The organism is Streptomyces erythrochromogenes, from assembly GCF_036170895.1.
GTDB lineage: Bacteria > Actinomycetota > Actinomycetes > Streptomycetales > Streptomycetaceae > Streptomyces > Streptomyces erythrochromogenes.
This window is the reverse complement of the sequence record NZ_CP108036.1, coordinates 1132703-1246032: the sequence shown is the minus strand read 5'-3', so window position 1 is coordinate 1246032 and position 113330 is coordinate 1132703. Positions and strand designations below refer to the sequence as shown.

The 113330-nt window shown below is 71.7% G+C and carries 99 protein-coding genes and 10 pseudogenes (2 of these 109 running past the window's edge); 49 read left to right on the top strand and 60 right to left on the bottom strand.

Annotation, left to right across the window (positions count from 1 at the left end):
- Both nhaA and OHA91_RS05995 read right to left on the bottom strand, forming a co-directional pair.
- A protein-coding gene (nhaA, locus tag OHA91_RS06000; protein ID WP_328738780.1) for a Na+/H+ antiporter NhaA crosses the window boundary here: on the bottom strand, positions 1-253 show its 5' portion. 1049 nt of this gene lie to the left of the window's left edge; only the first 253 of its 1302 coding nucleotides appear in the window; it begins with the start codon at positions 251-253; its stop codon lies beyond the left edge, outside the window.
- 208 nt (positions 254-461) lie between these two features.
- Positions 462-1148, bottom strand: a pseudogene (locus OHA91_RS05995) (alanine:cation symporter family protein); the annotation flags it as partial.
- Between the two features lie 381 nt (positions 1149-1529).
- Between OHA91_RS05995 and OHA91_RS05990 the strand changes: the two are divergent.
- A complete protein-coding gene (locus tag OHA91_RS05990; RefSeq protein ID WP_031147132.1) occupies positions 1530-2411 on the top strand; it encodes a potassium channel family protein in 882 nt (293 codons plus the stop codon).
- Positions 2412-2921: 510 nt separating this feature from the next.
- Positions 2922-4007, top strand: a pseudogene (locus OHA91_RS05985) (NAD-binding protein); the annotation flags it as partial.
- Here OHA91_RS05985 and OHA91_RS05980 read toward each other — a convergent pair.
- Positions 3993-4382: pseudogene (locus OHA91_RS05980) on the bottom strand (SPFH domain-containing protein); the annotation flags it as partial. The pseudogenes OHA91_RS05985 and OHA91_RS05980 overlap by 15 nt on opposite strands.
- Positions 4383-4442: 60 nt before the next feature.
- Positions 4443-5048, bottom strand: a complete 606-nt coding sequence (locus tag OHA91_RS05975) for a hypothetical protein (RefSeq protein ID WP_328738779.1) — start codon at positions 5046-5048, stop codon at positions 4443-4445.
- 192 nt (positions 5049-5240) lie between these two features.
- On the opposite strand from OHA91_RS05975, the gene OHA91_RS05970 reads away from it, so the two are divergent.
- Positions 5241-5573: an FAD-dependent oxidoreductase gene (locus OHA91_RS05970; RefSeq protein WP_245240027.1), complete on the top strand. Its 333-nt coding sequence runs from the start codon at positions 5241-5243 to the stop codon at positions 5571-5573.
- A 269-nt stretch (positions 5574-5842) separates the two neighbouring features.
- Here the strand turns inward: OHA91_RS05970 and OHA91_RS39830 are convergent.
- From OHA91_RS39830 to OHA91_RS05960, 3 genes and pseudogenes are all read right to left on the bottom strand, one after another.
- A pseudogene (locus tag OHA91_RS39830) lies at positions 5843-6019 on the bottom strand (IS5/IS1182 family transposase); the annotation flags it as partial.
- 507 nt (positions 6020-6526) lie between these two features.
- Positions 6527-6664: pseudogene (locus OHA91_RS05965) on the bottom strand (thioredoxin-disulfide reductase); the annotation flags it as partial.
- Positions 6661-7083 (bottom strand): arsenate reductase ArsC, encoded by a 423-nt coding sequence (locus tag OHA91_RS05960; RefSeq protein ID WP_031147138.1) that lies wholly within the window; start codon positions 7081-7083, stop codon positions 6661-6663. The gene OHA91_RS05960 and the pseudogene OHA91_RS05965, both read right to left, overlap by 4 nt.
- A 92-nt stretch (positions 7084-7175) precedes the next feature.
- Between OHA91_RS05960 and OHA91_RS05955 the strand changes: the two genes are divergently transcribed.
- The 4 genes and pseudogenes from OHA91_RS05955 to OHA91_RS05940 all read left to right on the top strand — a co-directional run.
- Positions 7176-7490: an ArsR/SmtB family transcription factor gene (locus OHA91_RS05955; RefSeq protein ID WP_031147140.1), complete on the top strand. Its 315-nt coding sequence runs from the start codon at positions 7176-7178 to the stop codon at positions 7488-7490.
- 34 nt (positions 7491-7524) lie between these two features.
- The gene (locus tag OHA91_RS05950) at positions 7525-8319 is read left to right on the top strand and encodes an aquaporin (RefSeq protein WP_328738778.1); all 795 of its coding nucleotides are present in this window, start codon (positions 7525-7527) and stop codon (positions 8317-8319) included.
- Positions 8316-9374 (top strand): ArsO family NAD(P)H-dependent flavin-containing monooxygenase, encoded by a 1059-nt coding sequence (locus OHA91_RS05945; RefSeq protein ID WP_328738777.1) that lies wholly within the window; start codon positions 8316-8318, stop codon positions 9372-9374. The genes OHA91_RS05950 and OHA91_RS05945 overlap by 4 nt, the downstream gene beginning before the upstream one ends.
- 424 nt (positions 9375-9798) lie before the next feature.
- Positions 9799-10332, top strand: a pseudogene (locus tag OHA91_RS05940) (APC family permease); the annotation flags it as partial.
- A 71-nt stretch (positions 10333-10403) separates the two neighbouring features.
- Here the strand turns inward: OHA91_RS05940 and OHA91_RS05935 are convergent.
- Positions 10404-10718 carry a PadR family transcriptional regulator gene (locus OHA91_RS05935; RefSeq protein WP_328738776.1) on the bottom strand — a complete coding sequence of 105 codons (315 nt, stop codon included), beginning with the start codon at positions 10716-10718 and terminating at the stop codon, positions 10404-10406.
- A 735-nt stretch (positions 10719-11453) separates the two neighbouring features.
- On the opposite strand from OHA91_RS05935, the gene panD reads away from it, so the two are divergent.
- From panD to OHA91_RS05920, 3 genes are read left to right on the top strand one after another with little or no spacing between them, the layout of a single operon-like run.
- Positions 11454-11876 carry an aspartate 1-decarboxylase gene (gene panD, locus OHA91_RS05930; protein WP_031147150.1) on the top strand — a complete coding sequence of 141 codons (423 nt, stop codon included), beginning with the start codon at positions 11454-11456 and terminating at the stop codon, positions 11874-11876.
- 22 nt (positions 11877-11898) lie between these two features.
- Complete coding sequence (locus tag OHA91_RS05925) at positions 11899-12267, top strand: GNAT family N-acetyltransferase (protein ID WP_031147151.1); 369 nt, start codon at positions 11899-11901, stop codon at positions 12265-12267.
- Positions 12261-12893, top strand: a complete 633-nt coding sequence (locus OHA91_RS05920) for an aspartate/glutamate racemase family protein (RefSeq protein ID WP_328738775.1) — start codon at positions 12261-12263, stop codon at positions 12891-12893. Before OHA91_RS05925 ends, OHA91_RS05920 begins: the two co-directional genes overlap by 7 nt.
- A 260-nt stretch (positions 12894-13153) precedes the next feature.
- Here the strand turns inward: OHA91_RS05920 and gndA are convergent, their stop codons facing one another.
- Entirely contained in the window at positions 13154-14599 is a 1446-nt protein-coding gene (gene gndA, locus OHA91_RS05915) for an NADP-dependent phosphogluconate dehydrogenase (RefSeq protein WP_031147156.1), read from the bottom strand.
- A 183-nt stretch (positions 14600-14782) separates the two neighbouring features.
- On the opposite strand from gndA, the gene OHA91_RS05910 reads away from it, so the two are divergent.
- The gene (locus OHA91_RS05910; protein ID WP_328741091.1) at positions 14783-16084 is read left to right on the top strand and encodes a transglycosylase family protein; all 1302 of its coding nucleotides are present in this window, start codon (positions 14783-14785) and stop codon (positions 16082-16084) included.
- A 54-nt stretch (positions 16085-16138) separates the two neighbouring features.
- On the opposite strand, the pseudogene OHA91_RS05905 reads toward OHA91_RS05910, so the two are convergent.
- A pseudogene (locus OHA91_RS05905) lies at positions 16139-16921 on the bottom strand (DMT family transporter); the annotation flags it as partial.
- A gap of 290 nt (positions 16922-17211) precedes the next feature.
- Between OHA91_RS05905 and OHA91_RS05900 the strand changes: the two are divergent.
- Positions 17212-18699 (top strand): SDR family NAD(P)-dependent oxidoreductase, encoded by a 1488-nt coding sequence (locus OHA91_RS05900; protein ID WP_031147162.1) that lies wholly within the window; start codon positions 17212-17214, stop codon positions 18697-18699.
- A 17-nt stretch (positions 18700-18716) separates the two neighbouring features.
- Here OHA91_RS05900 and OHA91_RS05895 read toward each other — a convergent pair whose 3' ends face one another.
- Entirely contained in the window at positions 18717-19169 is a 453-nt protein-coding gene (locus OHA91_RS05895) for an HD domain-containing protein (protein ID WP_051892802.1), read from the bottom strand.
- A 340-nt stretch (positions 19170-19509) separates the two neighbouring features.
- On the opposite strand from OHA91_RS05895, the gene OHA91_RS05890 reads away from it, so the two are divergent.
- Together OHA91_RS05890 and OHA91_RS05885 are read left to right on the top strand one after the other, a co-directional pair.
- Complete coding sequence (locus tag OHA91_RS05890) at positions 19510-19683, top strand: hypothetical protein (RefSeq protein WP_158714715.1); 174 nt, start codon at positions 19510-19512, stop codon at positions 19681-19683.
- Between the two features lie 173 nt (positions 19684-19856).
- A complete protein-coding gene (locus OHA91_RS05885) occupies positions 19857-20840 on the top strand; it encodes an NAD-dependent epimerase/dehydratase family protein (protein ID WP_031147167.1) in 984 nt (327 codons plus the stop codon).
- Here OHA91_RS05885 and OHA91_RS05880 read toward each other — a convergent pair.
- Complete coding sequence (locus OHA91_RS05880; protein ID WP_031147169.1) at positions 20826-22265, bottom strand: lipase maturation factor family protein; 1440 nt, start codon at positions 22263-22265, stop codon at positions 20826-20828. The genes OHA91_RS05885 and OHA91_RS05880 overlap by 15 nt on opposite strands.
- Positions 22266-22291: 26 nt before the next feature.
- Positions 22292-22819: pseudogene (locus OHA91_RS05875) on the bottom strand (DUF1990 family protein); the annotation flags it as partial.
- 186 nt (positions 22820-23005) lie between these two features.
- Between OHA91_RS05875 and OHA91_RS05870 the strand changes: the two are divergent.
- From OHA91_RS05870 to OHA91_RS05850, 5 genes are all read left to right on the top strand, one after another.
- Positions 23006-24256 (top strand): DUF6777 domain-containing protein, encoded by a 1251-nt coding sequence (locus OHA91_RS05870; RefSeq protein ID WP_051892720.1) that lies wholly within the window; start codon positions 23006-23008, stop codon positions 24254-24256.
- 7 nt (positions 24257-24263) lie between these two features.
- The gene (locus OHA91_RS05865) at positions 24264-26327 is read left to right on the top strand and encodes a SpoIIE family protein phosphatase (RefSeq protein ID WP_328738774.1); all 2064 of its coding nucleotides are present in this window, start codon (positions 24264-24266) and stop codon (positions 26325-26327) included.
- A 75-nt stretch (positions 26328-26402) separates the two neighbouring features.
- Positions 26403-27656 (top strand): hypothetical protein, encoded by a 1254-nt coding sequence (locus OHA91_RS05860; protein ID WP_328738773.1) that lies wholly within the window; start codon positions 26403-26405, stop codon positions 27654-27656.
- Positions 27657-27676: 20 nt separating this feature from the next.
- The gene (locus OHA91_RS05855; protein ID WP_328738772.1) at positions 27677-28537 is read left to right on the top strand and encodes an Fpg/Nei family DNA glycosylase; all 861 of its coding nucleotides are present in this window, start codon (positions 27677-27679) and stop codon (positions 28535-28537) included.
- 26 nt (positions 28538-28563) lie between these two features.
- Entirely contained in the window at positions 28564-28947 is a 384-nt protein-coding gene (locus OHA91_RS05850; protein WP_266494161.1) for a hypothetical protein, read from the top strand.
- 17 nt (positions 28948-28964) lie between these two features.
- On the opposite strand, the gene OHA91_RS05845 is transcribed toward OHA91_RS05850, so the two are convergent.
- Together OHA91_RS05845 and OHA91_RS05840 are read right to left on the bottom strand one after the other, a co-directional pair.
- A complete protein-coding gene (locus tag OHA91_RS05845) occupies positions 28965-29429 on the bottom strand; it encodes a hypothetical protein (RefSeq protein WP_051892804.1) in 465 nt (154 codons plus the stop codon).
- A gap of 216 nt (positions 29430-29645) precedes the next feature.
- Complete coding sequence (locus OHA91_RS05840) at positions 29646-30185, bottom strand: sigma-70 family RNA polymerase sigma factor (RefSeq protein ID WP_031147183.1); 540 nt, start codon at positions 30183-30185, stop codon at positions 29646-29648.
- 305 nt (positions 30186-30490) lie between these two features.
- Here OHA91_RS05840 and OHA91_RS05835 point away from each other — a divergent pair, with 305 nt between their 5' ends.
- The gene (locus tag OHA91_RS05835; RefSeq protein ID WP_031147184.1) at positions 30491-31687 is read left to right on the top strand and encodes a CapA family protein; all 1197 of its coding nucleotides are present in this window, start codon (positions 30491-30493) and stop codon (positions 31685-31687) included.
- A gap of 35 nt (positions 31688-31722) precedes the next feature.
- On the opposite strand, the gene OHA91_RS05830 is transcribed toward OHA91_RS05835, so the two are convergent.
- The gene (locus OHA91_RS05830; protein ID WP_031147185.1) at positions 31723-32184 is read right to left on the bottom strand and encodes a universal stress protein; all 462 of its coding nucleotides are present in this window, start codon (positions 32182-32184) and stop codon (positions 31723-31725) included.
- A gap of 83 nt (positions 32185-32267) precedes the next feature.
- On the opposite strand from OHA91_RS05830, the gene lysX reads away from it, so the two are divergent.
- Entirely contained in the window at positions 32268-35570 is a 3303-nt protein-coding gene (gene lysX / locus OHA91_RS05825) for a bifunctional lysylphosphatidylglycerol synthetase/lysine--tRNA ligase LysX (RefSeq protein WP_328738770.1), read from the top strand.
- A 104-nt stretch (positions 35571-35674) separates the two neighbouring features.
- On the top strand, positions 35675-36586 hold the full coding sequence (locus OHA91_RS05820) for a polysaccharide deacetylase family protein (RefSeq protein ID WP_031147188.1): 912 nt from the start codon (positions 35675-35677) through the stop codon (positions 36584-36586).
- Between the two features lie 34 nt (positions 36587-36620).
- Here the strand turns inward: OHA91_RS05820 and OHA91_RS05815 are convergent, their stop codons facing one another.
- On the bottom strand, positions 36621-37283 hold the full coding sequence (locus tag OHA91_RS05815) for a class F sortase (RefSeq protein WP_328738768.1): 663 nt from the start codon (positions 37281-37283) through the stop codon (positions 36621-36623).
- Between the two features lie 375 nt (positions 37284-37658).
- On the opposite strand from OHA91_RS05815, the gene OHA91_RS05810 reads away from it, so the two are divergent.
- Positions 37659-38177 carry a hypothetical protein gene (locus OHA91_RS05810; RefSeq protein WP_031147192.1) on the top strand — a complete coding sequence of 173 codons (519 nt, stop codon included), beginning with the start codon at positions 37659-37661 and terminating at the stop codon, positions 38175-38177.
- 103 nt (positions 38178-38280) lie between these two features.
- Here the strand turns inward: OHA91_RS05810 and OHA91_RS05805 are convergent, their stop codons facing one another.
- The 3 genes from OHA91_RS05805 to OHA91_RS05795 all read right to left on the bottom strand — a co-directional run bounded on the left by OHA91_RS05805 (position 38281) and on the right by OHA91_RS05795 (position 40102).
- The gene (locus tag OHA91_RS05805) at positions 38281-38967 is read right to left on the bottom strand and encodes a hypothetical protein (RefSeq protein ID WP_328738767.1); all 687 of its coding nucleotides are present in this window, start codon (positions 38965-38967) and stop codon (positions 38281-38283) included.
- 183 nt (positions 38968-39150) lie between these two features.
- Positions 39151-39921, bottom strand: a complete 771-nt coding sequence (locus OHA91_RS05800) for a bestrophin-like domain (RefSeq protein ID WP_031147196.1) — start codon at positions 39919-39921, stop codon at positions 39151-39153.
- 31 nt (positions 39922-39952) lie between these two features.
- On the bottom strand, positions 39953-40102 hold the full coding sequence (locus OHA91_RS05795; protein ID WP_328738766.1) for a hypothetical protein: 150 nt from the start codon (positions 40100-40102) through the stop codon (positions 39953-39955).
- Between the two features lie 872 nt (positions 40103-40974).
- On the opposite strand from OHA91_RS05795, the gene OHA91_RS05790 reads away from it, so the two are divergent.
- Together OHA91_RS05790 and OHA91_RS05785 are read left to right on the top strand one after the other, a co-directional pair.
- A complete protein-coding gene (locus OHA91_RS05790; protein WP_031147200.1) occupies positions 40975-41805 on the top strand; it encodes an SAM-dependent methyltransferase in 831 nt (276 codons plus the stop codon).
- 98 nt (positions 41806-41903) lie between these two features.
- Complete coding sequence (locus OHA91_RS05785) at positions 41904-44045, top strand: putative bifunctional diguanylate cyclase/phosphodiesterase (protein ID WP_266496862.1); 2142 nt, start codon at positions 41904-41906, stop codon at positions 44043-44045.
- A gap of 72 nt (positions 44046-44117) precedes the next feature.
- On the opposite strand, the gene OHA91_RS05780 is transcribed toward OHA91_RS05785, so the two are convergent.
- On the bottom strand, positions 44118-45197 hold the full coding sequence (locus OHA91_RS05780; protein ID WP_031147203.1) for an FAD-dependent monooxygenase: 1080 nt from the start codon (positions 45195-45197) through the stop codon (positions 44118-44120).
- A 105-nt stretch (positions 45198-45302) separates the two neighbouring features.
- On the opposite strand from OHA91_RS05780, the gene OHA91_RS05775 reads away from it, so the two are divergent.
- On the top strand, positions 45303-45956 hold the full coding sequence (locus OHA91_RS05775; RefSeq protein WP_031147205.1) for a TetR/AcrR family transcriptional regulator: 654 nt from the start codon (positions 45303-45305) through the stop codon (positions 45954-45956).
- Between the two features lie 27 nt (positions 45957-45983).
- Here the strand turns inward: OHA91_RS05775 and OHA91_RS05770 are convergent, their stop codons facing one another.
- Positions 45984-46862 (bottom strand): LysR family transcriptional regulator, encoded by an 879-nt coding sequence (locus OHA91_RS05770; protein WP_266494186.1) that lies wholly within the window; start codon positions 46860-46862, stop codon positions 45984-45986.
- Positions 46863-46934: 72 nt separating this feature from the next.
- Here OHA91_RS05770 and OHA91_RS05765 point away from each other — a divergent pair, with 72 nt between their 5' ends.
- From OHA91_RS05765 to OHA91_RS05750, 4 genes are all read left to right on the top strand, one after another.
- Positions 46935-47630, top strand: a complete 696-nt coding sequence (locus OHA91_RS05765; protein ID WP_031147209.1) for a succinate dehydrogenase — start codon at positions 46935-46937, stop codon at positions 47628-47630.
- A gap of 2 nt (positions 47631-47632) precedes the next feature.
- Positions 47633-49582 (top strand): fumarate reductase/succinate dehydrogenase flavoprotein subunit, encoded by a 1950-nt coding sequence (locus tag OHA91_RS05760; protein WP_266494192.1) that lies wholly within the window; start codon positions 47633-47635, stop codon positions 49580-49582.
- The gene (locus OHA91_RS05755; protein WP_031147213.1) at positions 49579-50325 is read left to right on the top strand and encodes a succinate dehydrogenase/fumarate reductase iron-sulfur subunit; all 747 of its coding nucleotides are present in this window, start codon (positions 49579-49581) and stop codon (positions 50323-50325) included. The genes OHA91_RS05760 and OHA91_RS05755 overlap by 4 nt, the downstream gene beginning before the upstream one ends.
- Before the next feature lie 127 nt (positions 50326-50452).
- Positions 50453-51103 carry a hypothetical protein gene (locus OHA91_RS05750; RefSeq protein ID WP_266494196.1) on the top strand — a complete coding sequence of 217 codons (651 nt, stop codon included), beginning with the start codon at positions 50453-50455 and terminating at the stop codon, positions 51101-51103.
- 3 nt (positions 51104-51106) lie between these two features.
- Here OHA91_RS05750 and OHA91_RS05745 read toward each other — a convergent pair whose 3' ends face one another.
- From OHA91_RS05745 to OHA91_RS05735, 3 genes are read right to left on the bottom strand one after another with little or no spacing between them, the layout of a single operon-like run.
- On the bottom strand, positions 51107-51496 hold the full coding sequence (locus tag OHA91_RS05745; protein ID WP_051892728.1) for a hypothetical protein: 390 nt from the start codon (positions 51494-51496) through the stop codon (positions 51107-51109).
- 9 nt (positions 51497-51505) lie between these two features.
- On the bottom strand, positions 51506-53932 hold the full coding sequence (locus OHA91_RS05740; protein ID WP_328738764.1) for an excinuclease ABC subunit UvrA: 2427 nt from the start codon (positions 53930-53932) through the stop codon (positions 51506-51508).
- Positions 53933-53965: 33 nt separating this feature from the next.
- On the bottom strand, positions 53966-54943 hold the full coding sequence (locus OHA91_RS05735) for an LLM class flavin-dependent oxidoreductase (protein WP_328741088.1): 978 nt from the start codon (positions 54941-54943) through the stop codon (positions 53966-53968).
- Between the two features lie 138 nt (positions 54944-55081).
- Here OHA91_RS05735 and OHA91_RS05730 point away from each other — a divergent pair, with 138 nt between their 5' ends.
- Entirely contained in the window at positions 55082-55579 is a 498-nt protein-coding gene (locus OHA91_RS05730; protein ID WP_031147220.1) for a phosphatase domain-containing protein, read from the top strand.
- Between the two features lie 31 nt (positions 55580-55610).
- On the opposite strand, the gene OHA91_RS05725 is transcribed toward OHA91_RS05730, so the two are convergent.
- Complete coding sequence (locus OHA91_RS05725) at positions 55611-55826, bottom strand: dodecin (RefSeq protein WP_031147222.1); 216 nt, start codon at positions 55824-55826, stop codon at positions 55611-55613.
- Positions 55827-55991: 165 nt separating this feature from the next.
- Between OHA91_RS05725 and OHA91_RS05720 the strand changes: the two genes are divergently transcribed.
- The 3 genes and pseudogenes from OHA91_RS05720 to OHA91_RS05710 form a co-directional block, all read left to right on the top strand.
- The gene (locus tag OHA91_RS05720) at positions 55992-57254 is read left to right on the top strand and encodes an extracellular solute-binding protein (protein WP_031147224.1); all 1263 of its coding nucleotides are present in this window, start codon (positions 55992-55994) and stop codon (positions 57252-57254) included.
- Positions 57255-57410: 156 nt separating this feature from the next.
- Positions 57411-58241, top strand: a complete 831-nt coding sequence (locus tag OHA91_RS05715) for a GNAT family N-acetyltransferase (protein WP_031147226.1) — start codon at positions 57411-57413, stop codon at positions 58239-58241.
- A pseudogene (locus tag OHA91_RS05710) lies at positions 58238-58765 on the top strand (lysophospholipid acyltransferase family protein); the annotation flags it as partial. The gene OHA91_RS05715 and the pseudogene OHA91_RS05710, both read left to right, overlap by 4 nt.
- Before the next feature lie 299 nt (positions 58766-59064).
- On the opposite strand, the gene egtD reads toward OHA91_RS05710, so the two are convergent.
- Genes egtD through egtA form a run of 4 tightly spaced genes read right to left on the bottom strand, consistent with a single transcriptional unit; the run spans position 59065 to position 63414 of the window.
- Positions 59065-60045 carry an L-histidine N(alpha)-methyltransferase gene (egtD, locus tag OHA91_RS05705; protein ID WP_031147230.1) on the bottom strand — a complete coding sequence of 327 codons (981 nt, stop codon included), beginning with the start codon at positions 60043-60045 and terminating at the stop codon, positions 59065-59067.
- The gene (gene egtC, locus OHA91_RS05700) at positions 60042-60800 is read right to left on the bottom strand and encodes an ergothioneine biosynthesis protein EgtC (RefSeq protein ID WP_031147232.1); all 759 of its coding nucleotides are present in this window, start codon (positions 60798-60800) and stop codon (positions 60042-60044) included. The genes egtD and egtC overlap by 4 nt, the downstream gene beginning before the upstream one ends.
- Complete coding sequence (gene egtB, locus OHA91_RS05695) at positions 60800-62104, bottom strand: ergothioneine biosynthesis protein EgtB (protein WP_328738762.1); 1305 nt, start codon at positions 62102-62104, stop codon at positions 60800-60802. Before egtB ends, egtC begins: the two co-directional genes overlap by 1 nt.
- Positions 62101-63414: an ergothioneine biosynthesis glutamate--cysteine ligase EgtA gene (gene egtA, locus OHA91_RS05690; protein WP_328738761.1), complete on the bottom strand. Its 1314-nt coding sequence runs from the start codon at positions 63412-63414 to the stop codon at positions 62101-62103. The genes egtB and egtA overlap by 4 nt, the downstream gene beginning before the upstream one ends.
- Here egtA and OHA91_RS05685 point away from each other — a divergent pair.
- Positions 63325-64377: a TIGR02452 family protein gene (locus tag OHA91_RS05685; protein ID WP_328738760.1), complete on the top strand. Its 1053-nt coding sequence runs from the start codon at positions 63325-63327 to the stop codon at positions 64375-64377. The genes egtA and OHA91_RS05685 overlap by 90 nt on opposite strands.
- A 43-nt stretch (positions 64378-64420) precedes the next feature.
- Here the strand turns inward: OHA91_RS05685 and OHA91_RS05680 are convergent, their stop codons facing one another.
- The 8 genes from OHA91_RS05680 to OHA91_RS05645 form a co-directional block, all read right to left on the bottom strand.
- The gene (locus OHA91_RS05680; RefSeq protein WP_031147240.1) at positions 64421-64888 is read right to left on the bottom strand and encodes a type II toxin-antitoxin system PemK/MazF family toxin; all 468 of its coding nucleotides are present in this window, start codon (positions 64886-64888) and stop codon (positions 64421-64423) included.
- A 70-nt stretch (positions 64889-64958) separates the two neighbouring features.
- Entirely contained in the window at positions 64959-65399 is a 441-nt protein-coding gene (locus OHA91_RS05675) for a DUF7144 family membrane protein (protein WP_031147242.1), read from the bottom strand.
- A 78-nt stretch (positions 65400-65477) separates the two neighbouring features.
- On the bottom strand, positions 65478-66971 hold the full coding sequence (locus OHA91_RS05670; RefSeq protein WP_078959102.1) for an amidase: 1494 nt from the start codon (positions 66969-66971) through the stop codon (positions 65478-65480).
- A 68-nt stretch (positions 66972-67039) separates the two neighbouring features.
- A complete protein-coding gene (locus tag OHA91_RS05665; protein ID WP_328738758.1) occupies positions 67040-67717 on the bottom strand; it encodes a hypothetical protein in 678 nt (225 codons plus the stop codon).
- 108 nt (positions 67718-67825) lie between these two features.
- A complete protein-coding gene (locus tag OHA91_RS05660) occupies positions 67826-68608 on the bottom strand; it encodes a DUF4190 domain-containing protein (RefSeq protein ID WP_031147248.1) in 783 nt (260 codons plus the stop codon).
- A 141-nt stretch (positions 68609-68749) separates the two neighbouring features.
- A complete protein-coding gene (locus tag OHA91_RS05655) occupies positions 68750-68923 on the bottom strand; it encodes a hypothetical protein (protein WP_245240015.1) in 174 nt (57 codons plus the stop codon).
- An 18-nt stretch (positions 68924-68941) separates the two neighbouring features.
- Positions 68942-69178 (bottom strand): hypothetical protein, encoded by a 237-nt coding sequence (locus tag OHA91_RS05650; RefSeq protein ID WP_245240016.1) that lies wholly within the window; start codon positions 69176-69178, stop codon positions 68942-68944.
- Positions 69179-69289: 111 nt separating this feature from the next.
- The gene (locus OHA91_RS05645; RefSeq protein ID WP_276328741.1) at positions 69290-69694 is read right to left on the bottom strand and encodes an MFS transporter; all 405 of its coding nucleotides are present in this window, start codon (positions 69692-69694) and stop codon (positions 69290-69292) included.
- A 214-nt stretch (positions 69695-69908) separates the two neighbouring features.
- On the opposite strand from OHA91_RS05645, the gene OHA91_RS05640 reads away from it, so the two are divergent.
- The 8 genes from OHA91_RS05640 (at position 69909) to OHA91_RS05605 (ending at position 79612) form a co-directional block, all read left to right on the top strand.
- Complete coding sequence (locus OHA91_RS05640; protein ID WP_328738757.1) at positions 69909-70925, top strand: LacI family DNA-binding transcriptional regulator; 1017 nt, start codon at positions 69909-69911, stop codon at positions 70923-70925.
- 173 nt (positions 70926-71098) lie between these two features.
- Positions 71099-72298 (top strand): thiolase family protein, encoded by a 1200-nt coding sequence (locus OHA91_RS05635; RefSeq protein ID WP_328738756.1) that lies wholly within the window; start codon positions 71099-71101, stop codon positions 72296-72298.
- A 155-nt stretch (positions 72299-72453) separates the two neighbouring features.
- The gene (locus OHA91_RS05630) at positions 72454-73893 is read left to right on the top strand and encodes an aldehyde dehydrogenase family protein (RefSeq protein WP_031147251.1); all 1440 of its coding nucleotides are present in this window, start codon (positions 72454-72456) and stop codon (positions 73891-73893) included.
- Between the two features lie 211 nt (positions 73894-74104).
- Positions 74105-74512 carry a thioredoxin family protein gene (locus OHA91_RS05625; RefSeq protein ID WP_037631576.1) on the top strand — a complete coding sequence of 136 codons (408 nt, stop codon included), beginning with the start codon at positions 74105-74107 and terminating at the stop codon, positions 74510-74512.
- A gap of 41 nt (positions 74513-74553) precedes the next feature.
- The gene (locus OHA91_RS05620) at positions 74554-75981 is read left to right on the top strand and encodes a dihydrolipoyl dehydrogenase family protein (protein ID WP_328738755.1); all 1428 of its coding nucleotides are present in this window, start codon (positions 74554-74556) and stop codon (positions 75979-75981) included.
- 447 nt (positions 75982-76428) lie between these two features.
- The gene (locus tag OHA91_RS05615; protein WP_266494232.1) at positions 76429-76977 is read left to right on the top strand and encodes a hypothetical protein; all 549 of its coding nucleotides are present in this window, start codon (positions 76429-76431) and stop codon (positions 76975-76977) included.
- 414 nt (positions 76978-77391) lie between these two features.
- On the top strand, positions 77392-78750 hold the full coding sequence (locus OHA91_RS05610; protein WP_328738752.1) for a hypothetical protein: 1359 nt from the start codon (positions 77392-77394) through the stop codon (positions 78748-78750).
- Between the two features lie 97 nt (positions 78751-78847).
- Positions 78848-79612, top strand: coding sequence for a metallophosphoesterase (locus OHA91_RS05605; protein ID WP_328738751.1), 765 nt, complete (start codon positions 78848-78850; stop codon positions 79610-79612).
- Here OHA91_RS05605 and OHA91_RS05600 read toward each other — a convergent pair.
- The 7 genes from OHA91_RS05600 to OHA91_RS05570 form a co-directional block, all read right to left on the bottom strand.
- The gene (locus tag OHA91_RS05600; RefSeq protein ID WP_031147263.1) at positions 79585-79893 is read right to left on the bottom strand and encodes a DUF2087 domain-containing protein; all 309 of its coding nucleotides are present in this window, start codon (positions 79891-79893) and stop codon (positions 79585-79587) included. The two genes, OHA91_RS05605 and OHA91_RS05600, sit on opposite strands and share 28 nt — an antisense overlap.
- A gap of 133 nt (positions 79894-80026) precedes the next feature.
- A complete protein-coding gene (locus OHA91_RS05595) occupies positions 80027-80677 on the bottom strand; it encodes a hypothetical protein (RefSeq protein WP_031147264.1) in 651 nt (216 codons plus the stop codon).
- Complete coding sequence (locus OHA91_RS05590) at positions 80674-81129, bottom strand: DUF6114 domain-containing protein (RefSeq protein ID WP_051892735.1); 456 nt, start codon at positions 81127-81129, stop codon at positions 80674-80676. The genes OHA91_RS05595 and OHA91_RS05590 overlap by 4 nt, the downstream gene beginning before the upstream one ends.
- Entirely contained in the window at positions 81120-81749 is a 630-nt protein-coding gene (locus OHA91_RS05585) for a DUF6230 family protein (RefSeq protein WP_051892738.1), read from the bottom strand. Before OHA91_RS05585 ends, OHA91_RS05590 begins: the two co-directional genes overlap by 10 nt.
- Before the next feature lie 107 nt (positions 81750-81856).
- Positions 81857-82609 carry a MerR family transcriptional regulator gene (locus OHA91_RS05580; RefSeq protein WP_328738750.1) on the bottom strand — a complete coding sequence of 251 codons (753 nt, stop codon included), beginning with the start codon at positions 82607-82609 and terminating at the stop codon, positions 81857-81859.
- A 28-nt stretch (positions 82610-82637) separates the two neighbouring features.
- Positions 82638-83822, bottom strand: a complete 1185-nt coding sequence (locus tag OHA91_RS05575) for a methyltransferase (RefSeq protein ID WP_031147272.1) — start codon at positions 83820-83822, stop codon at positions 82638-82640.
- An 80-nt stretch (positions 83823-83902) separates the two neighbouring features.
- Positions 83903-84253, bottom strand: coding sequence for a tetratricopeptide repeat protein (locus OHA91_RS05570; protein ID WP_031147274.1), 351 nt, complete (start codon positions 84251-84253; stop codon positions 83903-83905).
- A gap of 105 nt (positions 84254-84358) precedes the next feature.
- Between OHA91_RS05570 and OHA91_RS05565 the strand changes: the two genes are divergently transcribed.
- Together OHA91_RS05565 and OHA91_RS05560 are read left to right on the top strand one after the other, a co-directional pair.
- On the top strand, positions 84359-85324 hold the full coding sequence (locus OHA91_RS05565) for a pirin family protein (RefSeq protein ID WP_328738749.1): 966 nt from the start codon (positions 84359-84361) through the stop codon (positions 85322-85324).
- Between the two features lie 679 nt (positions 85325-86003).
- Positions 86004-86603, top strand: a complete 600-nt coding sequence (locus tag OHA91_RS05560) for a GNAT family N-acetyltransferase (protein ID WP_328738748.1) — start codon at positions 86004-86006, stop codon at positions 86601-86603.
- A 337-nt stretch (positions 86604-86940) separates the two neighbouring features.
- On the opposite strand, the gene OHA91_RS05555 is transcribed toward OHA91_RS05560, so the two are convergent.
- The 12 genes from OHA91_RS05555 to OHA91_RS05500 form a co-directional block, all read right to left on the bottom strand.
- Entirely contained in the window at positions 86941-87741 is an 801-nt protein-coding gene (locus tag OHA91_RS05555; protein WP_328738747.1) for a hypothetical protein, read from the bottom strand.
- A 111-nt stretch (positions 87742-87852) separates the two neighbouring features.
- Positions 87853-88047, bottom strand: a complete 195-nt coding sequence (locus OHA91_RS05550; protein WP_078959103.1) for a hypothetical protein — start codon at positions 88045-88047, stop codon at positions 87853-87855.
- A 159-nt stretch (positions 88048-88206) separates the two neighbouring features.
- On the bottom strand, positions 88207-88740 hold the full coding sequence (locus OHA91_RS05545; protein WP_328738746.1) for an SMI1/KNR4 family protein: 534 nt from the start codon (positions 88738-88740) through the stop codon (positions 88207-88209).
- Positions 88741-88914: 174 nt separating this feature from the next.
- Complete coding sequence (locus OHA91_RS05540) at positions 88915-89286, bottom strand: hypothetical protein (RefSeq protein ID WP_158714718.1); 372 nt, start codon at positions 89284-89286, stop codon at positions 88915-88917.
- The gene (locus OHA91_RS05535) at positions 89283-93887 is read right to left on the bottom strand and encodes a putative T7SS-secreted protein (RefSeq protein ID WP_408059229.1); all 4605 of its coding nucleotides are present in this window, start codon (positions 93885-93887) and stop codon (positions 89283-89285) included. Before OHA91_RS05535 ends, OHA91_RS05540 begins: the two co-directional genes overlap by 4 nt.
- Complete coding sequence (locus OHA91_RS05530) at positions 93884-94534, bottom strand: hypothetical protein (RefSeq protein ID WP_328738745.1); 651 nt, start codon at positions 94532-94534, stop codon at positions 93884-93886. The genes OHA91_RS05535 and OHA91_RS05530 overlap by 4 nt, the downstream gene beginning before the upstream one ends.
- A 628-nt stretch (positions 94535-95162) precedes the next feature.
- Positions 95163-95732 carry a tyrosine-type recombinase/integrase gene (locus tag OHA91_RS05525; RefSeq protein WP_328738744.1) on the bottom strand — a complete coding sequence of 190 codons (570 nt, stop codon included), beginning with the start codon at positions 95730-95732 and terminating at the stop codon, positions 95163-95165.
- Positions 95733-95953: 221 nt separating this feature from the next.
- On the bottom strand, positions 95954-96763 hold the full coding sequence (locus OHA91_RS05520) for a hypothetical protein (protein ID WP_031147292.1): 810 nt from the start codon (positions 96761-96763) through the stop codon (positions 95954-95956).
- A complete protein-coding gene (locus tag OHA91_RS05515; protein WP_209441456.1) occupies positions 96760-97332 on the bottom strand; it encodes a SigE family RNA polymerase sigma factor in 573 nt (190 codons plus the stop codon). Before OHA91_RS05515 ends, OHA91_RS05520 begins: the two co-directional genes overlap by 4 nt.
- Before the next feature lie 87 nt (positions 97333-97419).
- On the bottom strand, positions 97420-98307 hold the full coding sequence (locus OHA91_RS05510; RefSeq protein WP_051892742.1) for an expansin EXLX1 family cellulose-binding protein: 888 nt from the start codon (positions 98305-98307) through the stop codon (positions 97420-97422).
- A gap of 630 nt (positions 98308-98937) precedes the next feature.
- The gene (locus tag OHA91_RS05505; RefSeq protein WP_328738743.1) at positions 98938-101310 is read right to left on the bottom strand and encodes a non-reducing end alpha-L-arabinofuranosidase family hydrolase; all 2373 of its coding nucleotides are present in this window, start codon (positions 101308-101310) and stop codon (positions 98938-98940) included.
- A 486-nt stretch (positions 101311-101796) separates the two neighbouring features.
- On the bottom strand, positions 101797-103338 hold the full coding sequence (locus OHA91_RS05500; RefSeq protein ID WP_328738742.1) for a sigma-70 family RNA polymerase sigma factor: 1542 nt from the start codon (positions 103336-103338) through the stop codon (positions 101797-101799).
- A 491-nt stretch (positions 103339-103829) separates the two neighbouring features.
- Here OHA91_RS05500 and OHA91_RS05495 point away from each other — a divergent pair, with 491 nt between their 5' ends.
- Both OHA91_RS05495 and OHA91_RS05490 read left to right on the top strand, forming a co-directional pair.
- Positions 103830-106448 carry an RICIN domain-containing protein gene (locus tag OHA91_RS05495; RefSeq protein ID WP_328738741.1) on the top strand — a complete coding sequence of 873 codons (2619 nt, stop codon included), beginning with the start codon at positions 103830-103832 and terminating at the stop codon, positions 106446-106448.
- A 544-nt stretch (positions 106449-106992) separates the two neighbouring features.
- Positions 106993-107448 (top strand): annotated as a pseudogene (locus OHA91_RS05490) (phytanoyl-CoA dioxygenase family protein); the annotation flags it as partial.
- A gap of 150 nt (positions 107449-107598) precedes the next feature.
- Here the strand turns inward: OHA91_RS05490 and mmsB are convergent.
- From mmsB to chvE, 3 genes are all read right to left on the bottom strand, one after another.
- The gene (gene mmsB / locus OHA91_RS05485; RefSeq protein WP_031147304.1) at positions 107599-108834 is read right to left on the bottom strand and encodes a multiple monosaccharide ABC transporter permease; all 1236 of its coding nucleotides are present in this window, start codon (positions 108832-108834) and stop codon (positions 107599-107601) included.
- A 3-nt stretch (positions 108835-108837) separates the two neighbouring features.
- Entirely contained in the window at positions 108838-110385 is a 1548-nt protein-coding gene (mmsA, locus tag OHA91_RS05480) for a multiple monosaccharide ABC transporter ATP-binding protein (protein ID WP_328738740.1), read from the bottom strand.
- Positions 110386-110487: 102 nt separating this feature from the next.
- Positions 110488-111582 (bottom strand): multiple monosaccharide ABC transporter substrate-binding protein, encoded by a 1095-nt coding sequence (gene chvE / locus OHA91_RS05475; protein ID WP_381705875.1) that lies wholly within the window; start codon positions 111580-111582, stop codon positions 110488-110490.
- Between the two features lie 441 nt (positions 111583-112023).
- On the opposite strand from chvE, the gene OHA91_RS05470 reads away from it, so the two are divergent.
- Together OHA91_RS05470 and OHA91_RS05465 are read left to right on the top strand one after the other, a co-directional pair.
- The gene (locus OHA91_RS05470) at positions 112024-113013 is read left to right on the top strand and encodes a LacI family DNA-binding transcriptional regulator (RefSeq protein ID WP_408059228.1); all 990 of its coding nucleotides are present in this window, start codon (positions 112024-112026) and stop codon (positions 113011-113013) included.
- Between the two features lie 192 nt (positions 113014-113205).
- Positions 113206-113330 carry the 5' portion of a ribulokinase gene (locus OHA91_RS05465; protein ID WP_328738737.1) on the top strand. It continues 1606 nt past the right edge of the window, so only the first 125 of its 1731 coding nucleotides appear in the window; it begins with the start codon at positions 113206-113208; its stop codon lies off the right edge, out of view.

Sequence of the window (113330 nt, the reverse complement as noted above, 5' to 3'; positions counted from 1 at the left end):
GGAAGAAGATCGCGAGGAGGCCGTCGGCGGTCCAGTGCCCGAGGGAGAGGTCCAGGCCCAGCGCGGGTATGCCGAAATGGAAATCGCGGATGGCCTCGTACGCACCGCTCCACGGGGTGTTGGCCCAGACCAGCGCGACGACGGCGGCTGCGAGGAGGACCAGGCCGCCCACGGTCTCCGTGCGCAGGGCCGAGGCGATGGCCTGGCGTTCGGGCCAGGGCACGAGTCCGAACACGATGCGCGGGCTGCTCATGAGGGTGGCCTTCCGGGGGCGTCAGCGGGATAAGGGCACACAGCCCTCATATCGCCGACCAGACTTCCCGGCACACCCCGCGCCACTCGTTGAGGAGAAACGAGTTCCTTGACGCGTTCTTTACACCCTATCGGCGATCCCCGGATCCCACCAGAGGGGTTCTCACCTGCTGAAACACAAAAGGAGCGGGTCCGTACACACCAAGGCGCGAGGTGTGCGCGATCGGGGCGGAGCCGAGACCGGCCTCGTTGGAGAACGCGGCCCGCTTGAAGCCGATGATCAGCGCACCCAGGACACCGCCGGCGACACCCTGAGGGTTGAAGGCGCCCTCGATGATCGACGAGATCGCGGACGGGACCGCGGAAACGTTGACCAGGATGACGACCAGGCAGGCCGCGATGTAGATGCCGGCCATCGCCGGGACGAGCCGGCTGGTGACGGAGGCGATGGAGCGGATGCCGCCGAGGAGCACGATGCCGACGATCGCGGCGATCAGGATGCCGAAGAACAGGGCGCCGGCGGAGGAGCCCATCATGCCGTTTTCGCCGCCCGTGACGGAGACCAGCTGGGCGTAGGACTGGTTGACCTGGAAGAGGTTGCCGCCGAAATGGCCGAAGAAGAGGATCATCGCGGAGGCGAGGACCGCCAGGACCTTGCCGAGGGTCTTGCCGCGGGCGCCGAAGCGCTCGGCCAGGCCCTTGGGCAGGTAGTGCATCGGGCCGCCGGAGACGGTTCCGTCGGCGTGCACCTCGCGGCACTTCACGCCCAGGGTCACCTAGACGAACTTCGTCGCCATGCCCAGCAGGCCGCAGAGGATCATCCAGAACGTCGCGCCCGGGCCGCCGACGGAGACGGCGACGGCGACACCGGCGATGTTGCCGAGGCCCACGGTGCCCGGAGACGGCCGAACCGGCGCAGTGCGGTGCGTCGGTATGAGTGCGGGCTTTGAGCGAACGCCGTGTCCGATCGGCGAACCTGGGCGTCTCGGTCCTTGGATCGGACCGGGATCCTCCCGTGTGCCAAGCCGGTGCGAGCCGGCACTCCGTGGTCCGGCGAGGGGTGGTGCCGAAGCGGAGTGGCGTATTCATAGCACGCCCTTTACGAAACCTTTAGTGATGTAGATCATTGGCGCGGGGATTCGAGGTTCGATTCCTGGGGCCGGTGATGCGATCGTTATCCGGATCAGGTCTTCCTGAGCGAACACGGCATGTGAGGGTGATCGCCCTGAGGGCTTCCGGGTGGGCTGAGGGGGGCGATCGCGGGGAAGGCGACCGGGATGAAGTGGTTGATCACCATCGCGGGCGCAGTCCTCGTCCTGGTCGTCCTGCGGGACGTGTTCCATACCCTGTGGCACCCCACGCGCCACGGTGGCCTCAGTCGCCTGGTCATGACGGCGCTGTGGCGGCTGTCATCCCGCCTGCCGCTGCGCCGCCGGGCCTCAGGACTGGCGGGCCCCCTCGCGATGGTGGTGGTCGTCGCCGCGTGGGCCCTCACCGCGGTCATCGGATGGGCTTTCATCTACTGGCCGCACATGCCACAGGCGTTCACCTACACCCCTGGCCTGCGCCCCGCCGAACACTCCGGCTTCCCGGACGCCCTGTACCTCTCCCTGGTCCACATCTCCACCCTCGGCCTGGGCGACATCGCACCCGCCGAAGGGTGGCTGCGCATCCTCGCCCCCGTGGAGGCCATCGTCGGCTTCGCCCTGCTCAGCGCCACGGTGGCCTGGACCCTCGGCATCTACCCCGCCCTCGCCCGGCGCCGGGCCCTCGCCCTGCGGCTCTCGCACCTTGCCCGTACCCATCCTTCGACGGAGCAGATCGACGCCGACGCGGGCGCAACCATTCTCGACGGCCTGGCCGGAGCCGTCTCCGTGGTGTCCGTCGACTTCCAGCAGTACGCCGAGTCCTACTACTTCCACGACGGGGACGACCGCACCTCCCTCGCCCGCCAGATCACCTCGGCCCTGAATCTGGCGGACCAGGCGGCGAGCGCCCGTCACCCGGACGTCCGGCTCTCCGCCGCAGTGCTGCGGGCAGCGCTGGACGACCTGGCGGCCATCCTCGACGAACGCTTTCTGCACACAGGCGGCACGGCGCGCGAGGTCTTCGAGTCCTTCGCGAGTGATCACGGCCGTCACGCCGCGGGTCGCGGCTGACGGGCGCGTCGCCTCGGCACGGGGGCACCGGTGCTGGACGTGCTGCTCGGTTCGACGAGGTGAAGCCGGGGCGCGGTCAGAGGGGAGAGGTCGGAGCGGTTTGATCCGTGGCGACCCTCGACGCCGTCCAGACCGAATACGCCCAGCGCGGCAAGACGGTCGAGATCACCGGCCTCAACTCCCCCAGCGCCGACCTCCACAGCAAGCTCACCGGAGAACTCGCAAGCCGGCCACTGACCGGCTTGCTTTCGCACGGGAGTCGAGTCAGGGGTTCCTCGGGGCAACCGCCTCCGGCGCCATGGGGTCGATGCCCACAGCCGCGAGCATCGGTGGTGAGAGCGGCTCGGCCGGGGCCTGCCCAGCGTGGCGATCGTCGCGAGGGCCGGGCTCGTCGCACGACCGTCCGCGCCACCGCTGCGCGACCCCCTCGGCCGGCCGGTACCGCGGGCACGGCATGCTGGTCCGATGATCGATCCTTCGACACGCCAACTCCCCGACATGCCAGGCAGAATGGTCGTCTGCGGGGACGACGGGCTGGCCCGGCGACTGGCTGCCTAGCTTCAGGACGTCTACCGCGAGCCCGTGACCCTGGTGGTGCCCGCCGCGCGAGAGCCGCAGCCGGCCGTTGGCCGACGGACGGGCCGCGGCCTCGGGCTGCTCGCCCGGGTACCGGTGGCGCAGCCGCGACGGGCGGCCGCGGAGCGTGGGCCGCTACGGGACCTCCGCCTCGTCGAGGCGGCCGAGCCCGACGAAAACGTGCTGGCGGCCGCCGGTGTCGCCCGGGCCGCCGCCCTGGCCCTGGTGTACGAGGACGACGAGACCAACGTACGGGCCGCTCTCGTGGCGAGACGGTTGAACCCGCGTCTCCGGCTGGTCATCCGTCTGTACAACCGCCGACTGGGCCAGCACCTGGAAGAGTTGCTGGACCAGGCAGCCGTCATCGCCGAGCCCGGACTCGACCTGCGACAGCTTGACGCGTCGACGACCGTCCTGTCGGACGCCGACACCGCGGCCCCGGCCCTCGCGGCCTCCGCGATCGCCGGAACCAGCAAGGTCGTCCAAGCCGACGGTCTGCTGCTGCGCGCGGTGGAGCGCACCCCACCCGGCCGGGGGCAGGTCGCCGACTCCGGGCTGTGCACGCTGGCGCTGCTGTCGGCGACGACAGGCGACCCGGCCGGCGCCGAAGGATCCGAGGCGAGCGGCGACGGCGGCCCTCAACTCCTGCCCGACGACCGGGCCGTGGCCGCCGCGACGGGCCGGGGGATCGTGGCCCTTGAAGCCGTCTCCCGCATGGCCGGGGCACGAGCGGGCGCGTCGGCGCGTCTCTCGGGAGCCACCCTTCCGGTCGGCTCCCTCTTCTCGCGCAGACTGCGCTGGGCGCTGGCCGGTATCGCGGCAGCGGTGACGGCCCTCGCCGTGGCGTCCTGGGTGACCACTGGTGACCATCCGCTCCACGCCGCGTACATCATCCTCCTCGACATCTTCGCCATCAACGACCCGGCCCTCCAAGAGCCCCCCGAGCGCAAGACGCTCCAGATCCTGGCGGGTACCGTCGGCCTGCTCCTGTTGCCGGTGCTGGTCGAACAACTCCTGCAAGGTCGCCTTGTCCGAGGCCCGCTGCGTACCGATGGCCTGGGCGACCTTGATGACGTCCTCGACGGTCTTGTTGACGCGGACGAAGAACGAGATCCGGATGTCGGCGCGGATGTTGTCCTTGCAGATCAGACCGTCGCGGCCGGTCCGCGAGATCTCGATGGTCTTCACCGAGATGTCCATGACCTCGGCCTTGTGCAGTACGGGCAGAACGACCTGCCCGGTGAAGGTCACGTCGACCTTCCGCATCTTGGAGACGATCAGGGCCTTGCCCTGCTCGACCTTGCGGAACAGCCGGGTCACGACAAGCAGCGCGGCGACCGCGATGACGAGAACGACGACGACGAGCGTGCCGAGGCCCAATGAGATGGCGTCCATGAGGAGTCCCCACGTGAGAAGTCGAAGCTGAGAAGCCCGGAGGGCTGGATTGCGCGGCGCTCAGCCGCGCGGGTCGAGCGCCGTGTCGAAGGGCGCGACCCAGAAGAATTCGCCTGCGTCGTCGTACGCGTAGAGCAGCGCGGTACTGCCGAGCATCAGCGGATCACTGCCGTGCTGGCGGACCTGGACGAGCGCCGTGGAGCCGTCCTCGGCCGCGACCTCAGCCTGGCCGAAGCCCGCGTCCACCCGCCCCGTGCGGATGACGCAGGTCAGGCCGACGAAGTCCAGCCGGGACGGCCCGGGTTCGTCAGGGAAGAGTTTGGTCAGGGGTCGTACGAGCACACGCGTCACGCGCCATGACAAGAACGGTGACCCGAACAGCAGCGTGGCGCCGAAGAAGTGAACCAGGGCGTCGGGCCATCCCGTACGGGCAAGGAGTGCCGACCCGGAAAGACTCGCGAACCAGGCCACGGCGACCAGCAGCGAGGCGGGGACGGTGACGGGCACACCGCCGAGACCCAGAGCACCGCTGTCGACGTCCGATCCGACACCTTCATGGTCCGCGGCCCCGCACAGCACGAGCAGCCAGAAGCCGAGGACGACGACCAGGGCCGCGCTGAACAGCACGGTGGGAAGGCCGAGAGCGGCCTTGATGAACTCGTCCACGCGTCCCCCTTTCTTCCGGCACCCGGCATCAGGCGCGTGGGCCCGTCCGGCCTCGGCCCATCCTGCCCTCACGCGAGCCCCTCCCACATTGCCGATCACCGGCAGTCTTAACGCGACTTTGACGCATCCGGCCTTGGGCAGGCGACGGGCTTTCCAGGGAGTGACCAACGAAAGGTGGCGGTCGTGCCGTCAATGCGGGTCGTTGTGGTAGGTGCAGGGCCAACGGGGCTGGCGACTGCCTGCGGACTGCGCGCCGTGGGCGTCCCCGTTCGGGTCGTGGCAAGGCACCTGGGCCCGCCGGCGGTGACGTCCCGCGCGCTGGGTCTGCAGCCTCGCGGGGCGGAGGTGCTCGACCGCCTCGGGGCGCTCGGAGACCTGCCCGAGCGATCGGTGCGGATCGCGTACATCGTCACGCATGTCGACGGCAGGCCGCTGGCGCGGCTCCGGGTGGGACAGCCCACGAAGCTGGTGATCAGGCCGGGGCCTGCTCATTTCCCGGGCCGAGGTCGAGACCCGGCTAGGTGACCGTCTGGGCGGGCTCGGCGTCGAAGTCGAACGGGTCGTGAGCTACTGGCCGTGCGCCAGGACTCGGACCGGGTCGTCCTGAACCTCGGCGACGGGGAGGAGCAGGCCGATTGGTCGGCGGGATGCGGTGGCGCGTGCACAGCCGCGTACGCAGGACCTCCGGTATCGGCTTCCCCGGTGCTGCGGTCGTCGAACGCTTCCTGCTGGTCGATGTGACGGCCTGTATGTCGATCACCACACGGCCGTCGCCTGGCTGCGCGGAGACGCGATGGGCGTCCGGCCCTACTTCGATGCGGGACGATCGGCCCGGTGCCCAGGTAGGCGCCGTCCGCGACGACCGTCGCCTCGGCCGCTGCGGCCGGCAGGCCTGACTCCCGCCACACGTGGGCGTCGGCCCTGATTCCGGGAGCCGGACGGGCCGAGGCGATCACCCAGCGGCTGCCCGCCTTTGAGAGGGCTGTCCGTTCCATCGAAGGCGGTTTCGCCCAGCGGGACTTGGAGACGCCTGCGGTGGATCCCGGGGCCCAGTAGGCGGCTTGGACCGGCTTGCACGCGTCCTGGGGCGTCCTGGTCCAGAGCGTCATCGCGATCTGCTGTGCGATGGAACCCCGTGCCCAGGACCTGGCCCTTCTCCGCGCACTCGTTGTCGGCGCGGATGGGGCCTGTCTCCTCCGGCTGTGTGCCGGGGCCCGTCCCCCCGTCAGCGCGCGAGCGCTGAGCAGGACCGTGCCGACGTCCCGGAGGGCTGCCGGGGCCAGGGAGTGCTGACGGGGCCGGCGTCGAGATTCCCCGATCGGTACGTCGCTCCACGCACACCGGGGGAGTGGACAGATGCTTGCCGATGAACGCGTCCGTGCGGGGTAACGGAAGGAGAACAGCAGGTGCCTCGCGGAGTTTCACAGCAGTGCCCCTACGCTGTTCCGTAGGGGCACCGGGGAAAGTCCGTCAGGCGGTGAGGTCGTCAGGGAGCCGCCGACGAAGATCGCGCCGCCGAAGACGAGCGGCTTGAGGTCCGCGCGGGCCGTGTACAGCGCGGCGGTATACCCGGCAGGTCAGGAACCTATGACGATGACGTTGCGGATTTCGCTCACGCCACAGGCTCCGGGGAGATCTCCGCGATCAGGCCCTCGATGAGCTTCTTGATCTCGTCGCGGATCGGGCGGACTGCCTCGACGCCCTGACCGGCCGGGTCCTCGAGCTTCCAGTCCAGGTACCGCTTGCCCGGGAAGACGGGGCAGGTGTCGCCGCAGCCCATGGTGATGCACACGTCGGAAGCCTTGACCGCGTCGAGGGTGAGGATCTTCGGGGTTTCGGCGGACATGTCGATGCCGACCTCGCGCATCGCCTCGACCGCGGCCGGGTTCACCGAGTCGGCGGGGGCGGACCCGGCCGAGCGGACCTCGACACGGTCCCCGGCCAGGTGGCTCAGCCACGCGGCGGCCATCTGGGAGCGGCCGGCGTTGTGGACGCAGACGAACAGGACAGAAGGCTTGCCGGACTGCTCGGACATCAGAGATCTCTCTCGTCTCAAAGGGGGAAAAGGGGCGGTAAAAGATCAGCAACCGGTGGTGTCAGCCGCCACTGATGTGAGAGTATCAGCCCATGATGACGTCAGTCGACACTGAACTGATCCGAGTCCTGGCAGACCCCCTCAGGCTTCAGATCGTGACCCTGCTCGCCCGCGAGACGCTGTGCACCACCCATCTCGTGGAGGAGACGGGCGCCAAGCAGACGAACCTCTCGAACCACCTGAGGGTTCTCCGCGAGGCGGGGGTCGTGGAGACGGAGCCGTGCGGACGGTACATCTACTACCGCCTGCGCCCGGAAGTCATCGAGGCCATCGCCGGCCAGTTCGCCGACCTCGCTCAGACCGCGCGTGCCACCGCCGAAGCGAACCTCAAGCGGTCCTGCCCATAGCCCGCTATTTGCCTCACCTGCCCGAGGAGAACCGTTGTCCGTCACCGAGCCCGTCGCCGCCCCCGCAGCGGCGTCCGGCATAGCCGCCGACGCACCCCAGCCCGCACCCGGCGCGACCCCACCCCAGACCCCGTTGATCGCCCGCGCCGCCGCCGAACTCGTCGGCACCGCGGCGCTCGTGGCGGTGGTGGTCGGCTCCGGCATCCAGGCCACCGAGCTCAGCCAGGACGTGGGCCTGCAGTTGCTGGCCAACTCCACCGCCACCGTCTTCGGGCTCGGCGTACTGATCGTCCTCCTCGGCCCGGTCTCCGGTGCCCATTTCAACCCGGCCGTCACGCTGGCGGAGTGGTGGACCGCCCGCCGCGGCGGTGCCGGCGTCACCGCCCGCGAGCTGGCCGCCTACGTGCCGTCGCAGATCGCCGGCGCGATCGCGGGCGCGATCCTCGCGGACGCGATGTTCGGCGAACCGCTGGTCAAGTGGTCCACTCACGACCGCTCCGCCGGAAACCTCCTCCTCGGCGAGGTCGTCGCCACCGCGGGTCTGATCCTGCTGGTCTTCGGCCTGGCCCGCACCGACCGCCTGCGCTTCGCACCCGTCGCGGTCGCCTCGTACATCGGCGCCGCGTACTGGTTCACCTCCTCGACCTCCTTCGCGAACCCGGCCGTCACCATAGGCCGGGCGTTCACCGACACCTTCGCGGGCATCGCCCCCGCCTCGGTCCCGGGTTTCATCGGCGCCCAGCTGGCCGGTGTGATCGTTGGCCTGGCACTGGTGGCGGTCATCTTCATGCGTGGCAGGACCGCGCCCTCCGGAGTTCCCGCGGCATGACGCAGCGCACGGACGTGGTGGTGATCGGCGGCGGCCAAGCAGGGCTCGCCGCCGGATACCACCTGCGCCGCCTGGGCGTCGAGTTCGTCATCCTCGACGCCGAGGCGGCACCCGGCGGAGCCTGGCAGCACACATGGGACTCGCTCCGCCTGTTCTCCCCGGCCGCCTACTCCTCGCTGCCCGGCCGGCTCATGCCCGTCCAGCCCGGCGAGGTCTATCCGGACGCGCGGCATGTGGTGTCGTACCTCGCCGACTACGAGAAGCGGTACGAGCTTCCCGTCCAGCGCGAAATCCGGGTCGATGCCGTCCACCGGGACAGTGCCTTCCTCCGCATCGAAACCGCCTGCGGTGACTGGCGGGCGCGTGCCGTTGTCAGTGCCACCGGCACCTGGACCCGGCCCTTCCTGCCCGCCGTCCCCGGCCGCCGCGTCTTCGCGAGCCGCCAGCTCCACACCGTGCAGTACCGCAACTCCGACGACTTCGCCGGGCAACGCGTGATCGTCGTTGGCGGCGGGAACTCCGGCGCGCAGATTGCCGCCGACCTCGCGGGTGCGGCCGACCTGACGTGGATCACCCGGCGTCCGCCCCGCTACCTGCCCGACGAGATCGATGGCCGTGCGCTCTTCGACGCCGCGACCGCCCGCCGCCAGGCCCTGGACGCCGGTCGCACGGACGCCGGTGGTGTCGCCTCCCTCGGCGACATCGTCGCCGTCCAGCCCGTACGCGCCGCCCGCGACGCCGGCCTCCTCACGGCGACGCCCATGTTCAGCCGCCTCACCAAGCAGGGCGTCACCTGGGCCGACGGGACGAGCGCGCAGGCTGACGCGATCGTCTGGTGCACCGGCTTCCGCCCGGACCTGGCGCACCTCGCCCCGCTCCGCCTGCGCGGTACCTGCGGTCACATCGCCACGATCGGCACCCGCGCCGTCGACGAACCCCGCCTGCACCTGTTGGGTTACGGCGACTGGACCGGCCCCGCCGCCGCCACCCTCATCGGCCTCGGCCGCCCCGCGCGCGAAGCCGCACGCGAGATCGCGGAACTGATCCGAGCCTGACCTCCTCACGTCCGGGGACCGGCCGCGGCCCGCGCCACGCTGCCCGCGCTCTGCGCCATGCAGGTGCCCCTTCACCGCCGCGCACACTGGCAGGCCCAGCACACGCGGTCTTCGACGCCGTCGGGCAGCAGAGGCGGCGGTGAACGGCGTAGGCCGACGCGCTCACCGCCGACGCGCGACCGCGCCGTCGACGACTCGGCGTACGACGCCCCGCACCGAGGTCATCCACCTGGTCCGCTCCGGTTCCTCCGCAGGACCAGCCCACTTCGTCCCGTACGCCAGAGAGAGCGGACAGCGGACCGCCTGCGGATTTCGAGGGGTCTTGTCCGCGTTCGACCCTCGCTCGGTGGCGCGAAGAGCTCTTATATCGCCTGCCGATATCGGAGTCCGTAAGAGGTGCGCCCCGCCGCTGAGGAGTGAGTCCATGAGCCAGCCATCGGGGGCCGCCGGGATGCCGGACGCGTTGCAGCGGCGGCTCGGCGTCACCGCCGCCGTGGTGATCGGCCTGGGGTCGATGATCGGCGCCGGGATCTTCGCCTCACTTGCGCCGGCCGCGCACGCGGCCGGCTCCGGACTGTTGATCAGCCTGGCCCTGGCCGCCGTGGTCGCGTACTGCAACGCCACCTCCTCCGCCTGTCTCGCCGCCCGGTACCCGGCGTCGGGCGGCACCTATGTCTACGGCCGCGAGCGGCTGGGTGACTTCTGGGGCTACCTCGCCGGGTGGGGGTTCGTGGTGGGCAAGACAGCCTCCTGCGCAGCCATGGCGCTGACGGTGGGCTCGTACGTGTCGCCCGGTCAGGAGCACGCGGTCGCAGTCGCGGCGGTGGTGGCGCTGACCGCGGTGAACTACGCCGGGGTGCAGAAGTCGGCGCTGCTGACGCGGGTGATCGTGGCCGTGGTGCTGGCGGTGCGCCTCTTCCTGCTCGTGGCAGGTGCAGGCGCCCTCTCACTCGATGCACGCCTGGCCCGCACGACCGCTGTCCCTGCTGCCACGGCGGACGCCGCGGTCCGCTGACCCCGGCCGCCAGGCTACGGGCGGAGGAGGTCCGCCGCGGGCAGAACCTCCCGGGCCAGCTCGGCCAGTGCCCGCCGGTCCTCGGCCAGCGCCGCCTTCCCCGCATCGGTCGCCCGGTACACCCGGCGGGTGCGGCCCTCGACCACCCGCTGCTCGGACACCAGCAGCCCGTCCGTCTCCAGCTGGTGAAGCGTCGGATACAGGGTCCCCGGACTGATCTGGTAGCCGTGACCGGCGAGTTCCCGGGCCATCCACGCGCCGTGGATCTCCCCTTCGGCCGCGTGGTGCAGGATGTGCAGCCGTACCGCGCCCCGCTGGAACTCCCTCACCCGTTCCACCTCTGTACTCCGCCACCGCAGTGACGAATCCGATATCGGTACCCGATCCTAGGCCGCTCGGAGCTCGCGCCCCGTGGTCGAAGCGCCAAGACGGCTTGGGTGGTCTGCGCATTGACCCTTCCCTGCCTGCTCCAGGGACTGTGCGCGCAGCGCAGTTCGAGGTCCCGGAGGAGATCGGGCCGCCAGGCAAATGGGCCGATCGGAGGCGGTGTGGCTCGAGGACGTCCTCGGCGCGGTCCTGCGCGAGGTGGACGTCCGCTCCGGGGTAAGGGTGATGAGTGACCGAAGGGAAGAGGCGAGCGAGGTGGTCCACGAGCCTGGGTGATTCGGCCAGGGGGAAGCGAGTCGTGGCGGCACGGCAACTGGCCCGTGTGCGGAGGGTGTGACCCGCCTGGCGACGACCGGCTACTTGATCACGGTGGGAAAGCCTGAGGTGCCCAGGGGAGCGGTTCGTCCTGTGCCCCCAAGCCCCTGATGGGCCATCAGGTATGTCGGCATCCGGTCAGCACCCGTCCCCGAGCGTTCCGAAGTGCCTGATCGAACGGGCGCCTGGTCGGCGGCGTCACGACGGCCTGGTCCGCACGGAAGTGCAGGGCCGGGAGCCTTCCCGTCAGAGGCAGTCGATTTTAGTTTATGATCCCCCCTCCGACACGCACCGGTGTAGAGTGCAGGACGCCCTTGACCTGCATAAAGCGGGCAGGGAGCCGACAATCCGGGAGTTTCTCCATGCTGCGTACGATGTTCAAGTCCAAGATCCACCGGGCTACCGTCACCCAGGCCGACCTGCACTACGTCGGGTCCGTGACCGTTGACGCCGACCTGCTGGACGCCGCCGATCTGCTGCCCGGGGAGCTCGTCCACATCGTGGACATCACCAACGGCGCGAGGCTGGAGACCTACGTCATCGAGGGCGAGCGCGGATCCGGCGTGATCGGGATCAACGGGGCCGCCGCGCACCTGGTGCACCCCGGGGACCTCGTCATCCTCATCAGCTATGCCCAGGTCGAGGACGCCGAGGCCCGGTCGCTGAAGCCCCGCGTCGTGCACGTCGACGCCGACAACCGGATCGTCGAACTGGGGGCCGACCCCTCCGCACCGGTACCGGGTACGGACCAGGAGCGCAGCCCCCACGCCGTCGCCCTCCGATAAGTCCGAGAAGGAGCCCGGGACCATGCCGGATAGCCCCAGCAGCCCGAACGCGCCGATCGAGTTCCAGGACGAGCGCAAAGCCGGGCGACTGCTCGCCGTCGAGGACGGGACGGCGGTCGGGTACATCGCCTACTTCGTGCTCGCCGAGCCGCCCCACGCCCTGGTGGCGGTGCACACGGTCGTCGAGCCGGGCCACGAGGGCCGGGGCATCGCCGGAGGTCTGGTGAGGACCTTCTACGGACTCGCCGGGGCCGAGGGCGTTCCCGTGGTTCCGCTCTGCCCGTATGCGGCGAGCTGGGCGGCCAAACACCCCGACGAGGCGCCCGTCGCGCCGGCCGAGGTCGTCGCGGCCGCGAAGGCGCAGCTGGCGGCCGGCTCGGACCTGTGGTGACGGTCCCGGACCTGATCCTGCTGCACACCTCGCCCGTGCACGTCCCCGTCTTCGACGCGTTGCGCGACCGGCACCACCCGGGGGCCGTACTGCGGCACCTGGTGGTGCCGGAGCTGTTGGACCGGGCCCGCGCGCACGGGCCGTCGTCCGTGGCCCCGGCCCTGCTGGAACTGCTCGCCGGAGCCGGGCCGGGCCCCGCGCTGGTCACCTGCTCCACCATCGGGGCGACCGCCGAGGCGCTGGCTCCGGCCGTCGGCGCCCCGGTGCTGCGGGTGGACCGGCCGATGGCGGCCGCGGCCGTGCGCACCGGCCCGCGCATCGCCGTCCTCGCCGCCCTCGCATCGACCCTCGCCCCGACCGCGGAGCTGCTCGCCGAGGAGGCCGGCGGGCGGCCCGTGTCGGTCCGTACGCACCTCGTCGCCGGCGCCTGGGAGTGCTTCGAGGCGGGGGACACCGCCCGCTACCTCGCCCACGTGGCCGACGCCGCGGACGCCGTCACCGGTGCGGACGTCATCGTCCTGGCCCAGGCGTCCATGGCCGGCGCGGCCGAGCTGGCCACGACCGGGACCCCCGTACTGGCCAGCCCCGGCCCGGGCCTCGCCGCCGCGCTCGCCCTCTCGCACTGACGGCCGCACCGCAGGGGCGCGGGACGCGTACGGGACGCAATCGCGGGAAAGTGCCGTATATGGTGCGAACACTCGAAGACACGCAGCCGCCGGCCCCCGAGCCCGACCCGAAGCCGGCCCCGAACCCGTTCCCGGACCCCGAGCCGGTCCCGCGCCCCGTGCCGCCCGTGCCCGGCCCCGTACCCGAGCCGGACCCCATCCCCCCGCCCCCGGGACCCGCGCCGGTTCCCCAGCCCGGGCCCTGGAGCTGAGCGGCACCGTCAGTCCGTGCGGACCTCGGAGCGGTCGCCGCTCCAGAGGGTGTGGAACGAGCCCTCGCGGTCGGTCCGCCGGTAGGTGTGCGCCCCGAAGAAGTCCCGCTGGCCCTGCGTGAGGGCCGCGGGGAGCCGCTCCGCGCGCAGCGCGTCGTAGTACGCCAGCGAGGCGGCGAAGGCCGGCACCGGAATGCCCGCGCCCACCGCCGCCGCGATCACCGACCGCCAGCCCTCCTGCGCCGCCCCGATCTCCTCGGCGAAGCGCTCGTCCGCCAGCAGGCTCGGCAGGTCGGGCCGGGCGTCGTAGGCCGCGCGGATCCGGTCGAGGAACGCCGCCCGGATGATGCAGCCGCCGCGCCACAGGGAGGCCACCGCGCCCAGGTCCACGTTCCAGTCGTACTCCTCGCTGCCGGCCCGGATCTGGTGGAACCCCTGCGTGTACGAGACGATCTTCGACGCGTACAGGGCCTCCTCCACCTGCGCGGCGAACGCGTCCGCCGCCTCCGGCGACAGCGCGGCGGGCGCCGGGCCCGCGAGTCCGCGAGCGGCCGTCCGCAGGTCCGCGTGGCCCGAGACGGCGCGGGCGAACACGGCCTCGGCGATCCCCGACACCGGGACGCCGAGGTCCAGGGCGATCTGCACGGTCCAGCGCCCGGTGCCCTTCTGTTCGGCGGCGTCGGCCACGACGTCGACGAACGCCTGCCCGGTCGCCGCGTCCGTGTGGGCGAGCACCTCCGCCGTGATCTCGATCAGGTACGAGTCCAGCCGGCCCCGGTTCCAGTCCCGGAAGGTCTCCGCGATCTTCGCGGGGGAGTAGCCGGCGACCTCGCGCAGCAGGTGGTAGGCCTCGGCGATGAGCTGCATGTCGGCGTATTCGATGCCGTTGTGGACCATCTTGACGAAGTGTCCGGCGCCGTCGGGACCCACGTGGGAGGTGCACGGCGTACCGTCGGCGGCCTTCGCCGCGATCTTCTCCAGCAGGGGGCCGAGCGACGCGTACGACTCCTGTGAGCCGCCCGGCATGATGCTCGGGCCGAGCAGCGCGCCCTCCTCGCCGCCCGAGATGCCCACGCCGACGAAGTGGATGCCCTGTGCGCGCAGTTCCCGCTCGCGACGCCGGGTGTCCTCGAAGTGCGCGTTCCCGCCGTCGATGATGACGTCGCCCTCCTCCAGGAGCGGGGCGAACTCGCGGATCACGGCATCGGTGGGGTCCCCGGCCTTCACCATGATGACGATGCGTCGGGGGCGCTCCAGCGCATCGACGAACTCCTTGGCCGACTCGGCGGCCACGAACGCGCCCTCGTGTCCGAACTCCTCCACCAGCGCCGTGGTCCTGGCGGTGGTGCGGTTGTGGACGGCCACGGTGAATCCGTTGCGAGCGAAGTTGCGGGCGAGGTTGCTGCCCATGACTGCGAGGCCGGTGACGCCGATCTGGGCCGTGCTGGTGCTCATCTGTGCGCTCCTGCGTGCTTCGGTGTGCGGGCTGTGCCGACGCTACCCCGCCGAGGGGCGGGCGGCGCCGACGCCCGCCGTGTCATTGTCAAGTTCCGCTGAGCAGCGCCCCGTTGCTCCCTTGTCATGCAATGATCCCGACGTTACGTTGTGCGATTCCTGATGTCTTCGATGGGGGCTCCCATGGGCGTACGGGGCCGGCACCGCCGGTATCAGCCGAGCAGTATCAACCGGGCCTCGCTGGCCGTGACCGCGGGAGGCGCGGGGATCGCGCTCCCCCTGATGGGTGCCGGAGTGGCCGACGCGGCCTCCGTCGACACCTGGAACAAGGTCGCCGCCTGCGAGTCGACCAACAACTGGCGCATCAACACCGGCAACGGCTACTACGGCGGACTCCAGTTCAGCCAGAGCACCTGGCGGGCCTTCGGCGGGACCACGTACGCCCCGCGCGCCGACCTGGCCACCAAGGAACAGCAGATAGCGGTCGCGGAGAAGGTCCTCAAGGGGCAGGGGCCGCAGGCCTGGCCCCACTGCGGCAAGGGGGCGGGCCTCACGCGTGGCGGGCCGTCACCGGCCCTCGCCGCTCAGGTACCCGCTCAGCCCCAGGCCGGTTCGCAGCCCCGGACCCGGGAGGTGAAGGCGACCCCGGTACAGGGCACCGCGCCGCGCCCGACCGGAACCTCGGTCCTGCCCAACCCGTACGTCGTCGCGCCGGGCGACTCGCTCTCCGCGATAGCCACCGAGCAGCGCGTCGAGGGCGGCTGGCAGGCGCTCTACGAGACCAACCGGGCCGTCGTGGGCGACAACCCGAACCTGATCTTCCCCGGGCAGCGCCTCACGATGAGGGTCACCACCGCCCCGCCGGCTCCGCCCGCGCAGAACCCGGAGAAGCCGCCCCGGACCGCCGAGCCGGTCAAGCCCGGCGAGCCGGCCGCCGAGAAGCCGGCGGAGCGGCCCGCGCCGAAGCCGACCGGGAAGCAGGCCCCGAAACCGGCCGAGAAGCCCGTCGAGAAGCCTGTCGAAAAGCCGGCCGAGAAGCCCGACACCCGACCCGCCTCAGCGCAGCAGAAGCCGGCCGCGGGCGGGTTCTCCGCTCCCGTCGACGCCGCCCTCGGCACCGCGTACCGCGTCTCGGGATCCTCCTGGTCCAGCGGCTACCACACGGGCGTCGACTTTCCCGTGGCCACCGGCACCACCGTCAAGTCCGTCGGACCCGGCCAGGTCGTCTCCGCGGGCTGGGCCGGCGCCTACGGCTACCAGGTCGTCATCCGGCACACCGACGGCCGGTACTCCCAGTACGCCCACCTCTCGGCGCTCGGCGTGAAGTCGGGCCAGCAGGTCTCCGGAGGCCAGCGGATCGGCCGCTCCGGCTCGACCGGCAACAGCACCGGCCCGCACCTGCACTTCGAGATCCGCTCGGCACCCGGCTACGGCTCCGACATCGACCCCCTGAAATACCTGCGGAGCCACGGCGTCCGCATCTGACCCGCGCCGACCGGGCGGCACGGCCGTGAGCAGGACCAGGCCGGCCGCCGCCAGCACGGCGCTGGCCAGCGCCGCCGCAGTGCCGGCGGCCCCGTAGCGGAAGCCCTCGGCGAAGAGCGTGATCCCGACCGTCGCCGCGACCACCGGATTGACCACCGTCACCGTGGCCAGCGGCGCGGTCAGGCCGGCGCCCCGGTAGGCCGCCTGGGACAGCAGCAGCCCGCCCGACGCCAGCACCGCGATCGCCGCCAGGTCCGGCCACAGGCCGGCCGGCGCACCCGGTCCGACGTTCTCGGCGACCGACTTGGTGAACACCGAGGCCATGCCGAAGGCCGTGCCGGCCGCCGCGGCCAGCAGCACGCTGTGCAGTACCGCCCGGTGCATCCGGTGCGCCGCCAGGAACAGCGCCGCCACCGCGGCCCCGGTCACCACGAGCAGCAGGCTCCGCTCGTCTCCCGCCAGGGACTGCTCCGCCCGTCCGTCACCCCCGGTCAGCGCCAGCAGACCCGCGAGTCCGACCGTGGCCAGCACCGCCCCGCGCCAGGCCGCCGCACCCGCCCGGCGCCGTACGAAGACGGCCGCCATCGGCAGCGCGAACACGATGGTGAGCGCCCCCAGCGGCTGGACCAGGCTCAGCGGCCCGTACGCGAGCGCCACCACGTGCAGCAGCGCGCCGAGGCCGTTCAGCCCGACCGCCACCCACCAGCCGCCTCGGCGCAGCGGTGCGTACCGCCGGTCCGGCGTGCTCGCCGCGACCCTCTCCTGGACGATCGCGCCGCCCGCGTACGCCACGGCGGACACGAGGCAGAGCAAGACCGACAGCGCCAGTGCACTCATAAGCTCCACAATGCCCGACCCATCTGCGCTATTCCTCCGCCCACAGGTGGTCACGAGTCATACTCCCGACGTAGTACGGGAGTACGCAGCGTGGCCCTTCCATCAGCGCAGTGCCACCCCTACCGCGCCCCACGGCGGCCACGTGAACCCGTACGGTGACGGCCTGTTCGCGGTACGTGAGGTTCCGGGCCGCGGGTTTGGCTCGGGGCGCGTCCGATCCGTACAGTTCCCCTTTTGAGGACCTCCGCAGCAGGCGGATGCGGACGAGTGACCAAGGAACGGCAGCGGCCATGACGGTGACCGAAGACAGCCACGACCAGGCACAGGCCTACGGACCGGGCATCGACCCCGAGCGGCTGGCGCTCTGCCTCGACGTGCTCGCCGAACTCGACACGATCGACGTGGACCACCCGGACGCCATCGCCGTGCGCCGCGCCACGGCGGGCGTCTACCGCACGGTCAAGCAGCGCCGCCGCCAGGAGCGCCGCGCCGCCAAGACCGCCAACGACAAGGCCGTCACCGAGGCGACCGCGACCGGCTCCGCCGAGCGCATCGACGACGAGACCGAGGGCATCCTGCCCTCCTCGGTCACGGAGGCCGGCCGGATCGCCGGGATACTCCAGCGCCCCCGCTCCTGCTACGTCTGCAAGACGCGGTACGTCGAGGTCGACTACTTCTACCACCAGCTCTGCCCGGACTGCGCCGTCGAGAACCGGACCAAGCGCGAGGCCCGGGCGGACCTCGCCGGCAAGCGCGCGCTGCTCACCGGCGGCCGCGCCAAGATCGGCATGTACATCGCGCTGCGGCTGCTGCGTGACGGCGCCCACACCACGATCACCACGCGCTTCCCCAAGGACGCCATCCGCCGCTTCAAGGCGATGGAGGACTCGGCGGACTGGATGCACCGCCTGGAGGTCGTCGGCATCGACCTGCGCGACCCGGCCCAGTCCGTGGCCCTCGCCGAACAGGTGGCGGCGGCCGGTCCGCTCGACATCCTGATCAACAACGCTACGCAGACCGTGCGCCGCCTGCCCACCGCCTACGCGGCGCTGGTCGAGGGGGAGTCCGCGCCGCTGCCCGCCGGAGAGCTCCCCGCCCACCACGTCATCGGCGCCTTCAACTCGGGCGCGGTCGACGGCCTGGCGGCGCTGCCCGTCGGGGTGAGCGGGCTCGAGGCGCAGAAGGTCGCCGACCTCGCCCTGGTCGCCGGCAACGCCAGCCTGGAGCGGCACCTCGCCGGCACCGCCATCGACGCGGGCGGCCTGCTGCCCGACGTCGTCGACAGCAACACCTGGGTGCAGACCATCGACCAGATCTCCCCGGTGGAGCTGCTCGAGACCCAGCTGTGCAACTACACGTCGCCGTTCATCCTGATCAGCGCACTTCGGCCGGCCATGGCCGATGCCGCCCGGAAGTCGTCCAGCGGCCGGGCGTACGTCGTGAACGTCTCGGCGATGGAGGGCGTCTTCAGCCGCGGTTACAAGGGCGCGGGGCACCCGAACACCAATGCCGCCAAGGCCGCGATGAACATGGTGACGCGAACCAGCGGCCAGGAGATGTTCCAGACCGACCGGATCCTGATGACCTCGGTCGACACCGGCTGGATCACCGACGAGCGTCCGCACTTCGACAAGCTGCGCCTCGCCGAGGAGGGCTTCCACGCCCCCCTCGACCTGGTCGACGGCGCGGCCCGGGTCTACGACCCGATCGTGCGCGGCGAGGCGGGCGAGGACCTGTTCGGCGTCTTCCTGAAGGACTACGCCCCGGCGAACTGGTAGCCCCGGCGGGCCCCGCCCTACTGCGTGCCCGTGATCGGCCCCCTCGGCGAACCGAGGGGGCCGATCGCGTTCCGGGCCCGGCAGGACCCCGCCGCGACCAGCTCCAGCAGCGCACGCCAGTCCTCCAGCGCGCCCGCGTCCAGTCCGCACGCCCCCGCCGCCTCGCGGGCCCGGCGCAGGGTGGCCACCGCCTCCGCGTCCTCGCCCGGCGGGTCGGCGCCGTCGGACCCGCCGCCCGCCGCGGCCGGCGCGTGGAGCCGTACGAGCCGGGCCACCCGCTCGCCCAGCAGGGGGCGCACCGCCTCCGCTGCGAGTACGGCGTGTCGCGCTCCGTCACCCGGACGGAGCATCCGGCCGATGTCGTGCAGCAGGCCCGCGAGCTGCAGTTCCTTGTCGGCGGGGTGGGAGCGGCGGAGCAGCGCCGCGGTCCGCAGGGCGTGATCGTCGCGGTCGGCGTGCAGCAGCTCCATCAGCTCAACCACGCTTGTGACGTACGGCACTTCGGCCTCCGCCGCTCCGGACCCCGCCACCGCCGACCCCCTCCGTCGCGCCCCGCGCATCCGGGTCCGAGCACACCATCCGTGACCCACCCGCCGGCCGACGACTTGCTGAACTCGGGACGAAACTGAGAGGGCGCAGCGGATTTTGCCTTCCTATCGAGCGGAGGTCCGCTCATATGTGTACCCTGGGGCATCAAGACGGCCCCCATCCGGGCCGCGCTCCACTAAGGCGCCACCGCGTCCGGAACCCTTGATCCCTTGCCCGGCTCGCGGTCAGCCTGCCGGGTTACGCGACACAGAGGAGTGCGCGGTGACTGAAAAGACGCAGCCCGAACCGAAGTTGCTGGAGCGGACCGGATCGCGTGCCAAGACGCGGTCCGACGAACTCGGAAGCCTGGAAGTCTGGGCGCGTTCCGCCCCGATCCGGCTGGCCGGGTACGAGGACGACCTGGCGGAGTCGCACATCCTGCCCGGCATCGACTAGTCCGCGTATCCTCCGCACCGATCCGCAGAGCGGTGCAAGCGCCCCCTCGTGCCCACCCGCACCGGGGGCGCTGCCCTGTCTGACAGGGCAGCAGCAGCCCGCTACGCCCTGAGCGTCATCGCCGAGAGCGATCACCGCTTCCGCGGCCCGGCCCGCCGGGCCAGGGTGGGCGCATGAAGCTGCTGATGCTGGGTGGTACCGAATTCGTCGGACGCGCGATCACCGAGGAGGCCCTCGCCCGGGGCTGGGAGGTGACCGTCTTCCACCGGGGGCACCACGAGCCCCCGCCGGGGACCCGCGCCCTGCACGGGGACCGCACCGCCCCCGGCGGCCTGGCCGCCCTCGCCGAGGGGGAGTGGGACCTCGTCGTCGACACCTGGGGCGGAGCCCCCACGGCGGTGCGCGACAGCGCCCGCCTGCTGAGCGGCCGGGCCGGGAGGTACGCGTACGTCTCCAGCCGCTCGGTGTACGCCTACCCGGCCCCCGCCGGGCAGGGGGAGGACGGCCTCCTCGTCGAGGGCTCGCCGGACGCCGGGGCGACCGCCTACGCCGAGGACAAGAGGGGCGGCGAACTCGCCGCGCTGGACGCCTTCGCCGACCGCGCCCTGCTGGTCCGCGCCGGGCTGATCCTCGGCCCGTACGAGAACGTCGGCCGGCTGCCGTGGTGGCTCGGCCGCATCGCGCGCGGCGGCCCGGTGCTCGCCCCCGGCCCGCGCGGACTCCCGATCCAGTACATCGACGTACGCGACCTCGCGCACTGGACCCTGGACGCCGCCGAAGCCGGGCTCGGAGGCCCGTACAACCTGGTCTCGCCGGTCGGGCACGCCACCATGGGCTCGCTCCTCGACGCCTGCGCCGCCGTCACCGGCAGCGGCGCCGAACTGCGCTGGACCGACCCGGCACCGATCGTCGCGGCCGGGGTCGAGCCCTGGACCGAGCTCCCGGTCTGGCTCCCCGAGGGCGAGTCGTACGACCACATGTTCGGCGGCGACGTGACCAGGGCGCTGGAGACCGGGCTGAAGTGCCGCCCCGTCGAGGAGACCGTGGCCGACACCTGGGCCTGGCTGCGCACCCTCGGCGGCCGGGCCCCGCAGCGGACCGACCGGCCGGCCCCCGGACTCGACGCCGAACGGGAGGCCGCGCTACTCGGGCTCTGACAGGCGGGCCTGCGCGAGCCGGGTCGGCGGGAGGTACTCGCGCACCAGCGTGCGGTGCCACCAGTCCCCGGTCTCGCGCAGCTCCCGCCAGGTGGTGAAGCGGTAGCGGTAGAGCAGGGCCCGGACGTACACGGGCGGCGCGTCCGGGAACGGGTTGTGGCGCAGCAGCCGCAGCGTGTCCCGGTCGCCCGCCAGCAGCCGCTCCACGAACGGCCCGAACCAGTCGCGCGCGTAGCCGGGGGAGATCGCCGCGAACCACATCAGCCAGTCCAGGCGCAGGTGGTAGGGGGCGAACTGGCGCGGCAGCCGGCCCGGTTCACCGGGTTTGCCTCTGAATCCGTACTCCTTCCAGGCGCCGTCCTCGCGCGGCACCCGGTCCGCGGTGCCCTCCACCGCGACCTCCATGCGGACGCGGCCGACCGAGCCGAAGGCCCCGTAGGTGTTGACGAGGTGCAGCGCGTCGAAGGAGCGGTTCATCACCTGGCGGCGCGAGATCATGTTGAGCACCGGGTGGCGGCTGAGGAACAGGACCAAGGCGGTCACCGCACAGACCAGAACGGCGAACCACGCGGGAGCCGGCCGTGAGGCGGCGGCCGGGGGCGGCCCGGCGAGCCCGGTGAAGTCCACGGCCGACACGGCGAGGGTGATCGTCAGCCAGTTCAGCCAGGCGAAGTTGCCGGACAGCACGAGCCACAGCTGCGTCGCGATGACGGCCCCCGCGGCGTACGAGGCGACCGGCTGCGGGGTGAACAGCAGCACCGGGACGACCAGTTGCGTCACGTGGTTGGCGGCGCACTCCACCCGGTGCAGCGGTTTGGGCAGGTGGTGGAAGAACCAGCTCAGCGGCCCCGCCATGGGCTGCGTCTCGTGGTGGAAGTACAGGCAGGTGAGCCCCCGCCAGCAGGGGTCCCCGCGCATCTTGATCAGCCCGGCCCCGAACTCCACGCGGAAGAGCACCCAGCGCAGCAGCCACAGCACCAGCACCGGCGGCCCGGTCCGGGCGTTTCCGAGGAACACGGCGAGGAAGCCCACCTCCAGCAGCAGCGACTCCCAGCCGAAGGAGTACCAGGTCTGGCCGACGTTCACGATGGAGAGGTAGAGCAGCCACAGCGCGGCCCACATGGCCATGGCCGCGGCCAGCGGCACCTCGTCCCCGGCCCCGGCGGCCAGGGCCGCCGCCAGCGCGGCCCCGGCCCAGGCGCAGCCCGCGAAGAGCCGGTCCGAGTAGCGCAGTTGGAACAGGCTCGGGGCGCGCCGGAAGGGCACGTACCGTACGTAGTGCGGCACGGGCAGCATGCCGTGCGCCCCGATCAGGGCCCGGAACTGCAGTGCGGCCCCGACGAAGGCGACGAGGTAGACGCCGGCCAGGGCCCGCTGGAAGACCAGCCGGGCGAGCCAGTACCCGGGCGCCGTGAACCAGTCCATCGCCTCCAGTATCCGGCCGGTCGGCGGGCATCGGCCAGTCTGCGCAGCCGGCGGCCGATCCGGCGGGCGCAGTGCTGCTGGAGGAAGGGGACCACGGGTCCGGCGAGGCGGGTGTACCAGCGGTTCGGGCGGCTGAAGGCCGTCACCGTGAACCACACCGTGCCGTCGGGGTCGATGTCGACGACGAAGGACTTCTCCCCGCACGCGGGGTGCCCGGGCAGCGTCCCGTAGGCGAAACCGATCCGGGCGGGCTCGTACGCCGTCCAGACCACCTCGCACGGCGCGTCCACCCGCAGGGGCCCGCGGCCGATCCCGACGAGGATGCGGATGCCCGGCCGGACTGCACCGACGCCGGCCCGCACCCGCAGGCCGGCGGCCCGGTGCGCGTGGAAGGTGGTCACGGCGGCCCCGGCGGACTCGAAGACGGCCCGGCCGTGCCCCAGGCGGGTGCGGTGGCGCAGGTGGCGGTACCCGGCGGGCAGGGGGCGGTGGGCCGTCGCGCCCCTGTCGGGGTAGGTGGGGGTGTCACGGCCGACGCTGACGAGGCGGGTCACGGCGGGTCCTCCTGTCGGTCTGCGGCAGGTCGGCGACAGCGCGGCCGGCCAACGTCTTGAACGCGTTCAACTCGCTGGGGTGACTCTACGAGGTTCCTTGAACATGTTCAAGAAGCGCTCCGGTTGCGGCTCTCGTGCGGATGCGGCAGACAAGAGGGAGTACTCGGGGCGAAAAGGGAGAAATTTGTGAACGGACCGTCACTTCCGACACCTCGTCAGGCGTCGCGTCGTCAGGCACCGGCCGGCGCCGCCCTCTTCGCCCTCCTCGGCCTGTTCGCCGCGGCCTGCGGCGGACACCACGAGCCGACCAGCGCGGCCGGACCCGAGAGCCAGGAGGTCCACCTCCAGCCGGTGGCCAGCGCCGGCCCGGACCCCTTCACCGCCTCCTCGGCCACCGGCGAGTCGGCCCCCGTCCAGCCCCCGCTGCCCAATCCCACCGGGCAGGGCATCCGCACGGTCAACGCGGCCACCCCCGGCCTCTACGGCGGCACCCAGCGGCTCGGCAGCTGCGACGTGGAACAGCAGGTCGGCTACCTGACCGAGGACAGCGCCAAGGCCCGCGCCTTCGCCGAGGCGTCCGGGATCGAAGAGGCGAAGATCCCCGACTTCCTGCGCGGTCTCACCCCTGTCGTGCTGCGCGCCGACACCCGCGTCACCAACCACGGTTTCCGCGGCGGCCGCGCCGAGTCCTACCAGTCCGTCCTCCAGGCCGGCACCGCCGTCCTGGTCGACGACCACGGCATGCCCCGCGTCCGGTGCGGCTGCGGAAACCCGCTCGGCTCCCCGCGCGCGGCCAAGGGGAGCCCGGTGCACAAGGGCGACCCGTGGAACGGCTACCAGGCCAACCAGGTCGTCGTGATCGAACCCACCGCCCACGTGATCAACAACCTGGTGATCGTCAACATCGCGAACAACACGTGGATCGAGCGCAAGCGCGGCGACGACGGCGCCCAGGACCGGACCCCGCAGGCCCTGCCCCCGTACGACCCGGCCGACGGCATCCCCAGCGGCCCCGCGGCCTCCGGCGCCGCGTCGGCCGCCCCCTGCGCGAGCACCCCGGGATACGGGCCGGCGGACTGCCCGTCGGACCCGTCGGCCCCGCAGAGCCCACCGGGCGGCAACGCCCAGCAGAGCCCCGCCGTGCCGCTGAACCCCTCCACCCGGCCGCGACAGCCGCAGCAGCCCCAGAAACGGCCGCCGTCGGACGTCCCGACCGACCCGCTGACGCAGGACCCCGTCGATCCCGCCCTCCCGCCGTACCCCGACGGATCGGCCACGCAGCCCGTCGATCCCCAGGACCCGTACGCCGACCCCTACGCGGACCCCTATACGGATCCGTACGCCGAGCCGTACGCGGAGCCCTCCGCGGACCCCTACGCCGACCCCGACCTCCAGCCGGCGCCGTCCGACGAGGGCCAGTCGCTGGAGAGCGCCTGACCGGCCCGTGTGTCATGGTGGACCGGTGCCGACCACCGTATCGCTGCCGGACGACTGGCCCGCACACCCGGACCGGTCGCTCTCGCTCAACCGCATGGGAAGTTTCGACTGGGACCTGGTCACCGGTCTCATGCACATGGACGAAGCCGCCCTCGGCGTCTTCGACATGACTTCCGACGAGTACGACGGCCGGCCCGATTCGCTGTCCCCGCGCGTCCCGCCGGCCGAGTCGGCACGGCTCGACGCCATGGTCTCCTCCGCGCTCAAGAGCGAGGTGGACAGCTACGGCGCCTACTTCCGCATCCGCTGCCGCGACGGGCGGCTGCGCTGGACGCACACCCAGGGCCGCGTCATGCGCGAGCCGGACGGGCGGCCGCACCGGATCATCGGCATCGTCCGGGACGCGACCGAGGAGCTCAGCCACTCGGCGGAACGGCTCGGACTCGACGAGGAGCGGCGCCGGCAGACCTCGGTGGTGGAGAGCACGACCGCCGCCCTCGCGCACGCCCGGACCGTGCAGGACGTCATCGACGCGCTCGGCGACGCCCACGGCCTGGAACGGCTGGGCTCGATGGGCATGGTGATGGGCCTCGTCGAAGCCGGCCGGATCCACCTCGTCGCCGAAGGCCCGGAGGGCAGCTTCGTCCCCGGGACCCGCTACACGCGCATCGACGAGCAGTACCCGATGAGCGAGGTCGTCCGCTCCCTCCAGCCGCGCTTCCTCGACTCGGCGGAGGAGTTCGCCCGGGACTACCCGGCGCTCTGGGCGAAGATCTCGTACATGCGGATCTCGGCGGCCGCCTACCTGCCGCTGATCGCCCAGGCCCGCCCGATCGGCGCCATCGGCCTGCTCTACCAGGACAAGGACGGCTTCACCCAGGAGGAGCGCAACCTGCTCGTCGCCCTCGGCAGCAGCATCGCGCAGAGCCTCCAGCGGGCCATGCTGCTGGAACAGGAGCACGATCTCGCCGAGGGCCTCCAGCAGGCCATGCTGCCCCGGCGGATCCCCTCGGTGCCCGGCGGCGAGATCGCCGTACGGTACCGCTCCGCCCGGATGGGTCAGGACATCGGCGGCGACTGGTACGACGTCATCCCGCTGCCCGGCGGCCGGGTCGGCGCCGTCATCGGCGACGTCCAGGGCCACGACACCCATGCGGCCGCCGTCATGGGCCAGCTGCGGATCGTCCTGCGCGCGTACGCCGCCGAGGGCCACTCGCCCGGCACCGTCATGGCCAGGGCCTCCGTCTTCCTGCACGAGCTGGACACCGAGCGCTTCGCGACGTGCACGTACGTGGAGGCCGACCTCTCCACCGGGGTGCTCCAGGTGGTCCGGGCGGGCCACATCGACCCGCTGCTGCGCACCCGGGACGGGGACTGCCACCGACTCCCGGTGGGCGGCGGCATGCCGCTCGGCCTGTCTGCGGAGTTCGGCCGGCTGGAATACCCGGTGACCACCGTGGAACTCGATCCGGGAGAAACGCTCCTGCTGTGTACCGACGGCCTCGTCGAACACCCCGGCGCCGACCTCGACGACGGGATCCACATACTGACCGCCCACATCCGCAGCGGCCCCGCCGACCTGCAGCTCCTCGCCGACCGGCTGTGCGAGATCGTCACCGATCGCGGCGGCAACGACGACATGGCCCTCCTGCTGCTGCGGCGCCGGCCCGCCCCCGCGCCGCCCGGCGGCGGCCGGCTGCAGCAGCACGTGGCACCGGGAGACCCGGAGGCCCTGGTGGCGGCCCGCCACATGATCGGGGCGGCGGTGCGCGCCTGGGGCGCGCGGGAGCGGGCCGACGAGATCGAGCTGGTCGCGGACGAGCTGATCGTGAACGCGCTCATGCACACGGACGGCCCCGCCATCGTGACCCTGCGCATCCTGGCGGGCCACGAACACAGACTGCGCGTGGAGGTCGCCGACCGCTCCAGCGCGCTCCCGCGCCGACGGGAGGCCGGCGACTCGGGGGTCTCCGGCCGCGGCCTGATGCTGGTGGACCGGCTGGCGGACGTATGGGGCGTGGAGCCGCGCGGCAGCGGCAAGTGCGTCTGGTGCGAGTTCGTCGTGGGCTGAGAGCGGCGCCGGAGCCGGACCGCGGGGAGAAAGTCCGTTGCGGGGGGCGGCAGGGGTCGTCAAGGATCAGGGGCGATGACCAACGCCATGGACGAAGTACGCCGTCTGCTGAAGCAGGACGATCTGCCCGGAGCGGTCCGGTCCCTGCGGCCGTACGCCGAGACGGCACCGATCGCCGAACTCGCCGAGGCCGCCAGGGCCCTGGCCGACAAGGCCGGGTTCGAGGACCTGGCCGACGCCGCCCGCAAGGCCGCCGAGCGGGCCCACGAACCGCAGGTCCTCTACGACTTCGGGTACGCCTGCGTCGAGCGCGGCATCGCCTTCCTCGCCGTCGCACCGCTGCGCGAGGCCCTCGGGCTGCTCCCCGACTCGCGCACGCTCCTCGCCGAGCTCGTCTCCGCCCTGGAGGACGAGCGCCGGCACGCGGAGGCCGCCGCACTGCTCTCCGGCCGCGGCGACCGGCTGCCCGCCTGGCCCGAGACCTACCTCCTCGTGCACAACACCCTGTTCGCCGGAGACCTGGACACCGCCGAACGGCTGGCGTCGGCCCTCCCCGCGCCCGAGGACCCGCAGTGGGAGCCCGCACGGGACCGCCAAGTCCGCCAGGTCCTGCGCAGCGGGCAGTCCCGCCGCGCCCAGCGGAGCGCCGGACACCCCGACCCGTTCGGCCCGGCAGACCTGCGCGGCTGGCACTACGGCCTCACGGGCGGACTGCTCGCCACCCTGTCCCCGTACGGCTGGGACGCCGGGATGACCGGCCGGTACGCCTACCTCGGCGACTCCCACGAACAGTGCCGCCACGGCCTGGCCCGCCTCGGGCTCGCCCTGGAGGCCGCCGGGCGCCGCCCCGCCGCCGTCTCGCTGCTGCCCGGCCGGTCCGACCGGATCCTCGGCCTCGCCGCCGCCGCGGTGCTCGGGCTGCCCGCCGTCCCGTACGAGCCGGACCGCAGGGACACCCTCGTCGTCGCGTACGACCTGAACAGGGCCGACCCGGACCTCGTCCGCACGCTGCACGCGCGCACCGACGGCCAGATCCTGTCCGAGCACGCCACCTGCTGGACCGATCCACCCGCGGTGAGCGCCGACTTCAGCACGCTGCTGTGCCAGTACGCGGTCCCGCCGTGGCGGGACGACGACCGGCCCGAGGAGGAGATCGCCCGGGACGTAGCCGCGGCGGACCCCGCCCCGGACGGCGGCGACGGAGCGACCCCGCCCGATCCGGACGAGGCCTTCCGCGCCTTCGCGGCCGGGGTCGCCCCCGGCTGGCTCACGGGCCCCCGGGACCGGGTCGCGTCGCCCGGCCCCGTGTCCAGCTCGCGTTTCGCCTGAGGCGGCGGCAGGCTGGGACCATGCCGGAGCTGCCCGAGGTCGAGGCCCTGCGCGAGTACCTCGACGAACACCTCACCGGGCGGGTGGTCGAGCGCGTCCTCCCGCTCGCGGTGAGCGTGCTCAAGACGTACGACCCGCCGCTGACCGCCCTCGAAGGGCAGTCGGCCGGAGCCGTCGCCCGCCACGGGAAGTTCCTCGCCCTGCGGATCGGCGAGCTCCACCTCGTCACCCACCTGGCCCGGGCCGGCTGGCTGCGCTGGCAGGACACCCTGCCGGAGCAGCCGCCGCGGCCCGGCAAGGGGCCGCTGGCGCTGCGCGTCGCACTCGAGGGAGGGGGCGGCTTCGACCTCACCGAGGCCGGCACCCAGAAGCGGCTCGCCGTGTACGTGGTCCACGACCCCCAGGAGGTGCCCGGCATCGCCCGCCTCGGCCCCGATCCGCTCGCCGACGACTTCGACCGGGACGCCTTCGCGGCGCTCCTCGAGGGGGAGCGGCGCCAGATCAAGGGCGTCCTGCGGGACCAGAGCGTGATCGCGGGCATCGGCAACGCCTACAGCGACGAGATCCTGCACGCCGCCCGGGTGTCGCCGTTCAAGCTCGCCTCCTCCTTCGGGGAGGAGCAGATCACGCAGCTCCACGCCGCGGTCCAGGGCACCCTGCGCGAGGCGGTCGGCCGGGCGCACGGGGTCGCCGCCGGGAAGCTCAAGGCCGAGAAGAAGAGCGGGCTGCGCGTGCACGGCCGGGCGGGCGAGCCGTGTCCGGTGTGCGGGGACACCATCCGCTCGGTGTCCTTCGCCGACTCCTCGCTGGAGTACTGCCCCACCTGCCAGACCGGTGGGAAGCCGCTCGCCGACCGGCGGCTCTCACGCCTCCTCAAGTAGCGGGGCGCTGCGTAGACTCCGACACCATGGCCGAGGAGCAGCAGTCGCCGCCCCGGCGCGAGATCGTCACCGGGGTGCCCCGGGGCGCCCGCCGCCGGGCGCCCGCCCACACCCCGGCCCGCTCGGAGATCTCCGAACAGACCACCCTCGGGGCCACCTACGTACGGGCCCTCATGCGCAGCCAGCTGCGCGCGGGCCTGGGCGCACTGGCCGCGCTGGCGGCCCTGGTCGGGTCGCTGCCGCTGGTGTTCGTGGTGGAGCGGGCCCGGACGGGCCCGCTCGTCTGGCTCGTGCTCGGCCTGCTCGTGTATCCGGTGATGTGGCTGATCGCCCGGTGGTACGTCCGCCGGGCGGAGCGCAACGAGGCCGATTTCACGGGCCTGGTGATGGATCCGGCCGACAGGGCCTAAGAGGTGTCTCCCGCAGGTCAGAACAGGTGCATCGCCAGGTGGCCCAGGGGCAGGCCGAGCTGCCAGGCCGGGGTCCACACGCGCGCGTTCTCGTCCAGTCCCGGCGGGGTGTCGGCGTGGCCGTGCCGTCCCGGGTCGAGATTGGTCGCGAACAGTTCCGTGCCGTCCAGCCAGCGCCACGCCGCCCGGGCCAGTTCCAGGTCGGGGTCCTCGCCGCGGCCGCGTTCCCGGGCCGCCTCGCCCAGGTCGAGGAAGCGGGTGTGCACCCAGTCGCGCCAGGGATGCCCGTACGCCGTCAGCGACAGCCACTCGTCGAGCTGTGAGACCACGCGGATCCCGGACAGCTCGCCGGCCGCGTCGGAGAGGTAGATGGTCAGGGCCAGCGTGTCCCGTCCGGCCCGGAACTCCAGGGTGCTGACCGGGATCAGCCTGCCCGTGCGCAGCAGTTCGTCGGCGATGTACTCGGCGTAGAGCCAGGCCATGGGCACTGCGAGCCCACCGTCACTGGTGCCGTTCGTACCCTCGGGCTGCACCGTTCCACCTTCTCCCGCGCGTCGAGCGTCCCGTCGTCAGCACCGAGCCTTCACCGAGCGGCTCACGGAGCGGGGGATGTTTACTCAACTTGGACGGTCTTATGTCGAATTCGCGGCGCTTTTTGTCCGGTCCGCATCCGTTCGCGGCGTTCCGGGACGCGTTGCTCAGGCGCCGAGACCGTAGCCGTACCCCTGGAGGCCCTTCTTGAGGGCGCGCAGGGCGTAGTAGGTGCGGGACTTGACGGTCCCGGCGGGGATACCGAGCTCGGCGGCCGCCTCCGCCACCGACCGGTCCCGGAAGTAGACCTGGAGCAGCACCTCCCGGTGCTCCGGCCCCAGCGACCCCACGGCCCGCCGGACGTCGATCGCCGTCACCGAGCCGGCCACCGCGTCCTCGGGCGCGGGCGCCTGCTCCAGACCCTCGGGGTCCACCTCCAGGGGCCGTGACAGCCGGGCGCGCCGGGCGTCGATCGCGAGCCGCCGGGCGACCGTGAACAGCCAGGGCCGCATGGACTCGTGCCCGCTGGCCAGCGCCTCCGGGTGCTGCCAGACCCGTACGAGGGTCTCCTGCACGAGGTCTTCCGCGCGCTGGGCGTCGCCGGCCGTGAGGCCGACCAGGAAACCGAACAGGGCCCGCCCGTGGTCGCGCTGGAGTTCGGCCAGTGCCTCGGGATCCGTACGCGGGAGGGTGGGGGAGAGCGGCACGGGTGGCTCCTTCCGGGGTGCGCGGGGGTCCATGGGGGCGGCGCCCCGTCCACCCTGACCTGCGGCGGGCCGACCCGGAACCGTCAGAACCCGGTGTTGCGCCCAAGCACCCGGGTGGTCCGACGGGCGGCCGTGCCGGTCGGTGAACGGTCGAACGGCGCGGCGAACGGCAGAGGGCGCTGCCGTGTCCGCCGTCGGAGTGAGCCCGTCGGCCCGATGCGGATCCGCTCCTTGACTTACTGCGTGTTGTTATATGGATTGCAGATGATGACATGTCAGATGGTCATACAAATGGGAGCCGATTGATGACCACGCGCACCCGGCCGAGGGCGGCCGCCCTCCTGTCCGCCCTCCTGCTGTCCGCGGCGGCGGGCTGTTCGGCCGCCGGGGACTCCGCCCCCGCCCGCCTCGCAGACTCCGGCCCGCCGGCCCCCTCCAGCGCCGGAGGGGCACCGGCCGCCAAGGGCTTCACCCTGGTCGCGAGCGGTGACGTACTGCCGCACACCTCGGTCATCCAGCGGGCGGCGAACGACGCGCAGGACGACGGCTACGACTTCAGGCCCATGTTCTCCGGCGTCAAGGCCGTGGTCTCGGGGGCCGACCTGGCCCTCTGCCACATGGAGACGATCTACGGCGAGGAGGGCGGGCCCTTCTCCGGCTACCCGGCCTTCAAGTCCCCGCCGGAGGTCGCCGACGGCTTGAAGGACGCCGGCTTCGACGGCTGCTCCACCGCCTCGAACCACACCCTCGACGACGGCGCCGCGGGGCTGCGCCGCACGCTGGACCGCTTCGACAAGGTCGGCCTGAAGCACGCCGGTTCGGCCCGTACGGCGGCCGAGGCGGCCACGGTGACCACGTACACGGCGGGCTCGGCCAAGGTGGCGCACCTCGCGTACACCTACGACACCAACGGCTACCCGCTGCCGGACGGCCAGCCGTGGGCGGTCAACCTGATGAAGCAGGACAAGATCATCGCCGATGCCCGGGCGGCCCGGAAGGCGGGCGCGGACGTGGTACTGGTGAGCGTCCACTGGGGCACGGAGTGGCAGACCGAACCGGACGGGACCCAGCTGTCGCTGGGCCGGGCGCTGACCGCCTCGCAGACCGCCGGCCGACCCGACATCGACATGATCCTCGGCACCCACGCGCACATCCCGCAGCCCTACGAGAAGGTCAACGGCACCTGGATCGTCTACGGCATGGGCGACCAGGTGGCGGGCGAGATGTTCAACTACACGGGCGCCCGCGACATGCGCGGCAACTACGGCTCGATCGGCCGCTTCACCTTCGCCCCGCCGGCCGCGGCCGGACAGCGCTGGCAGGTCACCAAGGCCGAGTTCGTGCCGCAGATGATGGACCTGTCCGCCGGCCGCGTCGTCCACCTCCCCGACGCCCTCGCGAAGAACCCCGGCCGGGAGGACTACGAGGCCGCCCGGGACGAGATCACCGAGGCCGTCCTCAGCCGCGGCGCCGCCAAGGACGGCCTGGCAATCGCCCCGTAGGGCTCGGTCCGCCCGCGCGCGGGCGGCGGGCCCGGTCAGGGGACCACGGTCACCGGCCAGCGGCCCGCCTTGACCAGGCGGATCGCCACCGAGCCGACGATGCGGTGGCCCGCCTGCTCCGAGGCGCCGACCACCACCGCGTCCGCCATCAGCTCCTGCGCAGCGCTCACCAGGCCGGCGTAGGGGTCGCCGCGGAAGGTGTGGAACTCCCAGCGCACCTCGTAGATGCCCTTCAGACGCTCCGCCGACGCCCGGATCTCGGCCACCAGGCCCTCCGCGATCTCCCCGGTGGTGTCGGCCACGGGCGCGCCGAGCGCAGCCCCGGCCGGCACGACCGGCTGGACGTACACCAGCGCCAGCAGTGCGTTCTGCCGCCGGGCCAGTCCGGCCGCGTAGGCCGCCGCCCGCAGCGAGGACTCGGAACCGTCCACCCCGGCCAGGATCACCTTCGGGCCGTCGGTACCGCGTTCGAATCCCGTGTTCACGTGCTCCGTCACCCTGCGAGGATAGGCCGTGGTGTGCGGGACGCCCCCACCCGCTCGGCGCGCGCACCGGCGCACCCCTCCCTACAGTGCGAACCATGAGTGCCACCGCGGAGGAGACGCACGGGACCCGGAACCGCTTCCTGAACCGGGTGCCCGACGGGTTCGGCGCGTTCTTCGGGACGATCGGCCTGCTGTGCGCGCTGCTCTCGCTCTCCCCGACGCTGCGGCGCCTCCTGCGGCACGTCGTGCGCTTCCTCGACCTGATCGTCGTACCGGTCAGCGCCAACCTCGCCTACGCCGTCTTCCTCTTCCTCTTCGCGGCCGCCCTCGGCACCCGCAAGAAGGTCGCCTGGTGGATGGTCATCACCTATCTGGCCCTGCTGATCGTCGACGACCTCCTGGACATCGCGGTCGGCGACTACTGGATCGGCATCTCGTCCATGGCCCTGGCCGTTGCCGCCATGGCCGTACTGATCGCCGCCCGCAAGGAGTTCTACGCCGCGTCCCGGCCCGGGGCGCTGTGGCACGCCCTGATCGTGCTCGGCCTCGGCATGCTCGCCGCCGTCCTCCTCGGCTGGGCGCTCGTCGCCCTCTTCCCCGGCACCCTGCCCCGCGGCCAGTGGCTGGACTGGGCCGCCAAACAGGTCTTCGGCGGCCTCTTCTCGGCCCGGGAGTTCGACGGCCGCCCGCCCCGGCCGCTGTACTTCCTCCTCGGCCTCTTCGGCGCGCTCGCCCTGCTCAACGCGGCCGCGACCCTCTTCCGCTCCCAGCGGCTCACCGCCGCCCTGCACGGGGACGAGGAACCCAGGATCCGGGCCCTCCTCGGCGCGTACGGGCGGGCCGACTCGCTCGGCTACTTCGCCACCCGGCGTGACAAGGCGGTCGTCTTCGCCCCCAACGGCCGGGCCGGCGTCACCTACCGCGTCGAGGCCGGCGTCTGCCTCGCCAGCGGGGACCCGGTGGGCGACCCGGCCGCCTGGTCCGCCGCCATCGACGCCTGGCTGGCCGTGGCCGGCCGCCACGGCTGGCAGCCCGCCGTGATGGGCGCCTCCGAGGACGGCGCCACCGCCTTCGCCCGCTCCGGGCTGAGCGCCCTCCAACTGGGCGACGAGGCCATCCTGCACGTCGCCCACTTCGACCTCGACGGCCGCGACATGCGCGTCACCCGCCAGGCCGTCAACCGCGTCAAGCGCGCCGGCGCGACCACCGTGATCCGCCGCCACTCGGCCCTCTCCGAGGACGAGATGCGCACCATCGTCGACCGGGCGGACCGCTGGCGGGACACCGAGACCGAACGGGGCTTCTCCATGGCCCTGGACCGGCTCGGCGATCCGGCCGACGGGGACTGCCTGCTGGTCGAGGCCTTCGACGCCGACGGCGAGCTGATCGCCCTGCTCTCCTTCGTCCCCTGGGGCAGGGACGGCATCTCCCTCGACCTGATGCGCCGCGACCGCACCGCGCCCAACGGGGTCATGGAGTTCATGGTCGCCGAACTGTGCGCCGCGGCCCCCGGCCTCGGCGTGCGCCGCATCTCCCTCAACTTCGCCGTCTTCCGCTCCGCCTTCGAGGAGGGCGGCCGCATCGGCGCCGGCCCCGTCCTCAAGGTCTGGCGCAAGCTCCTGCTCTTCTTCTCCCGCTGGTGGCAGCTGGAGGCCCTGTACCGCTCGAACGTCAAGTACGGCCCCGAGTGGTACCCGCGGTTCCTCTGCTACCAGGACGCCGGCTCGCTCGCCCGGGTCAGCCTCGCCTCCGGCATCGCCGAGGGCTTCGTCTCCGTACCCAGCCTGCGCACCCTGTGGGGCAACGGCCACCCCAAGGGCGTCACCGCCCCCACCACCACCGAGGGCCTGCCCCCGATCGACTCCCTGGGCCTGGACGAGGTGGGGGAGGAGCTCCCCGGCGTGCCCGAGGAGCGGCTGCCCGAACAGGTGCGCGTCCGCCACGCCAAACTGGACCGCATCCGGGCCTCCGGCACCGACCCCTACCCGGTGGGGATCCGCCTGCGCACCCACACCGTCGCCCAGCTCAAGGCGGCCCACCCGAGCCACCCGCCCGGCGCCCGCACCGCCGAGCCGGCCACCCTCGCCGGACGCGTGATGGTCGTACGCGACCTCGGCGGCGTGGTCTTCGCCGTCCTGCGCGACTGGTCCGGCGACATACAGCTGATGCTCACCCGCGACGAGGCAGGCGCCGAGGTGCTGGACTCCTTCACCTCCAAGGTCGACTTCGGCGACCACGTCCTCGTGACCGGCGAACCCGGCGCCAGCAGGACCGGCGAGCTCTCCCTCGTGGTCCGGTCCTGGCAGCTCACCGGCAAGTGCCTGCGCCCCCTCCCCGACAAGCGCAAGGGTCTCGCCGACCCCGAGGCCCGGGTCCGCCGGCGCTACCTCGACCTCGTCGCCAGCCCCGAGGCGCGCGACGTCGTACGGGCACGCTCCCGCGCGGTCCAGGCCCTGCGCCAGGGGCTGCTCGACCGCGGCTACCTGGAGGTCGAGACGCCGATGCTCCAGCAGATCCACGGAGGCGCCAACGCCCGGCCCTTCCGCACCCACATCAACGCCTACGACCTCGACCTGTACCTGCGCATCGCGCCCGAGCTGTACCTCAAACGGCTCTGTGTCGGCGGCATGGAGAAGGTCTTCGAGATGGGCCGCACCTTCCGCAACGAGGGCGTCTCCTACAAGCACAACCCCGAGTTCACGATGCTGGAGGCCTACCAGGCCTTCGCCGACTACGACGTCATGCTCGACCTCACCCGCGAGCTGATCCAGGGGGCCGCGACGGCCGCCTTCGGCTCGCCCGTCGCCCACAAGGCGGGGCCGGACGGGAAGCTCGTCGTCCACGACATCTCCGGGACCTGGCCGGTCAAGACCATGTACGGGGCCATCAGCGAGGCCCTCGGCGAGGAGGTCGACGCCGACACCGGGGAGAACGTGCTGCGCAGGCTGTGCGACCGCGCCAAGGTGCCGCACGGACCCGAGGACACCCGCGGCGACGTGGTCCTGGAGATGTACGAGCGGCTGGTGGAGGAGAGGACGAAACTGCCCACCTTCTACAAGGACTTCCCGACCGACGTCTCCCCGCTCACCCGCCAGCACCGCAGGGACCCCCGGCTCGCCGAGCGCTGGGACCTCGTCGCCTTCGGAACCGAGCTCGGCACCGCCTACTCGGAGCTGACCGACCCCGTGGAACAGCGGCGCAGGCTCACCGCCCAGTCCCTGCTCGCGGCCGGCGGCGACCCGGAGGCCATGGAGCTCGACAACGACTTCCTGGACGCCCTCGAATACGCGATGCCGCCGACGGGCGGCCTCGGCATCGGAGTGGACCGGCTCGTCATGTTCCTCACGGGCCTGACGATCCGCGAGACCCTCCCGTTCCCCCTGGTGCGGCGCGGCTGACCCGTCGTACGACCGGTCCGCACGACTGGTCCGCACGGGTGAGCGAAACGGGGCACGTCCGTGGCTCTCGACATCCGCGGGGATGTCATTGATACGTAGTAATAATGAAAAAAGACGAGCCGACAGTAGGGCGGCGCGTGCTCCTGCGCACCGCCGTCTTCCTCGGAGTCGCGGCCGCCGGACTGATCACCACGGGCAACGGCATCGAGGGCGGTACGCCCACGACGCCCGGTGCGCCGGGCGCGGGCGGTGCACCGGGGCCCGCCGCCGGACCCGGCCCGAACCTCGCCGCAGGGCCCGGGGGGCTCCCCGGGGCGCTGCCCGAGAAGGCCTACCGGCTGCGCCCCATGACGGCGGACGCCCCGGCCCGGCCGGCCGCCGTGAAACCTGCCGTGCGGACCAGGCCCATCCTGGAACTCCCGGCCGACGCGGGCACGAACAGCTCCATGGTGCTCACCTTCGACGACGGGCCGGACCCCCGCTACACCCCGGCCATCCTCGACACGCTCGGCCGCCACGGCGTGCGCGCCATGTTCTTCGTCTGCGGGGAGATGGCCGCGGAGAACGGGGACCTGCTGCGCCGGATGGTCGCCGAAGGGCACGTCATCGGCAACCACACCTGGACCCACCCGCTCATCCCCAAGCTGAGCCGGCCCGCCCTCGCCGCCGAGATCGGCCGCACGAGCGAGGTCGTACAGCGGGCCGTCGGCGAGGCGCCGCAGTGGTTCCGTGCGCCCTACGGGGCGTGGAACCGGGCCGCCTTCGAGATCGGGGCCGAACTGGGGATGGAGCCGCTCGCCTGGACCGTGGACAGCCTGGACTGGGAGGAGCCCGGCACCACCACGATCGTCTCCCGGGTCCTGCGCGGCGCCGGGCCCCGCGCGATCGTCCTCTCGCACGACGCGGGCGGCAACCGGACCCAGAGCGTCCAGGCCATCGCCTCCTACCTGCCCCAACTGATCGCGCGGGGCTACCGGATGACGCTGCCGACCCTGTCCTCCGTGGCTTCGAGCTGAGGCGGGGCCGGGGAAGCCCCGGCCCCGCCCCCGTTCAGCGGGACTCCACCATCCGCGCGAAGACGACCACGTTGCCGTCGTACCCGCCCGCCTTGGAGTAGCCGCCGCCGCAGGTGATCACCCGGAGTTCCGCGTGCCCGGTGTCCCCGTAGACCCGCGCTCCGGGGAAGGCCTCCTTGGAGAAGACCTCCACCCCGTACACCTCGAACACCGCCGTGCGCCCGTCGTACCGCTCCACCTCGATCCGGTTGCCCGGCTTGACCGACCCCAGGCCGTAGAAGACCGCCGGGCCCTGCGCGTTGTCCACGTGGCCCACGACCACCGCCGAGCCCCGCTGGCCGGGCGAGATGCCGTTGAGGTACCAGCCCGCGAGGTTGCGCTCCTGCGGCGGCGGGGCGTCGATCCAGCCCTCCGCGTCCAGCCCGACCGTCATCACCGGCGCGTCCACGTTGATCGTGGGAATCCGGATGCGCTGCACGGACGAGTGCTCCAGCAGCTCCATGTCCGCGGGCGGCTTCGGCGGATTCGCCGGCAGCTGGTCGGCCGTCACCGCGACGGCCGAGGCCGCGGTGGGCTGGGGCGGACCGTCGTCGATGTTCACGCCGTTTCGCACCATGGCGAGGCCGGTGAGCATGACCAGGGCGATCGCGCCCCACGGTGAGCGCCTTCGTGACTGCCCCGTCTCGTCCTCGCCCATCGTTCTCCCTTCCCGACGCGGGGGTCCCGACCCGCGTTCATGTCCCGCCCCTGTACGCCCTACTTCACGCACGCTAAGGCCGGGGCGGCAGGTCGGCGAGGGGGGAGGGGCGAACGGGTGGCCGCGCCCGCGGAGGGAGCCGGAAGGGGCCGGAAGGGATGCGCCCATCCAGGTAATCGTCACATAAATGCCTGACGGGTCGTGACCTGCGGATCCGTCAGCCCGGCCGTCCGCGCCTCGGCGTGTCGCTCAACCGGGCGGCCCAAAGCCGGAAATGCGGAGGTTGCGGGACGATCGGAGGGTTCGACGTGGGAGGCGTTCTCGTCGATCATCCGGGGCCGACGCTCCGGGGCGCTTCCCGCTGGAGGTTCCACCATGCGTGTCTTGCGCGCTCTTACCGTGACGGCGGCAGCCTGTGCCGCCCTCGGCCTCAGTGCCCCGCTCGCCTCCGCGAACCAGGACCCCGGAGGCCGGGGTGGGAATGGGGGCGGTAACGGCCCCAGCAACATCTCCGTGAACCCGTACGCCGTGCACCAGGGCTCGACGATGCAGGTGAGCGCAGCGGGCTGCGGTCACGGCGGTACCGTCACCTCGCACGGGAACTTTCCGCCGGCCAACCTGTCCGCAGGATCGATCGGCTTCGCGACCGTGCGGGTCTTCAACCACGCCTCTCCGGGCACCCACACGCTGTCGGTCAAGTGCAACGACAGCAACCTCATCGCCACGGCCCGCTTCCGGATCCTCGAGGGCAACCCCTCGCAGGGCGGTATCGGCGGATCCTTCGGCCCGTCCACCGCCGAGACGGCCATCGGCGCGGGCCTGGTCGGCGCCTCCGCCCTGGGAGCGGGCGCCCACGTGCTGCGTCGTCGCCGTCCGCTCCGGAGCCGGAGCTGACCGGTCGGCCGTCCCGGTCAGGCACCGCCCGCTCCCGCCGGTCGCCCCGCGTCCTCCCCGAGGACCCGGGGCGACCGGCGGTGGAGGGGCAGGTGCGCGGAACTCAATGACCGCGGCCGGAGGCCCTGCGGCGCAGGGCGTACGCCGTAGCGCCCGCGGCGGCGAGGAAGAGACCCGCGCCCGCACCGAGTTCCACCGGGTCCATCCCGGCGACGCTGCCGCCCAGGCCCCCGCGGACACCGCGGGCGGAGGTGGTGGTGACGGGGGCCGTGGCCGGGTTCGTCGCGGGGGCCGTGGCCGTGCCGGTCCTCGTGGAACTCGTCGTGGGCCTGGTCGTGCCGCCGGCGATCGTCAGATCCGCCGAGCCGGTCTCCCCGTTGCACGTGAAGGAGACGGAGTACACGGCTCCGGGCCGGGCGTCCCGGTCCACGGTGGCCCGAACGCTCTGGCCGCGCGCGATGCTCACGGTGTCGAACACACCGGAGGAGGCGGTGGAGTAGGCGGCGTTGCAGGCGCTGACCGCGAGCACCACCTGGCCGCCGGGGGCGACGGTCGAGGGGGTGAGGGTGAAACCGAACGAAGTGACCTGCAGGGCCTGGGCCTTGGCTTGCTTCCCGGCCTGTGTTCCGGCCTGTGTTCCGGCCCGTGTTTCGGCCTGGGGCCCGGCCTGGGCCCCGGGCCGGTCCTCGGCCGCGGACGCGGCGGGCGCGCCGAGCGCTGCGAGTGCGAGTACGGCGAACGTGGCGCCGGCACTCAGCAGGGCGGTGGCGGAGGTACGTATCGCACCCATGGTTGATTCTCCGGATCCCCGAGGAGCAGCCGCGGAACGGTTTCCGCACGGTGGGGTTCGTGCGCCTCGATGTCCGCCACGCTAGGTCCGGGTACCGGGGCCCGCGATCAGGAACGGGCGAATGGGGCACGGCCGTAGGCCGAACCGGGGACGGGAGGCCCGTCCCCGGTTTGCCGGGCGGCCTCAGCCGCCGAGGTCGAGGTGGGAGAACTGCGTGAGGAACGGTTCGGCGGTGGCCGAGATGCCCCGACCGAACGGCGCGTCGAAGTCCCAGATCAGGAACAGCAGAAATGCGATCAGCGCACTGAACAGGCCGGCCAGCAGCATCTCCCGGAACGAACGCCTGATCTGCAGGGTGAAGATCAGGCCCACCGTGACCAGCGCCCCGGTGATCAGCCCGAACCAGACCACGCCCGGCATGGTGGCCCCGGCGCTCGCGCCGCGTGCGCTGCGGGCGTCGTCTGCCACCGCCACCTGGTCGACGAGCGGCTGGTAGGCCTGGCCCTCGTGGTCGGTCTGCGGCTCGTAGTCGGTGACGTCGCGGCGGATACGTTCCAGCAGCTCCCCGCCGCGGTCCGTGAGCTCGCCCTCGTCGGCCATCGCCTTCCACTCGGTGTCGACCACGTGGGTCACGTACGCGTCCACGTCGGACCGGATCTTCGCCCGGACCTCGGCCGGGTAGACCTGCGAGCGGACGCTGATCTCGTGCAGGGCCTGTGCTTCCTGGCGTACGTATTCCTGGGCGGCTCCGCGGCCCTCCCAGACGCCCGCGATCGCCAGGCCCAGCACGATCGCGTAGATCACCCCGATCATCATCGTCATGTACTCGATGACGTCCGGGGTCTCGTTCGGATCGTCGTCCTCGCCGATCCTGCGGTGATTGAAGAAGGCGATGGACAGCACCACGGCACAGGCCGCAGCCATCGCGAGGGACAGGACGAGCCATTCCGACAAGATGACTCCAGATCGTTTGGCATCGGGCGGATTAGCGCGGGCGCAGCGCGACGATCGCGAGCACCGCGGGAGCCGCGGTCAGCAGGGTGAAGGTCACCGGCGAGATGTGGTGCTCGTCCGGTTTGCGGGTCGCCGCGCGGTACGCCGGGCGGGCCACCGGTTTCGGGGTCGGCGAGGACACCACGGGAGCCGGCGGTGGCGGCGCGGGCGCCTTCGCCGCACGGGGCGGAGCGGGCGCCGGCTTGGGGCGGACCGGTGCGGGCAGGACGGGTTTCGGTACGGGCCTGGGCGCGGCCTTCGGCGGCGCGGGCTTCGGTGGTGGAGGCGCGGGCGGAGGCGGTGGGGTCGGCACCGGGCTCGGCGTGGGCTTCGGGGGTGGCGGAGGGGGCGTCGGCTCGGGCGGCGGCGTGGGTTTCGGCGGCGGCTTCGGCGGACACGGCGGGGGTGGCGGCGGCGGGCAGTGGGGGCGGCCATGATGCCCCCCGCCCCGGCCGTCACCACGGTGTCTTCCGTGGTCGGAGCGGTGGTCGTCACCGTGATGTCCACCACCCGGTCCGCGTCCGCGGCCGTCGCCGGAGGCCACCGCGACCACCGCGGCGGCGCTCGCGCCGTCGCCGGAGTCGGTCGTCGGGTAGGCGCTGCTATCAGCCACGGCCGGTGTGACGGACAGGGCCGCCCACAGCAGGACCGGGACCGCCAGCAGGCGCCTGGCACAGGCTCTGTTCACCCGGGGAGCATGGGCCCGCGCGCCCCCGCGCACGCGAGGCTCGGCCCCGGTTCGCCTGAACGGGTGGAGTGCCGACCGGAAAGGTTTGAGCCAGCCGCGGAGCGGTCGGAGGCGAGTCCGATCACCGTCCGGTCAATTCTCAAAAGGGATTTGTCGGTACCGGTCATTTGTCCCGGGGGCGCCGCCGGGCGCCTTTGGTGTGTGACGAAGAACGGATCGCCAATTTCCGCTTTTGCTCGCCCTGTTGGTCAATGATCAGTACATTCGGCTCGGACAGGAGTCCGACCCCGCGCGGACCGCCGCAGGAACAACGCTTGGAGATCCCGATGGAGCGCCCCGCCTGGGCCCCGCCAGGCATCGACATATCGGTGCCGAGCGTGTCCCGCATCTACGATTACTACCTTGGCGGGTCCCACAATTTCGAGGTCGACCGCCAGGCGGCCCGACGCGCCATGGAATTCATGCCGGGACTGCCCAAGATCATGCAGGCGAACCGGGCGTTCATGCGCCGCGCCGTCCGGTACGCCGTCGCCGAGGGCGTCACGCAGTTCCTCGACATCGGCTCCGGCATCCCGACCTTCGGAAACGTCCACGAGATCGCCCAGGACGCCAGCCCCCGGGCCCGCGTGGTCTACGTCGACCACGACCCGGTGGCCGTGGCGCACAGCCATGCCGTCCTCCTGGACGACGAGCACACCGGCGTCGTCGCCGCGGACCTGCGCAAGCCCAAGGAGATCCTGGCCGCGCCCGAGGTCGGACGGCTCCTCGACTTCGACCGCCCGGTCGCCCTGCTGCTCGTGGCCGTCCTGCACTTCCTCGAGGACACCGACCACCCCTACGAGGCCTTGGCCGAACTGCGCGACGCGCTGGCCCCCGGCAGCCTGCTGATCCTCACGCACGCCTCCTACGAGGGCATCCCGCTCACGGAGGAGGTCGCGGGCGGCGCCGTCGGCGTCTACCGGGACATCCGCAACCCCCTCGTCATGCGCACCGGCCGACAGATCAGCAGCTTCTTCGAAGGGTTCGAGATGGTGGAGCCCGGACTGGTCTCCATGCCCGACTGGCGCCCGGACCGCGCCGAGGGCGGGGAGGACGGCGAGACGCCGGAGGACCCCTACGCCTTCTCGGGCTACGCAGGCGTGGGACGCAAGGCGTGAGACTTCCGGCACAGACGGCGGGCGCGCCGAACACCGTCGCGGCGCCCGCAGCCGCGCCCGCACCGGCCGCGGGGCCCGCGGCCGCGCCCGACGGCGGCATCGAGGACCGGATCTCCCGCTTCGCGACGATCTGGGGGCGGGCCATCTTCCCCGTCACCGCGACCTCGCTGACCCGGCCCGAGTTCGAACGGCACCTCGTGCCGCTCACCCGGACCCTCACCGAGGCCCTGCACGCCAGGCCCTTCGACGCCACCGTCGCCCAGCGGGTGGGGGCGGATCTCGTCGCCGTGCACTGCACGGACCCCGAGGCCCTCGCCGGCACCCTCGGCGTGATCGAGTCCTACCTGGTCCTCTACTGCGGACCGGACGGACTCGAAGGCTCCGGTGTGGAGGCCACCGCCGAGTACCACGCGCGCTGCGCCCGGCTCCAGCACGCCATCGCGGCCGGATACGCCCGGGCGCTGCGCGAGCGCACCCTCAGCGAGCAGGAGGCCATCGCCCGCTCCGCGCTGACCGCCCGCACCGACGCCCAGCAGGCCCTGCACGCGAGCGAGGAACGCTTCCGGGCGGTCTTCGAGGGCGCGGCCGTCGGCATCGGCATCGCCGATCTCGACGGGAACGTCCTGGAGGTCAACGACACGCTGCTCCAGATGTTCGGCGGCCTGGAGGGGCACGTCCGCAGCCGCAACGTCAGCGAGTGGGGCCACCCCGACGACACCCCGCACGTCTGGCGGATGTACGGCGAGCTGGTGCGCGGTGAGCGCGAGAGCTACCGCGTGGAGAAGCCGTACTACCGCCACGACGGGACCGTGCTCTGGACCAACCTGACGGTGTCGCTGCTGCGCGACGCCGAGGGCAAGCCGCAGTACCAGCTGGCGCTGATGGAGGACACCACCGAACGCCGGCTGCTCAACCTGCGCCTGCGCTACGAGGCCACCCACGACGCCCTCACCGGACTGCCCAACCGGACGCTGTTCTTCGAACGCCTGGAGAAGGCCCTCAGCGGGTCCGGCGGCGACCGCTACGGCCTGTGCTACCTGGACCTCGACGGCTTCAAGGCGGTCAACGACAGCCTCGGGCACTCGGCGGGCGACCGGCTGCTGGTGGAGGTCGCCGACCGGCTGCAGAGCTGTGCGACCGGTCCCGGCGAGGTCGTCGCCCGGCTCGGCGGCGACGAGTTCGTCGCGCTGACCACCGGCCCGGACACCGAGGAGCAGGTGACCGAGCTCGCCGTCCGCATCCTGACGGCCCTTTCGACGCCGATCCGGCTGGAGGGCCGGGAGCTGACGGTCCGGGGGAGCATCGGCATCGTCGAGGGACGGGCCAAGGAGCGCACCCCGGCCGAGGTGCTGCGCAGCGCCGACATCACCATGTACCGGGCCAAGGCGGCGGGCGGCAACCGCTTCGAGTTCGCCGACGCCGAGGCCGACGCCCGTGCGATCACCCGGCACGGACTGACCAACGCCCTGCCGGCGGCGCTGGAGCGCGGCGAGTTCTTCATCGAGTACCAGCCGCTGGTCCACATGCGCGACGGCACCGTGCACGGTGCCGAGGCACTGGTGCGCTGGTCCCACCCGCAGTACGGGGTGCTCGGCCCCGACCGCTTCATCCCGCTCGCCGAACGGACCGGGCTGATCGTCCCCCTCGGCCGGTGGGTCCTCGAGGAGGCCGTCCGCCAGGCCCGCATCTGGCAGCGCGAGCACGGGGGATCCGCCCTGCGGATCAACGTCAACCTCTCGCCGACCCAGCTGCACCACCCGGGTCTGGTCGCCGACACCGTGGCGGTGCTGGAGAAGTCCGGCCTCGCCCCGGGCGCGCTGTGCCTGGAAGTCACCGAATCGGCCCTCATAGGCGCGGACGACGAACTGCTGGAGCCGCTGCGCCGGCTGGCCGAACTCGGCGTGGACATCGCGCTCGACGACTTCGGCACCGGCTACTCCAACCTGGCCAATCTGCGGCGGCTGCCGGTCAGCGTGCTCAAGCTCGACCGCTCCTTCACCCGGGGGATGCAGCAGCAGCCCGCCGACCCGGTCGACCTCAAGATCGTGGAGGGGATCGTCGCCCTGGCCCACAGCCTCGAACTCGCCGTCACCGTCGAGGGCGTGGAGACCGGCGCGCAGGCCGCCCAGCTGCGCGCGCTCGGCTGCGACACCGCCCAGGGCTGGTACTACGCCCGCCCCGGGGCCCCCGACCGCATCCACACCCTGTCCCTCTCGGACGCGGTGCCCACGCCTTCCTGACCGCTGCCCGGGCCCGTGCCGGCCCGGGCGGCGCGGTCCCGGTGGCGCCCGGCTCCGGGGTGCGGCGCCACGTCAGTCCAGTCCGACCTCCGTCCCGCGGCCGGGGGTCCGGACGGCTTCCACGACCCGCTCGTACCGCTCGGCGGTATCGGCCAGGACTCCCGCGGCCACCGCCAGCCGCTCCGTCTCGTACGCGTCGAGCGCCGCGTCCGCGTCCGGCCCGGCGAGGGCGGCGGACAGGGCCCGGCCGAGCGCCGCCGCGTCCGCGATGCCGGTGTTCATGCCCAGCCCGCCGGCTATCGGGTGCACGTGGGCGGCGTCGCCGGCGAGGAGGACCCGGCCCTCCCGGAACCGGGTGGCCATGCGGACGTTGACCCGCCAGGAGGAGAGCCAGGTGGGATCCTCCAGCCGGATGCCCGGCATCCCGGCGCACCGGTCGAAGATCCGCTGGAAGCTCTCCAGGGAGGGCGGCAGCGGTTCGCCGTGCTCGTCCTGCTCGGGTGAGGCCTGGAGCTGGAAGGAGTCCGTCCCCGGCATCGGGCAGAGCAGCATGCCGCCGCCCTCCGATGTGAACCACTGGTGCCAGGCGTCCCGGCCGAGCCCCGGCGCCCTGACGTCACCGATGACCATCGCGGGCTCCGTCTCCCCGTTCCCCTCGAAGGGGATGCCGAGCAGCTTGCGGGTGGTGCTGCGCCCGCCGTCGCACCCGGCGAGATAGCGGGCCGCGATCACGCTTCCGTCCGCCAGCTCGGCGCGCACCCCCTCCTCGTCCTGGGTGATGCCGACGAGCTCCGCCCCGTACTCGACGTGCACGTCCAGTCCGGCGAGCCGGTCGCGCAGCGCCTCTTCGGTCTGCCACTGCCCGATCAGCAGGCCGGCGTCCGCCGGGGTGGGGGTGTCGTTGATGTGCTCGCCGTCGAAGTACTTGCGCAGGACCACTCCCGCGGTGCCGGTGGCGATCAAGGGCTCGGCCACGCCGAGCTCCTGGAAGATCGCGAGGCTGCCGGCCCGGAGCCCCTTGGCCCGGGACTCGCGGTGTGGTTCGGTGCGCCGCTCGATGACGCGGACGGCGAATCCGCGCCGGGCGAGGTCGCAGGCGAGCGTGAGGCCGGTGGGGCCGGAGCCGGCGATCAGTACATCGGTGTGGTTCATCGGAAGTCCTCTCCTCGTCGATGTCTCAAGGAAAGCGGCTCCCGACAGAAAAAGCAACCGGGTTAAAAAATTTACCGAGTCTCTCATTCGTGCTAGGGTGTGCCCATGGAGAACACGACGGGTCTGCGCGAGAGCAAGAAGCTCCGGACGCGCCGCCAGCTGGCGGCCACGGCGCTGGAGCTCTTCCTGGAGCGCGGCTTCGACGCCGTGTCGGTGGCCGATGTCGCCGCGGCTGCCGAGGTGTCCAAGCCCACCCTCTTCCGGTACTTCCCGACGAAGGAGGACCTGCTCCTCGACCGGTTCGCCGACCACCAGGACGAGGTGGCGCGCATCGTCCGCGACCGGCCCGCGGGCCGGTCGCCGGTGGGAGCCGTGCACGCCCAGTTCCTGACGGCCCTCGCCGAACGGGACCCGATCACCGGGCTCTGCGACCACCCGGAGGTCCTCGCCTTCCAGCGGCTGCTCTACTCCACCGCCAGCCTGGAGTCGCGCCTGTCCCACTACAGCGACCGCGAGGTCGAGCTGCTCGCCGCCGCCCTGGAGGCGGAGTCGGTGCCGCCGCTCGCCGCACGGCTGGCGGCCGTCCATGTGGTGGCGGTCCGCCACGAGCTGGGGCGGGAGAACTGGCAGCGGCTCGATGCCGGGCAGAGCGCCGATGAGGCCCACGCGGCCGCCGTGGCCGACGCCGACCTGGCCTTCGGCATGCTCGCCGACGGCCTCGACCGGGCCCTGCCCGCGGCACCGCCCGCCCCCGCCTGAGGGTCGCGGGCAGGGGCCCCGCCGGGCTCACGCCATCAGCATGCGCTTCAGCTCGCGCGCCGCGCGCGGGGGAGCCACGTCGGTGCGGTGGGCCAGCGCGATCGTCCGCCGCAGCGGCGAGCCGGCCAGCGGCGTCGCCCGCAGCCCCGGGCCCGCGTCGGCCACCACCATCGCCGGGACCACCGCGACGCCCAGCCCCGCCCGCGCGAAGCCCAGCACCGCGTCCATCTCGCCGCCCTCCACCGTGAAGGACGGCTCGAAGCCCTCCGCCCGGCAGGCCGCCACGGTCAGCTCCCGCAGGTCGTAGCCGTGCCGGAACATCACCATCGGCTCGTCGCGCAACGCCGCGATGGTCAGCTCCCTGCCCCCGCCGGGCGCCGGCAGCTTCGTCGAGGACACCACCACCAGGTCCTCCGTCAGCAGCTCCACCGTCGTCAGGGCCGGCGCCGAGGGCGGCAACGGCAGGGCGATCAGCGCCAGGTCCAGCGCCCCGCGCGCCAGCTCCCGTACGAGGTCGAGCGAACCGCTCTCCTCGATCAGCAGCTCGATCCCCGGATGCGCCAGGTGGAAGGCCCGCAGCACGCCCGGCAGCAGGCCCGTGCACACGCTCGGCGTTGCCCCCAGCCGGATCCGCCCGCGCCGCAGCTGCGCCAGTTCCTGCACCTCCAGCCGCGCCGTGTCCGCGTCCGCCAGGATCCGCCGGGCTAGCGGCAGCAGCGCCTCGCCCGCGTCCGTCAGCGTGATGTTGCCCCGGGCGCGGCTGAAGAGCTCGGCCCCCAGCTCCCGCTCCAGCGCCTTGATCTGCTGGGAGAGCGACGGCTGGGCCACGTGGACCTGCTCGGCGGCCCGGGTGAAGTGCCGGGTCTCGGCCACGGCCACGAAGTAGAGGAGCTGCTGGAACTGCATAGGTCATGTCTATCAAGATGACCGACATCATGTCTTGGACCTTTCGGGTCCTCCGTCCCTACCGTCGAAGGCATGGCTCTGGCAACGCGCACCCGGACGAGCGCCCCCTCGCTCTGGGGCTCCACCATCGGAAAGAAGACCGTCATGGCGGTCTCCGGGCTGATCATGCTCGGCTACCTCGTCGTGCACATGCTCGGCAACCTCAAGATCTTCTTCGGGGCGGACGAGTTCAACGGCTACGCCCACTGGCTGCGCACCCTCGGCTCGCCCTTCCTCCACTACGAGTGGGCCCTGTGGATCGTCCGCGCGGTGCTCCTCGCCGCCGTCGTCGCGCACGCCGTCTCCGCCTACCAGCTCAGCCGGCTCGACATCAAGGCCCGCCCGGTCAAGTACGTCCACAAGCGCCGCCGCGCGAGCTACGCCACCCGCACCATGCGCTGGGGCGGCATCATCCTCGGCCTGTTCATCGTCTGGCACCTGCTCGACCTCACCACGCTCACCGTCAACGAGCGCGCATGGGCCGGCCACCCGTACGAGAACGTCCTCGCCACCTTCTCCACCTGGTACGGGAACACCATCTACATCGTGGCGATGGCCGCGCTCGGCCTGCACGTCCGGCACGGCTTCTGGAGCGCGGCCCAGACCCTCGGCGCGGGCCGGGCCCGGCGCGAGCGGACGCTGAAGGCCCTCGCCAACGGCCTGGCCGCCGTCCTCTTCGCGGGCTTCGTGTCCGTCCCCGTCGCCGTCATGACCGGAATGGTGAACTGACCGTGAGCAACTACGCAGACCACACCACCGGCGAGCCCGTCGCCGACACCAAGGCCCCCGAAGGCCCCATCGCGGACCGCTGGGACCGGCGCCGCTTCGAGGCCAAGCTCGTCAACCCCGCCAACCGCCGCAAGCACACCGTCATCGTCGTCGGGACCGGCCTGGCGGGCGGATCGGCCGGCGCGACCCTCGCCGAGCAGGGCTACCACGTCGTCCAGTTCTGCTTCTCCGACTCCCCGCGCCGGGCCCACTCCATCGCCGCGCAGGGCGGCATCAACGCCGCCAAGAACTACCGCAACGACGGCGACTCGGTGCACCGCCTCTTCTACGACACCGTCAAGGGCGGCGACTTCCGCGCCCGCGAATCGAACGTGCACCGCCTCGCCCAGATCTCCGTCGAGATCATCGACCAGTGCGTGGCCCAGGGCGTCCCCTTCGCCCGCGAGTACGGCGGCCTCCTCGACACCCGCTCCTTCGGCGGCGTCCAGGTCTCCCGCACGTTCTACGCCCGCGGCCAGACCGGACAGCAGCTCCTCCTCGGCGCCTACCAGGCCCTCTCCCGGCAGATCGCCGCGGGCAACGTCGAGATGCACGCCCGCACCGAGATGCTCGACCTGATCGTGGTCGACGGCGTCGCCCGCGGCATCGTCGCCCGCGACCTGATCACCGGCGAGATCTCCACCCACTACGCCGACGCCGTGGTCCTGGCGAGCGGCGGCTACGGCAACGTCTTCTACCTCTCCACCAACGCCATGAACTCCAACGCGACCGCCGTCTGGCGGGCGCACCGGCGCGGCGCGTACTTCGCCAACCCCTGCTTCACCCAGATCCACCCCACCTGCATCCCGCGCACGGGCGACCACCAGTCCAAGCTCACCCTCATGAGCGAGTCCCTGCGCAACGACGGCCGCATCTGGGTCCCCAAGGCCAAGGGCGACACCCGCCCCGCCGCCGACATCCCCGAGTCGGAGCGCGACTACTACCTGGAGCGGATCTACCCCTCCTTCGGCAACCTCGTGCCCCGCGACATCGCCTCCCGCGCCGCCAAGAACGTCTGCGACGAGGGCCGCGGCGTCGGTCCCGGCGGGCAGGGTGTCTACCTCGACTTCGCCGACGCCATCCGCCGCATGGGCCGCGACAAGGTCGCCGAGAAGTACGGCAACCTCTTCGAGATGTACGAGCGGATCACCGCGGAGAACCCGTACGAGGTCCCGATGCGGATCTACCCGGCCGTGCATTACACGATGGGCGGCCTGTGGGTCGACTACGACCTCCAGACCACCGTCCCCGGCCTGTTCGCGATCGGCGAGGCGAACTTCTCCGACCACGGCGCCAACCGCCTCGGGGCCTCCGCCCTCATGCAGGGCCTCGCCGACGGCTACTTCGTGCTCCCCTCCACCATCAACGACTACCTCGCCCGCCACCCCCACCGCGACACCGTCGACGACACCCACCCCGAAGCGGTGGCCGTCGTACGCGAGACCCGGGAGCGGCTGGAGAAGCTGCTCGCCGTCGACGGCGACCGCACCCCCGACTCCTTCCACCGCGAGATCGGCGAACTCATGTGGGAGTACTGCGGGATGGCCCGCAGCGAACAGGGCCTGCGCAAGGCTCTGGACCGCATCCCGCGGATCCGCGAGGAGTTCTGGCGCCGCATCAAGGTCCCCGGAACCGGCGACGAGTTCAACCAGTCGCTGGAGAAGGCCAACCGCGTCGTGGACTACCTCGAACTGGCCGAGCTGATGTGTCTCGACGCGCTCCACCGCGCCGAGTCCTGCGGCGGCCACTTCCGCGAGGAGTCCCAGACCCCGGACGGCGAGGCGGCCCGCCGGGACGAGGCCTTCGCCTACGCCGCGGCGTGGGAGTTCACCGCCACCGGTACCGCCCCCGTCCTGCACAAGGAAGACCTCGTCTTCGAGTACGTCCACCCCACCCAGCGGAGCTACGCATGAAGCTCACCCTGCGCGTCTGGCGCCAGCGCGGCGCCGACGCCCCCGGCCACATGGCCTCGTACGAGGTCGACGGCATCTCCGAGGACATGTCCTTCCTGGAGATGCTCGACACCCTCAACGAGGACCTCATCCTGCGCGGTGAGGACCCGGTCGCCTTCGACCACGACTGCCGCGAGGGCATCTGCGGCGCCTGCAGCCTCGTCATCAACGGCGACGCCCACGGCCCCGAGCGCACCACCACCTGCCAGCTCCACATGCGCTCCTTCGCCGACGGCGACACCATCGACGTCGAGCCCTGGCGGGCCGCGGCCTTCCCCGTGGTCAAGGACCTGGTCGTCGACCGGGGCGCCTTCGACCGGATCATCCAGGCCGGCGGCTACATCACCGCACCCACCGGCGCCGCCCCCGAGGCGCACGCCACCGCCGTGCCCAAGGCAGACGCCGACTTCGCCTTCGAGCACGCCGAGTGCATCGGCTGCGGCGCGTGCGTGGCGGCCTGCCCCAACGGCTCGGCGATGCTGTTCACCTCCGCCAAGGTCAACCACCTCAACGTCCTCCCGCAGGGCTCGCCGGAACGGGAGACCCGTGTCCTGGACATGGTGGCCCGCATGGACGAGGAGGGCTTCGGCGGCTGCACCCTCACCGGCGAATGCGCCACGGCCTGCCCGAAGGGCATCCCGCTCCCGTCGATCGCCGCGATGAACAAGGAATGGCTGCGGGCGGTCCGCAAGGGCCCCCGCTGACCCCGGCCGGACGCGGAGCCCGGCGCAGGACCCCGCCGTCCCGGGGCCCTGCGCCGATCGGCTGACCGGGCGGGCGGCCGTCGTGCCGTGCCCCGGCGGCGCGCGGGGCATGGGAGACAGTGGGCCCATGCCAGAAGCCCCCGCCGGGACCGGACCACGCCGCAGAGCCGTACTGGCCGCCGCCCTCGTGCCACTGGCCGCGGCCGGCTGCTCCGGCGAGGAAGCGCCCCGCACCCCGGCATCCGGGCAGCAGCCCGCCCCCAAGGACGCCGTGGTCATGGTGATCCGGCACGGCGAGAAACCGTACGCCGGGGACTCCGGCTGGGACGAGGACGGCGAGGACGACCCCGGCTCACTGGCCGGGCGCGGCTGGCGCCGGGCCGAGGAGCTGCCGCGGCTCTTCCCGCCGGCCAAGGGCGCCCCTCTGCCCCGCCCCGCCGCGGTCTTCGCCGCCGGCGGCAAGGGCCGCGCCCCCGCCCGGTGCCGGCAGACCGTGACCGCCCTGGCCACCGCACTGCGCACCCCGGTACGCGCCGAGTTCGCCGTCGGCGCCGAACCCGCCCTGGCACACGCCGTGCTGGCCGGGCCCATGCCCGCACTCGTCTGCTGGGAGCACACCGGGATCCCCCGCCTGGTGCGCGCCCTCGGCGCCCACCAGGTCCTCGGACTCCCCGCGTCCTGGCCCGACCGCTACGACCTGGTCTGGCAGTTCACCCGCCGCAGCGGGCAGTGGAGCTTCCGCGAACTGCCCCAACAGCTCCTGTCCGGCGACGCCTGAGCCTCAGAACCGGTACAGCTCGTTCCCGCTCGCGTCCAGGACGAGGACCAGGTCGCCGTACGGCCAGACCACGAGCGTGTCCGCGAGGTACTGCAGTTCGAACGGCTCATCGGGGACGCTGGTACCCGACCAGGGAAGGTCCGCGCCCGCCTTGCCCACCGTCACGACCGTGACCCTCGCGCCCGGCTCCAGCCACTCGCTCCAGCAGTACGGTTCGATGAAGAGCTCCAGCGGGCGGGCGCCGTCGTTCGTGATCGGAAGCCGTGCCACCGGAGCCGCGGGGTCCCACGGCTCCGGTGGCATCGGCGCCACGCGTTCGACCGGGCCCGCGTCGGGCGCAGGTGCGGCATCGCACTCGTCGGCCCCCGGGGTCCCCAGCCGTCTCCGGAACATCCGCGCAGCCTATCCGACCTGCCCGACCGCTTCCCGGCCGCTCATGAGGGCCCGGGCCAGGTACGGCGCCGTGCGGCTGCCCTGCGCCCGGGCCACCTCGTACGGCGTGCCCGCCGCGACGACCCGGCCGCCCTCCGTGCCGCCGCCCGGGCCCATGTCGATCACCCAGTCCGCGCCAGCCACCACGTCCATGTCGTGCTCCACGACCACCACCGAGTGCCCGGCGTCCACCAGCCCGTGCAACTGCCGCAGCAGCACCTGCACATCGGCCGGGTGCAGACCCGTCGTCGGCTCGTCCAGCAGGTACAACGTGTGGTCCCGGCGCAGCCGCTGGAGCTCCGTCGCCAGCTTGATCCGCTGAGCCTCGCCGCCCGACAGCTCGGTGGCCGGCTGCCCCAGCCGCAGGTAGCCCAGCCCGATCTCCTCCAGCGCCCGCAGGCTGCGCTCCGCCGCCGGGACGTCCGCGAAGAACCGGGCCGCGGACTCCACCGTCAGCGCCAGCACCTCCGCGATGTCCAGGCCCTCGTACCGGACCTCCAGCGTCTCGGCGTTGTACCGTGCGCCGCCGCAGTCCGGGCACGGCGCGTACGTACTCGGCAGGAACAGCAGCTCCACCGAGACGAAGCCCTCGCCCTGGCACGTCTCGCACCGGCCGCCCGCCACGTTGAAGGAGAACCGCCCCGCCTTCCAGCCGCGTGCCCGCGCCTGCGGGGATTGCGTGAACAGCTTGCGCACCACGTCGAACAGCCCCGTGTACGTGGCCAGGTTGGACCGCGGGGTCCGGCCGATCGGCTTCTGGTCCACCTCCACCAGCCGCCGCACGGGGAAGCCGGGCTCGGCCATCCGCTCGTCCACCTCCCGGGCCAGGGCCTGACCGACCAGCGTGGACTTCCCCGAACCCGACACCCCGGTCACGGCGGTGAACACTCCGAGCGGGAACCGCGCGTCGAGATCCCGCAGGTTGTGCCGGTCCACCCCGCTCAGCAGCACCTCCCCGGTCGGCCGGCGCACCTCCCGGGCGGGCCCCGCCGCCCCCCGCGCCGCGAACAGGTGCCGGGCCGTCGCCGACTCCGCGACACCGGCCAGGTCCGCGGGCGGCCCGCTGTACAGCACCTGCCCGCCCCGCTCCCCGGCGAGCGGCCCGACGTCCACCAGCCAGTCCGCGTGCCGCACCACGTCCAGATGGTGTTCGACGACGAAGACGGTGTTCCCGGCCTCCTTCAGCCGGTCCAGTACGCCGAGCAGCGCCTCGGTGTCGGCCGGATGCAGGCCCGCCGACGGCTCGTCCAGCACGTACACCACGCCGAACAGCCCCGACCGCAGCTGCGTCGCCAGCCGCAGCCGCTGCAGCTCGCCCGCGGACAGGGTCGGCGCGGTCCGGTCCGGGCTCAGGTAGCCGAGCCCCAGCTCCGTGACGGGTCCGATCCGCGCACGCAGGTCGTCGGCGAGGACCCGCGCCGCCTCTCCGTCCGGGGGCGCGGAGGCGAGTACGGCGTCCAGGTCCGTCAGCGGCAGCGCCGCGAGCTCCGCGATGGTCCGCCCGGCGAAGGTGACGGCGAGGGCCTCCGGGCGCAGCCGGCGCCCCTCGCACACCGGACACGGTGAATCGGCGAGGAACTTCTCGGCGCGGGCCCGCAGGGTGGCGCTCTTGCTGTCGGAGAAGGTCCGCATGACGTAGCGGTGGGCGCTCATGTACGTGCCCTGGTAGGGCCGTTGGATCCGGTCCGCGTCCCGCACCGGGTGCACGGTCACCACCGGCTGCTCCTCGGTGAACAGGATCCACTCGCGGTCCTTCGCGGGCAGCTCCCGCCACGGCCGGTCCACGTCGTGGCCGAGCGCCTCCAGGATGTCCCGCAGGTTCTTGCCCTGCCAGGCGCCCGGCCAGGCGGCGATGGCACCCTCGCGGATCGTCAGACCGGCTTCGGGGACCAGGAGTTCCTCGCTGGTGCGGTGGATCCGGCCGAGTCCGTGACAGGAAGGGCAGGCGCCGGCAGCGGTGTTGGGCGAGAAGGCGTCCGAGTCCAGCCGCCCTGCGCCCGGCGGATACGTGCCGGCCCGCGAGAAGAGCATCCGCAGGGAGTTGGACAGCAGGGTCACCGTGCCGACCGAGGAGCGCGAGCCGGGGGAGGAGCGCCGCTGCTCCAGTGACACCGCGGGTGGCAGGCCCGTGACGGAGTCCACCTTCGGAGCGCCGATCTGGTGGATGAGGCGGCGGGCGTACGGGGCCACCGACTCGAAGTACCGGCGCTGGGCCTCGGCGTACAGGGTGCCGAAGGCGAGCGAGCTCTTCCCGGAACCGGACACGCCGGTGAACACGGTGAGCGCGTCGCGCGGGATGTCCACGTCGACCCCGCGCAGGTTGTGCTCCCGGGCGCCCCGCACCCGTACGCAGGGGTCGTGGCGGTGGCCGGTCCGGGCTTCGGTGGGCTGGTGCATTCGTCCTACTTTACGGCTCGATCCGTGGTCGCCTCACGGCCGCAGGCCCGCGATCCGGGCCAGCCGTGCGGAGGAGTCCAGCAGGGCGGTGCGGTCGTACGTCGAGGTGGTGACCAGCAGTTCGTCCGCGCCCGTCTCGTCCGCGACCTCGGACAACTGCGCCGCCACCTGCTCCTCCGTGCCGTGGATGTGCCCGCTGAGGGCGCCCTCGTACAGTTCCCGCTCCTTCGGGGTCATCTCCAGGGCCTCGACCTCCTCGGCCGGGCGGAGCGGCGGGAAGCTGCCGCGGATGCGGGAGTACGCGAGGGACCAGGCCTCCGGGAGCAGCATCCGCCGGGCCTCCTCGGCAGTGGCCGCGACGGCCACCGTGCCCGAGACCACGACGTACGGCTCCGCGCCCCGCGCGGAGGGCCGGAACTCCCTGCGGTACCCCTTCACGATCTCGGCGACCCGGGCGCGGCTGCGCAGGTCGCCCACCACCAGGGGCAGTCCCGCCCGGGCAGCGATCCCTGCGCCCTCGCCGGTGGCCAGCACGTACGCGGGGATCCGCAGCCCTTCGGCGGGGTGGGCGTGCACCTCGGGGTGCGCCTGCTGGGTGCCGTCGAGCCAGCCGAGGAGCTCGGTGAGCTGTTCCTCGAAACGGTCGGCGTCCCCGGTGTCCCGGCCAAGGGCGCGCCGGATGCCGTTCGTGAAGCCGACCGAGCGGCCGAGCCCCATGTCGATCCGGCCGGGGAAGAGCGATTCCAGCACCCCGAACTGCTCCGCGACCACGAGGGGCTGGTGGTTGGGCAGCATGACCCCGCCCGTGCCGACCCGGATCCGGTCCGTCGCCCCGGCGACGGCCGCCGCCAGCACGGTCGGTGCCGAGCCCGCGACGCCGGGCACGCTGTGGTGCTCCGACACCCAGAAGCGGTGGTAGCCGAGCTCCTCGGCGGTTCGGGCCAGCGCCACGGTGTCGCGCAGGGCCTGCGGGGCCGGGTGGTCCCGGCGGGTGCGCGACCGGTCGAGCATCGAGAGTTTTCGGATCACACAGGACTCAACGCCGCAGGGCCGCGGGGATTCCCGCCGGGGCCGGCCCCGACCGTGTCCCGCGCCCGCGCCCGCACTCGCGCCCGCGCCCGTGTCGGTGCCCGGCCATAGGCTGGCCGGATGAGTGACAAGAGCACGTCGCGGCCGCCGCTGGCCGTCTTCGACATCGACAACACCCTGGCCGACACCGCCCACCGCCAGCACTTCCTGGAGCGCCGCCCCAGGGACTGGGCCGGCTTCTTCGGCGCGGCGCCGGCCGATCCGCCGCTCGCGCGCGGGATCGCGCTGGCGGTGGAGAGCTCGGCGGACTGCGAGGTGGTGTACCTGACCGGACGGCCCGAGCGGTGCCGGGCCGCCACGGTGGAGTGGCTCACCCGGCACGGCCTGCCCGAGGGGCGGCTGTGGATGCGCGGCAACCAGGACCGGCGCCCGGCCCGGACGACCAAGCTGGAGGTGCTGGGCCGGATCGCGCGGGGCCGCGAGGTGCGCATGCTCGTCGACGACGACGAACTGGTCTGCCAGGCTGCGCGGGCGGCCGGTTTCCGGGTCGTCGTCGCCGACTGGGCGCAGGACGCGCCCGAGCTCACGTCCGGCCAGGAGGTCGAGGGCCGGACCTGAGCGGTCCGGGAACGCGCCGCGGGGAGGGGCCTCAGTCCTCGCCTTCGAGCCGGAAGCCGACCTTCAGCCCCACCTGGTAGTGGGCGATCTCCCCGTTCTCGATGTGGCCGCGGACCTGGACCACCTCGAACCAGTCCAGGTTCCGTACGGTCTGGCCCGCCCGGGCGATCCCGTTGCGAATGGCCTGATCGATGCCCTCTTGAGAGGTGCCGACGATCTCGGTCACCCGGTACGTGTGGTTGGACATGGGGGTCTCCCGACGGTGGGTCGCTTTTGCCTGGTTCTAAGGTGCCCCAGTAAGTCCTGCTCCGCGAACTTTGCGCCAACAATCCCGAGCGAAAGACCCTTGACCGGCCTATTGGTCTATGCCAATTTCGAGCCATCTGAGATCGAGCCCCAGAAGGTGACCCTCTTGAAGATGCGCTTCCTCGCCGTGTGCACGGCCCTCGCGGCCGCGACCGCCCTGACGGGCTGCGGCCAGTCGGCCGATCAGGCCGCAGGGCGGCAGAAGGTGACGCTCTGGCTGATGAAGGGCAGCGCCTCGGAGGACTTCATCGACCGGTTCACCACGTCCTTCGAGCAGGACCACCCCGACCTCGACCTGGACGTCAGGATCCAGGAGTGGACGGGCATCGGCGACAAGGTCAACGCCGTCCTGGCCGGCACGAGCAAGGAGCCAGCCGACGTCATCGAGGTCGGCAACACCCAGGTCGCGCAGTACATCGAGACCGGAGGCCTCTCCGAACTCACCCTCGAAGGGCTGCGCGAGTGGGGCAGCAAGGACTGGCTCAAGGGCCTCGCCGAGCCGGGAAGCATCAACGGCGCCCAGTACGGCGTCCCCTGGTACGCCGCCAACCGCGTGGTCGTCTACAACAAGGACCTCTTCGCGAACGCCGGCATAAAGACCCCGCCCAAGAACCGCCAGGAGTGGATCCAGGCCACCCAGAAGCTCGACAAGGGCGATCAGCAGGGCATCTACCTCGCGGGCCAGAACTGGTACGTCCTCGCCGGCTTCGTCTGGGACGAGGGCGGCGAACTCGCCGTCGAGACGGGCGGCAAGTGGGTCGGCACCCTCGACGACGAGAAGGCCCTGGCCGGCATGGAGTTCTACAAGCAGCTCCAGGCCCTCGGCGAAGGCCCCAGGACCGCCGACGAGGAGACGCCCCCGCAGTCGCAGGTGTTCGCCCGCGGCCAGGTCGCCCAGATCATCGCCCCGCCCAGCCAGGCCGCCGAGATCGAAGCGGCCAACCCCGCGCTGAAGGGCAAGCTCGGCTTCTTCCCGATCCCCGGCAAGACCTCCGACAAGGCGGGCTCCGTCTTCACCGGAGGCTCCGACCTGATCATCCCGGAGCGGACCGGGCACCGGAAGGGCGCCGTCGACGTGATCACGGCCCTGGTCAGCGAGAAGTGGCAGACCGAGCTCGCCCGCACGATGAGCTACGTACCGAACAAGACCACCCTCGCGCACGTGGTCGAGGGCAACGAGGGCGCCACCAACATGGCCCCCGGAGCCGCGCAGGGCCGGGCCACCCCCACCTCCGCCCGCTGGGCCGAGGTGGAGGCGAAGAACCCGATCAAGCCCTTCATGACGGCCGTGCTCACCGGACAGGACCCCAAGCAGGCCGCCCGCACGGCCTCCGCGGAGATCGGCAGGATCCTCAGCTCCGACCGCTGACCCCGGCGCCGCCGCGGTGCGGTACCGGCGAGTTCGCCGTCCGCACACCCGCGGGCCGCAGAGCGGTCATGTCGAATCCAGCCGGTCACGGAAGAAGTAAAGGAGCCAGGCCACCACCTGCCGGCCTGGCCCTCCGTGTCCGGTTCAGGAGCCGCCATGACCATCGCACCCCTGTCCCCGTCCCTCTCCACGGCCCCCGCCCCCACCTCCCCCCTCCTCGCCCCCGCGCCCGCCCCGGCCAAGGCCGCCGCCACCGCCGGCCCCCACTACACCGTGCGCCTGGCACGCGACGAGGACGAGGTAAGGGCCGCCCAGCGACTGCGCCACCAGGTCTTCGCCGGCGAGCTCGGCGCCCGCCTCGACGGCCCCGAGCCGGGCCTCGACGCCGACGCCTTCGACGCGTACTGCGACCACCTCCTCGTCGTCGACGAGGAGGCCGAACAGGTCGTGGGCACCTACCGGCTGCTGCCCCCGGAGCGAGCCGCCGTCGCGGGCCGCCTCTACTCCGAGGGCGAGTTCGACCTTTCCGCGCTCGCGCCCATCCGCCCCGACCTCGTCGAGGTCGGCCGCTCCTGCGTCCACCCCGACCACCGCAACGGCGCGGTCATCGCCCTGATCTGGGCGGGACTGGCCCACTACATGGACCGCACCGGCCACAACTTCCTCGCCGGCTGCTGCTCGATACCGCTCGCCGACGGCGGCGTCCTCGCCGCGGCCACCCGCGAGAGCGCCCTGACCCGCAGCCCGGCACCCGAGGAGTACCGGGTCACCCCCCACATCCCCTGGAACCCCGACGGCATCGCCTTCCCCGACCGCATGGAACTGCCGCCGCTGCTGCGCGGCTACCTGCGCCTGGGCGCCTGGGTCTGCGGCGAGCCCGCCCTCGACGCGGAGTTCGGCTGCGCCGACCTGTACGTGCTGCTCTCCCTGCGCCGGACCAACCCGCGCTACCTGAAGCACTTCCGCTCGCTCATCCCGGGCGCATGAGCGTCTGGCTGCCCACCTCGCCCTGCACCCCCGAGGCCTGCGCCGGCCACGAGGGGCGCACCGCGAGCGTCCCGCACGCGGTGCTGCGGCTCGCCGGCGCCGTGGCCCTGATCCTGCTGGGGATCCTGGGTGCCCCGCCGGTCCGGCTGCTGCCGGCCGGCCCCCGCCACGCGCTGGTACGGGCCTGGTCGGCCGCACTGGTGCGGGCCTTCGGCGTACGGATCACCGTGCACGGCAGCCCGGGCCGGCGCGGCGGCCGGCTGCTCGTCGCCAACCACATCTCCTGGCTCGACATCCCGCTCGTCGCGGCCGTCCTGCCCAGCCGGATGCTGGCCAAGAGCGACATCCGGGCCTGGCCCGTCCTCGGCAGCCTCGCCGGGCAGGCCGGGACCCTGTTCATCGAGCGCGACCGGATCCGCGCGCTGCCCGCCACCGTCACCACGATGACCCGCGCACTGCTCGCAGGCGACCGCGTCGCCGTCTTCCCGGAGGGCTCCACCTGGTGCGGGCGCGCCCAGGGCGCCTTCCGCCGGGCCGCCTTCCAGTCCGCCCTGGACGCGAGGGTCCCCGTACAGCCCGTGCACCTCGCGTACCTGCGGGCCGACGGGAGCCCGGCCGGGGCGCCCGCCTTCGTCGGGGACGACCCGCTCACCGCGTCGCTGTGGCGGATCGCCCGGGCCCGCGGGATCCGGGCCGAGGTCACGCTGCTGCCGCGGATCCCGCCGGGCCGGTACGCGGACCGGCGGGACCTCGCGGCCGCGGCCCAGCGGGCCGTGGCCGACCGCGCGCCTGAGCGGACGGCCCTAGCGGGGTGTCTCGCCGATCAGGACCGGCCCACCGGGCCTTCGGCGACCGACAAGGACAGGGCGAAGCGGCCCGCCGCGTCGGTCCACCACTGGGTGAGCTCCAGCCCGGCCGCGGCCAGCTCCTTCCGTACGCCCTCCTGACGGAACTTCGCGGACACCTCCGTCAGGATCTCCTCACCCTCCGCGAACGGCACCGCCAGGTCCAGCGCCCGGACCTTCACCGTCACCTCGGACCGGGCGCGCAGCCGCATCTCGATCCACTCCTGCTCCCTGTTCCACACCGCCACGTGCTCGAAGTCGGCGGTGTGGAAGTCGGCGTCCAGCTCCCGGTTGATGACGGCCAGCACGTTCTTGTTGAACTCGGCCGTCACCCCCCGGGCGTCGTCGTACGCCGTCACCAGCACGGCTTCGTCCTTCACCAGGTCCGTGCCCATCAGCAGCGCGTCCCCGGGCGACAGCATCGCCCGTACGGACGCCAGGAACACCGCCCGCTCCGGCGGCAGCAGGTTCCCGATGGTGCCGCCCAGGAACACCACCAGCCGCGGGCCGGGGGAGTCCGGCAGCTGCAGCGCGCTGGTGAAATCGGCCAGCAGGGCGTGCACGCGCAGCCCCGGATGGTCGGCGAGCAGCGCGGTGGCCGCTCCCCGCAGGGCGCTCTCGCTCACGTCCACCGGTACGTAGGTGTCCAGCGCGGGCATCGCCTCGATCAGGTGCCGGGTCTTCTCGGAAGAACCGGAACCCAGCTCCACCAGGGTGCGGGCGCCGCTCTCCGCGGCGATCTCCCGCGCCCGCTCCAGCAGGATCTCCCGCTCGGCGCGGGTCGGGTAGTACTCGGGCAGCCGGGTGATCTCCTCGAAGAGTTCACTGCCCCGCGCGTCGTAGAACCACTTGGGCGGCAGCACCTTCGGCGTGTGGGTCAGCCCGTGCAGCACGTCCGCGCGCAGCGCGGTCTCCGCCGCGTCCTCGTCGAGGGTCCGGGTCAACTGAAAGCTGTTCACGTGCGGTTCTCCTTGAGCGGGGTCAGGCGGACCCGCGAACGGGTGGCGGTCAGCAGGGTCCGGTCGGGCACTTCGCACCAGCGGGTGTCGTCGTCGTACGGCTCGGACGCCACCACGGTGCGCCCTCCCGCCGGATCGGCCAGGTACCAGAGGGAATCGCCCCAGGCCGTCGCGGCGATCGCCGCGCCGTCCGTGAGCAGCAGGTTCAGCCGGGAGCCGGGCGCGGCCGAGGACAGCTCCCGCACGGGCTCGGCGAGCGCAGTGCCCAGGTCGTCCCCGGCCCGCAGCCGGCGCCGCACCAGGGCCCAGACCAGTGCCGAATCGGTACGGGCCGCCAGCTGGAGCAGTTCCTCGGGCGGCAGCGCCGCCGCGAGCGGGGCCGCCGCCGCGGGCCAGTCGCGCACCGCGCCGTTGTGGCTGAACAGCCACGGCCCGTCCGTGAACGGCGCGGCCGCGGCCTCTCCGTCGGCCCCGGCCAGTGTGGCGTCCCGTACGGCGGCCAGTACGGCCCCGCTGTGCACCACCCGGGCGAGGTCCGTGAAGGTCAGGTCGCCCCAGATCGGCCCGGCGCGGCGGTAGCGGGCGGGGACCGGGTCGCCCTCCGCGTACCAGCCGACGCCGAAGCCGTCGGCGTTGACCGTGCCGTTCTTCTGGCGGCGCGGCTCCCAGGACTGGCGCACCAGCGAGTGCTCGGGCTCGCTGAGCAGCCTCCCGAGCGCGATCGTCGGTCCCACGTAGGCGATATGACGGCACATCAGGCGTCCCTCGCGGTGCGGAACCCGGAGAAGATCTGCCGTCGCACGGGAAGGTCCCAGTTGCGGAAGGTGCCCCTGCAGGCCACCGGGTCCACGGCGAAGGAACCGCCCCGCAGCACCTTGTGCTCCGGGCCGAAGAACACCTCCGAGTACTCCCGGTAGGGGAACGCCCTGAAGCCCGGGTACGGCAGGAAGTCGGAGGCCGTCCACTCCCAGACGTCGCCGATCAGCTGGCGCACCCCGAGCGGGGACGCCCCGGCCGGATAGCTGCCCGCGCGGGACGGGCGCAGATGCCGCTGTCCCAGATTGGCGTGCGCGGGGGTCGGGTCCGCGTCGCCCCAGGGGTAGCGGGCCGAGCGGCCGGTCGCGGGGTCGAAGCGGGCGGCCTTCTCCCACTCCGTCTCCGTGGGCAGCCGCCGCCCCGCCCAGCGGGCGTAGGCGTCCGCCTCGTACCAGCTGACGTGCAGAACCGGTTCTTCATCGGGGACCGGCTCGGTCACCCCGAAGCGGCGGCGCAGCCATTGGCCGCCCTCCCGGTGCCAGAACAGCGGCGCCTCGATGGAGTGCCGGCGGATCTGGTCCCAGCCGGCCGCCGCCCACCAGCGGGGTTCGCCGTATCCGCCGTCCGCGATGAAGGCCCGGTACGCGGCGTTCGTCACCGGCAGCGTGTCCATCCAGAACGCCGCGGTCTCCCGCTCGTGCGCCGGCCGTTCGTTGTCCAGCGACCACGGCTCGGCGGAGGTGCCCATCGTGAACGGGCCGGCGGGTATGAGGACCTCGGAGGCGGCCGGAGGGTCGTAGGGGGCGTCCGGGTCCGGGGCGGTCAGCACGGGTGCGCCCCGCCGGAGCTGATGGGTGATCAGCATGGTCTCGTCGTGCTGCTGCTCGTGCTGGGCGATCATCCCGAAGGCGAACCCGTCGTCGAGGAGCGCGTTGCCCTCCAGCGGGGTGCTCTCCAGCAGGTCGAAGACCCGGCCGCGGACCTCTGCCGCGTACCGGCGGGCCTCCGCGGGCCCCAGTAGCGGCAGTTTCGGACGCTCGGCGCGCGGATGCTCGAAGGCGTCGTAGAGGGGGTCGATCTCCGGGTGCATCGAATCGCGTCCGGCGACCCGGCGGAGCAGCCAGAGCTCCTCCTGGTTCCCGATGTGCGCCAGGTCCCAGACCAGCGGAGACATGAGGGGGGAATGCTGGGCGGTGAGGTCGGCGTCGGTCACGGCGTCGGTGAGCGCCGCCGTCCGGGCCCGCGCGGCCGTCAGCGAGGCGGCCGCCCGTTCCCGCAGCCCGGGGTGGGATTCGGTGGTCATCGCAGGGCCTCCTTCCCTTCGGGCCGCAGCTGTGGCGGTTCGTCACCCGGACATCGGCCACGCAGCACGAAGCGCTCGTTGAACGCGCCGACGGTGTCCCGGACGTGGGCGTTCGCACCCAGCCGGGGCAGCGCCTCCGCGGCCGCGCGGAAGCAGGTCTTGGCGGCCGCCCGCAGCTCGGGATCGGTCAGACCGTGGCGGGCGGCGGACCGCCAGAGCGGATTGCGGGGAGCGGGCTGCGAGCCGTAGGAGTCGGCCAGCGCCTTGGTCACCCGGTAGGCCGTCTCGGCGGCCTCCGGGTCGTCGAACAGTGCGTGCACGACGGCCACCGGGACCAGCCAGCCGTCGTCGCCGGGCTGCGCGTCGATCATGCGCAACTCCATGTGGCCGCGCGGCCGCACGGGCGGGAACAGCGTGGTGAGGTGGTAGTCCAGGTCCTCGGCGGTGGGCGCCCGCCGGGCCTGCCCCTCGTCGCCCGCGCGCAGCCAGTCGCGGAAGGTCGTGCCGCGCGGGACGTCCCACGCCTCGCCCTCATACGACCGCACGCACATCACCTCGGTGTCCAGCGCCTGGCGCACCCAGCCGTCCCGCGGCCCCGCCTCCAGCGGCGGCGCGAGGGTGCGCCGGCTGTCCAGGTCGTTCCAGATCCCCTGGCGGGAGCAGCGCCAGCCCGCGTACGGGCCCTCGTCCGCGGGGGAGTTGGCGAAGGCGGCCACCAGGACCGCGCCCAGCAGGTGCGCGAGGCGCCAGCGCCGGCCGTGGCCGAGCACGCCCGGCTCCTCGTACCCGGCGTCCACGCAGACCTGCACGGAGGCGGAGGCGCACATCATGGCGCGCCCGGCCGGGCCGGTGCGGTCGAAGTAGGCCTCCATCGCGTCGTAGCGCGGGCTGTTCAGCAGCCGGTGGTACGGGAGGCGGGGATCGCGGCCGAGGCCGTGCAGGACGAGTCCCTGCTCCCGCAGGGTGGCGCGGACGGCGGTGAGATCGTCCTGGAGTCGGTCCACGCAGCCGGTGAGCGAGGTGGCGGGGGCCGAGCTGAGCTCGAGCTGGCCGCCCGGCTCGACGGTCACCCGGGAGTTCAGGGGCAGTGCGCGGGCCGCGGCGTGCGCCGCCCGGAGCCGCTCGGGGGTCACGCGCAGTCCGGGCCGCTCCGCGTCCAGGACCAGCCATTCGAGTTCGGCACCGATCAGGCGGGGCGGGCCGGTCTTGAAACAGATCCCGTGGATCAGGTGCTCCGCCTGCGTCTCGCTGATCGCGGGGGGCGGGGCAGCGTCCGGCGTGGGTGGGGGAACGGGTGGGTCGAAGGGCATGACCGGGTCCTCTTCTCCTGTCGGCGGCCGTGGCATCACCCGTGCCTACCCCTCCCTCGGGAACAAAATCCTTTGCCGCCGGGTAAAGGGGGTGCGCAGGATGGCGGCGTGAGCAGCAGATTGCGCGAGATCGCGCGGGAGAACGCGGAAATCCTTGCGGCCGGCGGGTACCGGACGCGGTCGGGGCGGCAGGTACCGCTCGCCGCCGCCCTGGCGGACGCCAAGGCAGGAACCAGAATATATGGACCAAACCAGGTCATTCCAGGCGAACAGCTCGTAGGTGGGGGTCGGGCGACGGTCGTCGAGGTCACGGGGGAGAGCAGCACGGTCGCTGCCCGTAGGCTCGCCGAGGGTGTTCCGGCGGGTCCGGGGGCCGGGCCGGCGGGGGCGTCGGTGGCGGTCCTGAACTTCGCCTCGGCCCGTAATCCCGGGGGCGGTTACGTCCGCGGGGCCAAGGCGCAGGAGGAGGCCCTGTGCCGCGCGTCCGCGCTGTACGAGACGCTGCTGGAGGCCCCGGAGTACTACGCGGTGCACCGCGCGGAAGTCAGCACCTTCTACACCGACCGGGTGATTCACTCGCCGGGGGTTCCGGTCTTCCGTGACGACCGGGGCGACCTGATGGAGTCGCCGTTCCTGGCCGGCTTCCTGACCTCCCCCGCACCGAACGCGGGCACGATCCTGCGGCAGGAGCCGGAGCGGGCCGCAGAGATCCCCGGGGCGCTGGTCCGGCGGGCGGAGCTCGTCCTGGAGGTGGCGGCGTCGCACGGGTACCGGCGGCTGGTGCTGGGTGCCTGGGGCTGCGGGGTGTTCCGCAACGACCCGGCGGACGTGGCCGAGGCCTTCCGCGGGCTGCTGGCGGGCCGGTTCGCGGGGACCTTCGAGCGGGTGGTGTTCGCCGTGCTGGACCGCAAGCCGGACACCCGGGAGGCCTTCGAGCGGGCGTTGGCGGACCTCACTGCCTGAGGACCGGGCGGCCCGCCGCCCGGTCCTCAGGCCGCTCCTGCGGCTACCGCCAGCCGTAGCGCTCGCGCAGCCTGTCGACCACCAGCCCGAAGCGTCCCCGGTCCAGCGCGCAGGCCTCCCGCCGCATCCCCGACTCGTGCACCCGCAGCACCCGGTCGACGTCCACCCACGACTCCCGCCCCGCACTGTCCCACGGGCCCGTTCCGATCGGCACCCACTCGCGGTCGCGGTCGTGCCGCTTGCTGGACAGCTGGACGGCTAGCAGGGTCGGGCCGCCCGGCTCGCGGGCCACGACCAGCACGGGCCGGTCCTTGCCGCGGCCGTCGTTCTCCTCGAAGGGGACCCAGGTCCACACGATCTCGCCGGGGTCGGGGTCGCCGTCGGGATCCGGGGCGTACTCGGTCCGCACCGGCCCGATGGCGTGCGGATCGGCCTCGGTGGTGGCAGTGGAACCGTCGCGGCCCGGCTGCTGGTCGGCGCGGCCGTTGCTGTGGTGTGAAAGTGCCGTCATCCGGGCGAGGGTACTGCCTGCCCGCCCCGGCGGCGGTCGCGCTCCGCCGTCACGGCGCGACCCTGCTCGGTCAGGTCATGTCCGCCTCGTGGTGGGCGCCCGTGCACAGCGCCCAGACCACGAGGATGTTGACGGCGATGAGCACCAGCGCCCACAACGGGTAGTACGGCAGCCACAGGAAGTTGGCGAACGCGCCCAGGCCGGCCACCGTGATGCCGAAGTAGCGCGCCCACAGGGCGCCGCTGAACAGGACGGCGCAGCCGGCCGCGACGAGTGCGACGCCCAGGATGAGGTGGACCCATCCCCAGCCGGTCAGGCTGAACTCGAACAGGTAGTGGCGGGTCACGACGAACAGGTCGTCGCTGGCGACGGCGGCGATCCCCTCGAAGAACGCCATCGCCCCGCCGAAGATCATCAGGACCGCCGCCAGGACGGTTCTGCCCGACGTGGCCGCGTTCCACGGGTCTGGATGCGTGCGGGCCGCCTGCGGCCTGCTGGCGTCAGTGGCCATTTCGAACTCCTCGGGTGGCAGGGCCGGCCGGGCGGGGCCAGGACCGGCGAGATCCCCCCCTCAGCGTGTCACGGGGGCTTACCCCCGGCATTCCGGCACGCCCGCCACCCCTGTCGCGGCATCCCCTCGGCCCGGGCGCCGCGCCGCCCAGTTCTCCGCAGCCTCCACCTGCGCCGCCAGCCCCAGCAGCAGCGGCTCCGAGTCCGCGGGACCGAGCAACTGGGCACCCACCGGCAGCCCGTCGTCCGTCAGCCCGGCCGGGACGTTCACCCCGGGCCAGCCCAGCACGTTCCACGTCCAGGCGTACGGGCAGGCCGCGATCATCGCCCGGTCCGTGGCCATCGCCCCCATCCCGGCCAGCGCTCCGATCCGCAGCGGGGGAGTGGCCGTCGTCGGGGTCAGGACCACGTCGAAGCGCCCGAAGATCTCGCCGACCCGCCTGCGCAGCAGGGCCTCCGCCCGGCGGGAGACCCGCAGCGGCAGGCCGCCCAGCAGCCGGCCCGTCCGTACGGCCTCGTGCGTACGCGGGTCCAGCAGCGCCGGATCCGGCGTCCGCGCCGCCCAGTCCCGTACGCCGCTGGTCGCGCGGGGTACGAAGGTCAGGCCGATCGGGCCGTAGCGGGGGTCCTCCGGGACCACCTCGTGGCCCAGCGACTCCAGCCGCGCGGCCAGCCGCTCCACCGCGGAGCGCACCTCCGGATCCAGCGATTTGGGCGTCGCCGTGAAGGCCATCCCGAAGGACAGGGCGATCCGCAGCCGGCGCGGGGTGCGCCGGGCCGCCTCGACCGCGCAGATGCGCGCCGGGCGGTGCAGGTCCTCGGGGTGCGGTCCGCTCGCGGCGTCCAGCAGCAGTGCCGCGTCCGCGACCGTACGGGCCAGCACCCCGTTGACCGTGAGCCCGTTGAAGGACTCCGGCTCCGGCCAGGTGGAGATGCGTCCGCGCTGCGGTTTCACGCCGACCAGGTGGGTCCAGGCGGCGGGGATCCGCACCGACCCGGCCCCGTCCGAACCGAGCGCGGCCGGGACCAGGCCCGCCGCCACCGCGGCCGCCGAACCGCCCGAGGAACCGCCCGGCGTGTAGGACCGGTTCCACGGATTGCGGGTCGCGCCGAAGGCCCCGCCCTCGGTGAAGGGCCACTGGCCCAGCTCCGGCGTCTGGGTCTTGCCGACGACGACCGCACCGGCCGCCCGCAGCCGGCGTACCGCCTCGCTGTCGGCGGTCTTCGGGGCGAAGGACCCGGCGCAGCCGAAGGCCGTCGGCTCGCCGGCCACGTCCATGTCGTCCTTCACCGCCAGCGGCACGCCCAGCAACGGCAGCCGTTCGCCCGCGGCGAGCCTGCGGTCCGCCGCGTCCGCCTCGGCGAGCGCGGCCTCGGCGCGCACCGTCCGGAAGGCGTTGAGCTCGGGCTGCGCCTCCGCGATCCGGCGTAGTGCCTGCTCGGTCAACTGGCGTGCCGAAACGCCGCCTTCGGCGAGCGCGGCGGCCATCCCGACCAGTCCGCGGTCCGCCGCGGATGCCGCCGCCGACCGCGTCGAGGCCGCCGCCGTGGCAGGACCCGAGGACTCCGACATCGTGAACCACTCCCCCCATTACCGATCGGTAGGAAGACGGTAACGGGGAGGCGCGGCCGCGTCATCCGTCAGAGCAAGTGCGATACCTCCTCGCCCCAGGACGAGAGCGTGTCGACGGCCCGCAGGCGGTGGGGGCCGTCGCCGAGGGCCGTGGCGCGGACGAGATCGCGGTGGCCCGGTATCCCGTCGGCGAGGGCGGGCAGCCGGAGCACGGCCAGCAGGACGCCCAGGGCCGCCTCGCGGACCTCGGGCGACCCGCCGCCACCGTCGTCGAGGAAGGGCCGCGCGGCCGCGTGGAACTCCGGGGCGAGGTCGAGGAACGCCTCGAGGTCCTCCTCGTCGCCGTAGGGCCGCTCCCGCTGGGCGAGCGCCTCGACGACCGAGTCCCCCAGCCATGCCAGCAGACCGGCTCGCAGGGGGAACGGGGCCTGTGGGCCGAACTCCACCTCCTCCTGCGCGACGCGGTCCGTGACCGGCCTCAGCGTCCGGGGATCCCCCAGCACGGCGGCCACGAACCGGGCCGCGGGGGCCGTGGCGGTGTAGAAGACCTGTTGGCGGGTGTGGGCCTCGACCAGGGCCCGGAAGGCCCAGCCCTGGACACCGGGATCATCGTCCAGCAGTTCCAGCAGCATCACGGGCGTGGCCGGCGCCACGTCGGGGCAGCAGTGCTCCACCGCGTTCCAGTCGGTCCGCAGGAGGAGGTCCCGCGGGTCCACGTGACCCTCGTACTCGCTGTCGTCGTTCATGGGGCCAGTGTCACAACCGCCTCTGACACCGGGCCGGACGAGCCGCGGGGCCGCCACCGGAATCGGTGGCGGCCCCGCGGACGTACGGCTCTGCTGGGCGACGGCGGCTCAGGAGCCGGTGGCGCGGGCCGAGCCGGTGCTCGCCCCGCTGGTGTCGCCCAGGAAGCAGGTGACCTCGCGGTCGCCGAGGGCCCAGGTGGCGGCCTGCGGGAAGTAGTAGTAGACCTCCAACTTCTCCGCGAGCTTGGGGTCCTTGCCCACGTAGTCGGTCAGCAGCGTGCCGGCGCACTTCTCCTCGGCGAGCGCGGTGACCTTCTCCGTACCCGGGTACGTCCCGTTGTCCAGGTTGAAGACGGCGTACGCCTCGCCCTCGTGCGGCTGGTCGCAGGGCACCACGCGCACCGAGAAGGAGGCCTCGCCGCCGTCCTCGTCCTGGTACTCCGCCAGATCGCCGTTCGTGTTGAAGCAGTCCCCCTTGCGGATGTCGCTCACCTTGACGGAGCCCGATCCGGTGACCTGGCCGCTGGTGTCGCGCTTGGCGGAGGGGCCGTCGTCCAGCGCCCCGGAGAGGCCGAGGACCAGCAGGATCCCGTAGAAGGCGATGGTCGCGCCGTGGATGACGATCGCCGCCACGGCGAAGCCCTTGCCCTTCTCACCGCGCTTGCGGATCTGGGACAGGGCCACGATGCCGAGGATCAGGGGGACCAGCGGGATGGCGCACACGAGCGACATCACGAACGCGACGATGGCCAGCGCGTTGTTCTTCTGCGGTGCCTGCGGCGCATACCAGCCCTGCGGGCCGCCGTACGGCGCGGGCTGCCCCGGCTGTCCGTACGGCCCCTGCTGCGGGTACGGCTCGGGGGACGGCGGGGGACCCGGAGGTATGGACATGCGCGTGGAGCTCCTTGCTCAGAGGGTGGGACGCAGCCGACGCTGGGGCGGCGACGGTCGGCCGCCCGTTGAAGGCAGGCTCGATGGTCGCACGAGCCTCGGACATCACGAGCCCCGGTATCCCCCGCCGGACGACAGGACCTAGCGCGGAGGCGCGTCCTGGACCCACCCCTCCAGGGAGGCCATGAACCCGTCGAAGTCATCGCGGTGGATGGTGTGGCCGGCGCCGACGAACAGCCTGCGGCGGTCGAAACGGTTCGAGAGGCATCCGCCGAGGACGGTGGATACCACCATCGCCACACTGGTCAGCGGCACCAGCACCGCCACCGCCGCCTAGGGCTCGATGCCCTCGGGGAGCACGGTGTGGTCCTGCAGGATGTAGAGCTGGTAGCCGCTCACCGCGAAGTAGCCGAGGACCAGCAGGACCCGACCGATGAAGGCCCACCGGAAGTCGTGGTCCCGCAGCGCGCTCGCGAAGGCGGCGAGCTGGGCCCTGACGGGCAGCGGGGCGCGGGCCGGGAGCCGCTCCTCGCGGCCGCAGGCGGTGAACAGGACGGCGGCGCCCGCCACGAGCGCGCCGAAGACGAGGTACCCGGTGCGGTGGTCCTCCGAGAAGGCCGCCCCGATCAGCGCGCCGAGGGTCGAGCCGAAGGGCAGGCCGAGGCCGACCGCCGCCGAGGCCTAGCCGCGGGCGCTCACGGGCACCCGGTCGGGCACCACGGAGGTGATGGCCGCCTGGTACACGTTCATGACGGCCTGTCCGAGGCACCAGGCGATGGTGATCAGCAGGATCGTGTCGGCGAAGCCGAGCAGGAACATCGCCGGTACGGCTGCCGGCCCGCCGCCGAGGATCCAGGGGTTGCGCCGTCCGCTGCGGTCGGACAGGGCGCCGACGACGGGGTTGAAGACCATGGCGAAAATCGCCGAGACGCCCGCTATCAGGCCGAAGTAGGGCCACGGTGCCCTCCTGGGCAGGTGCGAACGGACAAGGGGAGGAAGGGGATTGAGAGGGGTGAAACAGAGGAAACCGGGCGCGGTGGTGCGAGGGCGCGGCGGCGGGGCGGCGCAGGCGGGGTGGGTGCGCACCGCCCTGTCGCGACGGCGGGGGTGCGACGGAGCGCGACAGGGCGGCGGCACGACGGGGCGTGCGCCACGTGCGGTGACGCATGGGTCGGGGGGTGCGACGAGGATGCAACGCGGTAGTTACACGTGTCAATGGCTCGTGTAACCACTGTGTGGCATTCGTTTCCGGCCATCCGCCAGACCCGCGGCCCATCCGTTCTGGAAAGATGCCACGGCAATGTCTCAGTCATCGAAGTCGCCGGAGCCGCCGGCCCCCGTTCCCACCAGCGCCGACGTGGCCCGACGCGCGGGCGTGTCGCGCGCGACGGTCTCGTACGTGCTGAACAACGCCGAGGCCGTCCGGATCAGCGAGCCCACCCGCCGCAAGGTCCGCGAGGCGGCCGAGGAGCTCGGGTACGTCCCGCACGCCGCCGCCCGCAGCCTGCGCGCCGGACACACCCGGATCGTGCTGCTGCCCACCCCGCACGTGCCGATCGGGCCGCTCTACAGCACCTTCCTCAACGAACTCCAGTGGGCACTGCGCCGGCTGGACTACACCGTCGTGCAGTACGGGAGCCTCGGCCTCAGCGGGGACGAGGCCGTCCGGGCGTGGGCGGAACTGCGTCCGGTGGCGGTCATATCCCTCGGCGAGATCACGCTCTCCGCCCACAACGTCGCCACCCTCAAGAGGGCCGGCGCCCGAGCCGTGATCACGATGGGCCCGGCCGGCGTACCCGGGGCGCACGCGCTGGTCATGGACCAGCAGGAGGTCGGCGCCCGGGCCGCCGCGCACCTGGTCGAGCGGGGCCGCCGGCGGATCGGCGTGGTGGTCCCGCGGGAGGAGGGGCTGGAGCTGTTCTCCGCGCCCCGGCTGGCGGGGGCCCGCGGCGTGGAGGGCGCGGAGGTCGAGGCCCTGCCGATGGCGTACTCGGAGGAGTCCGCCGCGGAGCTCGCCGCCCGGTGGCGCGGGCTGCGGCTGGACGCGGCGTTCGCGTACAACGACGAGTACGCGATGCTGCTGATGCGGGCCTTGCAGGACGAGGGGCTGCGGGTCCCCGAGGAGGTGGCCGTGATCGGCGCCGACGACCTGCTCATCGGACGGCTGCTGCGGCCCCGGCTGAGCACGGTGCGGATCGAGATGCCGACCGGAGACCACCTGGCGTCGCTCGTGGACCACGCGGTGCGCGAGCCGTCCGAGGCCACGCAGCGGCACGATCTCATGGCCGCCGAGGCCGTCCACCGGGAGTCGACCTGACCTGGTGAGCGGGCGGGGCCGGGCGGACCCGACCGAGGGTGGCCGTTGACAGGCGGTGACCTGCGGACAGAGACTGCGGGCGCGCCCCACCGGGCGTGCCCGGCGGCGTGCCCCGGTGCCGACACCGGCACCGATGCGCCGGCGCCCGTACGGATCCGCCCAGGAGAGACCCCATGAGCATCCGCACCGTCCGCGACGTCTACGTCGTCGACGCCGTCCGCACCCCGATCGGCAAGTTCGGCGGCGCCCTCGCCGGAGTCCGCCCGGACGACCTGGCCGCGCACGTGGTGCGCGCGCTCGTGGACCGTACGCCCGATCTCGATCCGGCCCGCATCGACGACGTCGTCTTCGGCGACGCCAACGGCGCGGGCGAGGACAACCGCGACGTGGCCCGCATGGCGGTCCTGCTGGCCGGCCTGCCCGTCACCGTCCCCGGTGTCACCGTCAACCGGCTCTGCGGATCCGGCCTGGAGGCCGTGATCCAGGCCGCTCGCGCCATCGCGCTCGGCGACGCCTCCGTGGCCATCGCGGGCGGCGTCGAGTCGATGAGCCGCGCCCCCTGGGTGGTCCAGAAGCCCGAACGCGCCTTCCCGGCCGGACACCAGCAGATGTGGTCCACCACGCTGGGCTGGCGGATGACGAACCCGCGGATGCCCGCCGAGTGGACCGGCTCCCTCGGCGAGGGCGCCGAACTGATCGCCGACAAGTACGCCGTGACCCGCGAGGCGCAGGACGCCTTCGCGCTGGAGAGCCACCGCAAGGCCGCGGCCGCCTGGGCCGCCGGTCTGTACGACGGCGAGGTCGTGCCCTACGGGGGCGTGGACCTGGCGCGGGACGAGTGCATCCGCGAGGGCTCCACGCCCGAGGCGCTGGCCAAGCTCAAGCCCGCCTTCCGGACGGACGGCCGGGGCACGGTCACGGCCGGCAACGCCTCGCCGCTCAACGACGGTGCGGCCGCCCTGCTGCTGACCGACGAGGCGGGCCTGGCCGCCACCGGCCGGGAGCCCCTCGCCCGGATCAGCGCCTCCGCCGTCACCGGAATCGAGCCCCAGCTGTTCGGTCTCGGCCCGGTGGACGCCGTGCAGCGCGCGCTCGGCAAGGCCGGCCGCGGTTTCGGCGACCTCTCCGTGCTCGAACTCAACGAGGCTTTCGCGGCGCAGGTGTTGGGCTGCCTGGCCGCCTGGCCGGAGCTGGACCCGGCCGTGGTCAACCCGCGCGGCGGCGCCATCGCGATCGGCCACCCGCTGGGCGCCTCGGGTGCCCGGCTGGCCGGCTCGGTCGCGCACCAGCTGGCCGCGGCGGGCTCCGGCACCGGCATGGCGGCGCTGTGCATCGGCGTCGGCCAGGGCATCGCGCTCGTCCTGGAGCGCTGACCCCGGCCACCAGGGCGTCGATCGTTTCCGGTCAGCCCTCGTCGTCAACTGCCCAATAACTGAACAGAAGTGGCGCCTCCGGTCTGGCACGATGGCGCGTGCTGCCGCCCCCCTCGTCCGGCATCCCGCCCATCCCCACCCGGAGGCCCCGCGCCATGCCGCTCCTCGACCCGACGCTCTGGCAGGACGGACCCACACTCACCGGCGGTGCCGCCCCGGTCGTCGAACCCGCAACCGGCCGCACCCTCGCCACCCTCGACCTCGCCGCCCCCGCCGACGTGGCGGAGGCCGCCGTACGAGCCAGGGCGGCGCAGCGCGACTGGGCGCGCGCCACCCACCCGCAGCGGGCGGCCGTGCTGCGCCGCGCCGGGGACCTCTTCACCGCGCACGCCGACGAACTGCGGCAGTGGCTGGTGCGCGAGTCCGGGTCGATACCCGGGAAGGCCGACTTCGAGCTGCACGTCGCCGCGCAGGAGTGCTACGAGGCCGCGGCACTGGCCTCGCGCCCGACCGGGCAGGTGCTGCCCAGCGAGGCCCCCCGGCTCTCCTTCACCCGCCGGGTCCCGGCCGGCGTGGTCGGGGTCGTGGCCCCCTTCAACGCCCCGCTGATCCTCGCGATCCGCTCGGTCGCGCCGGCGCTGGCCCTCGGCAACGCCGTGCTGCTCAAGCCGGACCGGCGCACCGCCGTCTGCGGCGGGCTCGCGCTCGCCGCGGTCCTCGCCGCCGCAGGGCTCCCGGACGGGCTGCTGCACGTCCTGCCCGGCGGCGCCGACACGGGCGCCGCGGTGGTCGCCGACCCGCGGGTGCGGGTGGTGTCCTTCACCGGATCCACCGCCGCCGGTCGCACCGTCGGCGAGCTGGCGGGACGTCACCTCAAGCGCACGCACCTGGAGCTGGGCGGCAACTCGGCTCTCGTCGTGCTCCGCGACGCCGACGTCGGGGCCGCCGTCGCCCAGGCCTCCTGGGGGTCGTTCTTCCACCAGGGCCAGATCTGCATGACGGCCGGCCGCCACCTGGTGCACGCCTCGCTGTACGACGAGTACGTCGAGCGGCTCGCCGCGCGCGCCGAGGCACTGGCCGTGGGGGACCCGTACCGCGAGCAGGTCCACCTGGGGCCGCTGATCGACCGCGCCCAGCTGGACCGTGTGCACGCCCTGGTGGAGGCCAGCACCTCGGCGGGGGCCAAGCTCGTCGCCGGCGGCACGCACCGGGGGCTCTTCTACCGGCCGACCGTCCTGGCGGGCGTCGCCGACGACACCCCCGCCTACGCCGAGGAGGTCTTCGGCCCGGTCGCGCCGGTACGGTCCTTCGCGACGGAGGACGAGGCGGTGGAACTGGCCTCGGCGGGACCGTACGGCCTGTCCCTCGGGATCGTGACCCGCGACGCGGGGCGCGGCCTCGACCTGGCCGAGCGGATCCCGACCGGGATAGCGCACGTCAACGACCAGACGGTGGGCGACGAGGCCGTCGCGCCGTTCGGCGGTGTCGGCGCCTCCGGCACCGGCGCCCGCTTCGGCGGCGAGGCGAACCTGGACGCCTTCACGGAACTGCGCTGGACCACGGCCCGCACCACCCCCGCGGGCCACCCCTTCTAGGTCCTGTCGTCGAAGTAGCGCCGGTCAGGCCCGCGGAGTCCGGCGCCGTGGGGTCTCCCCAGGCCGCAGGGCCCAGGGGAAGCATCGGTGGAACGCCCCCGGCGGCCGGCGGGCCCGTCGGCGGGTCCGGCAGGCTCGGCCGATGCGAGGAATGCCGGAGGCGGGTCGTTCGTTCAACGTGCAGACGGCTCTATCAGGAGGTCTGGACACCGTGGCTACAGTCGAGCTCACCAAGGAAAACTTCGACCAGACGGTCAGCGAGAACCCGTTCGTGCTGATCGACTTCTGGGCGGGCTGGTGCCGGCCGTGCCTGCAGTTCGCCCCGGTCTACGAGAGGGCCTCGGAGGCCCACCCCGACCTGGTCTTCGCCAAGGTGGACACCGAGGCCCAGCAGGAGCTGGCCGGTGCCTTCCAGATCACCTCGATCCCGACCCTGATGATCGTCCGGGACCAGGTGGCCATCTTCGCCCAGCCCGGCGCCCTGCCCGAGGCGGCGCTGACCGACCTCATCGGGCAGGCCCGCGCCCTCGACATGGACGAGGTGCGCGCGAAGATCGCCGCCTCCCAGCCGGGCGCGCAGGACTCCGGCGCCCAGGGATCCGGCACGCCGGAGGCGTGAGTGCGTGACGCGGCCACTGATCAGCGGTGAGACTGGCCCGCATGACTGAAGCCGTGGAGTACGACGTCGTGGTGATCGGCGGGGGCCCGGTCGGCGAGAACATCGTCGACCGGACCCGCGCCGCCGGGCTGAGCACGGCCCTCGTGGAGAGCGAACTGGTCGGCGGGGAGTGCTCGTACTGGGCCTGCGTCCCGAGCAAGGCGCTGCTGCGCCCGGTGCTGGCGCGGGCCGACGCCCGTCGGGTACCGGGTCTGGCGGGGGCCGTCGGGGGCCCCCTGGACACCGCGGCGGTGTACGCGCACCGCGACTACTGGACCGGCGACTGGAAGGACCAGGGCCAGATCGACTGGCTCGAATCGATCGGCGTCGACGTCCACCGCGGCCACGGCCGCCTCGTCGGGGTCCGCAAGGTGTCCGTCACCGGCCCGGACGGCGAGCAGCACGTGCTCTCGGCCCGGCACGCGGTGGTCGTCGCGACGGGGACCCGGGCGATGGTCCCCGACCTCCCGGGGATCGCCGGAGCCCGCCCCTGGACCAGCCGGGAGGCGACGTCCGCGCGGCAGGCCCCCGGTCGGCTCGTCATCGTGGGCGGCTCCGTGGTGGCGTCCGAGATGGCCACCGCCTGGCAGGGGCTCGGATCGCAGGTGACGGTCCTCGTACGCGGCGCCCGGCTGCTGCCGCGGATGGAGCCCTTCGCGGGCGAGCTCGTCGCCGAAGCCCTGCGCGAGGCCGGGGCGGTCGTCCGTACGGGCGTGGGGGTCGAGGCGGTCGAACGGGACGGGTCCACCGGGCCCGTCGGCGTGGTGCTGGAGGGCGGGGAGGTCGTCGAGGGCGACGAACTGCTGATGGCGACGGGCCGCGCGCCGCGGACCGAGGACCTCGGGCTGGACACCGTCGGGCTGACGCCCGGCGGCTGGATCGGGGTCGACGAGACCTGCCGGGTGCCCGGCTTCGACTGGCTGTACGCCGTCGGAGACGTCAACCACCGTGCCCTCCTCACCCATCAGGGCAAGTACCAGGCCCGCATCGCGGGCGCCGCCATCGTCGCCCGCGCGGCGGGCGCCCCGCTGGACACCGCCCCCTGGGGCGCCCACACGGCCACCGCCGACACCCGCGCCCTCCCGCAGGCCGTCTTCACCGACCCGGAGGCCGCCGCGGTGGGCCTGACCCTGGCCGAGGCCGAACAGGCGGGCCACCGGGTGCGCGCCGTCGACTACGACCTGGGCAGGGTCTCCGGTGCAGGCCTGTACGCCGACGGCTACCGCGGCCGGGCCCGGATGATCGTCGACCTCGACCGGGAGGTCCTGCTGGGGGCCACTTTCGTCGGCCCGGGTGCCGCCGAGCTGGTGCACGCGGCGACCATCGCCGTGGCCGGGGAGGTCCCGATCGCGCGGCTGTGGCACGCGGTACCGGCCTTCCCGACGGTCAGCGAGATCTGGCTGCGCCTGCTGGAGACCTATCGCGGCTAGGTCGTTTCTTCGGATCCTGCCGGTCGAGCCCGCGTCGTCCGGTGCCGTGGATCGCAAGGCGGAGAGGCTCCCGATCACTGGACGTCCTCGGGCGCCTCGACAACGCGGAGGTGCGGTGCCGGGCGGCGCGGGTCCAGCAGGATCCGGAAGGGACGGCCTGGCCCTTGAACCGGCGATGTCCCCACCGCGCCCCGGGGTGCCCGGGGCGCGGTTTTCGGCCTGATTGGACGATCTGGTCCTGCCCGTGCCTTGTTCGCCACGCCCGCGGGTGCCGGCAGCGTGCCCGCCCGCAACAGGAAGGCCGCGCTCGGGAAGGCCGTTCGGGCCTGCGCTTGACCTGCTCCGACGGTCTGTCACGTGGCGTGAACCAGCCGTACGCGCTTGATCGAAATTAGGTTAGCCTTACCTGAGTTCCGCTGATTCCCGCACCCGAAAGGTGTTCTTGTGATGCGTGCTGCCTCCGCCGCCTCCCTGCCCCGAATCGCCGCCCGCGCGGCCGTCGCCGCCTCCGCCGCCGTCGCGCTCGCCGTAGGCGCGGCCGGTTCCGCCTCGGCCGCCACCTCGACGCGTACGGTCACCGACGGCTCGGCCACCTACAGCCTCAGCGTCACGGCGCCCTCTTCCGCCGCCGCGGCCGGGCAGAACGTCACCGTCACCGGCAGCGGCTTCAACACCGGCAAGGGCATATACGTAGGACTCTGTGCGGTGAACGGCGCGCAGGGCGCGACCAAGCCCACCCCCTGCCTCGGCGGTTCGGACCAGTCCGGCACCACCGGCGCCTCGCACTGGATCAGCAACGTCTTCGGCGGCACCCTCGCCAACACCTCCAAGTACGGTCCGGGTGGCACCTTCAGCGTCACCATCCACGTCAAGGCCGACCTGGGCGGCGGCCAGATCTGCGGCGAGACGGTCGAGTGCGCCGTCGTCACGCGCGCCGACCACTTCAACTCCTCGAACCGCAAGTACGACGTCCACGTCCCGGTGACCTTCAACTGACGCGATTCCGCGCCCCGTTCCGCCGTACCCCGGTCCCGCCCGTCGACGAGGAAGCCATGACACCCCGACACCCCCTCACCCCCGGCCGCGCCGGCAGCGCCTGCGCGGCGCTCGCGCTCGTGCTCGCCTCGGCCGCCGCCGGCAGCCCCGTCTCGGCGGCCGGGGGTGAGGGCGGTGACGTGCCGCAGGGCACCGTCGTGTACCGGACGACCGCGCAGTTCACCACCGCCGGCAGGGCCCGCGACCTGCTCCTGCACCCCGACTCGAAGAAGCTGTACGTCGGTTCGGACGACCTGCCCGAGACCACGGAGGCCGACGAGAGCGGTCTGCACGTCCTGGAACCCGCCGACGGGCAAGGTCCGCAGCACCGTCAGTCAGGCCCCGGGACCCACGGGCACGCTGGGCCGGCGGGCCGTGCGGCAGCTCGTCGCGCCCCTGCCCGGCGACGGGGCCGTGTTCGTCTACCCGCTGCGCGGCATCGGCACGGCCAAGGACGGGGACGCCGCGGCGGCGGGGGTCTGGGTGCCGGGCGGGCCGGTCACCGACGCCGCCCCGGGGCCCGCCCCCTCGACGGTGCTGGTGGCGCAGGGCTCCGTGCTGTCGGAGGTCGACATCGCCACCGCGGCCGTCAAGCGCTCCCTCACCCTGGAGGGCGGCGAGCGGTTCGCCTACGACCGGGCGCGCGGCACGGTGTGGTTCACCGACTTCGGAAACCGCCGCCTTTACCGCGTGGACCTCGCCTCCTTCACGGTGGCCGCGACCGTCGCGCTTCCGGCGGGAGAAAGCTTCGCAGGCTTCACCGAGGTCGATCCCGAGACCGGCGCGGTGTGGGTCGCACTGGACACCTCCGTCATCGTGCACGACGCGACCGGCAAGCCGATCGGCACCGTCAGGGGCGGCGCCGGGGCGGACATGCCCCGCGCGGCCGGGTTCGACGCCGCCACCCGCGAGGCCTTCGTGGTGTGGCAGGACGCGGGGGACACCTCACAGCCGGGCAGCGACGGCGACGGCGCGCTCACCGTCCACCGCACCCGGGACCTCAAGGAGGCCGCGGGGGCCGTCGTGCTCCCTGGAAACCACGCCCAGTCGGGCAGTGCGGCCGTCGCCGTCCAGCCCGGCGGCGCCACCGTCTTCGTGTCGGACCCGGCCGCCGGCCGGATCACCCGGCTGGAGCGCTCCACGTCCCCCAGGATCACCCGCAGCCCCGAGGACCGGACCGTCGCCGCCGGGGCCGAGGCCTCCCTGACCGCGCAGGCCGAGGGGACCCCCGCGCCCACCGTCGTCTGGCAGGTCAGCACGGACGCGGGCCGGACCTGGCAGGCCGTGCCGGGCGCGACCTCCGCCACGTACTCCTTCAAGGCCGCGCCGGCCGACAACGGCCGCCGCTACCGGGCCGAGTTCGCCAACGACGCGGGCGTGAGCCGTACCGCCCCGGCCACGCTCACCGTCACCGCCGCGGACACCACGACGGGCGGCTCCGCGCCCGCGACCGGCGGCTCGGCGACTTCGGCAGGCACGGACGGCTCCACGGCCACGATCGGCGGGTCCGGTTCGGCCGGCAGCTCGGCCGGCAGCTCGGCCGGCAGCTCGGTCGGCGGCGCGGTCGGAGGAGCAACCGGCACCACGGTCGGCGGTACGGGCACCACCCCCGCCGGCGGTGCGCTCGCCTCCACCGGAACGGCCGTCGCCTCCCTCGCAGGCGGCGCGCTCGTGCTCACGGCAACCGGCTCGGTGCTGGTACGCCGCACCAGGCCGCGCCGCACCACCGGCTGAGGTCCCGCGACGGGGCGGACGGGGAACGGCGCGGCCCGTCCGCCCCGTTGAACGTGTCGACCGCATCTCTCGACCAGGGATTCAGGAGACACCGCACGTGATCGTGATCGCACACCTCAGCGACCTCCACCTCGACGGTGGCCGGCGCGCGGCCGACCGCACCCGCGCCGTCATGGAGTACCTCGACGGCCTGCCCCACGACCTGGACGCCGTACTCGTGAGCGGGGACATAGCCGACCACGGCGAGGACGCGGAGTACGCGGAAGCCGCCAAGCTGCTCCGCTCGCGCCACCCCCTGGTCGTCTGCCCCGGCAACCACGACGAGCGCGCCGCCTTCAGCCGGGGACTCCTGGGGGAGGAGACGGGGTCCGTGCTGCCCGTCGACCAGGTGCTGCGCGGCGACGGCTTCGTGCTCGCCGTGTGCGACTCGTCCGTCCCCGGCGCGCACCACGGCTTCCTGGAGGAGTCGACGCTGGCCTGGCTGGACGGTGTACTGGCCGACACCCCGCGGGACACTCCGGTCCTGGTCGCCTTCCACCACCCGCCGGCCGAGCTGCACACCCCGTACGTCGACGAGATCCGCCAGTTCGGCGAGGAGCGGCTCGCCGCCCTGGTCGATCGGCACCCGCACCTGACGGCGTTCCTGTGCGGGCACGCCCACACCGCGGCCGCCACCACGTTCGCCGGCCGGCCGCTCCTGGTGGCGCCCGGTGTCGTGTCCACCCTCCGGCTGCCGTGGGAGGGGCGCACCGGGTCCTCCGAGCACGTGCACCTCGACGAGCCGCCGGCCGTCGCCTTCCACGTGCTGGGCGACGACGGCCGGCTGACGACCCACTACAGGGTGGTCGTGGACCGCCGGTAGCTGCGGCCGTCGCGGGTCCGCGTGAGCAGGCCCGAGGTGATCAGGTGGCGCCGCAGCGCCGAGCAGTCCTCGTGCACGGTGCGCAGGGCCTCGTTCACCTCGGGCTCCGTGTAGGTGCGTTCCACCGAGAAGAGGGTCTCGGCCAGGTGGACGAGCAACTGCTCCCGGCGGGCGGCCTTGCGCGGGATCGCGGTGAGGCGGCCGCCCGAGAAGAGGTCGGAGACGTCCCGGCGGAGCGGGCGCGCGGCGGACTGCTGCGGGGGGTCGGTGCTCTGTGACATGCCGTCGACCCTCTCGCGGCCCGAACGGTCCGGCAACGCAATTTCCCCGCCCGGGCGGGTCCGGGCGGCAGTCGGCCCGCCCGGCCCCGGACGTCTCGGGGCCGGACGGGCCTGCCTTCGTACGGCGGCCGGATCAGGGGCCGACGGTGATGTCCTGCGCCGGGTCGGTGACGTCGGAGACCTTGTAGACCGCGTTGAAGACGGACGCGGTCGCGCTCGTCGGGCAGCCGAACCCGCCGGTGACCTTGACCGGTACGGAGGCGTTGGTGAAGGTCAGGCTCGACGGGCTGCCGTTGGCCCAGGTGCCGGCGACGTTCGCCGGGGCCGTGGGCGCCGCCGTGACCGTACAGGAGGCGAGCCCGGTCGTCTTGAGGACCAGCCCCCCGGTCGGAACGGTCATGGTGGCGGTGATCGGCGAGCCGTCCTGCATGGACACCGCCCACGCACCGCTGGTGGTGACCGTCGGGGTCACCCCCGGCATGCTGGAGGTGCAGGAGCTGTACGTCGGCGGCGAGATCGGCGAGGACACGGGCCCGGCCGGGTTGTTGTTGCCGGGAGCGGCCGGCACCGTTCCGGTGGAGACGGAGACCGTGCAGGTCACCGTCACCGAACCGGCCTTGAGGGTGGCCTTCCCGCTGAGGACGGCCTTGAAGTCGTGGCCGGCCGGGGTGACGGTGGTCGACCCGGCCACGGGCGCGGGAGCGGCGGAGGCGGTGACCGAGGCGAGCGCTATGGCTCCGGCGGCGGCCGTCCCGAGGGCGAGCGCGGTGCGCGTGCGGCTCATGGCTGTGCTCCTTGGGGATCGGAGTGCGGGGTGGGGGGAGGGGACGCGATCCGGGGCGGGGCCGGATCCGCGGTCGGCGCCGCGCCCCCGGCGCGCTGGGCGGCGTACGGCTGCCAGGCGAACATCAGGCCGCCGCCGAGGATGCCGAGGAGGGTGCCGATCAGGAACCCGCCCAGGTTCGACAGGACCAGCGCGGCGGTGGCGATCAGGGTGGTGAGGACACCCGCGAGAGCGCGCTGGGGCGGTGAGAACCAGGCGGTGAGGCCGAGCACGACCATCACGATGCCCATCAGGACGGACGGGATCCCCGCCACGCCCTGCTGGAGCATCACCTTCAACGGCGCCAGCGGGAGGACGCAGATCCACGCCCCGGCCAGGATCGCGAACAGCCCGCCCCAGAAGGGCCTGCTGCGCCGCCACCGGCGCCACCGCTGACGGCGGCTCAGAAGCATTCCTTCTTGCCCTTGCTGACGTTCATGCTGAGGCCGGAGAGCTTGAAGGTGCCGGCGTTCGTCGCCCACGCCGTCTGCTGGAGACCGGTGATGCGGACCGTGTCGGCCTGCTGGGCGAAGAGGTCCTGCATGCCCTGCGCGTCGGCCGGCCCCTTGTCGAGGGTGGAGGCGTCGCGCCCGATCTCGATGTTGCTGAAGACGGCGTCGCCGGCGAGCTGGGTCGCGTCGACGAAGAGGTTGCTCGCCTCCACCGGGGTCTTCTTGCCCGCGGTGAGGTTGAGCGAGATGTCCCCGATCACCGGGAGCGTGGTGACCACGGACTGGCAGAGGTTGTGCAGCTTGGCCTCCCGGATGGCGGTGACGGCCACCGGGATGAGCTCCTCGCGGGCGTTGACGTCGACGCCGCCGTACTGGGCGAATCCCTCGCCCTCCAGGCTGCTCGCCGACACCTTGAACTGCTGTCCCGACACGGCGAACGAGGCGGCCAGCGCGCCCTGGGCGAGGGCGATGCCGAGGCCGGCGGTCACCGCGACGGCGGGGACGGTCAGGACGGCGAACCGGCGCCAGCGGACGCGGCCGGATTCGCTGTGATCGTCGGATAAATGGGGGGAACCGGTCATGGGAGCGTCCCTTATTTCGGCTGTGCACCGTTGTTACCGACGAGTTGAATGTAAGAGTGCCAATGGTGGTTGGCAAGGTTGTGCGAGCGCACCCTTTGAGCCGACTCCTACTGCTCCGTACGCAGCAGTTCGGCGACCTCCGCGTCCACCCGCCGGGCCATCGCCCGGGAGAACTCGGTGGCCACGACCTCGCCGGCCACCGGCCGCAGGGCCGTCACCGCCGCCGTGATGTGCTGGAGCTGGGTGGCCGAAAGCAGCTCCAGACCCTCCGCGCCGATCACATGCCGCCGGAACAGTCCGACGAACCGGTCCGCGAGCGCGGCCGCCTGCGCCTGTACGAACTCCCCGGCGTCCAGGATCTCCGTCAGCGGCACTCCCTGCCGCACCAGCGCCAGCGTCGCCTCCAGCAGCCGCCGGCTCGGGTAGGTGACCAGGTCCCCGTCGACCGTGACGTAGCCGAGCTCCGCGGCCCGCCGGGTGTCCTCGGCGGTGGCCGTCGGGCCGAACAGCTCGCGCAGCTCCGTCCGGGTCATCGTCACCGGCTCCTCCTGCACCCAGTCGCGGGTCATCTCCCGCTCCAGGCCCAGCAGTTGGGACAGACCGCCGCCCTCTTCCCAGGCGTTCAGCAGTTCCGCGATGCCGTTGACCGTGTAACCGCGCCCCAGCAGGTCGCTGATCAGCCGCAGCCGGGTCAGGTGGTCGTCGGAGTACCAGGCGATCCGGCCCTCCCGGCGCGGCGGCGGGAGCAGTCCGCGCTCCTGGTAGTAGCGCAGGTTGCGCACCTTGACGCCGGCCGCCCGGGCCACGTCCTCCCGGCGGTAGCGCCCACCACCGCTTACGTCCTCCACCTGGCTGCTCACGCGCCAGAGTGTAGGACGTACCGGCAGGTCACATGGGCCGTGGACGATCCTGCTTGACCGCCCGCAGGACCACGAACTTCGGCTCGCTCGCGACGACTTCGCTGTTGCCGAAGAGCCGGCGCAGGTGGGTGTGGTAGCCCATGTGCCGGTTGGCGACGACCCACAGCTCGCCGTGCGGCCGCAGCGCCTTGCGCGACTGGGCGAACATGCGCAGCGCCGTCGCGTCCGTCGTGGCCTGGTGGGAGTGGAAGGGCGGGTTGCACAGGATCAGGTCGACCGAGCCCGGGTCCAGCATGGCGACGCCGTCGCCCACGAGGAAGTCGGCACGCTCGCGCTCGCGGTGCACATTGGCGCGGAAGGTGGCCTTCGCCGAGGCGACGGCCTGGTACGACTCGTCGGTGAAGACGACTTCCGCTCGCGGGTCCGCGACGGCGACGGCGGTGCCGACGATGCCGTTGCCGCAGCCCAGGTCCACGACCCGGGCGCCGTTCGTGTTGGTCGGGATGCTCTGCAGGAAGAAGCGCGTGCCGACGTCGAGCCGGTCCGCGCAGAAGATCCCGGCGTGGTTGACGGCCGTCAGACCGGCGCCCGAGCCCGCCTCCTGGTCCAGCTTGTACGTCACCGGCCACGGGTCGTCGCCCCGCGTCGCGGTGGCGCTGGGCGTGCAGAAGATCAGCCGGGCCTTCTTCTCGGCGAGCGAGGTCCTGGTCGGGCCGAGGATCTTCTCGAAGAGGTTCAGGGTGGAGGTGTGGATCTCCTTGACCATGCCCGTGCCCACGACGACGGTGCCCGCGTGCACGTGCGGCGCCAGCCGGTACAGCTGGTCCTCCAGCAGCGCCAGGCTCTTGGGCACCCGTACGAGGAGTACGTCGATCCGCTCGGGCGGCGGGTCCTGCGTGGTCAGGAGCCGCACCGTGGACTTGGCGGTGCCGATCCCGGCCCGGTCCAGGTTCGCCGCGGTGCTCGCCCGGGAGAGGTAGGAATCGGTGATCTGCGTCGGGTGGAACGCGGCCAGTGCCGTCGTCAGCGCTCCCCAGCGGTCACCGAGGACGGTGATCTGCCCGGCGCCGGCCAGGTCCACCGGGCCGCGTTCCCCCGTACCGGAGGCGAGGTGGCGCAGCAGGTACTCGTCGGCGGCGTCCCAGGCGCGGAGCCGGTCGCGCGGGTCCTCGGGGAAGCGGGTGAGCTCGTAGGAGCCGAAAGGCGTGGTCAGACGGTTCATCGTGCCCCCAGGCTAACCGAGGCGGCCGCCCGGCCCCGCACGCACGGGGCCGGGGCCGCCCGCGTCCCCCGCTACTCGGGGAACTCGCCGGCCATCGCGGCGGCCATCCGCAGGTAGGGGCGGGCCTCGTCGGGCCTGCCCAGGCGCTCCAGGGTGCGACCGAGCATGAGCTGGGCGTAGTCCTCAACGGGCCAGCGCTCCAGCACGGCGCGCAGCTCGCGCTCGGCGCGGGAGAGCTGCGCGGAGTGGTAGTAGGCGCGGGCCAGCAACAGTCGCGGAGCCAGCTGCTCGGGGGCCTCGCCGGCCAGCGGCTCCAGGATGCGGGCGGCCGTCGCGTACTCCCGCGCGTCGAAGAAGAGCTGGGCGCGCGCCCAGCGCTCGGCTGCCGTCCCGTGCTCGTAGTACTCCGTCGGCGCGTTCATCGCGTCCCTTCCGCCGTTCAGGTGGTTCGTCCGCTGCCTCCAACACGCTTGGCAGCCGGAACATTCCACTCAACACGGCCGCCGCCTCGGGGCTAGGTTGTGCCCATGAGCAATCTCGATCGCCAGCCCGCTCTCTCCGCCTGCGGCGGCCGCGGCTTCGTCGTGGCCGAACCGGTGCGCGAGCTCCTCAGCCCGCGCACGGTCAAGCTCGGGGAGTCCACCGAGGTCCGCCGACTCCTGCCGAACCTGGGCCGCCGCATGGTGGGCGCCTGGTGCTTCGTCGACCACTACGGTCCGGACGACATCGCCGACGAGCCCGGCATGCAGGTCGCGCCGCATCCGCACTCCGGGCTCCAGACGGTCAGCTGGCTCCACGAGGGCGAGGTGCTGCACCGCGACAGCGTCGGCAGCCTGGAGACGATCCGGCCGCGCGAGCTGGGCCTGATGACCTCGGGCCGCGGCATCAGCCACTCCGAGGAGAGCCCGCGCCCGCACGCGCGCTTCCTGCACGGTGCCCAGCTGTGGGTGGCCCTGCCGGACGCCCACCGGAACGTGGAACCGCACTTCCAGCACCACGCGGACCTCCCGACGGTCACGGCCCAGGGCCTGACGGCGACGGTCGTCCTCGGCACCCTGGACACGGCGACCTCGCCCGGCACGGCGTACACCCCGATCGTGGGCGCGGACCTGGCCCTGGCGGCGGGCACCGAGACCCGGCTCCCGCTCGACCCGGACTTCGAGTACGCGGTCCTGTCGATGTCCGGCGAGGCCCACGTCGACGGCGTCCCGGTCCTCCCGGGCTCGATGCTCTACCTCGGTTGCGGCCGCACGGAACTGCCCCTGCGGGCAGCCTCGGACGCGGGCCTGATGCTCCTGGGCGGCGAACCGTTCGAGGAGGAGATCGTGATGTTCTGGAACTGGATTGGCCGCTCCCATGAGGATATCGCACAGGCCCGCGAGGACTGGATGAATGGGACGAGATTCGGCGAGGTGAAGGGGTATGACGGCCCTCCGCTTCCGGCTCCTGACCTGCCTCCGGCCCACCTCAAACCACGCGGCCGAGTGCGCTGACCTGCGATAACTGGAGAGAGGCGGGCCCGCGGGGCGCGGGTCAGGCACCTTCCGGTTACTGAAGCCTCGGCGCTTCCGATCGCGCCCCGCGCTTGCCCTTCGATGGTGCGGGGCCTTCCCCCTCTGGGGGCGTCCGTGGGTGGGTGTGTGTCTACGAATGCTGACCCAATGCTGACTTTCCTGACGCTGCGTCAGGTGAGGCTTCGTGCAGGTACAGACGTCGAAGCGGCTTCGTCGGCGATCCGCGCTTGTCTGGAAGTTGTTCCCGGCTACGTGCCGGTCGGGGTACCCGCTGCGCTTCGCTAGGCTCGGACCGAGAGTCTGATCGCCCGGGTGCTACCGCTTGTAGGAAGCCGACAACCCCTGCAGCGGTTGTCGCAGCGACGTCCGCCGTGCAGTCTCGGCGAGGCGGGCTTCCGGGAGGCAGTGCGATGAACGGCACTGCCGTAAGGGTGTCCGCGGCTCTGTGGCGTGCCTTCCCTTGCCCCTCGTCAGAACGGTTCACAGGTGCGGTTGGGAGCGCGCCAGCGTGAGTCAGCGGACCGTTCGGACGCGCGAGCGACCGGCAGTCGGCACAGACGAGGGGCCTGAGAGCGGAGTCATGCCACGGCAAGCCCGACGAGTTCGACGCGCATGGAGGTGTTGCTGACGCACAGGCTCCATCACCAGTGCGTGTCACGTGACAGCAAGGTGTCTAGAGTTAGCGCATGACCAGGAACCGGGTTCCGATAGATGCGCGCCACAAAGGGAGCATCATCGGGGGTCAGCCCTCTCAGCTCGACCATGCGGCCACCTCGGCGGCGGTGGGGCGCTGGGCGGGGTCTGGCGCCAGGCATGCCTCGATCAGCGCTTCCAGAGCCGGAAACGGCCACGGCTGGACGTCCGAAAGGGCGTGCAGCTTGCCCTCCGCCACAGCGCGGAACAGGACCACGCAGAACCCCGCGATCACTGGAGCCTCGGCATCACCGTGGCCGGCGACCTCATCGGCCTCGTTAAATGCCGTCGGCAGGGCGAAAGTTCCGCCGCCCTCAGCTACATCCTGCGCGAGGACACCTGGGGGTGCGGCCATGCCACCGACGCCGTACGGCAGTTCGTCCCATTTATCTTCGCCGAAGCCGCAGTGGCGCGTCTGGAAGCCATGCACCACCCTGACAACCCTGCCTCTGGCCGCGGCCTCGTCAAAGCGGGCTTCACCCGCATCGGTACCGCCGATTTTCACGCCGGCGACGGGCAGCGAGTGCCATACCCGGTGTACGAACTGCACCGGCGAACCTCGTGATCGTGCAGAGCTTCGCCGACGGCGGCCAGCACCGCGACGCACTCGTGCCGTGTAGGACGCGGTCTTTCAAGCGACCGGCACAGAAGGAGCCGTCGATGCGTGCACTGCAGTGAACTGCGACACCAGCCGAGTTGGCCTATCGCGACGACGCCCCCGCCGGGTGGGTGCGGCGCAGGTCGGAGCTCGCTAACCCCGCGCGAAGAGCCCGACAAGGAGGTGGCCTATCGGGCCCGTGCTGCGGCAGGGCCCGATAGCTATTTCACCCAAACAGCCTACTGGTGCTCAGGTCCGTGGTCCGATGCACGCCAGTGAATCTGGCCGCTGGTGCTGCGTATCTCTAGGGTGTCCCGAGGCTGCAGAGCCTGGCAAGGGCGCTGGGGGACAGGCGCTTGCTGAATCCCGCATCGGGGAGTCGGCGAAGAATGGCCTGCCAGAGTTCGGGCGAGAGGTGGGAGGGGGCTCCTTCTGCTGTTGCCCGAAGGTCGAGAACGGCTGTCTTTCCGGGGTCTTCGAGCACGAACTGCTGGTCCCGGCCGTAGCTTTCGTCAGTGTCGCCGCGAAACCTCGTGAGATGGAGGGGCAGGCCGAATGTGGGGTCCGCAAGGGCGGCGAGGATGTTGTGCGGCCCTGGCCCCTGTTCGTGGACATGCGAGGACCGCAGGACGAGCCGGGTTACATCGAAGGCGGTGCCCCGGTAGCCGTCGAGGAGGAAAGTGTTGGCCACCGTGTGCAGGAGGGCGGCCCGGCGGAGAAACCCGCTGGCCAGCCAGGCCCCGCGCTGCTGCACCTGAACGAAGTGGTCGTTGTCGTCTTCCCACTGGGCGTGGTGCTCGCTCTCCGCGTCGGTCCATGCTCGTGGGGAGCATCGCCAGCACAGTTGCATTGTGTTCGGGTCGGTCCACCAAGAGAGTGTTCTCGCTTCGGCGCTGCGCCACAGTCTGGCGGGCAGCCCAGTGAGACGCAGGCGGGTGGGCTCGCCAAGGACGCGCAGCTCAATCGCGGTCCGATAACGCCGGGTGATGCGCAGACCGGGTACGCCATGCACCTCTTGGCCCGGGGAGTATGCCGGCAGGAGATTGAAGAGGAACTCGGCAGCCCGTGGCACCCGTGTGCCTGGCATCTTGCCCAACACCTCCACGGGCCGAGTCAGCCCTCGGCGCCAGTCGCGCCGCCCCGCGCAGGGCGATGGCATTCATCGAGGCAAGTTCCGCCTGATCATTCGGGCGGGGCTCCGCGTTCGCCGCCGTCTTCACGGCGTTTCCACCTCATGCTGGCACTGCCCGCTCTCCTTCGCGTACTTGGTCACCGCGACGTGGACCGCGTCGACGGCGTCCAGCCACGGCTCCCACCCCTCCGGGCCGTACGCATCGGTCGTCGCCTCCCTCCGCGCCGTATGAGCCGCACGCTGAAGCTGCACAAGTTCGTCTGGAAGCTCGATCGCCACCAGCGGATCGTACGCGGCCGATCACGACGGAAGCCGGAGGCCGATCCGTGCGCGCAGCTCGCCGCGAGGGGTCAGTGAGTGAGCACTCAGGCAAGAATAATCAGCAATCGGACGTCATCCGACTACACCGAGCCTTGGGGCCGGCAGAGCGTCGCGTCGTCATACCGCACCGAGCTGGCGAAATTCGTGTGTAGCACGCGGGAACAGGGACGAGAGGATGTTCGACTGCAGCCCTCCGTCAAGGGCGGACGCGAGGAATTGTGTGCAGGACGCGGAGAAATGTTCCCATCGGTCGCCGCGTGCCTCGTTCACCATGACGGTCCATTGGTCCGGATCAAGGCCTGGCCGGAAAAGCCAGTAGAGGCATTCTCCGTTGTCCGTGGTCGCCCATGGGATGACTCGGGCCCCCTCGACCTCCAGTTCCGCCGGCTTCTTCTCGAATTCCCACAGGTCTTCCAGGTCTTCGGCCTGGTTCTGCGCCCATTCGATGAGGTCGTAATTTTCGTTGGGGCAGCGGGGCTCTAGGACGTACAGATAGCTGTCCCAGTTACTGCCCCCGTAGACGTGGATGAGCTCCTTGTAGTCGGCGGGAAGCTCATCCCCAAGGCTGCGCTCGACCTCGCCCCAATCCTTCTGGCGAGGCTCGCTCGGCGCCGGAGCGATTTCGAGAAGACGCGTAAGGGCGTTGTTCATGGTGGGGGACCTGTTTCTAAGGGCAAGGGGCCCGGACGGCAGGAGCGTCCGGGCTGTATGCCCTCGATGTGCCCCCCGTGGGAATTATGTCGGTCCCGTTGCATCGAGGGGTGACCTGCAATGGATGGTCTCCCCGGACTCGACTGCGGCCTTCAGGTGAGCGCGTGTGCACGCTCACTCTGAGGTGCCGTTACTCGTCTCCGCGATGAGCTCGGCGAATGCATCCATGTACACGCGGTGTTCCACGTGGATCATGGATTCCGGGATTTCTCCCAGTGGTGATAGATCGACACCTTCGAGCTTCCCGCATCCGTCGAGATCGCTCAGCGCGTGCAGGAGGGCCTCCAGGGCCACCCGGGACTCTTCGCGCGGGGCCAGCATGGCGATCAGGTCCCCTACCACTCTGGCTTGGGTGCCGGAGAGCAAGTTCACGAAGTCCTGAACGCGATTACTCGCTTCCGTGCGCACCGCTTCGTCGAGACTCAGAAGGTCCCGGAGGAAGTCGACATATTCCTCACTTTTCACATTTCCTACTTTCCAGATCAATGCGGATATGGTACCGGAAGGTGGCTGGGCCACGGAATGTGAGTATCGTTGACCGCCGCCTCATTAAAGTTCTCACTTCTCGGGTTTCCGATTTGCCTATGGTAGAGCCGACCCGCCTCGTCCTGGAATTGATTCCCGATCTGGATGCGGTAGATAGGGCCACTGCTGGCGTTGGGGCCAGCGTGTGGGCCGAGGTCGGGCCCATGGACGCGCATACGCACCGTCAGCCCTGTGACATCGTCCTTCCAACTCCACTTGATGCCGTGCTCGACACCACCCTCGATCGCCCTCCACGGCTCCAGCACGGCGTCCTTGGGGATGATGCTCAGCGGGTCTGTATCTCCACGGAGGTCCCAGCCTCCACCCTCGATCCGGGGCGGACAGGGACTGAGCCCGAGCGGGTCGCTCCACGTGTGAGGGTTGTGGACGTACGTGACCGGGTTGTCAGCCGGGCCGAGGCCGAGGGGGTCCTGGCTGAGGTAGCGGGCCGATTCGGGGTCGTAGTAGCGGAAGTAGTTGTAGTGGAGGCCCGATTCGGGGTCGAAGTGCTGGCCTGGGAAGCGGAGCGGGGTGTATGCCGTGGCATCGCGGTTCCAGGTCGTCGTGCCCCAGAGGGTGGTGCGGGTTCGCCAGGCCAGCTCGCCCGACTCGTCTACGAGTTCTGTCGGGGTGCCGATCAGGTCGGTGACGATGGCGAAGAAGCGTTCGTCGTCCGTGTCCGTGCGGCGTTCCGTCTGGGACAGGGGGCGCAGGCCCGCGTGGTCCCAGGTCAGGACGACGGTCGCGGTCGTCTGCTCGCAGAGGGTCGTGCCGTCCCAGGTGAAGTAGGCCGTTTCGAAAGGGGACTGCTTGGATATTCGTCGGCCCAGGGGGTCGTACGTGTACCGCCAGACCGTGCCGTCCGGTGTCGTCACCGCGGTGAGACGGTCCTCCGCGTCCCACTTGTAGCGCCAGGTGTCGGGCTTCCGGGACAGCCGGGTCCTCTGGCGCAGGACGACCCGGCCTTGGCCGTCGTGTTCGTAGCGGACGGCACCCGCGCTGGCGATGCGAGTGCCCTCGTAGGTGCGCGCACCCGTCGCGGAGTGCGACGGGTGGTTCGCTGGCCACGAGGCTTCCGTCTGGTTTCCGGCGTCGTCGTACGCATACCGCTCGGTCCATCCGTGCGCGTGGACGGCTGTGACGCGGCCGGCCGAGTCCACGTCGAACCCGCGGGCACCGGAGAGTGCGTCGCTGATGCCGAGGAGGCCGCCGCCCGCGCCGTAGGTGTAGGCACGGTGCTGGAGGCTGCGGCCCCCGGAGGTGATGGTCTGAGCCTTCAGTCGGTTCATCGCGTCGAAAGACGACGTCAGCGCCACGAAGTCCGATACGGTGCGCCCCACCTCACGGCCCAGGGCGTCGAAGGAGAAGGAGATGTCGCGCCCGGACGTGGTGAGCTTCGTCCTGCGTCCCGCGGCGTCGTACGACCATTCGCTGACCGCACCGCCAGGCGTCGTCCTCCCCACCCGGCGGCCCAGCTCGTCATACCTGTACGTCAGCGTCCGGCCGTTGACCGTCTCGGACTGCAGGCGGCCGTAGCGGTCCCGCAGGCGTTCCAGTTCGGCGTCCGGGCCGGTGGCCACCGCGAGTTCGTCGAAGATGTCGTATTCGAAGGTCGTGGCCCCGTTGCCTTCGACCTCTTTGCGGATCACCTGGCCGAGCGCGTTGTGCGTGAAGTCGATGCGCTGGCCCAGGCCGTTCGCCCGGGAGGTCAGACGGCCCGAAGGGTCGTAGTCGTAGCTCAGCGCCCGGCCGTCGAAGTCGGTCTCCGTGACCAGTTGGCCTGCCGCGTCGTAGGCGTAGTCCCAGGTCAGGCCCTGGGGGTTGGTCACGTGCGTCAGCCGCAGGTTGGTGTCGTGGGAGAACTCGTGGCGGACTCCGTCCGGGCCTGTGCGGGCCGTCAGGAGGTCGAAGTCCGTGTACGCGAAGTGGGTCGTGCCTCCCATCGCGTCCGTGTGGCTGAGGCAGTTGCCCTCGCCGTCGTACGTCCAGGACTCCACCGTGCCGTCGGGTGCGGTGCGCCGGGAGGGCAGGCCCTCGACCGTCCACTCCATTCGCGTCTCCCCGCTGAGAGGGTCGATGACGCGGACCGTGCGGCCGAAGGCATCGTGTTCATAGCGGGTCGTGGCACCCAACGGATCGGTGACCTCGACGGGAAGACCCCGGCGGTCCAGGATGAGCCGGGTGGTGGCGCCGAGCGGGTCCGTCACCGAGGTGAGCCAGCCGGCCGCGTCGTACGCGAACTCTGTCGTCGCGCCCGTGGGGTCGGTCACCGAGGTACGGTTGCCGCGCTCGTCGAAGGTCTGGCGCGTGACGTTCCCGTCGGTTCCGACGAGGCGTATCGGCATCCCGTTGTCGTCGTACTCGGCCCGCGCCTGCCGTCCGTCCGGACGCTCCATCACCGTCATACGGCCGTGCTCGTCGTAGGCGAAGCGGCTGACGTAGCCCAGCGGATCGGTGCGTGACAGCAGTCGGTTGTAGCGGTCGTACTCGAAGCGGGTGACCGCGCCCAGGGGGTCGATCTCGGCGACTACCTGTGATCGGTCATTGATCAGGTGACGCTCGGTGTGCCCCAGACCGCTGGTGAGGGTGGTTATGCGGAGGCCGGTTGCGGGATCGATATCGTCCCAGGTGAAGGTGGATTCGAGGTGTCCGTTCGTGCCTGATTGGTAGGTGCAGCGGTCCTGATCGTCGTAGATGTAGTCGAAGCGGCTTCCGTTGGAGTCGGTCCACGAGGTGATGCGGCCGTGTTCGTCGCAGGCGAAGCTCAGGGGGAGGCCGGAGGAGTTGGTGACCGAGGTGAGATGGCCATCGGTGTAGCCGTAGCGCAGGATCTCCTGGTCGGATCCGTCCGTCGCAGCCCCCTTGAGGTGGAGGGCCGTCACCCGGCCTTCGGTCGTGGTGAGTTTCAGGTGGTAGCCGGCGTGGTGGACGATTGCCTTCGGAGTACCCGCCTCGTCGTGCTCGAAGGCGATCCAGCGGCCGTTGCGGTCGTCGATCTGGGCCAGGAGCGCGAGCTCGTCACTGTGGTCGGCGAAGTGCCAGACCCTGCCGGTGTCAGGATCGGTGACGGTGTAACCGCCCGGGACCCGGTCCAGTGGCCACTGCCGGCCGTGCGTGGGCATGACCGGAGCCCCAGGGGCCGGGTGGCGGTAGGCGAGGAGACTGCCCTCGTCACAGCTGAAGATCACACCATCGGAATCGATCTCCAGCCGCTGGTCCACCGTTGACGACCACGTCGGCCCGAACCAGCGCCCTGAGCGTCGTGCGGAGTCGAAGGTGCGCCGGAAGACGAGTGGAAGTGCGCCGGGCAGGGCGATGTCGGTCGCGGGCAGCAGCATGCGGCCGGTCGCGATGTCGATCGGGTCCCTCTTGCACACCGTCTCGCTGCACCGCTTGCCGTTGCTGTCCGGGTTCTGTTCGTGATCCCCGCGGCTGCCGCCCGGCTTGTGGCCGTCCAGGTGCTTTGCGTCGTCGAGGAGTTTGGCAGCTGTGGCGGCTCTGCGGGCAGCGCCGGACAGCAGGCCACTCCCCTTGGAGCCGGCGGCTTCCGGGACGAGCTTGCCGCCGAACTCGAAGGGGTCCTGCATCGCGCTGTCGGCCATGGCCTTGGCAGCGGCGCCTGGGTCGTTGGCCGTCGTGAGGAAACTGGCCCCCATGCTGTTGAGGCCCATCTCGGCCACGGTCGGATGGGTGATGTTGTACGGGTCCTGGGGGCTGAGCCCGCGGCCGAAGTTGACCAGGCCAGCCGTACCCTTGGCGATTCCGCCGAGGAAGTGTTCGACCTCTGCGCCCTTGCGGACGATCTCGACCAGCGCGGCGTCAGCGGCCGACACCTTCGGCGCCGCGTCCCGGGCCTTCTCCAACGCCTGCGCCACCGAGCGGGCCACGTCGTCGCGCTGGCGCCGCGCCTCGGCCAGCTTCTGCCGGGCGGCCTTGATGCCGTCCGCACCCGGGTCGGTGAAACCCATGGGGCGGGCCGGCAGCGGATCCTGCCGCGCTTTGACAGCCGACTCGTAGTCCTTGACCCACGTCTCGTAGGCGGCGTGGGCGTTCTCCGACAGCTTGACGGCGGTCTTGTACTCGTCGATCGCTTCCTTCGCCTGCCCCTGCGCCCACGTCACCGTGTCGGCGAAGCGGCTGACCGCGCCGGCCGCCGTCTCGAAGGCGGCCGCGGCCGCGAACCAGCGGGGCGCCTTCTCCTGGACGGAGTCCCGGAAGGCGTCGGCCGTCGCGCCCTTGATGCCGTCCGTGCCCAGCTTCTTCAGGCCATCCCCGGTACGGGTGAAGGCAGCGTGGAAGTCACTCAGGTGCCCGGCGGTCGCACGGAGGCTGCTCGCGCTGCCGTGGACCAGCTGCTTGGGATCGTCGCTCTGGCCGAGCTCGACCTCCCCGACGTCGGCGCCCAGACGGTTCGCCGCGGAGTTCGCCGTGTTGCGGACCGCGTTGGCGCCCCCCTGCCAGCCGACATCCTCCAATACGTCGGCGCTCTTGTCACCGAGCCACTCGACGGCGTCGCCCGTCAAGGCGGCACCCTTCTCCAGCCAGTTGCCGCCGCCCGTCAGGAACTGCCCCCCTGATCCCCGCTCTGATCACTGTCCTGATCGCCACCCTGCTGGTCCGCGCCCTGTGGGTTGCGGACGCGGTCGAGAGTCTCGCGGTCCATGCCTTGCGCTTCGGCGACCTCCTCCAACACGCTGCCCCCGAAACCCTCGTTGAGGATGCCGCGCTTGGTGTCCGCCCACGTACGGTCGAAGTCCTCCCTGGCCTGACGCGCCTGCTCCGGCGTCTCCCGCTTGAGCGCGTGATCGGAGAGGATCGCGTCCATGGACTTCTTCTCGACCTCGTCCTCCGACGCGTAGGGGTTGCCGATACCGGCGTTGACCAGCACCTTGAAAGTGCCCCTGCGGTACTGGTCCTCCTCCCACACGGAGCCAGCTGCAATACCCAGGCGCTCGGCGAGCCCGCTGGTCTTGACGAAGAGACTGCTCACGCTCAGATCCCAGCGCTCGCAGAAGCCCTCCAGGGCCGCAGCGACCGCCGGATGACCGGCCTCCATACCCGTCAGCGTGAGCTGGCTCATGCCGCCACCCGCCACGGCCGAGGTGTCCATCGCGAACTCACGCAACTCCCTGACCGCGGACCGCAGACCGTCCTGGATGCTCCCCACCGCGACCGGATCCATCTCCAGGTCAGCGTTGCCACCACTCATGATCCCCACCCCCAAGGTTCCCGAAGACGCTACACGAGAAGACCGACAACTCCGGCTTCGAGCGTCGACGTTCGGCCAGGTCAGCGGACCACTGCGGCATGTCCCGGCCAGTGCCCGCGGCGCCAGGGCAGGGCCGCCATCGACTGGCACGGCTTGCGGCCCGACGAAACAGAGGCGGACCGATGCGGGATGCGAAGTACGACGGAGTCCAGATCGTTTTCCACGGCGATCAGGCCCAGTTGGATCGGTCGACTGTGCATGACACTGTTCTCGTCCACGGGGGTGGCAGCCCAGGGGTCCTGACCAGAGCCCAGCAGTCTGCCGCGCACATCGGCAGCGAGGTCCTGGGCGAGCCACAGCCCGGGTGGTGATACGAAAGGCGGCGAGGTCGTCGCTGCCGGCATCCCGGCCGGCGACGATCACGCCGGAACTGCGGGGTCAGTGCCTGGGGAATACGTGACCGTCCACAAGGTCGACCGCGACATCACACCTGCAGCGTTCGCACGCTGTCGAGCCCGGTCATCGCGCACGGCAGTGCGCGGTGACCGGCCGCACCATTTGAAGGAAGTCTGGGAGCGATTCGGCAGCGGGAGTAGGAATCCGCCATTAATGCGATTTTGGGCAGCTCCTATGCGGCCAAGGCGAGATCTAGAGACGATGCTGCGCGTGCAATCGAGCCAGGCATGAGGTGCCGGTAGACCTTAAATGTCACGTCCAGGCTCTTATGGCCCATCCAGTCTGCAACATCAGTGATCGGTATGCGAAGCTGGAGGCATTGTGATGCAAAGAAATGCCGAAAGCTGTACAGCGCGATTCCTTCCGGAACGAGGGAAGGGTGCTCGCGCTTCAGTCTCTGCCACTGATTTTGAAGCAGGTAGGCTTGGAAAGGTCTTGACGGGTCCCGTGGGTCCCTTAGGAGATAGCCGTCGATCGTGCCGTGTTTTCGAGCGTAGCCTTCGATCTCTTGCCTGATCCGTGAAGGAAGCGGCACATCCCGGTACTCGCCTGGTTTCCGATGCTTGAGGCGTCCACACACCTTCGTTGTCTGGTTAACCTGCTCGGTTATCCTGTATGTGTTATCGGAAACGATATTGTTGATGTTTACTGCGACCGCTTCGGCGTTCCGCATCCCACACCCGCTCATCAGGTCGCAGAGGAGGCGGAACTTCTCGTCACCGATTTCTCGTATTTCCCGCAACTCGGCAGGTTCGACCAGCGGGATTGCGGGTGCTCGCAGTCCCTGTAGAAGGTGCCCATGCCATGCAGAGGCCGAGAAGCTCGGCCGGACAGTGAGGGGCGGGCGGCGGTCCACGCCGTCCACCCACGGGCCAGGGAAGCGGGACCACACAGCGCTCGGCGAGGGTGAGGCAGGCGGCGCGCAGGTGCGTGGGTGGCTTCGACCCGGCTACGGGCATGGCCTCATCGTGTCGGGGTGAAGCCGCCCCAGACCGAGAGTGCGCCGCGGGGACCGTTGGCGTCGACGCGGTAGCCATCGTGCTTGGCCTCGCGCTCGCCGGCGGCGTGGTTGTACTGGCCGGCGAAGACATGCTGTCCGGCCGGGACCGTGCGGCCCGGCTTGAGAGTCCAGCGGTAGACCACTGCTCCGTCCTCGTGCTGCACGGTGACGGTGAAGTCGTCGGCGGGCAGCGTCCGCCAGCTGCCGGTGCTCTGCACTCCGCCGGTCTGCGTGATGCGCAGTTCCATGGTGAGTGCGGTGAGCGGTTGGGTGGTCTTGAGGGTGATGTTGCTCTGCGCCCAGTAGGTGTTGCTGCTCGCGTCCAAGGAGCCGGCCGACCACAGGGGCCCGTCCTGGACGTGCGCGCTGCCGGGCCGGGTCGAGCCCGCGCCGCCCGACGCCGCAGGGCTGGGGCTGGTCGAGGGCGTAGTCGAGGGCGAGCGGTCCGGCGCGGTCGGGCCGCCGGTGGTGGGCGTCGACGGCGTCGGGTGGGGAGTCCCGGGCGCGGACGGCGCGGCGGGGGTGGCCGGAATCTCCGGCCGGGCCGGCGGGGACTGGACGATGGAGGCGACGGCGAAACCACCGACTGCCAGAATGCCCGCTGTGGCGAGGGAGGCGAGCGCGACCCTGGGCCAGGGCCTCGTGCCCGACGACTCGCGGGGGCCGGCGGGGGCGCCGGACATGCCGCGTTCCACGCGTGCCAGGATCCGGGCGCGGTCGGGCTGGTGGGCCTCGGCGGCTGCGCGCAGCCGCCCGGTGAGCTCCTCGTTCAACGGCTCCTCCTCCCCGCCAACAGTTCCCCGGCTGCTCCTGTGCTGCCCAGCATCCGTTCCAGTTCGGCCATCCCCTTCGAGGTCTGGCTCTTCACCGTACCGACCGATATTCCGAGCGCCAGAGCGGTGTCCTTCTCCGACAGGTCGAAGGCGTGCCGCAGGACCACGCATGCCCGCTTCCGGAACGGCAACCGGTCGAGAGCAGTACGCACGTCCACCACGGCGGCCACGTCCGGACCGTCCAACGGCTCAGCGCCGCGGGACCAGAACAGGGCGATCCGGCGGCGCTCGCGCACCGCGCTGCGGATCCGTGACCGTGCCAGGTTGGCGACCACGCCACGCGCGTAGGCGAGTGGGTACTCGGCCTGGCGCAGCCGGTCCCAGCGCTGCCACAGTGCGATCAGGGCGTCCGCGGCCAGATCGTCGGCACCGTCCGCCTCGCCCGTCAGGAGATGGGCGAACCGGGCGAGTTCGGCGTAGTGGCGTTCGAAGAAGTCGTGGAACTCCGCGGACGCGTCATCGAGGACCACGCTGTCGGTCGCCCCTTCTGCAAATGTGTGCGTTAACATCCGGGCGGCAGCGTATCAGCGCCCGGTACGACCCAGGGCGCTCCAGTGCGGCCGTACCCCGGATCCGCCACCGGCTGCGGCGTGGTTTCAGTGCGGGGCGAACTGGACTCGGGTCGGTTGTGCGACGTTCGGCAGCAGCGCGGTCCCGTCGACCGTCAGCTGCTCTCCGTAGATGTCGCTGATCCTCATCGCGCCGCCGCACCCGCTGCCGTCGGCGGAGAGGAAGTAGTTGTAGTCGGTACGAGGCAGCCTCCGCCAGCCCTTGGTGGTGCGTACCTCCAGCCGTGCGACCGGATTGCGGTGGTCGATCACCTGGATGCCGCACCAGTGGGGGCTGGAACCGGTCTTGTACCGGACGGAGATCGTGCCGGACGTCTGGGGGCTCAGCAGGCTCCAGGTGATCGGGATACGGCCGAGCTTGGGATCGGTCAGTTTGGCGAAGGCCTGTTCGCTGAGGTCCAGTTGTCCGGGTGCGCAGGGCAGTGGGCATTCGTTGGTGATCCGGACCGTGATCGAGGCGCCGTTCGCGGCGCGGACGCGCACGTACGCGCCGCACGCCCTGGACGACTCGTAGTCGGTGGTGTTCATCGCCGCGATCATGAGGTCGTCGCTCGGGCCGAACAGGCAGGCGCCGTTGCCGTCGCCGGCGGCGTAGGCGGTGGCGACGCCCTTGTAGGTGGTCCCGGGCTGGAGGCGGCCTGCCGACGGTGCCGTGCTGGACGCCGCCTGCGGGGTTGCCTTCGCCGAAGGCTGTGGCGCCGCGGTGGCCGTACCGACGGCCGCGGTCGCGGTTGCCGCGGCATGCGAGCTGTCCGTCGGGGGCGCGGGGCTCGTCGGGGCCGAGGGCATGGCTTCCGCCTGGGTGGCGGCGGGGGCCGCCACGTCGGTCCCGACCTCGGCCTTGGGATCGGGGAGCATGGCCGTCACCAGGCAGAGGAGGACGCCCGCGGCGGTCAGTGCCGTCGTTCCCATCATCAGCTTGTGTCTACGCCTGCGCTGCCGCGCGGCCTGCCGTGCAGTCTGCATGTCCGTCCGTTCGAAGATTCGAGTCGAGGTGCACTGCTTGGTCGCCGCAGGATGCGAAAAGGTTGCCGACGGTTCCCACCGGGGATGACGAGGAAGCGGGCGCGATTCCCGCCGGCTGGTCCCAGGTGGAGTGGTTCGGCACGGGCCCGGGCGAGGCTTCCCCGACTCGCGTCAGGCAGTTCGGGTCGGCGGACTTCGCGTTCATCCTGGCTTCCCTGCAGCAGAGCTGAGACCGTCGAGCGGCCGCCGCACCAGCGTTCCTGGTGCGCCGGGTCGCTCCGTGATCACCGCCCTGCTCGGCGCTGCGGCTTCCGACTCCACCGCACGCCGTGCCCTGGCCGAGCTGGACGAACCGCAGTTGCACCGGATCGCCAAGGCCCCGTGTCCGCGGTGGCGTCGTAGTGCTTCGGTCCGTACCCGCGATGAAAGTCCACAAAAGAGGGGAACCCCAGCCGACGCACGGCTGGGGTTCCTCGAGGCGGTGAGTATCGGTCAGCAGGTGGAGTTGTCCGTGCCGTAGACCGCTCGTCTCCGCGCTGGCAGGCTGCGCCGAATCGCGATCACAGTGGATCGGGCAGGTTAGCGCTGCAGGGTGAGGACACCCGGCCGGTACGGCAGTTGGTCATAGGGGCCGCCCGCAGTGGGGGACTTGCCCTGGTAGAGGAACTGCAGGTTGCAGGGGTCGATGGTCATGGTCTGGTCGGGGTTGTTGCGGACCAGGTCACCGTGGCTGATGTCGTTGGTCCAGGTGGCACCGCTGTTGGCCTTGCCCGCGAAGGGGTTGCTTTCGCTGGCGGCCTGGGGGGTCCACGAACCGCTCAGGCTGGAGGCCGTGAACGAGCGGAAGTAGCGCCCGTTCGCACCCTTAGCCTCAACGATCATGAGGTACTGGTTCTGGCCCTGAACCTTGTAGACCTGCGGCGCCTCGAACAGGTTGCTCTCCGAGTCGCTCATGATCGTCGTGTAGGACGAGCCGAAGCTGCCCGGGAAGTTCCCGATCGGCATGCTCGCCCGGTAGATCTTGCCGTTGTCACCGGCGAAGAACAGGTACATGTTCTGGTCGTCAGCGATCAGCGTCTGGTCGATCGGGCCGGTGGGGGAGCCGGAGATGCTACCGGTGAACAGCGGCTGCGGCGAGGACCAGCCGTTGGGGTTGGTGGGGTCGCTCGACGTGCGGTAGATGAAGGGCCACGAACCCCACTGGTACGCCATCACCCAGATCTTCTTGGGCGCGAAGTAGAACAGCGTGGGCGCCACCGCGGCCTGGCTCATCCCGGTCTGGCCGGCCGACGCCATGTCCGGCCAGTTCGTGAAGGGACTGAACATCATCGAGCCGTACGACGATCCCGACGCGTTCGACGCGTAGACCAGATGCTTGCCGTTGTGCACCACGTTGGTGAAGTCCTTCAGCGAGGCCCACCCGTTCGCCGGCTGCGCCAACGCACCAGTCGACGTCCATCGGTACGTCGACGGAAGAGCACACGTGCCGCCCGTCGGCGCGGGCGTTGTCGGGGTCGACGTCCTGGACGGGCCGGCCCACTGCTGGTTGCTGCCGGACCAGCAGGAGTACAGCTGGATCTTGGTGCCGTTGGCGGTGGCCGCGCCCACGGCGTCGAGGCACAGCCCGGACTGGACGCCGGCGATCGTGCCGTTGGTGTTGATGTTCCACTGCTGGTTGGCGCCGCCGTTGCAGTCCCAGATGACCACCGCGGTGCCGTTGGCGGTGCCCTTGGCCCTAGCGTCCAGGCACTTGTTGCCGTAGATCTTCAGCTGCTTGCTGGCGGTGTAGGTCCAGCGCTGGTTGGCCTGTCCGTTGCAGTCCCACAGCTGCGCCTGGGTCCCGTTGACGGTGGTGGAGCCGTTGATGTCGATACAACGACCGGAGGGGACGCCCTTGATCTCCCCGGTACCGGATCCGGTCCCGCCGGCCGCCCCGCCCGTGGCCTTGAGGGCGTTCACGACGGCGGTGTGGGCGGCCTTGGGTTTGCCGTTGTTGTCGAACAGCAGGGGGCTGTCGCCGCTGCGCCAGGAGTCGCTGTCACGGATGCCCCAGACCGTGATGCCGGTGCACCGGGCCACGGACAGGCAGGCTTTGACCGTGTTGGCGTAGTGGGTGGACGACGCCTGGGCGATGTCCAGCTCGGTGATCTGGACGTCAACGCCCAGGGCGGCGAAGTTGGACAAGGTGGTCTGGAAGCTGGACGGCGGGCCGCTGGTGCCGAAGTGGCTCTGGAACCCGACGCAGTCGATCGGCACGCCGCGGGACTTGAAGTCCTTGACCATGCTGTAGACGCCCTGGGTCTTGGCGTCCGACCAGTTCTCGATGTTGTAGTCGTTGTAGCAGAGCTTGGCCGAGGAGTCGGCCGCCCGGGCGGTGCGGAACGCTTCCTCGATGAAGCCGTTGCCCAGCACGTTCTGGAACACCGAGCTGCGGTGCTGGGTGGAGCCGTCGGCGAACGCCTCGTTGACCACGTCCCAGGCGTAGATCTTGCCCTTGTAGTGGGTCATCTGGGTGGTGATGTGGTTGTTCATCACGCTGCGCAGCGTGGCGGCGTCGGTGATGCCGCTGACCCAGGTGGGCAACTGGGAGTGCCACACCAGAGTGTGCCCGCGCAGCCGCTGCCCGTGGGAGGTCGCGCGGCTGACGATCCGGTCGGCGGGGCCGAAGTTGAAATTGCCGCGGGACGGTTCGATAGCGTCCCACTTCATCTCGTTCTCCGGGGTGATCATGTTGAATTCCCGGTCCAGGATCGTGGCGTACGTGGAGTCGCCGAGCCTGCCGGCGGCCACAGCGGTGCCGAAGTACCTGCCCGAGGGGGCCGCCTGCGTACCCAGGGTTATGGCTCCGGCGGAGCTGGGGAGGAGCGTCACGACACCGGCCAGCAGCGCCGCGGCCGACAGTCCTATCGTCAATGTTCGGCGACGCCGGCCGAGCCGGTGCAGGCCCTTCATGATTCTCCTCGGGGGTCGCGGGTCACCTTGGGTGCCGTGATCGTGCGCGCATCGGCCGGTACGGCCTGATCCGCCGCGGGGTGGGTGCGGTGCAGGACGTGGGGCCGTTCCTGCGTACCGGTCGCCCGGGGTTCGTGGGTGTGTCGCGTCATTGGAGCGGCTTTCTTCAGGGGAGACGTCAACGGGGGAAGTCGGGGAACCTGCCACGCCGGCACGTCATGGTGAGCGGCGGGAAGGGCACCCCATGAAGTGGAGGCTTCCGAACTCGCGGTCTCGTAACAGAAAAGTTGCGCCGCCCGGACGATTGCTCAGTGATGCATCTCGCAGGCAAAAAGCGTTATGCCAAGCCCCGCGGTCTGGTCGTCCCTGTGGAAAGGGCGCGTACTCGGCTCACTGCCGGGTTGAGAACGGCGTGGTGCAGGATCGTGGTGCAGGATCACCAGCTGTCACTGCGCGACTCGCCCCAAAACGCTCAAGGAGCGGTTCTCAAGACCAGGCCCTGCGCATGATGAAGGAAGCCTGGCCGGCGAAGGCCCGAGTGCCGTCGGAGCCATCGAGCCAGACGCCACCGTCGCGGTGGCGGATGACCGATCCGGGATAGTTGTGCGCGTGCAGGGTCACCGACCCGGCGACCGCCCCGGGTTGCGGACAGAAGGTGGCGTCTTCACGGAACAGTTCGCTGCCGTCGTTGGTGCTCAGCCGTAGCCGCAGGTCACGATGGCGCAGATAGCGGCCGTCGGCGGCGCGGAAGGTGACGCACCGTGTGTCGGCCAGCCCCCCGATGACCGTGAAGGTGACCCGCTGCCGTGTCTGCGCGCTGCTGGACGCGGAGACTCGGCCGAGCGTCGCGAAGTCGCCGGCATACGTGAGGTACAGGGCGGGCTCGTCCACGGACTCCAGCGACTGTGCGCCCAGCGGAACAGTGCCTGCGACGGCGGACGGACTCACCGGGGACGGTCCGGCCGACGTGGTGGTGCGCGACGGGACCGGCGTGGGATTGCCGACCGTGGGAGCGGCGATGACGCCGGGCACCCGGTGCGCCGGTTCGGGCCACGTCGCGTAGGTGGCGGTCCCGGCGATGAGCACCGCGCCGGTGGCGAGGCTCGCCACCGGATGAGCGCTGACCGCGAAGAGTTTGCCGATCAGCGAGCTGTGCAGACCGCCTCCCCCCGTCGCCGTGCTGACGGCGACGTGTGTCGTGGCCAGCCCGGCGGCGCTCGCGGCCGTACCCGACAGCAGGCCCTTGGCGGCCAGCGCGGCGATGAGTCCGGCCGGGACGGCCAGCGGCGCGAGGCTGAGGAGCAGTAGTTCGGCCGGAACCCGTTCTGTCGTCGTCGCCATGCAGACCGGGCAGCCGCGGGTATGCCGCGCGATCCGCTTGCGCCACACCGATGCACGGTGACCGTCCCAGTCGACGACGGTCTCCCCCAGCTGCGGACAGCGCGGGTCGGCCTCCAGCGCGGCGACGATCGTGCGGCCCAGTTCCAGCTGCTCGCGCATGCGTTGCAGGCGTACTCCGACGTGGGCGACAGTGAGCCCCGTCGCGGCGGCGATGTCGTCACGGCTCAGCGAGCCGGCGCATTCCTGCCACCACAGCGACAGCAGCACCCGATGGTCCGGGTCGAGCCACCGGCCGGCTTCGACAACCAGACGGCGCTCGTCCGACATATGCAGACGCAGGATCGTCACGTCCTCAAGTTCGGCGCCGGCGTCCGGTATCTGGAGTGCCTCGTCGATGACCGTGGTCCGGCCGGCGAAGGCGCGTTGCCGGTGCCAGTGGGTATTGATCTGGCGGAGCGTGATCGACACCAGCCAGGACCGGAAGCTCTCCGGGGCACGCAGGGCAGGCAGGTCGCGCACCACGCGCAGCAGGGTTTCCTGGACGACGTCGTCGATGTCGGCATGTCCGCTCAGCGCTCGCCCGACGATGTTGTAGAGCAACGGCAGGTACGCGGCGATCAGCTCCTCGCGCGCCCGATCGTCACCGGCCTGCGCCGCGGTAACCAGCCCCGCGTGGTCCGCATCCATGAGCCCCATTCCAACCTCCCTCAGGGGAGCGATCCGCCGAGTACGGCGCCGCACCTTAGCGTCGGCAAGGGTATGCGGCCAAAGCTGGATCACTGGACCGGCCCGCGCCGACTTGGAAGGGCCCTGGCCGTTCCGACCCCCGTCCCACGCGTTTCGGCGCTGTGGACGTGGCCACGGCCTTTGCACGGCACGCCATCTCCAAGGCCGGAGCTGTCTCCCTCCGAGATCGTCGGTCTTGAATGGGCCGTCGGCGAGTTGGCCGCCGGCTACCCGAACGCACCCAGATGATCTGTGGGAGTCGGCCATGGAGGACACCAAGGGCACCAGTGTCACCCGGCCACTGATCAACGCCTACCGCACCACGAGGTGACCTGAAAAGTTCCCGGCTCAAGGCAACCCTTTGCGGGGCCTGTGACCACAAGGAGTCGGATCCGGCCGTTTCGGTAGCTGGATCCACTTTCCTCTGGTGGCATGCAAGGAGAACACCCCCCATGAAGATCCCCACGACCGGCGGGCGCCGCGGGCGTCACCGCCGTCGCTGGACCGCGACCGGTCTGCTGCTCGGTGTGCCCGCCATCGTCGTGCCGTATCTCCTGTTCGTGCAGGAGGACTCCCAAGCCGCGACGGTCGACGGCGATGCGTACTACCGGCTGGTTTCCGTACGCAGCGGCAAGGCGCTTGACGTCAACGCCTTCTCGACCGCCGACGGCACCCGCATCCAGCAGTGGACCGACCAGAACACCGCCAACCAGCAGTGGAAGCTGAGACCCACCGGGGGCGGCTACTACGAGCTGGTGAACCGCAACAGCGGCAAAGTGCTGGGCATAGCGGGCGATTCGACCGTCCAGGCGGCCGCCGCCGAGCAGCAGACCGCCAGCTCCTCCACCTCCCAGGAGTGGCGGATCGACGATGTGGGTGGTTCCGACGCCGTCACCTTCACCTCCCGCAGGAGCGGCCAGGTCCTGGACGTCTCCGGAGGCTCCACGGCCGAGGGCGCGGCAGTCATCCAGTATCCCGGCAAGGGCAGCACCAACCAGCAGTGGAAGCTGGTGAAAACGGCCGAGACCCAGGCAGCCGGACCGTATGTGTGGAACAACGCCCAGGTGGTGGGAGGCGGTTACGTCACCGGGCTGGTGTTCAACCCGCGCGAGAAGGGTCTGCTGTACGCGCGTACCGACATGGGCGGCGCCTACCGCTGGGACACCGCGGCCGAGCAGTGGATCCCGCTGACCGACTGGCTCGGCGAGAAGGACTGGAACCTTCTGGGCATCGATGCGCTGGCCACCGACCCCGTCGACCCCGACCGGCTCTACCTCGCGACCGGCACCTACACCAACGAGTGGGCCGGCAACGGCGCGATCCTGCGCTCCACGGACCGGGGCCGCACCTTCAAGCGCACCGAGCTGCCGTTCAAGCTGGGCGGCAACGAGGACGGCCGCGGGGCGGGCGAGCGGCTGGCGATCAACCCTGTGGACAACGGCACCCTCCTGCTGGGCACCCGCAAGAACGGCCTGTGGCGCAGCACCGACCACGGCGCGACATGGAGTCAGGTCTCCTCGTTCCCCGTCAAGGACGGGGCGAGCAGCGGCGCGGGCATCTCCTTCGTGACGTACGGCCCGGCCGGCAGCAAGACGGTCTATGTCGGCGTCGCCGACAAGTCCACCTCCCTGTACCGCTCCACCGACGGCGGCAGCACCTGGCAGGCCGTCTCCGGGCAGCCCACCGGCCAGATGCCGCAGCACGGTGTGCTCTCCGGTGACGGCTCGCTGTACCTGACGTACACCAACGCCCTCGGGCCCAACGGCGTGACGGCGGGTTCGGTGTGGAAGTACATGCCGGCCGGCGGGGCGTGGAAGAACGTCTCCCCGTCCCAGGGCAGCTACGGGTTCTCCGGTCTGGCCGTCGACCCGCAGAAGCCGTCCACGGTGATGGTCACCACCCTCGACCGCTGGTGGCCCGAGGACGAGATCTACCGGACCACCGACGGCGGTACGACCTGGAAGGCACTGGCGGAGAAATCGGTGCGGGACGCCTCCGGCGCGCCTTACGTCGGTACCGGCACCGGGCACTGGATGACCGCCCTGGCCATCGATCCCTTCAACTCCGGGCACGTGCTGTACGGCACCGGCAACGGCATCTGGCGCAGCAAGGACGCCAACGCCTCCGACAGCGGCGGCACCAGCCACTGGAGCGCGGGGGCCCGAGGGCTGGAGGAGACCGCGCTGCTGGACGCGGTCGCCCCGCCCGGCGGCGCCCAAGTCGTCACCGCCATGGGCGACCAAGGCGGTTTCCGCCACGACTCCCTGACCAAGGTGCCCGCCGGGCGACTGAAGAACCCGATGATGACCAACAGCACCGACATCGATTTCGCCCAGTCCAACCCCGCGCTGATGGTCCGCGTCGGCCTTGGCGGCGACAAGGACGGCGCCTACTCCACCGACGGCGGCACCAGCTGGACCGGCTTCACGACAGAGCCGGTGGACAGCGCCGACACCGGACATGTCGCGCTCGCGGCGGACGGCTCCACCATCGTCTGGACCCAGGCCGGTCAGGCCCCGTACCGCTCGACCGACAAGGGGGCGAGCTGGTCGAAGGTCAGCGGCCTGGGCACCGGCGCCGTGGTCGTCGCCGACCGCTCCTCGGCCAAGACCTTCTACTCACTGGCCGGCGGCACGCTCTACGCCAGTACCGACGGCGGCGCGACCTTCACCGCCCGCGCCACCAACCTGCCCACCGGCCGGCTCGCGGCCGTCCCCGGCATCGCCGGGGACCTGTGGATCTCCGGCGGCGACAAGGGGCTGCTGCGCTCCACCGATGGTGGCCGGACCTTCACCGCACTCACCACGGTGAAGTCCGCCTCTGCCCTCGGCTTCGGCAAGGCGGCGCCGGGCGCCGACTACCAGGCCCTGTACCTGATCGGTACCGTCAAGGACGTCACCGGAGTCTTCCGCTCCACCGACAAGGGCGCCACCTGGCTCCGCGTCAACGACGCCGCCCACCAGTGGGGCAGCATCGGCGGTGTCGGCGTCATCACCGGCGATCCCGACACCTTCGGGCGCGTCTATGTCGGCACCAACGGACGCGGCCTCCAGTACGGCGACCCGTCCTGACCCCAACGCCCGAGCGGTGCCGCAGGCACACAACGGCCTGCGGCACCGCCATGGCTGAGGGACCTCGCCTCGTCCTGCACGAGCTCCTGGGGCTGTCCGGACGATGCGCGACGAGGCGAACCCGCATCGTCAAGGCGTGGAGCAGCAGAACCAAGACGACTAGGGCGTGTCTTTCGGATCGTGTCGGCCGAGCCCGCGTTGTCCGGTGCCGTGCATCGCAAGGCGGAGGGGCTCCGCTTGTACTGGGCGTACTCGGGAGCCCCGACAACGCGGCGAGGTGCGGTGCCGGGCAGCGCGGGCCCGGCAAGATCCGAAAGACACGGCCTAGTCACCGCAATCCAGGGCGCCTCGCGGCGCCGCAAGGCCACGGGCTCGGAAGCGCCGGGACCGCTCGGGCTGGCGGCCCTGGAGGTCGCCAGCCTGGTCGTGGCGATCCTGGCGTGACTGGCCGCCACCCGTGGGTCGTGGTCCTCCTGCTGCTGGCCGCCGCCGGCGGCCTCTGGATGCGGCGACGCCAGGAAGCAGCCCGATGGGAACGAGTCCGGGCCCAGAGCCTGCGCTAGGCCGTCGAGCATCTCGACAGCCAGTGGAGGGGGAACGCGGCTCACGCGACGCGCAGCCGCTGCGCGGGGACGCTGTCATCGACGTCCGGCCGGACGCCTTCGACGTGCAGTTGATGTACTTTCCGCAGGCGGTGACGCTGGAGATGGGCGGAACGCTCACCGTGCCGGGCCCGCCACCTCCGGCGGATCAACGAGTCCGACACCAGCCGCTACCAGAACCTGCACGGCCAGGACCGGCTGGTCTGCCCGGCCGGGGCGGTGGTGTTTCTGCACCACGGCCTCTGGCATGGGGCCGGCGCAACGACAGCGACGCGATGCGCTACATGTTCAAAATCTCGACGACCCGCAGGTGGCCGCAGCGCTGGACTCGATGTTTCCCGTGGTACGAGTCGGCGACCGGTCGGCTGGAGCGGTACAACCGCAACCTGCTGTGGCGGGTGCCGCGCCGGTGCTGCGGCAGCAGGCGCTGGTCCCCTGTACTTGGCCACCTCGGCGCTGGGCCCCCCTGTCGTGGGCTGGTCGCTGTACGACGGCAGGGGTCGCACCTCGCCCACCGCGGGCGACAGCGACGAGGAGGAGGGGTGGGGTCAGGCTCCAACCTTGCGCTTGTTGTAGACGTCGAAGCCGACGGCCGCGAGCAGTACCAGGCCCTTGATCACCTGCTGGTAGTCGGTACCCACACCGACCAGCGACATGCCGTTGTTCAGCACGCCCAGCACCAGACCGCCGATGATCGCACCGAGGACGGTGCCCACACCGCCGCTGGCGGAGGCGCCGCCGATGAAGGCGGCGGCGATCGCTTCCAACTCGAAGTTGATGCCGGCCTGCGGGGTACCGGCGTTGAGTCGCGCGGCGAAGACCAGCCCGGCCAGGGCCGCGAGGACGCCCATGTTGACGAAGGCCAGGAAGACGACCCGCTTGCTCTTCACCCCGGACAGCCTCGCCGCCGCCTCGTTGCCGCCGATGGCGTAGGTGTGCCGGCCGAGGATCGAGTTGCGCATCACGTATCCGAAGCCGACCAGCAGGACGCCGAGGATCAGCAGAACGATCGGCACCCCGTGGTAGCTGGCCAGCAGCAGCGTGAAGGCCACCACGGCCGCGGTGATCGCGCCGAGCTTCACCAGGAACAGCCCGGCCGGGAGCGGTTCCCGTCCGTACGAGGCGGCCCGCCGCCGTCCGCGCACCTCCTGAAGGATCGCGATGGCCAGCACTGCGAGGCCCAGTAGCAGGGTGAGGTTGTGGTAGTCGGTGCGGGGGCCGGCTTCGGGGAGGAAGCCGCTGCTGATGTTCTGGAAGCCCTTGGGGAACGGCGCCACCGACTGGCCCTGCAGGAGGATCTGGGTGCCACCCCGGAACAGCAGCATGCCGGCCAGGGTGACGATGAACGAGGGGATCCCGAGGTAGGCGATCCAGAAGCCCTGCCAGGCGCCGGCGAGAGCCCCGATCGCCAGCGCGGCCAGCAGCGCCACGGGCCATGGCGCGTCGTGTCGGACCATCATCACCGCGGCGGCGGCCCCGACGAAGGCGGCGAGCGACCCGACCGACAGGTCGATGTGCCCGGAGATGATGACGATCATCATCCCGATCGCCAGGATGAGGATGTAGCCGTTCTGCTGGATCAGGTTGGTGATGTTGAGCGGCTGGAGCAGTATGCCGTCTGTCCAGAACTGGAACAGCAGCACGATCAGCGCCAGCGCGACCAGCATCCCGTACTGGCGCAGGTTGCCGCGCAGCGCGCGGGCCAGTACGGCACCGGCCGACGGACGTTGGCCGGTCTCCGGTGTGCCGAGCGTGGTGTCTGGGGTGGTCTGGGTCCGGGCCATGCCTCACACCTGCTTGTCGGGGTATGCCGCGCTCATGGTCATGAGGCGCATGAGGGATTCCTGGGTGGCGTCCGCGCGGGTCACCTCACCGGTGATCCGGCCTTCGGCCATGGTGTAGATCCGGTCGCACAGGCCCAGGAGTTCGGGGAGTTCGGAGGAGATGACGAGTACCGTCTTGCCCTGGGCGGCGAGTTCGGCGATGACGGTGTAGATCTCCGCCTTGGCGCCGATGTCGATGCCCCGGGTGGGTTCGTCGAGGATCAGCACCTCCGGCTCGGCGAAGATCCACTTGCTGAGGACGACCTTCTGCTGGTTGCCGCCGCTGAGCTTGCCGGTCTCCGCGAACACCGAGGGGGCCTTGATGTTCATGGTCCGCCGGAACGATTCGGCGATCCGGGCCTCCTCGTGCCGGTTGACCCAGCCTCGCCGCGCGACCTTGCCGAGGGAGCTCAGCGAGATGTTCCGGCTGATGTCGTCGTTGAGGTTGAGGCCGAGCTGCTTGCGGTCCTCGGTCACGTACGCGATGCCGTGCCCGATCGCCTCCGGCACCGTCCGGGTACGGATCTCCCGGCCGTGCAGCCGCACCCGGCCCCCGGTCCACCGTCCGTACGAGCGGCCGAAGACGCTCATGGCCAACTCGGTGCGGCCGGCGCCCATGAGGCCGGCTATGCCGACGATCTCGCCTCGACGCACGTGCAGCGAGGCGCCGTCGACCACCTTCCGTCGGTGGTCGATCGGGTGCCGGACGCTCCAGTCCTCGATTTCGAAGGCGACCTCGCCGATCTCCGGGGCGCGCTCGGGGTAGCGGTGTTCCAGGTCACGGCCGACCATGCCGCGGATGATCCGCTCCTCGGAGATGCCCTCGACCCCGATCGCGATGGTCTCGATGGTCCGCCCGTCGCGCAGGATGGTGACGGCGTCGGCGACCCGGGCGATCTCGTTCAGCTTGTGCGAGATGAGGATGCAGGAAATGCCCTGAGCCTTGAGTTCGAGGATCAGGTCGAGCAGCTTGCGGCTGTCCTCGTCGTTCAGGGCGGCCGTCGGCTCGTCCAGGATGAGCAGCTTGACCTTCTTGGCGAGCGCCTTGGCGATCTCGACCAACTGCTGTTTGCCCACGCCGAGATCGGCGATCCTGGTGTGCGGGCTCTCGTCGAGTCCGACCTGCCGGATCAGTGCGGCGGCGTGAGTCAGCGTCCGGTGCCAGCTGATGACGCCGCGGGTGGCGTGCTCGTTGCCGAGGAAGATGTTCTCGGCGATGGACAGGTAGGGCACCAGCGTGAGTTCCTGGTGGATGATCACGATGCCGCGCTGCTCGCTGGCCCGGATGTCCCGGAACCGGCAGGGATCGCCCTCGAAGTAGATCTCGCCCTGGTAGCCGCCATGAGGGTGGACCCCGCTGAGTACCTTCATCAGTGTGGACTTGCCGGCGCCGTTCTCACCGCAGACGGCGTGGACCTCACCTGCGGCGACGGTCAGGTTGACCTCGGAGAGAGCCTTGACACCGGGAAACGTCTTGCTGATCGACCGCATCTCGAGAACGGGTCGGGCCATGGTGGTGCATCCGTATCGTCGGGGCGGTGCGGTGCCGGGCGGTCTCCCGTGCGTCGCACCGCCGGTTCGGCATCGTCGGACCCGTCGGTCGGGCCCCGGGGGCTACTTGAGCTGGTCCGCGGTGTACTGGCCGCTGTCCACCAGGACCTTCTGGTAGTTCTCCTTGTCGACGCTGACCGGCTGGAGCAGCTGCGCCGGTACGGTCTTGACGCCGTTGTCGTACTGGCCGGTGTCGTTGACCTCGGGCTTGCCGCCGGTCAGGAGCGCGTCGCCCATCTGGACCGCGGTCTTGGCCAGTTGGCGGGTGTCCTTGTAGACGGTCTGGGTCTGCTCGCCAGCGATGATCGACTTCACCGAGGCCAGTTCGGCGTCCTGGCCCGTGACGACGGGCAGTGACTGGCCGGTGCCGTAGCCGACGCCCTTGAGTGACGAGATGATGCCGATCGAGATGCCGTCGTACGGCGAGAGCACGGCGTCGACGCGGGCGGCGGTGTACGACTTGCTCAGCAGGTTGTCCATCCGGGACTGGGCGAGACCGCCGTCCCAGCGCAGTGTGGCGATCTGGTTGAAGGAGGTCTGGCCGCTCTGCACGATCAGCTTCTTGTCGTCGACGTACGGCTTGAGGACGCTCATCGCACCGTTGAAGAAGAACGTGGCGTTGTTGTCGTCCGGTGAGCCGGCGAACAGCTCGATGTTGAACGGGCCCTTGCCGTCCTTGAGGCCGAGCTTGTCGACGATGTAACTGCCCTGGAGGACACCGACCTTGTAGTTGTCGAAGGTCGCGTAGTAGTCGACGTTCTTCGTGCCACGGATCAGTCGGTCGTAGGAGACGACGGGGATGTGGGCGTCGGCGGCCTTCTGCAGCACGTTGGTGAGCGAGGAACCGTCGATGGCGGCGATCACCAGCAGCTTGGCCCCCTTGGTGATCATGTTCTCCACCTGGGAGACCTGGTTCTCCACGACGTTGTCGCCGTACTGGAGGTCGGTCTTGTAACCCTTGGCCTGGAACTCCTTGACCATGTTGTTGCCGTCGTTGATCCAGCGCTCCGACGACTTGGTCGGCATCGCGATGCCGATGAGGCCCCCTTTGGCGTCTCCGCCGGCCCCGCCGTCGCCCGCTCCGTTGGCGCTCTGGCCGCAGGCTGCCAGCGACAGCGTGAGACCCACGGCGACAAGGCCCGCTGAAAGCTTCCGCACAGTTCCTCCAGTGATGTTCCGCGACCGGCACAGTGCGACCCGGCTGGGCGACCGGAAGCGGTCGAGCGGGGTCGGCCGGGAGTCGTTTTCTCGCGCTGTGGGAAGTCCGGGTTGCAGCGGCTCCGGCCTGGCGATACCTGAGTGTTAACGCTCACAAGTGTGCCGTCAAGGGTCTGTTCGGATCACCGTTGGGTTCACAACGGCGCAGGCGATCAGCCACTGTGTCCCTGGCCCCCGGGCTGGGCAGTGGGCGGCTCTCGGAGTGGCCGGCTGCACGCCGCAGTGTCCCTGCCGCTGGATGGTGGTAACCCGCCGCATCCGCTTGTCCGTCACCGCTCGCACAGCCTTCGTCGGCGGTCGGTGGCGTACCGTAGCCCGGAGTCGAGGAGGGAAGTGCGAGTGGGAAACGACAGTGCCGGGACCGAGCGGCGCCACCCTGTGATGGCGGACGTGGCGAGATTGGCCGGCGTGTCCCACCAGACGGTGTCCCGGGTGCTCAACGGCGCCCCGCATGTGCGGCCCGGCACCCGGGAGCGCGTGCTCGCCGCCATCCGGGAGCTGGACTACCGGCCCAACTCCGCTGCCCGCGCCCTGGTCACCCGCCGCTCGCAAACCCTCGGCGTGGTCAGCTTCGAATCCACCCTGTACGGTCCCGCCTCGATGCTGCACGGCATCGAGCAGGCTGCGCGCAGTGCGGGGTACTTCGTCAGCGTGACGAGTCTGCACTCCCTGGACGGCCGCTCGGTTCAGGAGGCCGTCGACCGGCTGCGCGCCCAGGGCGTGGAGGGCGTGGTCGTGATCGCGCCCCAGATCTCCGCCGTCAGCGCGGTGGCCAGGCTCTCCAGCTCCGTGCCGGTGGTCGCGGTCGGACCGGGCAGCCAGTCGCGGGTTCCCATGGTCTCGGTGGACAACCGGTCCGGCGCCGAAGCGGCCACCAGGCACCTGCTCGATCTGGGCCACCGTACCGTGCACCACCTGGCCGGCCCGGCCGGCTGGATGGAGAGCCAGGACCGCCAGGAGGGCTGGCGCGGCGCGCTGGAGGCCGCCGGAGCCCCCGTGCCGCGTGTGGAGTCCGGCGACTGGAGTGCGCGCGCCGGCTACCAGGCGGGCTTGCGGATCGCCGAACTGGACGACGTCACCGCCGTCTTCTGCGCCAACGACCACATGGCGCTCGGCCTGCTGCGCGCCCTGCACGAGGCCGGACGCTCGATCCCGGGCGACATCAGCGTGGTCGGCTTCGACGACATTCCCGAGGCCGCCTACTTCACCCCGCCCCTGGCCACGGTGCGCCAGGACTTCGGTGAGCTCGGCCGCAGGGCCCTGGAACTGCTCGTCGAGGAGCTGGCGGGCGTCGCGCACACCCGCACTCACGTGCGGATCCCGCCCGAGATGGTGCTGCGTCGCAGCGCGGGTCCCGTCACCCGCCGTTGAGCCGGCACCGTCGGACCCGGGGCTGACCGCCGCAGCGGCCCACGCTCTCCGCCGCGTCGGCCGCACTCGGTCGAGGGCTCCATTGGTCCCTTGACAGGGTGATTGTTAACGCTAACACTGTCGCCCATCGAGCGAGACGCCCCCTTCAACTCGGCAGGAGCAATGCCGGTTTCCCGTGCGAAGGATGAGAAAGTGACCGTGATCCCTGCCGCCGCCCGGGGCTCGGACAGCTACGTCGTCGGCGTCGACTTCGGCACCCTCTCCGGTCGTGCCGTGGTGGTCCGCGTGCATGACGGACAGGAGCTCGCGACCGTCGT

Coding starts and splice junctions, on each gene's coding strand:
- OHA91_RS05745 (WP_051892728.1), bottom strand. CDS start 51,496: ATGTTCCGGAGACGGCTGGGGACCCCGGGGGCCGACGAGTGCGATGCC.
- panD (WP_031147150.1), top strand. CDS start 11,454: ATGCTGCGTACGATGTTCAAGTCCAAGATCCACCGGGCTACCGTCACC.
- OHA91_RS05515 (WP_209441456.1), bottom strand. CDS start 97,332: ATGTTAACGCACACATTTGCAGAAGGGGCGACCGACAGCGTGGTCCTC.
- OHA91_RS05545 (WP_328738746.1), bottom strand. CDS start 88,740: ATGAACAACGCCCTTACGCGTCTTCTCGAAATCGCTCCGGCGCCGAGC.
- OHA91_RS05810 (WP_031147192.1), top strand. CDS start 37,659: ATGCGTGTCTTGCGCGCTCTTACCGTGACGGCGGCAGCCTGTGCCGCC.
- OHA91_RS05860 (WP_328738773.1), top strand. CDS start 26,403: ATGACCAACGCCATGGACGAAGTACGCCGTCTGCTGAAGCAGGACGAT.
- OHA91_RS05815 (WP_328738768.1), bottom strand. CDS start 37,283: ATGGGCGAGGACGAGACGGGGCAGTCACGAAGGCGCTCACCGTGGGGC.
- OHA91_RS05970 (WP_245240027.1), top strand. CDS start 5,241: ATGCGGGTCGTTGTGGTAGGTGCAGGGCCAACGGGGCTGGCGACTGCC.
- OHA91_RS05630 (WP_031147251.1), top strand. CDS start 72,454: ATGCCGCTCCTCGACCCGACGCTCTGGCAGGACGGACCCACACTCACC.
- OHA91_RS05805 (WP_328738767.1), bottom strand. CDS start 38,967: ATGGGTGCGATACGTACCTCCGCCACCGCCCTGCTGAGTGCCGGCGCC.
- OHA91_RS05765 (WP_031147209.1), top strand. CDS start 46,935: ATGGCTCTGGCAACGCGCACCCGGACGAGCGCCCCCTCGCTCTGGGGC.
- OHA91_RS05565 (WP_328738749.1), top strand. CDS start 84,359: ATGAGCAATCTCGATCGCCAGCCCGCTCTCTCCGCCTGCGGCGGCCGC.
- OHA91_RS05635 (WP_328738756.1), top strand. CDS start 71,099: ATGAGCATCCGCACCGTCCGCGACGTCTACGTCGTCGACGCCGTCCGC.
- OHA91_RS05715 (WP_031147226.1), top strand. CDS start 57,411: ATGACCATCGCACCCCTGTCCCCGTCCCTCTCCACGGCCCCCGCCCCC.
- OHA91_RS05925 (WP_031147151.1), top strand. CDS start 11,899: ATGCCGGATAGCCCCAGCAGCCCGAACGCGCCGATCGAGTTCCAGGAC.
- egtB (WP_328738762.1), bottom strand. CDS start 62,104: ATGACCACCGAATCCCACCCCGGGCTGCGGGAACGGGCGGCCGCCTCG.
- OHA91_RS05505 (WP_328738743.1), bottom strand. CDS start 101,310: ATGAAGGGCCTGCACCGGCTCGGCCGGCGTCGCCGAACATTGACGATA.
- OHA91_RS05900 (WP_031147162.1), top strand. CDS start 17,212: ATGACGGTGACCGAAGACAGCCACGACCAGGCACAGGCCTACGGACCG.
- OHA91_RS05770 (WP_266494186.1), bottom strand. CDS start 46,862: ATGCAGTTCCAGCAGCTCCTCTACTTCGTGGCCGTGGCCGAGACCCGG.
- OHA91_RS05725 (WP_031147222.1), bottom strand. CDS start 55,826: ATGTCCAACCACACGTACCGGGTGACCGAGATCGTCGGCACCTCTCAA.
- OHA91_RS05730 (WP_031147220.1), top strand. CDS start 55,082: ATGAGTGACAAGAGCACGTCGCGGCCGCCGCTGGCCGTCTTCGACATC.
- OHA91_RS05615 (WP_266494232.1), top strand. CDS start 76,429: ATGCGTGCTGCCTCCGCCGCCTCCCTGCCCCGAATCGCCGCCCGCGCG.
- OHA91_RS05590 (WP_051892735.1), bottom strand. CDS start 81,129: ATGCTTCTGAGCCGCCGTCAGCGGTGGCGCCGGTGGCGGCGCAGCAGG.
- OHA91_RS05500 (WP_328738742.1), bottom strand. CDS start 103,338: ATGGATGCGGACCACGCGGGGCTGGTTACCGCGGCGCAGGCCGGTGAC.
- OHA91_RS05755 (WP_031147213.1), top strand. CDS start 49,579: ATGAAGCTCACCCTGCGCGTCTGGCGCCAGCGCGGCGCCGACGCCCCC.
- OHA91_RS05570 (WP_031147274.1), bottom strand. CDS start 84,253: ATGAACGCGCCGACGGAGTACTACGAGCACGGGACGGCAGCCGAGCGC.
- OHA91_RS05850 (WP_266494161.1), top strand. CDS start 28,564: ATGGCCGAGGAGCAGCAGTCGCCGCCCCGGCGCGAGATCGTCACCGGG.
- OHA91_RS05740 (WP_328738764.1), bottom strand. CDS start 53,932: ATGCACCAGCCCACCGAAGCCCGGACCGGCCACCGCCACGACCCCTGC.
- OHA91_RS05665 (WP_328738758.1), bottom strand. CDS start 67,717: ATGAACGACGACAGCGAGTACGAGGGTCACGTGGACCCGCGGGACCTC.
- OHA91_RS05735 (WP_328741088.1), bottom strand. CDS start 54,943: ATGCTCGACCGGTCGCGCACCCGCCGGGACCACCCGGCCCCGCAGGCC.
- OHA91_RS05470 (WP_408059228.1), top strand. CDS start 112,024: ATGGCGGACGTGGCGAGATTGGCCGGCGTGTCCCACCAGACGGTGTCC.
- OHA91_RS05955 (WP_031147140.1), top strand. CDS start 7,176: ATGATGACGTCAGTCGACACTGAACTGATCCGAGTCCTGGCAGACCCC.
- lysX (WP_328738770.1), top strand. CDS start 32,268: ATGAGTGCCACCGCGGAGGAGACGCACGGGACCCGGAACCGCTTCCTG.
- mmsA (WP_328738740.1), bottom strand. CDS start 110,385: ATGGCCCGACCCGTTCTCGAGATGCGGTCGATCAGCAAGACGTTTCCC.
- OHA91_RS05495 (WP_328738741.1), top strand. CDS start 103,830: ATGAAGATCCCCACGACCGGCGGGCGCCGCGGGCGTCACCGCCGTCGC.
- OHA91_RS05750 (WP_266494196.1), top strand. CDS start 50,453: ATGCCAGAAGCCCCCGCCGGGACCGGACCACGCCGCAGAGCCGTACTG.
- mmsB (WP_031147304.1), bottom strand. CDS start 108,834: ATGGCCCGGACCCAGACCACCCCAGACACCACGCTCGGCACACCGGAG.
- OHA91_RS05960 (WP_031147138.1), bottom strand. CDS start 7,083: ATGTCCGAGCAGTCCGGCAAGCCTTCTGTCCTGTTCGTCTGCGTCCAC.
- OHA91_RS05595 (WP_031147264.1), bottom strand. CDS start 80,677: ATGAGCCGCACGCGCACCGCGCTCGCCCTCGGGACGGCCGCCGCCGGA.
- OHA91_RS05945 (WP_328738777.1), top strand. CDS start 8,316: ATGACGCAGCGCACGGACGTGGTGGTGATCGGCGGCGGCCAAGCAGGG.
- OHA91_RS05780 (WP_031147203.1), bottom strand. CDS start 45,197: ATGAACCACACCGATGTACTGATCGCCGGCTCCGGCCCCACCGGCCTC.
- OHA91_RS05585 (WP_051892738.1), bottom strand. CDS start 81,749: ATGACCGGTTCCCCCCATTTATCCGACGATCACAGCGAATCCGGCCGC.
- egtA (WP_328738761.1), bottom strand. CDS start 63,414: ATGCCCTTCGACCCACCCGTTCCCCCACCCACGCCGGACGCTGCCCCG.
- OHA91_RS05885 (WP_031147167.1), top strand. CDS start 19,857: ATGAAGCTGCTGATGCTGGGTGGTACCGAATTCGTCGGACGCGCGATC.
- OHA91_RS05855 (WP_328738772.1), top strand. CDS start 27,677: ATGCCGGAGCTGCCCGAGGTCGAGGCCCTGCGCGAGTACCTCGACGAA.
- OHA91_RS05790 (WP_031147200.1), top strand. CDS start 40,975: ATGGAGCGCCCCGCCTGGGCCCCGCCAGGCATCGACATATCGGTGCCG.
- OHA91_RS05680 (WP_031147240.1), bottom strand. CDS start 64,888: ATGACGGCACTTTCACACCACAGCAACGGCCGCGCCGACCAGCAGCCG.
- OHA91_RS05620 (WP_328738755.1), top strand. CDS start 74,554: ATGACTGAAGCCGTGGAGTACGACGTCGTGGTGATCGGCGGGGGCCCG.
- gndA (WP_031147156.1), bottom strand. CDS start 14,599: ATGAGCACCAGCACGGCCCAGATCGGCGTCACCGGCCTCGCAGTCATG.
- OHA91_RS05640 (WP_328738757.1), top strand. CDS start 69,909: ATGTCTCAGTCATCGAAGTCGCCGGAGCCGCCGGCCCCCGTTCCCACC.
- OHA91_RS05910 (WP_328741091.1), top strand. CDS start 14,783: ATGGGCGTACGGGGCCGGCACCGCCGGTATCAGCCGAGCAGTATCAAC.
- egtC (WP_031147232.1), bottom strand. CDS start 60,800: ATGTGCCGTCATATCGCCTACGTGGGACCGACGATCGCGCTCGGGAGG.
- OHA91_RS05530 (WP_328738745.1), bottom strand. CDS start 94,534: ATGAGTGGTGGCAACGCTGACCTGGAGATGGATCCGGTCGCGGTGGGG.
- OHA91_RS05675 (WP_031147242.1), bottom strand. CDS start 65,399: ATGGCCACTGACGCCAGCAGGCCGCAGGCGGCCCGCACGCATCCAGAC.
- OHA91_RS05845 (WP_051892804.1), bottom strand. CDS start 29,429: ATGGCCTGGCTCTACGCCGAGTACATCGCCGACGAACTGCTGCGCACG.
- OHA91_RS05775 (WP_031147205.1), top strand. CDS start 45,303: ATGGAGAACACGACGGGTCTGCGCGAGAGCAAGAAGCTCCGGACGCGC.
- OHA91_RS05990 (WP_031147132.1), top strand. CDS start 1,530: ATGAAGTGGTTGATCACCATCGCGGGCGCAGTCCTCGTCCTGGTCGTC.
- OHA91_RS05670 (WP_078959102.1), bottom strand. CDS start 66,971: ATGTCGGAGTCCTCGGGTCCTGCCACGGCGGCGGCCTCGACGCGGTCG.
- OHA91_RS05660 (WP_031147248.1), bottom strand. CDS start 68,608: ATGTCCATACCTCCGGGTCCCCCGCCGTCCCCCGAGCCGTACCCGCAG.
- OHA91_RS05510 (WP_051892742.1), bottom strand. CDS start 98,307: ATGATGGGAACGACGGCACTGACCGCCGCGGGCGTCCTCCTCTGCCTG.
- OHA91_RS05835 (WP_031147184.1), top strand. CDS start 30,491: ATGACCACGCGCACCCGGCCGAGGGCGGCCGCCCTCCTGTCCGCCCTC.
- OHA91_RS05895 (WP_051892802.1), bottom strand. CDS start 19,169: ATGGAGCTGCTGCACGCCGACCGCGACGATCACGCCCTGCGGACCGCG.
- OHA91_RS05880 (WP_031147169.1), bottom strand. CDS start 22,265: ATGGACTGGTTCACGGCGCCCGGGTACTGGCTCGCCCGGCTGGTCTTC.
- OHA91_RS05600 (WP_031147263.1), bottom strand. CDS start 79,893: ATGTCACAGAGCACCGACCCCCCGCAGCAGTCCGCCGCGCGCCCGCTC.
- OHA91_RS05820 (WP_031147188.1), top strand. CDS start 35,675: ATGAAAAAAGACGAGCCGACAGTAGGGCGGCGCGTGCTCCTGCGCACC.